Consider the following 91,371-nt stretch of genomic DNA (forward strand, 5'->3'; position numbering starts at 1 on the left):
GGGCCGTGCCGCTGCGGCCTGCGTGGTCGGCGCGGTCGGCGCCGTGGGGCTACTCGGTGGCCCCTCCCCTGCTATGGCATCGGCTTATAACCAGATTGCCAGTTCTAGCCTGTATCTTATGTCAAATTAAAGCCCCCAGAAAGAAGCCGCCGAAGCGGCTATGCGAAATGAAGGCCTGCTTCCTGGCAACGGGCGTGCCCTTCATGCGGGCACGCCCTTCACCACTTGCCAGTGCCGGGCCGCTGCGGCGCACGCGCGGCAGCCGCGGTCAGGGCCTCGATGGCATCAGGCCGGTTGCCGCGCCGGGCGAAGTCGAGCGCGGTCATTCCTTGCTCGTTCTTCATCGCCAGGTCCGCGCCTTCGGCCAGGAGCAGGTTCACCGCGTCGATCGTGCCGTACATGGCGGCCATCATCAGCGGCGTGGTGCCGTTGGGCGACTGGGCGTCGATGAAGGCGTGCTGCTCCAGCAACTGCTTCATGATGGCGACCTGGCCGCTGGTGGCCGCGTAATGCAGGGGCGCCCAGCCGGTCTTGTTGACGGCCGCATCGCGCTTGAGCAGCAGGTCGACGAACTCCTGCTGGCCGCGCAGCGCCGCCATCATCAGCGGCGATTCGTCGCTGCCGTTGGTGGCGTTGACGTCGGTTCTCCTGTCTTCGATCAGCACGCGCGCCACCTTGGGCGAGCCGTCGCGCAGCGCGAGGACCAGCGCCGTCTGCTTCCTGTCGTCCAGCACGTTCGGATCCAGCCCGCGCTCGATCTGGCTCTGCACGGCCCGGGGGTTGTCGACCGCCACGGCGCGGAAGAAATCCTCGCGCGGGCCTGCGGTGGCGCACGACACGGCCAGTGCCGCGCCCACGAGGGAGAGAACGATCTTGAGGGTCATGCGTCGGTTCCTCCCAGGAACAGTTGATCGAAATTGCGGCTGGTCAGCTCACCCACGGCCTCGGCGCTCATGCCGCGCAGTTCGCCGATCTGGGCTGCGACGAAAGGCACGTAGGACGGGTTGTTCACCTTGCCGCGGTGCGGCACCGGCGCCAGATACGGGCTGTCGGTCTCGATCAGCAGCCGGTCCAGCGGCACGAAGCGCGCCACGTCGCGCAGTTCCTGCGCCTTTTTGAAGGTCAGGATGCCCGAAAAGGAAATGTAGAAGCCCAGGTCCAGCGCGGCGCGCGCCACCTCGGCCGTCTCGGTGAAGCAGTGGAAGACGCCGCCCGCCGCCTGCGCCCCGCCCTGCTCGCCCTCCTCCCGGAGGATGGCGAGGGTGTCCGCCGAGGCGTCGCGGGTGTGGATCACCAGCGGCTTGCGCACGCGTTGCGCGGCGCGGATGTGGACGCGGAAGCGCTCGCGCTGCCACTCCAGTTCGGCGATGCTGCGCCCGCCCTTGCGTTCTTCCATCTGGTAGTAGTCCAGCCCGGTCTCGCCGATGGCGATCACCTTCGGCCGCTGCGACAGGGCCACCAGCGTGTCCACGTCGGGCTCGCGCACGTCCTCGTTGTCGGGGTGCACGCCCACGCTGGCCCAGAAGTTGTCGTAGCCGGCGGCCAGCGCATGCACGGCTTCGAATTCTTCGAGCACGGTGCAGATGCACAGCGCGCGGTCGACGCGCGCCTCCTGCATCGCCGCGCGGATGCGCGGCAGCTCCTGCACGAGCTCGGGCATGCTCAAGTGGCAGTGGGAATCGGTGAACATGGGAAAAGCCAAGAATCGGCGGCTGCCGCCCCTGCGGGCACAGCCGGAGGAAAACCAGGAAACGGGATTGTCGGCCCAGCCGGCGCGCCGGCGGCTCAGGGCGCCCCGCGGCGCGCCCGGGCGCTCAGATGGTCTGCGTCGGCCGGTCCGAGCCCAGCGAGGCGCCCAGCGCATCCTCGATGCGGGCCTTGAGCTGGCGGGACTTCTCGTCGGACGGGAAGCGGATGCCCACGCCCGGCGAGCGGCTGCCGGCCGCGCGGCTGGGCGTGATCCAGGCCACCTTGCCGGCCACCGGGTAGCGCTGCGGGTCGTCCGGCAGCGTCAGCAGCACGTACACGTCGTCGCCCAGGCGGTATTCGCGCGTGGTCGGGATGAACACGCCACCTTCGGCGAACAGCGGAATGTAGGCCGCATAGAGCGCGCCCTTTTCCTTGATGGCCAGCTGGATCACGCTGGGCCGGTGCGGCGCAGCGGGGGCGGAGTTGGCGGCGGACGTGGCGGGGGCGTTCATGATGGGCGGCGAGCGGCGGAGTTTAGGGCGCTTTGGGCGTCGCTCACAAGCGACTCCAGCATCAGACCCGCGTTGAAAGGATGCTCGGCCGTGCGCGCCGACTGCATCAGCGAACGCGACCAGCGGCCCAGCACGCGGTGCGAAGGCGCAGGCGGCAGATCCTGCGCGTCGAAGAAGCGCGCGGCGGCGCCGCTGCGCACGGCCTGCAGGTCGTGGCAGAGCTTGAGCAGTACGTCGATGGCCGCCGCGGGCGGCAGATCGGCCAGCGCCGCCACTTCGCCGCGGGCCAGCGCACGCGGCAGCAGCGCCCAGGCCCGGGGTGAGGGCCCGGTGCGCGACAGGCGCAGCGCGGCTTCGGGGCGGCCCCCCGCGGCGCGCAGCAGCGCCGGCGCATCGGCCGGCACCACGCCTTGCGCGACCAGCCAGGACTCGGCTTCGCCGGCTTCGGGCCAGGGCAAGGTGTAGGCCAGGCAGCGGCTGCGGATGGTGGGCAGCAGCTGCCAGGCCGCCTCGCTTGCCAGCACGAAGCGCATGTCGCCAGCAGGCTCCTCCAGCGTCTTGAGCAGCGCATTGGCCGAGATCGCGTTCATGCGCTCGGCCGGATAGACCAGCACCACCTTGCCGCGCCCGCGCGCGCTGGTGCGCTGCGCGAACCCGACGGCGTCGCGCATCGCTTCCACGCGGATCTCGCGGCTGGGCTTGCGCTTCTTGTCCTCGATCTCGGCCTGCGCCTTTTCGTCCAGCGGCCAGCCCAGCTCGTGCATGGCGACCTCGGGCATCAGCACGCACAGGTCGGCATGGGTGCGCACGGCGATCGCGTGGCAGCTCGGGCACTGGCCGCAGGCGCCCTGCTCCGGCCGGCTCGCGTCGCGCCGCTCGCACAGCCAGGCGGCGGCCAGCGACAGCGCCAGCTCGTACTGGCCCAGGCCCGACGCACCCTGCAGCAGCCAGGCGTGGCCGCGCTGGCGCAGCAAGGCGGTGCGCGCGCGGGCCAGCCAGGGGGCGAGATCCGCTGGTTCGCTCATGCCGCGAGCCCCCGGCGTCGCAGCGCGGCCTCGACCTGCGCCCACACCTGCTCGCGCGGCTGCGCGGCATCGATGCGCTCGAAGCGCGGCTGGCCCGCGGCGCGCGCCGCGTAGCCGGCCGCCACGCGGCGGAAGAACTCGGCGGGCTGGGCCTCGAAGCGGTCCGGCACACGGGCCGATGCCAGGCGCTCGGCTGCCACGTCGGGCGGCAGGTCGAACCAGAAGGTCAGGTCGGGTTGCAGCAAGCCATGGGCGCCCTCGCCTTCCTGCGCCTGCACCCAGCCCTCCAGCGCCTGCAGCACGCCGGCGTCGAAGCCGCGGCCGCCGCCCTGGTAGGCGAAGGTGGCATCGGTGAAACGGTCGCACAGCACCACCTCGCCGCGTGCCAAGGCCGGGGCGATGACCTGCGTGACGTGGTCGCGCCGCGCCGCGAAAACCAGCAGTGATTCGGTCAGCGCGTCCATGGCCCGGGTCAGCACCAGATCGCGCAAGCTTTCGGCCAGGGGGGTGCCGCCGGGCTCGCGCGTGCGCACCACCGTGCGGCCGCCCTGGCGCAGCAGCGCCTCCAGCGCATCCAGGTGGCTGGACTTGCCGGCGCCGTCGATGCCTTCCAGCGTGATGAAAAGACCTGCGGACATGGAATGGGGGGATCAACGACCCCGGATGTACTTGTTCACGGCCCGGTTGTGCGCGTCGAGGTTCTCGCTGAACTCGCTGCTGCCGTCGCCGCGCGACACGAAGTAGAGGGCGCTGGTGCGTGCCGGCTGCACGGCCGCCAGCAGCGCCGCCTGGCCGGGCATGGCGATGGGCGTGGGTGGCAGGCCGGGCCGGGTGTAGGTGTTCCAGGGCGTGTCCGTCTGCAGGTCGCGCTTGCGCAGGTTGCCGTCGAAGGCCTCGCCCAGACCGTAGATCACCGTCGGGTCGGTCTGCAGCAGCATGTTGCTGCGCAGCCGGTTGGCGAACACACCCGCGATTTCGGGCCGGTCGGCCGGCTTGCCTGTCTCCTTTTCGACAATGCTGGCCAGGATCAGTGCTTCCTCGGCCGTCTTGAGCGGCAGGTCGCTCGCGCGCGCCGCCCAGGCCGCTTCGAGCTTGCGGTCCATGGCACGCATGGCGCGCTGCAGCACGGCAATGTCGCTGGAGCCCTTCGAATAGGTGTAGGTGTCGGGAAAGAAGCGGCCTTCCGGGTGCACGCCGGGGCGGCCCACCGCCTCCATCAGCTGCGCGTCGCTCATGCCTGCGCTGTCGGGGCGCAGCATGTCGGCCCTGGCCAGCGCGGCGCGCACCTGGCGGATGTTCCAGCCCTCGACGATCACCACGCTGCGCGTGGCCTCCTCGCCGCGCACCAGCACCGCGAGCAGCGTGCGCGGCGTCACGCCCCGCTCCAGCTCGTAGCTGCCGGCGCGGATCTGCCGGTCCTGGCCCGACAGGCGGAACCACCAGTACAGCAGTTGCGGCTCCACCTCCACGCCCGACTGGCGCACCAGCTGGGCCACGCCGCGCGGCGTGGTGCCGGGTTCCACCGGCAGGTCGACCGTGGCGGCGGGCAGCTTCAGCGGCTGGTGCAGCCACCACAGCGCCCAGGCGCCCGCGCCCAGCGCGATCAAGGCCGGCAGCAGGAAAAGAGTGAGGAAGAAACGGCGCACTGGAAAGGGATTCGTCGAGGGGCGGAAAGCACGGGGACCCCTGCGCGTGCAAGGTGCGCGGCAGCCCGTCCGACATGTCCCGCCGAGCGGCAGGGCCGGGAGCCGGCCATGATAATTCAGCCATGACTGCCAACGTCTTTCAGGGTGTGACGCCCGCGCTGACCCACCTGGGCGTGATCCGCGCCGAAGGGCCCGAAGCCGCCGCTTTCCTGCATGGCCAGCTGACCCAGGATTTCGTGCTCATGAAGCCCGACCAGGCCCGCCTGGCCGCGCTGTGCACGCCCAAGGGCCGCATGATCGCCAGCTTCATCGGCCTCCAGCCGCGCCCCGAGCAGGTCCTGCTGGTGTGCAGCCAGGACCTGCTGGCCGCCACGCTCAAGCGCCTGTCCATGTTCGTGCTGCGCGCCAAGGTCAAGCTCAGCGACGCGTCGGCCGATTGGCGCATCCACGGGCTGGCCGGCGCCGCGCTGGCCGCGAACGGCCTGGACGCCCAAGCCGCGCCCTGGCGCACCCAGAACGTGGGCGAGGCCTTCGGCGTGAGCCTGTACCCCGCCGACGGCGTGCCGCGCGCGCTGTGGCTGGCGCCGGCCGGCGCCCCGGCGCCCGTCGGTGACGCGCTGAGCGCCGCGCAATGGGCCCTTGGCGAGGTGCGCAGTGGCATCGCCACGCTGAGCCTCCCCGTGGTCGATGCCTTCGTGCCGCAGATGCTGAACTACGAGTCCGTGGACGGCGTGAACTTCAAGAAGGGCTGCTATCCGGGCCAGGAGATCGTGGCGCGCAGCCAGTTCCGCGGCACGCTCAAGCGCCGGGCCTTTCTGGTGAGCGCCGACGCGCCGCTGCAGCCGGGCCAGGAAGTGTTCGCCGGCGACGATGCCGAACAACCCGTGGGCACGGTGGCGCAGAGCGCCCCGGCCGCCGATGGCCAATGGGCCGCGCTCGTGTCGATGCAGGTCTCTGCGCTGGAGGCCGGCCCGCTGCGCACGGCCGGCGCCGGGGACGCGCCGGGTGCCGCCCTGCGGGTGGAGCCCCTGCCCTACGCGCTGCGCGACGACATCTGATCCCCGAGACGCGGCCGCCGCCGCGGCCAGGCCACGGCACGGTGGCTCACAGCGCCTTGCGCATCTCGACGTGGGGGATGCCCACCTCCTCGAACGGCTCGCCGCTCACGGCATAGCCCTGGCGCAGGTAGAAGCGCTCGGCGCTGCGCTGGGCGTTGAGCACGATCGTCCGGTCGCCGCGCCGGCGGGCGAAGTCCTCCAGCGCCGCCATCAGCGCCTCGCCGTGGCCTTCGCCGCGCAGCACGCGGTGCACGGCCACGCGGCCGACGTGGGCCGAGCCGTCCGCCTCGGCCGGCAGCAGGCGCGCGGTGGCGATCACCTGGCCCAGCCGGTTGCGCACCACGGCATGCGTGCTGCGCGCGTCATCCAGGTCCCATTCCATCTCCTCGGGAATGCCCTGCTCCTCGATGAAGACGTGGCGGCGCAGCGCGCCGGCCTCGGCGCCCAGCGTGTCCCAGTCGCCCGTTTCCACGCGCGTCATGGCTTCGCCGGCCTCGAAGCCCAGCAGGATCTCGCGCAGCGGCGCGGGCACGGGGCGCGAGGTCTGCGTGGTCGGATCGGCGAACACGTAGACCAGCTCGCAGCCCACCAGGTACTGGTCGCGCCGGAAGAGCGCGCCGTCGAAGACCAGCGAGGAAGTGCCGATGCGCCGGCATTTCATCGCCACGTCCAGCACGTCGTCCACGCGGCCCGAGGCGCGGTAGTCCACCGTGGCCTTGCGCACGTAGAGGTCGCCCTCCAGGTGCAGCATCGCCTCTTCGTAGGGCAGCGCCAGGGCACGCCAGTAGTCGGCGATGGCGGTGTCGAAGTACATCAGGTAGTGCGCGTTGAACACGATCTTCTGCATGTCCACTTCGGCCCAGCGCACGCGCAGGCGGTGGAAGAAGCGGAAGTCGTCGCGCGTGGGCAGGCTTGTCTCTGGGGTGTTGCTCATGGTCTTTTCCGAAGGGTCGGGGCTCTGCGGCATTCAGGGGTTCAGGGCCGTGCGCAAGGCCGCCGCCATGTGCGCATGGGCCGCCTGGGCCTCGGGCACGGCGCGGCCCATCTTGACGAATTCGTGCACCACGCCGCGGTAGATTTCCAGCTCGACCGGCACGCCGGCGCTGCGCAGCTTGTCGGCGTACTGCACGCCTTCGTCGACCAGCGGGTCGCATTCGGCCAGCCCGATCCAGGCCGGCGCCACGCCTTCCACGTCGTCGGCGTTGAGCGGTGCGAAGCGCCAGTCGTCGCGCTGCGCGTCGTCGATGTACTGCGCGAAGAACCAGGTCACCAGTGCTTCGGTGAGCACCGGGCCCTGGGCGAAGCGGCGGTGCGAGTCGGTGTTCTGCCGCGCGGCGGTGCCGGGGTAGATCAGCAACTGCAAGGCCAGCGGCACCGCCGCGTCGCGCGCGAGGATGGCGCACACGGCCGACAGGGTCCCGCCGGCGCTGTCGCCGCCGACGGCCAGACGCGCGCCGTCCAGCCCCAGCGCGGCGCCGCCCTCGCCCGCCAGGTGGCGCAGCGCGTCCCAGGCATCGTTGACGGCGGTCGGGAAGCGGTGCTCGGGCGCGAGCCGGTAGTCCAGCGAGACGACGGCGATGCCCGCGTCGCGTGCCAGCACGCGGCACAGGATGTCGTGCGTGGCGACGCTGCCGACGGTGAAGCCGCCGCCATGCAGGTACAGCAGCACCGGCAACGCCTCGGCCGAGGGGGCGTACAGCCGCGCGGGCAGCGCCGCGCCGTCGCGCACCGGGATGCGCAGGTCTTCCACGCGCGCCAGTTCGGGCTTGGGCACTTCGAGCACGGCGGCGCCCTTCTCGTACGCGGCCTTGGCCTGCGCGGGCGTGAGTTGGTGCAGCGGCGGATGGCCGGCGCGCGCCATGCGTTCGATGACGCCGGCCATGCGGGGCGTGAGGGCCGTGAGGGGAACGGGGCGGGAGAGGGAATCAGGCGTCATGGACCCAGGAAGCGGGAGGCCCGCGCATGCCCGGCCCGCGCCTGCGGACGCCGTGCAGCGCGGCGCAGCATCAACGGAAATGCACGCGCACCGGCTGCAGGCCGGGCACGCCGTCGTAGTGGACCGTGGCGCTCAAGCCCGGCCGCGGCGGCAGCAGCGCGGAGAAAGAGCCCAGGCTGACCAGCTGGCCCGGCTGCAGGGCCAGCCCCTGCGCCTGCAGTGCCTGGGCCAGCCAGACCACGGCGTTGAGCGGATGGCCCAGCACGTCGGCCCCCCGGCCGCCGCCCAGGACCGCCCCCTGGGCATCGACCAGGCGCACGTTCATGTCGCGCAACTGCTCCAGCAGCCGCGCCTGGCCGGGCGCATCGGCCGGCACCGCGAGGGGCGCGCCGCGCACGCCCAGGCGTGCGCCCACGTTGATGGCCGTGATCCCCGCGCCATTGAGCCGGGGCGGTGTCTGCACCATCAGGTCGGGCAGTTCGATGAAGGGCACGATCTGGTCCACCGCGGCCAGCACCGCGGCGGGCGTGCGCGCCTGGTTGATCGCGGCGCTCTTGACCCGCACCAGCAGGTCGGCCTCGTACAGCGGGCGGGCGCCGAAGGCGGCATCCACCGTAGCGCCGTCGTCCAGCAGCATGCGCTGGTACAGCGCGCCCCACACGGGCTGGTCGGTGTTGAAGCGCTTCTGCACGGCCGGGTTGGTGAGGCCGGCCTTGTAGCCGACCAGCGGCCCGGCCTGCGCCGCCAGGCGCTGCTGCAGCCGGGCGCGCGTGCAGGCGGCGTCGGCCGGCGTCAGGGAGGCCGGCGGATCGGCGGCCGGCGTGCGGCTGTTGTACGCGGCCAGCCAGCCGTCGACCTGCGCCGCGCCGAGGCAGCCGGGCGTTGGCGCCACGGTCGGCGGCGCGGAAGGGGCGGCGCAGGCGCCGAGCAATGCGGCGACGGCCAGGGCGGCCAGCGGCCAACGCGTGGGCTGTGTCACGGATGTCTCCTCGATGAATGGGTTCTGCGGCGTGCCGCAGCTAGGATGCGTGCTGATCCTACCTGTACGAGAGACACGCCATGGCCCTGATCAATTACCTCACCCAGATCCAGTTCGACTTCGGCGCCGTGCGCCTGCTTGCCGACGAATGCGCGCGCATCGGCATCACGCGCCCGCTGGTGGTCACGGACGCCGGTGTGCGCGCGGCCGGCATCCTGCAAAAAGCCCTGGATGCGCTGGGCGAACTGCCGGTCTCCGTGTTCGACCAGACGCCCTCCAACCCCACCGAGGCCGCCGTGCGCGCCGCCGCCGAGCTGTACCGCAGCGGCCGGTGCGACGGCCTGATCGCCGTCGGTGGGGGCTCGGCCATCGACTGCGCCAAGGGCGTGGCCATCGCCGCCACGCACGAAGGTCCGCTCAAGACCTACGCCACCATCGAAGGCGGCTCGCCGAAGATCACCGACCGGGTGGCGCCGCTGATCGCGGTGCCCACCACCAGCGGCACGGGCAGCGAGGTGGCGCGCGGCGCCATCGTCATCGTCGACGACCACCGCAAGCTGGGCTTCCACAGCTGGTTCCTGATGCCCAAGGCCGCCATCTGCGACCCCGAACTCACGCTGGGCCTGCCCCCCAAGCTGACGGCCGCCACGGGCATGGACGCCATCGCGCACTGCATGGAAACCTTCATGGCCGCGGCCTTCAACCCGCCGGCCGACGGCATCGCGCTCGACGGCCTGGAGCGCGCCTGGGGCCACATCGAACGGGCGACGAAGGACGGCAGCGACCGCGACGCGCGCCTGAACCTCATGAGCGCCAGCATGCAGGGCGCCATGGCCTTCCAGAAGGGCCTGGGCTGCGTGCACAGCCTGAGCCACAGCCTGGGCGGCGTGGACCCGCGCCTGCACCACGGCACCCTCAACGCCCTCTTCCTGCCGGCCGTGATCCGCTTCAACGCGGGGGCCGAATCGGTGCAGAAGGAGCTGCGCCTGCAGCGCATGGCCCGCGCCATGCACCTGGACCAGCCGGGCGACATCGGCGAGGCCATCCGCGACATGAACGCCCGCCTGGGCCTGCCCAAGGGCCTGGCCGAAGTCGGCGTGACCGAAGCGATGTTCGACAAGATCATCGACGGCGCGATGGCCGACCACTGCCACAAGACCAACCCGCGCCTGGCCACGCGCGAGGACTACCGCGAGATGCTGTCAGCGTCGATGTGAGCCGGGGGCCGCGGCCGCCGCCGCGGCGGCCAGCTCCGCCGCCCCGCGCTCCGTCGGCGGCAGCTTCACGTGGGCGACGAGGAAATCCAGCACCGCGCGGATCCGGGCCGGCAGCCGGCCCGACTTGCCCAGGTACACGGCATGGATCGGCTCCACCTCGTGCGGGTTGAAGTCTTCCATCACCGGCACCAGGCGCCCGGCCTGCAGGTCGGCATGGATGTGGTAGATCGACAAGCGGGCCAGGCCCACGCCCTGCAGCGCCAGGTGGCGCAGCATGTCGCCGTCCGACGCGCGCACATTGCCGACGATGGGCAGGTCCGCCGCCTTGCCGTCGACACGCAAGGGCCAGTCGGGCGCGCGCCGGCGATAGTTGGCGCCCAGCCGGTTGTGCCGCGCCAGTTCTTCGCGCGTGGTCGGCGTGCCGTGCCTTTGCAGGTATGCGGGCGAGCCCACGATCGCCTGGCGCGTGTGGCCGAGCAGCCGCGCCACCAGGTCGGAGGACGGCAGCTGGCCCCAGCGGACCGCGATGTCGGCACGCTCGTCCATCAGGTCGACCACGCGGTCGGTCAGGCTGATGTCCAGCGTCACTTCCGGGTACGTGGCCAGAAAGCGGGGCAGCAAGGGCAGCAGCACGATGTGGCCAAAGCTGACGCTGGCGTTGAGCGACACCCGCCCGCGCGGTGCGGCGCCGGCGGCCGCGCAGCGTTCGGCCTCGTCGAGGTCGGCCAGCACGCGCACGCTGCGCTCGTAGAAGTTCTGGCCCTCGGGCGTGAGCTGCAGCTTGCGCGTGGAGCGGTGCACCAGTTGCGTGGCCAGCCGGGCTTCCAGCCGGCCGATCAGCTTGCTGATGGCCGAAGGCGTCATGCCCAGCACGCGCGCCGCGGCCGAGAAGCCGCCGCGGTCCACCACGTGCACGAAGGCTTCCATTTCGCCGGAGCGGTTGATGTCGAGGCGGGGCATGGGCGAAGGGCGAGGACGGGTGGGCGCGCGGCCGGGCGGCGCGCAGTTTAGCGAGCGCCGCCATGCGGACGCGGCCTTCGGGCCTGCGGAGCCTGGGCCGGCTCCCGCCTGCATGGCCGGCCGCTTCGCGCGGCGGCCCCCGGCCTCTCGCCGCCGCGGCGCCGCAGGCATCGGCGCTGTCCGGCAGACAAGCGCCGCGCCGCGCGCACCATCGGCAGGCCGGCGCCCGGCGGCGTCGCGTCCCTTTCCCACCCCTTCCAGGAGACCCCTGATGCGCCCCAAGAACACCGTTTGCCTGTGGTTCAACGGCGATGCGGAAGAAGCGGCCCGCTTTTATGCCGCCACGATTCCGGAAAGCACCGTGGGTGCCGTCCACTATGCGCCCGGCGACTACCCGGACGGCAAGCAAGGCCAGCCGCTGATGGTCGAGTTCACGGTCGCGGGCATCCCCTGCATCGGCCTGAATGGCGGGCCGCAGTTCCCCCAGACCGAAGCGTTTTCCTTCCAGATCGCCACCGACGATCAGGCCGAGACCGATCGGCTGTGGCATGCCATCATCGACAACGGCGGCAAGGCCAGCGACTGCGGCTGGTGCAAGGACCGCTGGGGCGTGTCGTGGCAGATCACGCCGCGCGTGCTGGTGGCCGGCGTCACGCACCCGGACCCGGCCGTCGCCAAGCGCGTGTTCGACGCCATGATGACCATGCAGAAGATCGACATCGCGACGATCGAGGCGGCGATGAAGGGTTGACGGATCGCCGCGCCGTTCGCGCCGCTCTGCCCTCGCGGCAGGACCGCGTGCCATGCACACCGGCTGCGCTTCATACGGTCTTGCCTTCAAACGTATAGCTTCGTTGGGGTGCCTTGCCGTGCGTCAGCGCTGCGCGGGACGCACGGGGGCTCAGGCATCCCCCCACTCATCCCGCAGATCCGCCACATGGCGCGCGGGCGCCGGCCCCCACAGCCCCCGGCCGGTGCCCCGCAGGCTCAGGAAGCCCGACGGGCGCCGCGTGGCTTTCGCGAGGAGTTCCGGGGACACGATGGCGGCATAGGGCTTGCCATGCCGCGTGAGCAGGCTGGGTTCACCGGCGCGTGCGCGCGAAGCGAGTTCGGGCAGGTTGCTGCGCCCCTGCTCCAGACCGACGGTACGAAGTGACATGTGACCCCCTGATTCCGTACGGACCGTCCGCTTTTCTGGGTCGACAGTCATTCAGCAGGGCCTTCGATGATTGATCTTGGAAGTGAATTCACAAATGCCGTTCCAACCGGGCGGCTAGTGAATCCCAGGGATAACCCGCACAGTTCATCCCATCATGCCCATCGCTCTTCTTGCCCTGACCGCCGGTGCCTTTGGCATCGGCACCACCGAATTCGTCATCATGGGCCTGCTGCTGCAGGTCTCGGCGGACCTTCATGTCTCCATCGCGGCCGCCGGCCTGCTGATCTCCGGCTACGCCATCGGCGTGGCGGTCGGCGCGCCGCTGCTCACCCTCGCTACGCGCCGCCTGCCGCGCAAGACGGTGCTGCTGGCGCTGATGGCCATCTTCACCCTGGGCAACATCGCCTGCGCCCTGGCGCCCAGCTATGACGCGCTGATGGCCGCGCGGGTCATCACCTCGCTGGCGCACGGCACCTTCTTCGGGGTCGGCTCGGTGGTCGCCACCGGGCTGGTGCCGCCCGAAAAGCGCGCCTCGGCCATCGCGATCATGTTCACGGGCCTGACGGCCGCCACGCTGCTGGGCGTGCCGGCGGGGGCCTGGCTGGGCCTGCATTTCGGCTGGCGCGCCACCTTCTGGGCCGTCGCCCTGATCGGCCTGGTGGCGCTGGCCGTGCTGGCGCGCTTCGTGCCGCGTGAGGCCACCCGCGCCGAGCCCGCGCCGCTGCGCGACGAACTGGCCGTGCTGGCCCGCCCGCAGGTCTGGCTGGGCCTGGCGATGACGGTGCTGGGCTTTGCCGGCGTCTTCGCCTTCTACACCTATGTGCAGCCGGTGCTGACGCAGGTCACGGGCCTGTCCGAAGCGGCGGTGTCGCCGGTGCTGCTGCTCTTCGGCGCCGGGCTGGCGGTCGGCAACCTGTGGGGCGGCAAGCTGGCCGACAGGGCGCCGATGCGTGCCGTCATCGGCACCCTGGTCGCCCTGGCCGCCGTGCTCGCCCTGGCGCGCTGGGCCATGCCGCAGGCCGCCGCGGCGATCGTCTTCATCGGCGTGCTGGGCGTGGTGGCCTTCGCCACCGTGGCGCCGCTGCAGATGCGCGTGATGGAAAAGGCCGCCGGCGCGGGCCAGAACCTGGCGTCCAGCCTCAACATCGCGGCCTTCAACCTGGGCAATGCGCTTGGAGCCTGGGTCGGTGGGCTGGTGATCCTGCACACGCCGGGCGTGCCGGGGCTGCAGAACCTGGGTCTGGCGGCGGCCGGCCTCACGGCGGCGGGCCTGCTCATCGCCCTGGGCAGCCATGCGCTGGACCGGCGCCGCCCGCCGGTGGAATGCGCCACCGCCGGGGCCTGAGCCGCGCCCCTGCCCTTCTTTCCCCTTCTTCTTCATTTCCCAAGGAGTCCTTTCATGGAACAACGACTGCTGGGCCGTTCCGGCCTGCGTGTGCCCGCCCTCGGTTTCGGTGCCGGCACCTTCGGCGGCCAGGGCCCGCTCTTCAGCGCCTGGGGCCAGACCGACGTGGCCGGCGCGCGGCGCCTGATCGACATCTGCCTGGACGCGGGCGTGAACCTCTTCGACACGGCGGACGTCTATTCGTCCGGCGCTTCGGAGGAGATCCTGGGCGCCGCGCTCGAAGGCCGCCGCCAGAAGGCGCTCATTTCCACCAAGGTCACGCTGCGCACGGGCGACGGGCCCAACGACGCCGGCTGGTCGCGCCACCACCTGACCGAGGCCACGCATGCCGCGCTCAAGCGCCTGAAGACCGACCACATCGACATCCTGCAACTGCACGCCTTCGACGCCCACACGCCGGTCGAACAGATGCTGCGCACGCTGGACGACCTGGTGCGCGCGGGCAAGGTGCGCGCCATCGGCGCGTCCAACTTCGCGGGCTGGCAGCTCATGAAGGCGCTGGCGGCGGCGGACCGGCTGGGCACCGAGCGCTTCGTCGCCAACCAGACCTATTACTCGCTCGTGGGCCGCGACTACGAATGGGAGCTGATGCCGCTGGGCATCGACCAGGGCGTGGGCGCGCTGGTGTGGAGCCCGTTGGGCTGGGGCCGGCTCACGGGCAAGATCCGCCGCGGCGCGCCGCTGCCCGCAGGCAGCCGCCTGCACGAGACGGCGGGCTTTGCGCCGCCCGTCGCCGAAGAGCGCCTGTACCGCGTGGTCGACGCCCTGCTGCAGGTGGCCGAAGAAACGGGGAGGACCGTGCCGCAGGTCGCCATCAACTGGCTGCTGCAGCGCCCGACTGTGTCCAGCGTGCTGATCGGCGCGCGCAACGAGGCGCAGCTGACGCAGAACCTGGGCGCCGTGGGCTGGAACCTGACGCCCGCGCAGGTCGGGGCATTGGATGCCGCCAGCGCCGTGACGCCGCCCTACCCCCACTATCCCTACTGGAACGGCCAGTTCACCGAGCTGGCGCCGCCGGCCGTGCCGCTGCCGCCCTCGCAAGCCTGAAAACGGGCCCACAGCCGCGTCACGATAATGCGCACATGCCGTCCGTTCGCTCCACAAGCGCCGGCGCGCCTCGCCCCAAGGAAGACCGGCATTTCGTGACCGCGCTGGCACGTGGCCTGGAAGTGCTGGCCTGTTTCCGATCGGGCGACAGGCTGCTGGGCAACCAAGAGATCGCGCAGCGCTGCCGCCTGCCCAAGTCCACCGTGTCGCGGCTCACCGCCACGCTCACGCGGCTGGGCTACCTGATCCATGTCGAGGACAGCGGCAAGTACCGTCTGGGCACCGCCACGCTGTCGCTGGGCAGCGCCATGCTGGTGCGCCTGGACGTGCGGCAGGTGGCCCGCCCGCTGATGCAGGAACTGGCCGACTTCGCGCGCGCCGAGGTGTCGCTGGGCACGCGCGACCGCTTGTCGATGATCTATGTCGAGAACTGCCGCAGCTCGGCCCTGCACACGCTGAGCCTCGACGTAGGCTCGCGCATCTCGCTGGCCACGTCGGCCATGGGACGCGCCTGGCTGGCTGCCGTGCCGGCCGGGGAGCGCGGCGAAGTGCTTGCGCAGATCCAGGCCCGCCAGGGCGAGGCCTGGCCCGAAATACAGCAGGGCATTGAGCAGGCGCAGCAGGACTACCGCAGCCTGGGCGTCACCACCTCGTTTGGCGACTGGCAGAAAAACGTCAACGCCATCGCGCGCGCCTTTCAGCCGGGCCGGGGCCTGCCTCCCATGGTGATCAACTGTGGCGGGCCGTCCTTCAACGTCGCGCAGGAGAAGCTTCTGGCCGAGGCGCGCCCACGCCTGCTCGAGATCGTGGCGCGCATCGAAACCGCGCTGTACCGCTAGGGACAGGCCCACAACACCCACTTCGGGCGCACGTCGGCCTCCAAGTGGGGCACCCTGGCTGGGTCCGCCCCCATCGATTGCGGCGGGCGGCCTGCCGACGCGCTGCGGCGCTTCTTACTTGGCCAGCGTGTCCAGGCGCACTTCCTTGACCTTGCCGCCTTCCACGATGGCCACGCGCGTGTTCGCAGTCGAGCCGCCGCGCGCGTCCACGCCGTGCATCTCGTGCGGGTTGTGCTGGGGGGGCAGCGACTTGAACGCCTTGTCGAGCTGCGCGCGGATCGCAGCGGCGTCGCTGGTGGAGCCTGCAAGTTTCATGGCCAGCGCCGTGGCGTGCACGGCCGTGTAGTTCAGCGACACCTCCGAGCTCGGATCGCGGCCCGGGTTGGCCTTGCGAAAGCGCTCGACGAAGGCCCGGGTCACGGGAGAGCTGTCTTCCACCACAGGCAGCACGCCGATGGCCCCCTCCAGAGAGCCGTAGCCGCCGGTGATCTTGCCGATCTCGTCCATCTTGGCCTGGTCGATGATCACGAAGCCGCCCTTGAAGCCCAGCTCGCGCGCCTGCTTGATCACCAGGCCCGTGGGCTCCGACGCGCCGCCGATGAACAGCACGTCGGGCTTGGCCGCCAGCACGCGGCTCACGCCGCTGTAGAAGTCGGTCGCGCGGTTGTAGGACATCGGGTTCTCGGCCACCACTTTGCCGCCCGCCGCCTCCCACGCGGGCTTGAACGCGGCGGTCCAGGCCTTGGCGTAGTCATGGTCCGCGTTGGCGATGGCCACGTTCTTGCCGTACTTGGTCATCGCGTGATTCACGAACGGCTTGACGTACGAGGTGAACTCGGGCGGGATGCGCAGCGTGAGCTTGTTGTTGCGCTCGGTGATCTGGGGCACGCTGGTGTAGGAAAGCAACAGCACCTTCTGTGCCTCGTTGGTGGCCATCACCGCGAAGCTGCCGCCCGAATGAGGCACCAGCACCGCGGGCGCCTTGTGCTCCTGCACCAGGCGCTGGGTATTGATGGCGGTTTCGGAAGGGTTGTACTTGTCGTCCAGCGCGACGATCTCCAGCTTGACCTTCTGTCCGCCCACCTCCAGGCCCTTGGCATTGATCTCTGCCACGGCCATTTCCATGCCGCTGAGCACGTTCTTGCCATACAGCGCAGCGCCGCCGCTCAGGGGGCCCGAGTAGCCGATCTTGACGACCTGCTGGGCCACCGCCGGGCCTGCGCCCAGCAGCGCGGCGGCTGCGAAGGCGGTGGCGCCGAGTCGAAGAAGGGTCTTGCGTTTCGTCAGCATAGGAATGTCTCCTGGGGTTGGTCTGCGGAAAATCGTCAGGCGCCGATGTAGGCCCGGCGCACGGCTTCGTTGTTCATGAGGCTGTCGCGGTCGCCTTCCATCACGATGCGGCCGCTTTCGATCACGTAGGCGCGGTGCGCGATCTTGAGCGCCGCGAACGCGTTCTGCTCGGCCAGCAGCACCGTCGTGCCCGCCTGGTTGATGCGCTGGATGACCTCGAAGGTCTGCTTGATGACCAGCGGCGCCAGGCCCAGCGAGGGTTCGTCGAGCAGCAGCAACTTGGGACGGCCCATCATGGCGCGGCCGATGGCCACCATCTGCTGCTGCCCGCCGCTCAGCGAACCCGCCGGATCGTCCTTCTTCTCTGCCAGGATGGGGAACAGCGCGAAGACCTCCTCGAGCACCTTCCTGCTGCCCGCCGCGTCGCCCCGGTGCACGTAGGCGCCGAGCATCAGGTTCTTGAGCACCGACATTCCGGGGAACAGCTTGCGTCCCTCCGGACACTGGACCACGCCGCTGGCCACGATCTGGGAGGGCTTCATGCCCACCAGCTCCTGGTCGCCGTAGCGGATGCTGCCGCCCGCGGCCTTGTGGATGCCGCTGATGGTCAGGAAGATCGAGCTCTTGCCCGCCCCGTTGGCGCCCAGCAGCACCACGAGTTCGCCCTGCTTCGCATGCAGGCTCACGCCGTTGAGCGCCTGGAAGCTGCCGTAGCTGAGCGAGAGTTTGTCAAGCGTCAGCATGCTCGCTCCCCAGGTAGGCATCGATCACGGCCGGGTTGGCGCGGATCTCGGCGGGGGTGCCCTCGGCGATCTTCTCGCCGTAGTTCAGCACCAGGATCTTGTCGGCCAGGCTCATGATCATGTTCATCTTGTGTTCGATCAGACCCACCGTCAGGCCGCTGGCCACCATCTTGCGGATCAGGTCGGCCAGGCCCTCGGTCTCGTCGGGATTCACGCCGCCCGCAGGCTCGTCCAGCAGCACCAGGCGCGGGCCGGTCGCCAACGCCAGCGCGAAGGCCACGCGCTTGCGCTCCTCCTGCGAGATGTCGCCCGCGATGCGGTTCTCCAGGTGCGACAGGCCCACGAAGTCGAGCGCCTCGCGCGCCTTCTCGCGGCACACGCGCTCTTCCTCGCGCAGGCGGCTGGAGTTGCGCAGCACGTCGAGCAGGCCCGAGCGCGTGCGCAGCCGGTGGCCCACGATGAGGTTGTCCAGCACGGTGGCCATGTCGAACAGCGTCGTGGTCTGGAACGTGCGCGCCACGCCCAGGCGCGCCACCTCGTCGGTGCGCAGCGAGGTCACGTCCCGTCCTTCGAGCGTGATGGTGCCCGCGCTGGGCCGGTGCGTGCCGCTGATGAGGTTGAAGAAGGTCGTCTTGCCCGCGCCGTTGGGGCCGATGATCGCGTTGATCTTGCCCTTCTCGATCGTGGTGCTGACGTTGTTGACGGCGGCCAGTCCGCCGAAGCGCTTGGTCAGGTGTTCAATCTTGAGCATGCCGCCCCCCTTGCGCCGCGCGGCGCGCGCGCCAGCCCAGATAAGTGCCCACGATGCCGTGCGGCACGAAGATCACCAGCAGCACCAGGATGGGCCCGAACACGAGGAAGCGGTACTCCTGCAGAAACTGCAGATACTGGGTGAGCCAAGGCATCGCCAACGCCCCCAGCAGCGGCCCGAGCAGGGTGCCCAGCCCGCCGATGATCATGTACATGGTCATGTCGAAGGTGTGCTCCACCGCCGCCACGTTGGGGCCGATGAAGCGCACGTAGCCCGCGTACAGGCCGCCCGCCACGCCCGCGTAGAACACCGACAACATGAAGGCGAGCACCTTGTTGCGCATGAGGTTGATGCCCAGCGACTCGGCCAGTTCGTCGCCGTTGCGGATCGCCATGAACGTGCGGCCCAGCAACGAATTGACGATGCGCCGCATGACCCACATGCCCAGCACGAGCCAGAAGAAGGCCAGGTAGTACAGCGCGAGCGGCGTGTCGAACGCCAGCGTGCCGATGGGGGACGGCGCCGGAATGCCGATGATGCCCACCGTGCCATGCGTGAGAGCCTCCCACTTCTCGATCACGAGGAACATGATGTAGCCCACGCACAGCGTGAAGATCGAGAAGTAGTGCCCCTTCAGGCGCAGCGACAGGATGCCGATGAAGAAACCCAGCACCGCGGTCACCACGCCCGAGAGCGCGAAGGCCACCCAGAACGGCACCTGGTGATCCACCGTGAGGATGCCCACCGTGTATGCCCCCACGGCCATGAACCCGCTGTGCGCCAGGTTGAACTGTCCCGTGTAGCCGGTGATGAGGTTCAGGCCGATGGTGGCGATGGCGAAGATGTAGGCCTTGCCCATCACCGTGAGGTGGTAGTCGTTGCCCACGAACAAGGGGAACATCAGGCCCGCCGCGAACAGCAACGCCCAGCCCCACCGGCTTTCCAGGAATGCGAGGCGGCCCATCAGCGCACCCCCTTGGTGAACAGGCCCTGCGGACGCACCGACAGGATGGCCACCAGCAGCACGAAGGCAATGATGTCCTTGTAATCGGTGGAGATGTAGAAGGCGCCGAAGCTCTCGGCGAAGCCGATGATCAGCCCGCCCACGATGGCGCCCGGCACGCTGCCCATGCCACCCAGGATGATGATCACGAACGCCTTGGTGATCACCAGATGCCCCATGGCCGGGTACACCAGGTTGATGGGCGCATACAGCGTGGCGGCCACGGCGGCCAGCATGCCCGAGATGGCGAAGGTGAGCATGGCCACGCGGTTCGCGTCGATGCCCACGAGCGAAGCACCCTCGCGGTTCTGCGCCATGGCGATGATGGTCGAGCCCACGACCGTCTTCTTGAGGAACAGGTGCAACACCACCATCAGCACGAAGGCCGCCGCGATGATGAGCAGGCGCTGCACCGGCGCCGTGACACCCGCCAGGTCGATGATGCCCGTGTAGGGCGTCTGCATGCGGTGGAAGTCCGCACCCCACAAGGCCTGCGCGCCCGCCTCCAGGAACAGCAGCACGCCGATCGCCGCGATCATGGGGTGCAGCCCCGAGGCATGGCGCAGCGGGTGGAACACCAGGCGCTCCGACAGCACGCCGATCAGGGCCACGGTGAGGGCCGAGCCGGCCATGGCCACCCAGTAATTGAAGCCCCAGGCCGCCATGAGGTGCCACGATACGAAGGCACCGGCCATGTAGAAGGCGCCATGCGCGAAGTTGGGCACGTGCAGGATGCCGTACACCAGCGTGAGGCCCAGGGCCACGAGGCTGTAGATGCCGCCAAGCGTGAGCCCATTGAGCACCTGCTGCAGGAACAGATCCATCAGCTGGCCCTCCGCAGGGCGCGTTGCAAGATACCGGGCGGGGTCGTCGAGCGGGCCGCGGCGCACCCGGGGGGGTGAGTCTCCATCGTGTCCTCCTGGTGGAACGTGCGGCGCAGCTTAGAGCGTGTTCAAAGTCTCTTGAGCAAGAGCACCAAGAATGCCAAGTGGACGAACTGCAGGCTGGTGTTGAGCCATCGCTCGCAGTTCTTCCACAGCCTCCTGTTCTTGTCCAGCCAGGCAAAGCTGCGTTCCACGACCCAGCGCTTGGGCATCACCTTGAAAGTGTGAAGCTCGCTTCTCTTGGCGATCTGCACCGTCACATGCCCTCCCAGAATCTGCTGCACGCCTTGCGCGAACGGCCGACCGATGTAGCCTGCATCGCACAGCAGGCTTTGTAGCCGGCTCAACCGGGGCTTGCAGCGCTGTAGCGCCTGCAGTGCGCCTTTGCGGTCCGTCACCTCGGCCGTGGTCACCGCTATCGCATGCGGCAATCCCTGGGTGTCCACCGCGATGTGGCGCTTGATGCCCGAGACCTTCTTGCCTGCGTCATAGCCCTTCAAGCCCGCCGTGTCCGTGTTCTTCACGCTCTGCGCGTCCACGATCAAGAGCGTGCTGCAGGCGTTGCGCCCCAGTTTCTCGCGGGCCGCGCCAACCTGATTTTTTTAATGCCTGCTCCAGCAGGCTGCCACCCTCGCGTGGCTCGCTCCAGATGGCAAAGTACGAGTGCACGGTGCGCCACTTGGGAAAGTCACTGGGCAGTGCCCGCCACTGACAGCCCGTGCGCAGCAGGTAAAGCACGGCGCAAAACACCTCGTACAGCTCCACTTTGCGTGGGGCAGTCTTTCTGCGCGCACTCTCCAGCAATGGCCGGATCACCTCGAACTGCTCGCGCTTGATGTCGCTGGGGTAGCCTTTTCTCACCCACCGAGCTTCTCACATCAAGAGGGTGAGACTTTGAACACGTTCTTAATGAGGAAGACCGCGAAGCCCAATCGGCGGTTCCGCCATGCAGAACAGTTCAGGGTAAGCACGCACCGGCCCAGGGGGCCGGAAGTCATGCATGCGACTCACACCAGCGATGCACCCGCCGCAAGTGACGCTGCGCCGAGAGTCGCCCGCCGCCAGTCAGCGCCTGTGCCGCGGCCGCCCGGGGCGGCTCGCCGTGAAGCGCCCCCGTTCCTCGCTCGCCGTCCCTGGACCCGCAGAGCCGCAGGTGCTCGGCAGCCGCTCAGCGCTTGCGCCCACCCCCGAAGACCAGCAGCGCGCCGCCCACCACGATGATCGCGATGCTGGCCCATTGGGGGATCAGCACGTTCTCCTTTTCCTTCACCGACAGCTCCAGCGGGCCGATCTTGGCCTGGTGGGTTTCCTTGGTGAAGCTGAAGCCGCCCGTGCCCAGGCCGGCGATGCCTGCCACGATGAGGACGATGCCGATGATGCGGGTGAGGGTCATGGGGCGCTGCTCCAAAGGGAAAGACCGGATTCTGCGCAAGTATCCCGCGCCTGGCGTCTTTCGCGGCCTGAAGGCGGCTACAGCGGCTGCACCTGGGCCATGTCGGGGCGGCGCAGCCACTCCACCCATTCGTCCGCCAGTTGCTGCGCCATGCGCACGGCCTGGCGCCAGGCGGCGATGCGTGCGTCGGTGTCGCCGCCGTAGCCCGTGAAGTCCTTGCGGTCCGGCAGCTTGGCGCCCGGCAGGCTCGCCACCCATTCGGGGCTGGGCGCGAGCACCAGCATGCGGTCCAGGAAAGGCGTGGCGCGGTGGCGCCAGCGCAGGCCCTTGTCCAGCCAGCCCGGCACCACGGCGCGCTGGAAATGGGGGTACAGCACGATGCCGTCGGCGGCGCGGTACTGCAGGTGCAGGTGGTAGTCGGTGATGCCGCCGTCCCAGTAGGCGCCGCGTGGCGCGCCGGGAATGTCGTGCACGGCCTGCAGCACGAAGGGAATGGAGCACGAAGCCTGCAGCGCGGGGTGGAAGCTGGCTTCGTCCAGCGTCAGCTGGCGCGTGCGGTAGTCCCGCGTGTCGAAGGGCAGCGCCGCGGCGTGCGTGGAGAACACGCAGCGCTCCAGCCAGCCGCCCAGGCTGCGCCGGCTCAGCGAATTGCTCGCGAAGGCGCCGAGGTAGCCGGCCACGGTGCGCGCCCGCCCTTCCCGGCCCAGGATGTGGCGCCCACGCGCGGTAACCACATGCAGCCGGTAGCGTGGATGGCGCAGCACCTCGGCCGCACGCGGGCCGAAGAAGCCGCGCAGGTCGGCACCAAAACGTGTGCTGACATCGGCCGCCGTGATGCGCGGCGCGCCCGGCGGCGTGTCGAAGCGCTGGTGCACGTAGTCGTGCGAGAAGCGCGCAAAGGCTTCAACCGCGTTGTCCAGGCAGGCCGTGGCCAGCCGCCAGGCGCCGATGGAGGCGCCCACCAGGTCCACGGGCTGCGTGGACTGCGGCAGCCATTCGCCGAACAGGTATTGGTCCAGCGGCCCGAGGATCAACCCCTTGGGCCCGCCCGCCGCGCCCGGGATCACGCGCACATCGGCAGGCGCAAGGCCCCCGCGTGCGAGGTGTTCGCGCGCGGCGGGGCCGGCATAGAGACGCAGGGCTTTCATGGCACGCGATGGGGTGGGCGGCAAGGGTCGTTCGTCGATGCACCGGCGGCCGGGGGCGGCCTGCCGGGCGCTGCGGGCACCGATTGTGCAAGAGCAGCGCCCGGGCTTGCGCCGCTCTCCGACGAGCCACGCCTCGCCAGCGAAGACAATAGCGGGTTGCCGCGCCCGGTCTGCCCGGGCCGCCTTCTGCCTGTCGCCCCCTGTGCGCGACGCTGGATATGCATCGATGAACGACTCCCTTTCCTTCTTCTCCCGCATCGGCCTGGCTTTCTCGCTGCTGGGCGACGGCCGCCTGGCGGCCCGTGTGAAAGCGCTGCGCGATGGCGCCGCCGCCCCGGCGTCCGCGCCGGCCCCCGTGGCCGCGCCAGCGCCGGTGCCCGCACCGCCCGCCCCGGTGGCGGCCCCCTCCCCCGTGCGCGCCACGGCCGACGTAGATGCCGCGCTGCAACTGCTGGCCCTGCTGCAGCGCGAAGCGCGCTTCGTGGACTTCCTGCAGGAAGACATCGCGCCCTATTCGGACGCCGAGGTGGGCGGCGCCGCGCGCATGCTGCATGGCGGCGCGCGCAAGGTGCTGGCCGAAACCTTCGACCTGGCGCCCATCCGCGCCGAAAGCGAAGGCAGCCGCCTGACGCTGCCTGCCGGCTTCGACGCCGCCGCGGTGCGCGTGACCGGCAACGTGGTCGGCCAGCCGCCGTTCACGGGCACGCTGCAGCACAAGGGCTGGCGCGCCACAGCCGTGCGCTTGCCTGCGCTGACCGAGGGCCACGACACGCGCGTGATCGCGCCGGCGGAGGTGGAGCTGTGAGCCGTTATGCCATCGGCATCGACCTGGGCACCACGCACAGCGCCCTGTCCTGGGTCGACCTGCAGGCCGAGGCCGCGGCGCCCGAGATCCTGCCGATCGCCCAGCAGAGCGGCCCGGGTGCCGTGCAGGACTTCGCGCTGCTGCCGTCCTTCCTGTACATGCCGCATGCCAGCGAATTCGCCACCGGCGACCTGGCCCTGCCCTGGGACGCCGCGCCGGCCCACATCACGGGCCCGATCGTGGGAGAAATGGCGCGCAGCCACGGCGCGCTGACGCCGATCCGCCTGGTCTCCAGTGCCAAGAGCTGGTTGGGCCATGCCGGCGTGGACCGGCGCGCCGGCATCCTGCCGTCAGACGCACCGCCCGAGGTCGAACGCATCTCGCCGCTGGCCGCCAGCACGCATTACCTGCAGCACCTGCGCGACGCCTGGAACCACCGCCATCCCGAGGCGCCGTTCGACCAGCAAGCCGTCACGGTGACCATCCCGGCCTCGTTCGACCCGGCCGCGCGCGAACTGACGGCCGAGGCGGCCCAGGCCGCCGGCTACCGCGACATCACGCTGTTGGAAGAACCCCAGGCCGCGCTGTACAGCTGGATCGCGGGCAGCGCAGGCGACTGGCGCAAGCAGGTGCAGGTGGGCGACATCATCCTGGTGGTCGACGTGGGCGGCGGCACCAGCGACTTCTCGCTGATCGCCGTGACCGAGGAAGCCGGCAACCTGCAGCTCAACCGCGTGGCCGTGGGCGAGCACATCCTGCTGGGCGGCGACAACATGGACCTCGCGCTGGCCCATGGCGTGGCGCGCGGCCTGGCGGCCGAGGGCAAGGCCCTGGACCCCTGGCAGATGCGCGCGCTGACCTACGCCTGCCGCCTGGCCAAGGAACAGCTGCTCAGCGACGACAGCCTGCAGAGCGTGCCGCTGGTCGTGCCCAGCCGCGGCTCCAGGCTCATCGGCGGTTCGATCAAGACCGAACTGCAGCGCGCGCTGCTCACCACCATCCTGCTCGAAGGCTTCTTCCCCGCCGTGGCCAGCGATGCGCGGCCTGTCAGCCGCCCGCGCGCCGGCCTCACGCAGATCGGCCTGCCCTATGCGCAGGACGCGGCTGTCACGCGCCACCTGGCCGCGCTGCTGGGCCGCCAGCTCGGCGCCACGGCGCAACTGGCCGGCTTCGCGCAGCCCGAGGGCGCCAGCTTCCTGCACCCCACGGCCGTGCTGTTCAACGGCGGCGTGTTCAAGTCCGAATTGCTCGTGGCGCGCGTGCTGGACACGCTCAACGCCTGGCTGGCCGCCGACGGCGCGCCCGCCGCGCGGCTGCTGCAAGGTGCCGACATGGACCATGCCGTGGCGCGCGGCGCGGCCTACTACGGCCAGGTGCGGCGCGGCCAGGGCATCCGCATCCGCGGCGGCACGGCCCAGGCCTACTACGTGGGCATCGAGTCCAGCATGCCGGCCGTGCCGGGGCTGGAGCCACCCGTGCAGGCGCTGTGCGTGGCGCCCTTCGGCATGGAGGAAGGCACGGAAGCCCCGCTGCCGCCGCAGCAGCTCGGCCTGGTGGTCGGCGAATCGGTGCGCTTCCGTTTCTTCGGCTCCTCGGTGCGGCGCGAGGACCAGCCCGGCACGCTGCTGGACTTCTGGTCGCCCGAAGAGCTGCAGGAACTCGCCGGCATCGAGGCCACGCTGCCCGCCGAAGGCCGCGCCGTGGGCGAGGTCGTGCCCGTGCAGCTGCGCGCGCGCGTGACCGAGATCGGCACGCTGGAGCTGCTCGCCGAAGCCGCCGGCGGCGCGCAGTGGAAGGTTGAGTTCGACGTTCGCGACGCAGCCTGAGCCGATGGCGGCCGCCTTCCGCATCGGCATCGACCTGGGCACGACCCACACCGTGCTGGCCTTCGCGCCGCTCAGTGCGGACGGCATCCAGGTCTTTCCCATCCCGCAGAGCATCGCGGCCGGCGAAGTGGCGCCGCGGCCGCTGCTGCCCTCGCTGCGCTTCCATGCGGCCGAGGGCGCGCTGGCGGCGGCCGATCTTCCTTTGCCCTGGCCGTCCGACGAGCCGGCCATCCTCGGCGCCTTCGCGCGCGAGCTGGGCCAGCAAACGCCGGGGCGCCTGGTCGCCAGCGCCAAGAGCTGGCTGTCGCACCCTGCGGTCGACCGCACAGCCGCCATCCTGCCCTGGGGTGCGCCGGACGAGGTGCCCAAGGTCTCACCGCTCGAGGCCAGCGCGAGCTACCTGCGCCACCTGCGCCAGGCCTGGGACCAGGCCCATCCCGAGGCGCCGCTGGCCGCGCAGCCCACCGTGCTCACGGTGCCTGCCTCATTCGACGACGGCGCGCGCGAGCTCACGCTGCAGGCCGCGCGTCTGGCCGGCCTGGGGCCGGTCCACCTGATCGAGGAGCCCCAGGCCGCGTTCTACGACTGGGTCCATGCCCACCGCGCCGACCTGGCACAGCAGCTGGCCGGGACGCGCCGCCTGCTCGTGGTCGACGTGGGCGGCGGCACCACCGACCTCACGCTGATCGAGGTGACGCTGGACGCCCGAGGCCAGCCGCAGCTGGCCCGCACGGGCGTGGGCGACCACCTGGTGCTGGGCGGCGACAACATGGACCTCGCGCTGGCGCGCTGGATCGAGCCGCGGCTGTCCGGCGGCCAGCCGGGCCAGCGCTTGAGCGCCATCCAGCTGGCCCAGCTCACGCAGCGCTGCCGCAGCGCCAAGGAGCGCCTGCTGGCGCCCGACGGGCCGGTGGAGACCACGGTCACGCTGCAGGGCAGCGGCAGCCGGCTGATCGGCGGCGCGCGCTCGGCCCTGCTGTCGCGCGCCGATGTGGACCGCCTGCTGGTCGAAGGCTTCTTCCCGCAGGTGGCGGCCGACGCGCAAGTGCAGCGCACGCGCGGGGCGCTGGTCGAGTTCGGCCTGCCCTATGCCAGCGACGCCGCCATCACGCGCCACATCGCCGCCTTCCTGCAGCGCCAGGGCGGCGCCCTGCCCGACACCGTGCTGCTCAACGGCGGCGTGTTCCACGCCCAGGTATTGCGCGAGCGCCTGCTGGCCACGCTGCGCAGCTGGCAGCCCGCCGGTGCCACGCCGATCCGCCTGCTCGACGCACCGCAGCTGGACGCCGCCGTCGCGCGCGGCGCGGTCGCCTATGCCATGGCCCGCGCCGGCAGCGCGCCGCGCATCCGCAGTGGCGCCGCGCGCGCCTACTACCTGGCGCTCGAAGACGGCCAGGGCGTCTGCGTGTTGCCGCACGGCACGCCCGAGGGCGAGACCGTGCGGCTCACGGCCCAGCGCTTCAGCCTGCGCCTGGGCCGGCCGGTGCGCTTCAACCTCGCGACCAGCGCCGTCGACCGGCGCCACCGTGCCGGTGACCTTGCCAGGCTGGACGAAGACGGCGCGCAAGGCGGCTTCCAGCGCCTGCCGCCCATCACCACGGTGCTGCAGCCGCGCGAGGGCGCGGCGGGCGATGTGCAGGTGCACCTGGAAGCGCAGGTCACCGAAGTGGGCACGCTGCAAGTGCATTGCGTGCAGACCCGGGAGCCCTGCGCTTCCCATCCCCAGCCGCCCCAGCGATGGAAGCTGGAATTCCAGTTGCGCGCGGCCGGAGCCGGCGAGGACGTGGGCGACGCGCCCGCCACGGCGCACCCACGCCTGCCGCAGGCGCTGGCGGCCATCGACCGCGTGTACGGCGGCCGCAAGCAGGACGTGGACGCCAAGGAGGTGCGCCAGCTGCGCGCCACGCTGGAGCGCCTGCTGGGCGACCGCGCCCGCTGGGACGCGCCGCTGCTGCGCGCCCTTTTCGACGCCCTGCTGCAAGGCGCGCGCCGGCGCCGCCGCTCGCTGCCGCATGAGCGCACCTGGTTCAACCTGGCGGGCTGGACGCTGCGCCCGGGCTACGGCGACCCGCTGGACGGCTGGCGCATGGCGCAGATGTGGGAACTGTTCGGCCCCGGCATCGCGCACAGCCACGACGCGCAGCAATGGTCGGAATGGTGGACGCTCTGGCGCCGCATCGCGGGCGGGCTCGACGCCCAGGCGCAGGAGATGGTCTACGAGGTCATCGCCTACTACCTGCAGCCCGCAGGCGGCACCGACGTCGAAAAGCCCGAGGGCCCGCCCATGCAGGCGCTGGACGCGTTGCTGCGCATGGCCGCCAGCTTCGAGCGCATAGGCACCGCGCACAAGACCCAGTTCGGCGGCTGGCTGCTGCAGCGGCTGGAGGCTGCGGGCCGGCCGCCTGGCAAGGCAGGCTCCACCGCCGAACTCTGGTGGGCGCTGGGCCGCCTGGGCGCGCGGCAGCCGCTTTACGCGAGCGCGCACCACGCGGTGCCGGCCCTTGTCGCCGAGGCCTGGCTGGCGCGCATCGCCACCGATCACCCGGACTGGCCCCGCCATGAGCCTGCCGCCTTCGCCGTGGCCCAGATCGCGCGCGCCACTGGCGACCGCGCGCGCGACCTGCCGCAGGCCCTGCGCCAGCAGATCGCCCGCCAGCTGGAAGCCGCGCGCGCAGCGCCGAGCTGGGTCGCCATGGTGCGCGAAGTGCGCATGCTGGACGAAGCCGACCAGCGCCGCGTGTTCGGCGATGCGCTGCCGCCGGGGCTGGTGCTGCTGTGGGATTGAGCGGCCGGGCCGGCTCGCACGGGCGGTCTTCAGGCGCGCTCGCGCAGCGTCTCCAACTGCTGCGCATGCGCCCGGCAGGCGGCACGGAAGGCTTCGCTGATGCGCGCATCGCTGGCCGCCTCGCGCCAGAAGGCCAGCGCGGCCGTGCAGGCCTCCAGCCAGGCGACGCGCTGCGCGGGCAGCGGCAGGCTGAACTCCGGGGCGCGCGTGGGCACTTCGCCGCCGGGCAGCGGCGCGTGGCGCATGGGCAGCATGTCGTAGACGGGAGCGAGCCGAAGCGCGCCCTGCCCGTCGGGCATGAAGGCGAGATTGCCCGCATGCATGTCGGTGTTGGCGATGAGGCGGCCGAACCACCACAGGCGTTGCACGGCCGCCTGCTGCGCCGCATCCAGCAGGCCCAGGTCGCCGAGGCGGGCGGCCACCTGCGGCCAGTCGGCGCGCAGGCTGCCCACGAACGCGGCATCGATCACGTCCAGCGCCGCCAGCGGGCTGCGGCCCGCCTCGCCGTGCCGGTCGAAGCGCTCCACCTCGAGGAAGGTGCGCCCTTCGCCTTGCAGCACGCGGCTGCGCGCGCCCCGCAGGCCCGGCAGCCGCGCCACCTGCTGCAGCGCCAGGTGCTCGCACACCAGCAGGTCGGACCAGCGGCGCACTGTGGCCGACGGCTCCTGGCCGGAGAACTTGACGATGACATGGGGCGTGGCCGCATCGGCCAGCACGCGCCGGGCCGTGAATTTCGGGAACTCGCCTGCGGCGCTGGAGCCCGGCACGCCGCTGGCCACGGCCTGGGCCGCCTGCGCCGCGTAATGCGCGATCACGCCGGACTCGGGCACCGGCTCCGTACCCGGCACGTTCCCCGCGCGTTCGGCCAGCCACTGGGTGCAGGCGCCGTCGCCCACGATCAGGTCGCCGCTGAGGTCGGCACCCGCCTGGCTCATGGCGAACAGCGCGTCTTCATCGCTCCATTGGCCCGGGTCGAGGGGCACCTGCAGCCGCTGGTGTTCGGCCCGCGCGAACTGCCGCCCCATGTAGCCCTGCGGGCGCATCTGGTGCAGCGGATAGGGCAAGCCGGGCCACCAGCCGTCGCGCGCCTCTTCGGGCACCGGCCAGGCCGTCGCCGACAGGTCCATCCAGCAGCCCTCGGGGCGCACCAGCGTGAGCATGCCGACGAGGTGCAGCCGGCCTTCCGGATCGACGGCGTGAACGGGCTGCCGGGCCGGCCCGCCGCGCAAGGGCCGCGCCAATGCGTAGCGCGTGCGGCGCGCCTTGCCCGCCGTCAGCAGTTCGTCGGCGGGCAGCCGGGCCAGCAGGCGCTGCACGGTCGGCACGCTGACGCCGAGCGCGGCCGCCAGCTCGGGCGTGCTGGCGGCCGCCTGCCGCGCCAGTTGCTGGCGCAGGGCTTCGGGGCTCGAAATGGCAGCGGCAGGCATTGATCTGAAGAGATTATTGATTCGATTCTAATCAATAAATCTCTTTCAAATCATATGCATAGACAAATCACGCGGCCTGATGTGATGGGATTATTTGCGCAATCCCTGCAGCTTGGCGAAGGCATTGGCCATCTGGCCTGCGGGCTGCGGCGAATTGTCCCGGCGCGAACCGTGGCTCTGCGGGCTGCGGCCCGCGCCTTCGAAGCGGTTCTCGCGGGGCCCGTCGCGCCGCGCGGGCGACGCATCCAGCCGCATCGACAGACCGATGCGCTTGCGGGCCACGTCCACTTCCATCACCTTGACCTTCACGATGTCGCCGGTCTTGACGATCTCGCGCGCATCGTTGACGAACTTGTGGGCCAGCTGGCTCACGTGGACCAGGCCGTCCTGGTGCACGCCCAGGTCCACGAAGGCGCCGAACTGGGCCACGTTGCTCACGGTGCCCTCGAGGATCATGCCTTCCTTGAGGTCGGCGATGTCCTCCACGCCCTCGTTGAAGCGCGCCACTTTGAAGTCCGGGCGCGGGTCGCGGCCGGGCTTCTCGAGTTCGCCCAGGATGTCCTTGACGGTGATGACGCCGAATTTCTCGTTGGCGAAGAGTTCGGGCTTCAGCGTCTTGAGCATCTCGGCGCGGCCCATCAGCTCGGCCACGGGCTTGCCGGTCTTTTCGATGATCTTCTCGACCACCGGGTAGGTCTCGGGGTGCACACCCGTCATGTCCAGCGGGTCGGCACCGCCGCGGATGCGCAGGAAGCCCGCGCTCTGCTCGAAGGCCTTGGGCCCGAAGCCCGTGACTTCCATCAGCTGCTTGCGGGTGGCGAAGGCGCCATTCGCCTCGCGCCAGCGCACCACGGCCTTGGCCACGCTGGGCGTGAGGCCCGACACGCGCGACAGCAGCGGCACGCTGGCGGTGTTGAGGTCCACGCCCACGGCGTTCACGCAGTCCTCGACCACGGCGCCCAGGGTGCGCGCGAGTTCGCTCTGGTTCACGTCATGCTGGTACTGCCCCACGCCGATGCTCTTGGGGTCGATCTTCACCAGTTCGGCCAGCGGGTCCTGCAGCCGCCGCGCGATGCTGGCGGCGCCGCGCAGGCTCACGTCCACGTCGGGCATTTCCTGGCTCGCATATTCGCTGGCCGAGTAGACCGAGGCGCCCGCCTCGCTCACCACCACCTTCTCGACCTTCATCTCGGGCGCACCGGCCTGGGCCGCCATCCTGGCCAGCAGCTTGATCAGGTCGCCGGCCAGCTTGTCGGTCTCGCGGCTGGCGGTGCCGTTGCCGATGGCGATCAGGTTCACGCCGTGCTTGGCGCACAGCTTGCCCAGGGTGTGCAGCGAGCCTTCCCAGTCCTTGCGCGGCTCGTGCGGGAAGACGGTGGCGGTGTCGACCAGCTTGCCGGTGGCATCGACCACGGCCACCTTCACGCCGGTGCGAATGCCCGGGTCCAGCCCCATCACCACGCGCGGGCCGGCCGGCGCGGCCAGCAGCAGGTCGCGCAGGTTGTCGGCGAAGACCTTGATCGCCACCTTCTCGGCCTCCTCGCGCAGCCGCGTGAACAGGTCGCGCTCGCTCGACAGGCTGAGCTTCACGCGCCAGGTCCAGGCGATGCACTTGCGGATCAGGTCGTCGGCCTTGCGGCCCGCGTGGCTCCAGCCCAGGTGCAGCGCGATGCGGCCTTCGGCCACGGTGGGCTTGCCCGGTTCGGGCTCCACCGGCAGCACCAGCTTGGCATCGAGGATCTCCAGCTGCCGTCCGCGGAACACGGCCAGCGCGCGGTGCGAAGGCACGCGGCCGATCGGTTCGTCGTAGTCGAAGTAGTCGCGGAACTTGGCGACGTCGGGGTTGTTCTCGTCCTTGCCGGCCACCAGCGAGGACTTGAGCAGGCCCTCGGCCCACAGCCATTCGCGCAGCGACTGCACCAGCGCCGGGTCTTCGGCCCAGCGCTCGGAAAGGATGTCGCGCACGCCGTCGAGCACGGCCGGCACGGTCGAGAAATCCGGGCCCGGCTTGCCGTCATCGAGCGTGGTCGCGGGCTTGAGGAAGGCCTGCGCTTCGACGGCCGGGTCCAGCGTCGGGTCGGCCAGCAGCTTGTCGGCCAGCGGCTCGATGCCGAATTCCTTCGCGATCTGGCCCTTGGTGCGGCGCTTCTGCTTGAAAGGCAGATAGATGTCTTCCAGTTCCTGCTTGGTTGGCGCGGTGGCGATGGCGATGCGCAGCGCGTCCGTGAGCTTGCCCTGCTCGTCGATGGCCTTGGCCACCGCCACGCGGCGCTCCTCCAGTTCGCGCAGGTAGGTCAGCCGCACTTCCAGCTCGCGCAACTGCGCGTCGTCCAGCCCGCCCGTGGCCTCCTTGCGGTAGCGGGCGATGAAGGGCACCGTGGCACCTCCATCCAGCAAGTCGGTCGCGGCCTGGACCTGGTGCTCGCCCACCTTCAGCTCGGTGGCGATCTGGCGAATGATCTTCTGCATCGTCGAACGGTCTACCCTGGGGAAAAGCGCGGAAGTTTGCCATAGGGCCCCGGGGTGTCCGGGTGCCGCCGCCCTGTCCCGCGGACTTCGCCCGACGGCAGCTTCAACGTGCTGTGGATGCAGCAGCTGGCCCATGTGGACGCAGGCGGGCCGCTCCCGACCGTGGGAGCGCCCGTGGCGGCGCACCCGCTGCAGCGCGAGCCCTCGCCGCTGTTCGACCTGCTGCCGCCCTTCTGGCAGCGGCGCGTGACGCCCGTGGGCCGCTGAGCGGCCGCAAGGCGCTGCGTGTGCGCCGGCGCCTCGCGCACCGCTCAGGCGGGGGCGGGCTTGCGGCGCCCCGGGGCCCAGGCGGCCACCCGGCGCTGCCACTCCTGCAGCGCGGGCGGCGCGTCGGCCGCCAGGCTGGCGCTCAGCTGCTGCAGCCAGGCGTTCTGGGCATCGCTCATGGCGGCGGGAAAGACCGGCCGCAGCAGCACCACCTGATCGGGCCGCGCCGCCTGGGCCCCGCGCCTGGGCGGAAAACCCTGGCCCGGCAGGACGTACTGCAACCGGTCACGGCGCAGGCCCAGCGGCTGCAGGCCGGCCAGCGTGGGCACCTGCACGTCCTGCTGCGCCAGCCAGGCGAAGCCGTCGACCGGCACTTCGCAGCGCAGCGTGCCATCGGCATCGACCACGAAGAAAGGATGCGCCAGCCATTGCACCGTCACCTCCAGGTCGGCGGGCGGCGCCTGGCGCCCGGCCTGGCGGCTGGGCACATGCAGCCGGTCGCCCGGCCGCACGCCGGCCGGAATCCGCACCTTCACCTCGTAGTGGCGCGACACGGTGCCCTGCCCCTGGCAGGCACTGCACACGTGGCGCACCTGGCCGCTGCCTTCGCAGGTTTCGCAGGCTTGCGCGGCGCCGGGCCAGCCGAAGAAATGGGCGCGCTGCTCGCCGCTGCCGCGGCAGGCGGCGCAGCGCAAGGTGGGGCCGGTCTGGCCCACGCCCTCGCAAGGCGCGCAGTCCTGCCGCGTCTTGCCGCGCAACACCTTCACGCAACCCGCGGCCGCTTCCTCGAGCGTGAGCTTCACGCGGCGCAGGAGGGGCTTGCGCGGCGGCGCGGCGCCTGCCGTGTCCGCCGTGCCCGCCTCGGGCGATGCGCCGGGCGGATCGGCCGCCGGCGCATCGGCGGCCCGCGCCGGTGGTGGCCCGGGCGGGGCCTCGGGTGCGTGCGCAAAGTCGGTCGGCTCTTCGTACGGCGACCAGCCCACGGGGTTGCGGAAGCCCGCCGCGCGGATGGCGTCGAAGGCGCGGTTGATGCGCTGCATGCGCGTCACGGCCTCGGCGCTGGGGTTGCGGTCCGGGTGCCATTGCGAGGCCAGGCGCCGCCAGGCGGCCTTGATCTCGCGCTCGCTGGCCGGCTCGGCCAGCCCCAGTTCGTCGAATGCGGTCGACTTCGCGTACACCTCAACTCCCTGAATGGAATGCCCGGAGCGCCCCAGCCGCCCCGCCTGTGCCGCGCCGGGTCAGCCCTCGCAACGCAGCACGGCCCCGCCCTGCAGCGCGGTGATCTGCCGCGCGAGCGCCTCCGCCACGCGGGCCGTGAGCCGCTGCGCGCCCTGGGCCACGGCGTCGATGCCGCCGCTCACGGCTTCCTGGCCCGCCCAGGCGCAGCCGCCCGCGTCCGTGCCATCGGGTCGGCGCAGCCGCCATTGCAGGCGGGTGTCGACCTGCGCGTCCTCCACCGCCTCAAAGGCCTGCACCTGCACGCCGATGCGCCACACGGCCTGGCCCGGCGTGCGGCCGCCGCGCGTCACGTCGGCGGCCCCCAGCCGCGCGGCCACGCCGCTGCCCAGCGCGTCGCGCAATTCCTGCTCGAACGAGGAGGCCCAGCGGTGCTGCTCCAGCACCCGCACCTCGGCCGCCCCCGCGCTGCGCAGCACCATCTGCGGCCGCGCCAGGCGTTCGGGCACGCCGACGGGCGCCACCTCGATGGCGAGCGGCGCATGCGCGGCCGCGGCGGCGGCAGGCAGGCCGTGCGGCGACGGAGCCAGCGTGTAATAGCGGTCGGGCACGCTGGCGCACCCCGCCAGCAGCAGGGCGGCTGCCCAGGCAGCGCCCGTGGCCAGGCGCCCTGCGGGCGTCCAGGCTTCAGCAAAACGTCTCATCGGCTCGGATCCTTGGGCTTGCCGCGCAGCAGCGATTCGGGATGGCGTTCCAGGTAGTCGGTCAGCACGCGCACCGAGGCGGCCGTGCGCGACAGCTCCTGCAGGGTCTGGCGCAGGTCCTGCTGCAGCGGCGCGTCTTCGGCCAGCGTGCGGCCGGCGGTGTCGATGGTCTTGCGCGCGTCCTTCAGGGCGGCGGCGATCTCGGGCGTCACGTCGTTGCGGATCGCCGTCACCGTGCTCTCCGCCGCGGTCAGCGTGCTGTTGAGCGTGGCCAGCGACTTGCGCGCATCGGCCGCCAGTTCCTCGAAGGGAATGCGGTTGATCTTGGTGGCGATCTCCTGCACCTGCGATTGCAGCTCGTCCAGGCTGTTGGCCACCGTGGGCAGTTCGATGGGCGTCTGCTCGGTGTCCACCTTGACCGGCTTTTCCTTGGGGAAGAAGTCCAGGGCCACGTAGTTCTGGCCCGTCAGCAGGTTGCCGGTGCGCAGTTGCGCACGCAGGCCGCGCTCGACCAGGAAGCGCAGGCGCTCGGCCTGGGTGAAGCGCGACTCGGCCGCCGGCTGCGCGCCGCCCTGGCCGCTGACGTCGGCGCGGCGCAGCCGGTCGGGGTAGATGGTGACCAGCACGGGCATGCGGAACTCGCGCTCGGCGCGGTCGAACTGCACGCCGATCGAGCGCACCTCGCCGATCACCACGCCGCGGAAGTCCACCGGCGCGCCCGGCGACAGGCCGCGCAGCGACTGGTTGAAGTACAGCAGCAGGGTCTGCGCCGGCCCGTCCGGCGGCTTCATGGCCGTGGCCTCGTCCTCGGCCAGCGCGAAGGCGGCTTCGGGCTCCGCCAGCGGACCCATCTGGTCGTCGGGCGCCTGGAAGGCCACGCCGCCCAGCAGGATGGTGGCCAGCGATTGCGTGCGCAGCGTGACGCCGCTCGCGCCCACCTGCACGTCCACGCCGCTGGCATGCCAGAAGCGCGTGTTGACGCCCACGAAGCGGTCGTAGGGCGCGTTGACGAAGGCGCGCAGGGTGACGCCGCGTCCGTCCTCGTCCAGCGTGTACGAGGCGATCTGGCCGACCTTGATGCGGCGGTAGTACACCGGCGAGCCGATGTCCAGCGAGCCGATGTCGCGCGCGCGCAGGGTGAACTGGCGGCCCTGCGCGTCGCGCGTCACGATGGGCGGCGTTTCCAGCCCGTCGAACTCCTCGCTGGTCTCGGCCTCCACGCCCGCGTCGGCCCCGATGTAGGCGCCCGAGAGCAAGGTGCCCAGGCCCGAGATGCCCGAGGTGTCCAGGCGCGGTCGCACCACCCAGTAGCGCGCGTCCTTGGCGGTGAAGCCTTCGGCAGCGTCCTTGTCCAGCTGCACCAGCACGCGCACATGCGTGCGGTCGCGCGCCAGGCGGATGCTCTGCACGGTGCCGATCTGCACGTCCTTGTACTTGACGGCCGTCTTGTTGGCCTCCAGCCCTTCGGCGGTCTGGAAGGTCAGGATGATTTCGGGCCCGCGGTTCCAGAGGATCTTGGCCACCAGCGTGATGCCCACGAGGGCCGCCACGATGGGAATGAGCCAGATCAGCGACGGCACCCAGTCGCGCCGGCGCACCACGCGGGGTTCGGCCAGGGCGGGAGCGGCGGCGGAAGGCGAATCGGATCGGGGCGCTTCAGTCATTCGTCGGGGGGCGGGCGGCAGGCATTGTCGCAAGAGGGGCCAGGGCCGGCGCGGCGGGCTGCGGCCCGTCCCAGGTCAGGCGCGGGTCGAAGCTCAGCGACGCGAGCATGGTCAGCACCACCACGGCACCGAAGGCGGCGATGCCCACGCCGGCCTGCACCACCGCAAAGCCCTGGATCTGCACCAGCCCGGCCAGCAGCGCGACCACGAACACGTCGAGCATGGACCAGCGGCCGATGAATTCCAGCAGGTGGTAGAGCCGCGCGCGCTCCCGCAGCCGCCAGGCGCTGCCGCGCTGCGCCATGGCCACAAGCACGAACAGTGCCGCCAGCTTGAACAGCGGCACCAGGAAGCTCGCGGTGAAGATCAGCGCCGCCAGCCCGTACGAGCCGCTGACCCAGAAGAAGATGACGCCGCTGAGGATGGTGTCCTGCTGCGTGCCGAACAGGCTCTTGGTGATCATCACCGGCAGCAGGTTGGCCGGCAGGTACATCAGCGCGGCCGCGATCAGCAGCGCCCAGGTGCGTTCGATGCTGTGCGGCTTGCGGGCCCGCAGCGCGGCGCCGCAGCGCCCGCACCGCTCGCCTTCCTGCGCCTGCGACCAGACGGCGTTGCAGCGGTGGCAGCACAGCAGGCCCATCTGCGCGGCGGTCAGGGCCTCGCCCCGGCCGGCATGGACCGGCGTGAAGGGCGTGGCCTGCGCGGCCAGGGCGTCGAGCCGCGCCTGCACGCGTGCCGCACGCCAGCCCGCGCGGGCGGCACCGGGCCGCTGCGGCGGGCCGGGTTCGCACGGGCTGGGCCGTTCGCTCATGCCGCCTGCTCCGCCTCCTGCACCTGGGCGGGCGTCGGGCCGTCATAGGCCAGCTCCCAGAAGCCGCGCGGGTCGAAGGAGATCACGACAGTCAACAGCACCGTGAGCCCGACGAAGGCCCACAGCGCGGGCCCCGCCACCACGGTCGCCATGCCCGACAGCTTGATGATCGCCACCAGCACACCGAGCAGGAACACTTCCACCATGCCCCAGGGCCGCAGCGCCTGGAGCAGGCCCACCAGCCCGGCGAAACCCGGCGGGCGCACGCCGCGCGCCAGCGGCACCAGCAGGTAGCACAGCGCGCACAGCTGCAGCAGCGGAAAGAGCAGCGTGGTCGCCAGCACGAGCAGCGCGACCACGGACATGCCCTCCCCCGCCAGCGTGACCACTGCGCCCGACAGCGTGGTCTGGCTACGCAGGCCCTGCAGTTCGATCTCGACGATGGGAAAGAGGTTGGCGATGGCGAACAGGATCAGGCAGGCCACCGCCAGAGGCAGCAGGCGGCGCTGCTGCATGCCCGGGTGGCGCGCGAGTTCGGTGCCGCAGCGCCGGCAGTGCGCGATCTCGCGCGGCCGCAGGCTCGGGCGGCGATAGACCGCATCGCAGCCTTCGCACACCACCAGGCCCGGCGCTTCCTTCATCGCCCAACGTCCTTCGGATGCCGCACGCGCCCGCACGGCCCAGCGCGCCCCGCGCCGGGGCGCACCGGCGTGCGCCGCGTGTCGGTGGGGACGGCGGGGGCGGTGGGGACGAAACGGAAAGGCACCGGGCTCGGATCCATGGCCGCGCATTGTGCGTGACGCCGTCCTGCCCCCGCGCGAGCCGCGGCTTCCGCTGACGCGCGCCCGCGCGCTCAGCGGGCCGCCGCCTGTTTTGCCCGGGTGTATTGCACATCCATCTTTTGCCCGGGTAGAATTTGCGCATGTCTGCTGACACCCCTCTTCCCCCTTTGCTCATTGCTTTTGCAGCGCAGCGCCGCATTGCGACGGGCACGCGCGACGAGGTGCTGGCCGCCCTGCGCGCGCACCCGGACGGCGCCTCGGCCCTCGTCTTTGAAGCGAACACGGGCACGCGGGTGGAACTCGATCTGCGCCCGGAAGGCAGCACGTCCGCGCCGGCCGCCGACGAAGCCCCGGCGCGCGGCGTGGGCCGGCCCAAGCTGGGCGTGGTGGCGCGTGAAGTGACGCTGCTGCCGCGCCACTGGGACTGGCTGAGCCGCCAGCCCGGCGGCGCCTCGGTCGCGCTGCGCCGGCTGATCGACGAGGCCCGCCGCAACTACGCCGAGCGCGACAGCGTGCGCGCCGCGCGCGAGGCGGCGTACCGCGTGATGAGCCTGCTGGGCAGCGAACTGCCCGGTTTCGAGGAAGCCGCGCGCTCGCTGTTCGCTGGCGAACGCGCGCGCTTCGACAGCTATGTGAGCGACTGGCCGGCCGACGTGGCCCGCTACGTGCGGCAGCTGGCCGAGCCCGGATGGGCCGGCGGCGCCGCGCCCTGAGAAGGCCCCGTCCCCCTTGCCCCTGCCCGCCGCCGCCTTGCATCGCCTCGCATCGCCGAGGCCGCGGCGTCGCCGCCTCCAGCCCCACCACAACCCCGCACCCCGGCGCGCAAGCGCCGCTGCGGCGCTTTAAGGCAGAACCTTCCTTGAGCTCCCCATCTTCCTCCTCCGCCCCCGGGGCGGACGGCGCCGCGAGCGCCACGCCCTCGCCCCTGCCCGTGCCGGCCCCGCGCCCGCTGTGGCAGACCTTCGCGTTCTTCCTCGCGCCCATGCTGCTGGCCAACGTCCTGCAGTCGCTGTCGGGCACGTTGAACAACGTGTTCGTGGGCCAGATGCTGGGCGTGAATGCCATGGCGGCGGTGTCCAGCTTCTTTCCGGTGATGTTCTTCTTCATCGCCTTCGTCATCGGGCTGGGTGCCGGCGGCTCGGTGCTGATCGGCCAGGCCTGGGGCGCGCGCGAAGCGGAGAAGGCGCGCGCGATCGCCGGCACCACGCTGAGCGTGACGGTGCTGTTCGGCGTGCTGATCGCGGTGCTGGGCGGGCTGTTCACCGATCCGCTGCTGCGCATGCTGGGCACGCCGGCGGACATCCTGCCCGAGGCCACGCGCTACGCCCGCATCATGCTGGTGGCGATGCCGGGGCTGTTCGTGTTCCTGCTCGCCACCTCGCTGCTGCGCGGCGTGGGCGACACACTGACGCCCATGTTCACGCTGCTCATTTCCACCGGCGCCGGCCTGCTGCTCACGCCGGCGCTGATCCGCGGCTGGCTGGGCCTGCCACCGCAGGGCGTGGCCAGCGCCGCCTGGGGCTCGGTGGCGGCCTTCGTGGTCGCGCTGGCCTGGATGAGCCGCCACCTGCGCCGCAGGCGCAGCCCGCTCGCGCCCGATGCGGCGTTCGCGCGGCACCTGCGCATCGATCCCGCACTGCTGCGCGGCGTGCTGCGCGTGGGCGTGCCCACGGGCGTGCAGATGATCGTGGTGGCCGGCGCCGAGCTGGCCCTGCTGACCATGGTGAACGACTTCGGCTCCCACGCCACCGCGGCCTATGGCGCCGTCAACCAGGTGGTCGCCTATGTGCAGTTTCCGGCCATCTCCATCGCCATCACGGCCTCGATCCTGGGCGCGCAGGCCATCGGCGCGGGCCGCGCCGACCGGCTGGGGGCCATCACGCGCACGGCGCTGGGCATGAACCTGGTGCTCACCGGCGGCCTGGTCGGCCTGGGCTACCTTTTCTCGCGCCCGCTCATGGGCCTGTTCATCACCGATCCGGCCGTGATCGAGATCGCGCAGCGCCTGCTGCACATCATGCTGTGGAGCCTCGTGATCTTCGGCATGGGCTCGGCGCTGTCGGGGATCATGCGCGCCAGCGGCACGGTGCTGGTGCCCACGCTGATTTCGGTGCTGTGCATCGTGCTGGTGGAAGTGCCCGTCGCCTGGGTCATGAGCCGCCGCATCGGCCTGGACGGCGTGTGGTTCGCCTACCCGGTGTTCTTCGCCTGCACGCTGGCGCTGCAGGCCGCCTACTACCGCTTCGTATGGCGCAAGAAAGCCATTCGCCGGCTGGTCTGAACGACGCGGGCAGCGCCCTGCCCGTGCTGTATTCCTTCCGCCGCTGCCCGTACGCGATGCGCGCCCGGCTCGCGCTGCTGGCCAGCGGCCAGGCCTGCGTGCTGCGCGAGGTGCTGCTGCGCGACAAGCCGGCCGCGCTGCTGGCGGCCTCGCCCAAGGGCACGGTGCCCGTGCTGCAGCTGGCCGACGGCACGGTGATCGACCAGAGCCTGGACATCATGCGCTGGACCCTGCGGCGGCACGACCCGCTCGGCTGGCTGACGCACGACGACGACGCCGCGCAAGCCCTGATCGCGCAGTGCGACGGCCCGTTCAAGCAGGCGCTGGACGCCTACAAGTACCCCGAGCGGCACGCCGGCTGGGCGCCCGGGGCCGCACGCGACTCCGTCGCCCGCCAGTTCGCGGCCCTCGATGGGCGGCTTCAAGAACACGCCTTCCTGTGCGCGCCGCAGGCCAGCCTCGCCGACGCGGCCTGGATGCCTTTCGTGCGGCAGGCTGCGCAGGTCGACGCGGCCTGGTTTGGCGCCCAGCCCTGGCCCCGCCTGCAGAACTGGTTGCAGCGCTGGCTGGACGGCCCGCTGTTCGCGCGGGCGATGCGCCAGGTCCCGCCCTGGCGGCCCGGCCAGCCGCAGGTGCGCTTCGGCGCCGACGACTGAAGCGCTGCGCGCCGCCCCGGCCGGACCGCTGGCGCCGGCGTCAGCGCACGCGCAAGGCGCTGAACACCCCCGCCAGCGCCGCGCAGCCGGCCGCCAGCCCCAGCGCCAAAAGCGGCCCGTGGCCGGCCTGCGGCGGCCACAGGCTGAAGATGCCCGCCAGCAGCACGGCCCCCAGCGTCTGCCCCGTGAGCCGCGCCGTGCCCTGCATGCCGCTGGCGGCGCCGCTGCGCGCCAGCGGGGCCGAGCTCACGATGGTGTGGTTGTTGGGCGACTGGAACAGCGCGAAGCCGACGCCGCACAGCACCAGCCGCGCCACCATGGCCGCGTCGCTGGCACCGGCCGGCAGCCGCGCGAGCAGCAGCAGGCCCAGCGCCAGCAGCCCCATGCCGATGCCGCCCAGCCAGCCGTCGGCCACGCGGCCGATCAACCGCCCCACCACCGGCCCCATGGCCACGATGGCCAGCGGCCAGGCCGTCATCAGCAGGCCGGCCTCGAGGTGCGAGCGGCCCCAGCTTTCCAGCAGCAGGAAGGGCAGCGACAGGTAGGCCAGCGTCTGGGCCGAGAAAGCGCTGATGGAGGCGCCCATGGACAGCGCGAACACCGGGATGCGCAGCAGGTCGACCGGAAAGAGCGGCGCCACGCGCGCGCGCTGGCGGCGCACATGCAGCGCGCCCACCAGCACGCCCGCGCCCAGCAGCGTCAGGCCGTCCAGCGGCAGGCCCGGCGCGGCGCCTTCGCGCACGGCCAGCCGGTCGGCGCCCAGGAAGATCAGCGCGAACATCAGCACGTTGAGCAGCACGTCCAGCGGCGCGATGCGCGCCCCCGGCGCGGCGGCCGTGGCGTTGGGCGGCAGCGCGCGCCAGCCCAGCGCGATCACCAGCAGGCCGAACGGCAGGTTCAGCGCGAACAGCCAGGGCCAGGCCGCGAAGGACAGAATGCCCGCCGCCACCGTCGGCCCGGCCACCGAGGCCGTGGCGACCACCATCGAATTGATGGCCATGCCGCGCCCCAGCTGCGCGGGCGGAAAGATCAGCCGCACGAGCGCCGCGTTGACGCTCATCACACCCGCGGCACCCAGCCCCTGCAGCGCGCGCGCCGCGATCAGCGTGCCCAGCGTGGGCGCCACCATCGCGCCCAGCGAGGCCAGCGCGAACAGCGCCATGCCGCCCAGGTAGACGCGGCGGTAGCCGATCAGGTCGCCCAGCGTGGCCAGCGGCAGCAACATCACCAGCGTGGCGATCTGGTAGGCGTTGACCACCCAGATCGCATGCGAAGGCGAGGCGCCGAAGCCGCGCGCGATGTCGGGCAACGCCAGGTTGAGGATGGTGCCGTCGAGCACCGCCAGCGCAATGCCCAGCACCAGCACGCCCATCGCGCGCCAGCGCTGCGCGGGCGGCAGGCCGCCGGGGCGCGAAGCGGCCGAGCCGGCCGTCACGCCGGCACCGCCGTGCCGCGCCGCCCCAGCGTGCCCCAGGTCGTGAGCAGTGACAGCAGCCCGCCGGCCGCCATGCCCACCACCATCGGCAGCGGATGGCTGCTGGTCGCCAGGCCGACCACGGCCATCGCCAGGGCGCCGCCCAGCATCTGCAGGGTGCCCATCAGCGCGGACGCCGTGCCCGCGATCGCGCCGTGCGCCTCCAGCGCGAGCACGGCCGTGGTCGGGATCACCTGCCCCATGAAGGCGCTGGCGCAGAAGAAAAGCACGATCAACACGGCCAGCGAATCGCCGCCGGCGCCGAAGAAGGCCAGCAGCGCCAGCAGCAGCAGCGCCGAGGCCGCCGCCGAGAAGCGCACCAGCGGCACCAGGCCGAAGCGCCGGCCCAGCAGCCCGTTGAGCTGCGCGGCGCCGATGAAGGCGGCCGCGTTGAGCGCGAAGGCCAGGCTGTACTGCGTGGGCGTGAGGCCGTAATGGTCGATCATCACGAAGGAGGAATTGGCCAGGTAGGTGAAGAAGCCCGCCATGCCGAAGCCGCCGATGGCCACCAGGCCCAGGTAGTGGCGGTCGCGCAGCAGCATCGCATACGCGCGCCAGGCGGCGCCCAGGCTGCTCTGCACACGCGCTTCGGGGCCGCGCGTCTCCTTCAGCGCGAACACCATCAGCGCCATGCCGGCCACGGCCGCAAGGGCCACGGCCCAGAACACGGCGCGCCAGCCGGTCCAGGCGATCACGGCGCTGCCGGCCAGCGGCGCGAGGATGGGCGAGACGCTGAACACCAGCATCAGCAGCGACATCAGGCGCGCCGCGTCCACGCCCGTGTGCAGGTCGCGCACCACGGCCCGCGGCACGGCCATGCCCGCGGCCGCGCCCAGCCCCTGGACGAAGCGCAGCGCCACCAGGACGCGGATGTCGGTGGCCAGCGCACAGCCCACGCTGGCCAGCGCGAACAGCCCCAGGCCGAAGAAGAGCGCCGGCTTGCGGCCCAGCATGTCCGACACCGGCCCGTAGACCAGCTGGCCCGCCCCGATGGCGATGAAGAAGGCCGTGAGGCTCAGTTGCACGGTGCGCATGTCGGCGCCCAGTTCCTGCCCGATCAGCGGCAGGGCCGGCAGGTACATGTCGATGGCAAAGGGGCCGATGGCCGAGAGAAGACCCAGCACCAGCGCCAGGCCCACGAAACGCGGGGAAGAAGTCATCGCCGCGATTGTCGCCAGAGTGCGGCATGGCTGCTGCGGCGCCGCCGGCGCGGGCGGCGCGGCGAGGTTGTTGCGCTGGTGCCCTGCGTGAATGCGCGGGAGGGGGAAGGCTGCGCGCGCCCTATGGCCGGCGCTCAAGCGGGTGGCGGCATCCGCAGCGCGCTGCCGCCGTCGGCCGGCGGCAGGCTCCGCTCCAGCATCTGCTGGGCCGTCTCGTTGGCCACGCGCAGCCGGCGCAGCCCTTCGAGGATCGCGCCCACCACCGCCGGGTCGCGCGACTGCAAGGGCGCCAGCTGAGTGAGCCGGTCCAGCTTGCGCAGCACCAGCAGGATCTGTTCCTGCGCCCGCATGCGAGGCTCGGCGGCGATCTGCGGCGAAGGCAGGCGCTGCAGCCCCATGGTGATGGCCTCGGTCTGCTCGGCCGCTTCGGCCAGGTCCACGGCGTCGGCGCGCGTCCATTCCCGCACCACCTCGAGCATGACCAGCAACTGGAAATGGGCCATGGCAGCCTGCCGCGCACGCTCGACAGCGCCGGCCGTCCGATCGGTGGGTCCGGGTTCTCGCATCTCAGCCTTCCCTGCTGTCTCTGCGGCCGCCGCTCCGCGGCCGTGTCTTTGTGTCCGGTCCACGCCCACCAGGTGCATGGAGCCGGGAGGCGTTCGCAGCCATCTTAGGCATTTCGTTTTCCTCTTCAAACAGGTGCCGCCCAATCCCGCGCAGTGCAAGTGGATGTAACAACCATGGCCGACCCCGGGATGCGGGCGCGCCACGCCTGCGAAGGCGGCCGGCGCGCAGGCGCCTGGAAGCGCGCCTGGCCTGTGGCACGATCCCGCCCATGCTCGAGCCCACCCGCCGCGTCCCCTACCGCACCTGGCCGGCCAGCCTGGCTCTCCTGGCCGCCATCACCGCCTATGTGGGCGGCCTGCAGTGGTGGGACCGGCACACGCCCGCCACGCGCGCCCTGCCCGCCCAGCCGACGCTTTCGGTCGGCCAGGCGCGCTTCGTGCCGGCGCCGGGCTGGCTGATGGACGTGTCGCGCTCGCGCGCCGGCCAGTCGCTGGTGCTGTTCAAGAACGGCCACACCTTCTCCGTCAAGACCGCGCGCTGGCTGGGCGGGCCGCAGGGGCCGATGGCACGGCAGCAGCGGCTGATCGTGCGCGGCGAGCACCTGCGCATCGAGGGCGAGAGCACGGACTTCTTCACCGACTGGGGCCTGCAGGGCAGCACCTTCGCCTACTACGGCCCCAAGCTCAGCGGCCGCTTCTGGCAGATGGTGGACGCGCACCGGCAGTCGGTCGTGCAGGTGGACTTCTACGGGCCGAACGAGGACGCGTCCGTGGCGTCCGAGGCGCTGGCCGACGCCCGCCGCATGCTCGCTTCGATGGACCTGGAGGCGTCGTGAACCTGCGCCAGACCCCGCCTGCCGCGCCCGATACCACCGACGCCCCTGCCTCGCAGGCATCGCAGGCCTGGCCCATTGGCACCGATTCCTTCTTCCAGCCCCGGCGCGCGGCCTTCTGGCTGCTGGCCGCCTGGCTCGCCAATGGCCTGGTCTACACCGTGGGGCTCTTTGCCACGGGCTTTCGCGTCGTGCCCATCGCGGCGCTGCTGGGGCTGGCCGTGTGGAGCCTGTACACGCTGGCCTTCTTCGCGCTCTTTCGCGCACTGGATCTGCTGGAGCAGCACCCGCCCGAGGCCTATGCCCTGGCCTTTGCCTGGGGCGGCCTGGGCGCGGTGCACCTGGCGCTGCCGGCCAACGTCGCGATCCAGAGCCTCGCGGCCAAGCTGATCTCGCCCGAGTTCGTGGCCGTGTGGGGACCCGCGCTTGCGGGCCCGGTCACCGAGGAGTTCCTCAAGCTGGTTGGCGTGCTGCTGCTCATCCTGGTCGCGCGCAACCAGTTCCAGACCGAGCTGTCGGTGCTGGTGGTGGGCGCCATGGCCGGGCTGGGCTTCCAGGTGGTGGAGAACCTCAGCTACACCGTTCGCGCGGCCATGAACTTCCCGCTCGAAAGCCAGGTGCTGCCCGTGCTGCTGAACCTGGTCACGCGCGGGCTGCTCAGCGGACTGTGGACCCATGCCGCCTACACCACGATCGCGGCCTACGGCGTGGCCTGGTACCTGCGCCACACCGAGCGCGGCCCCGCTGCGCGCGTCGCCATCGCGCTGCTGTGCTTCGGGCTTGCGTGGTTCATGCATTTCTTCTGGAACTCGCCCTGGCTCGAAGACGGGTTCAGCGACGGCCCGCTGGGCCTGGCGCTGCTGCTGATCGTGAAAGGCCTGCCCGTGCTGGCGGCGGCGGCGGTGTTCTGGCGCGCGGCCGTGCGCGAAAGCGGCGCCCACCTCCACCACCTGGCGTCCTGCTTCGTGCCCGAGCGCGACCTGCTGCGCGACGACGAATGGCAGCGTCTGGGCTCGCCGCTGGAGCGCTGGCGCGTGCGCCGCGAGATGGGCCGCCGGCACGGCCGCCGCGCGCGGCGCCTGAAGGGCCGACTGCAGCGCGAGCAGCTGCGCCTGGTGATGCAGGCCGGCACCTACGGGCGCGGCGCGCACACGCTGCGGCACGAATTGGCGATCCGGCGCATCCGCGCCAGGCTCGATGCGCTGGTGGCGCCGGCCCCGCCGGCGGGCGGGCGCGCCACCGCGGGCGCCGGCTAGAACAACTGGCCCTGGCCGCCCGGCCGCGCGCCCTCGATCGCGAGCATGCGCAGCTTCAGTTCCACCCCGCCCGGCGCCGAGAAGCCCCCTTGCCAGCCCCGCGCGCCGAGCACCCGGTGGCAAGGCACCACCGGCGCGAAGGGATTGGCCCCCAGCGCCTGGCCGACGGCGCGCGCCTGCGTCCGGTCGCCCAGCGCCTGCGCGATCTCGCCATAGGTGCGCACCTCGCCCGGCGCAATGGCGCGCGCCAGCGCATACACGCGCTGCTGGAAGGCCGGGATCGCCGCCATGTCGAGCACGATGTCCTGCAGGTCGCGCGGCTCGCCGGCCAGCAGGGCCCGCACGCCCTCCACCGCATGCCGGACCGACGGGGGCCACTGGCATTCCTGCGCCTCGGCCCATGCCGGCCACCGCCGACGCAGCCGGGCGCGCATTCCCTCGGCGCTGCCATCCTTCTCCGGCAGCAGCACGCAGCGCAGGCCCGCGTCGCCCCAGGCCAGTCCGCAATGGCCGATCGCGGTCACGAACGCGGCCCAGCCCTGCGCAAGCACAGTCTTTTCGGTCATGGTTTCGGCATCGAAAGATGGGACACGGAAAGTCAAGCGGGCAGCCCCGCCTCCAGCGGCCTGCCATTGTCTCCCTCTCGCAGGGCGCGAGACGCAGCCGGCCCGGCCCGGCCTTGGCTGGCGGGACGGATGGGCGGCGCGCCTTGCCGCCGAACGCATGCGACCCGCCAGGCCCGTGGTGCGAGGCGCAAGAGGGCGCAAAAAAGGGCCCGCAGGCCCTTTTTCAGATCGCGCGCGCCGAAACGCGTCGGCGATGGACGGTCCGGTCAGATCAGCGCACCACGGCGATCTGCGTGCGCTGGCCGCCCTTGTAGGTGTACAGCGTCAGGGCGCCGCCCTTGATGTCGCCCTTCTCGTCGAAGGTGATCGGGCCGGTCAGGCCCTTGTAGTCGACCTTGCCCACTTCGGGCAGGTACTTCTCGGGATCGGCCGAGCCGGCCTTCTGCATGGCGGCGGCCAGCACCTGCACGGCGTCGTACACGTACGGGGCGTAGATCTGCACGTCCACACCGTTCTTTTCCTTGAACTTGGCCTTCCAGGCATCCAGCGGCGCCTTGAAGTCGCCATCCACGCCGCCGGCTTCGGCGCACACCACCATGTCTTCGCCGATGGCATCGCCGGCCAGCTTGGCCAGCTCGCCCGTGCACAGGCCGTCGCCGCCCATGAACTTGACGTTCAGGCCCAGCTGCTTGACCTGCTTGAGCATCGGGCCGCCGACGGCGTCCATGCCGCCGAAGAACAGGATGTCGGGGCTCTGGCCCTTGAGCTTGGTCAGGATGGCGTTGAAGTCGGTGGACTTGTCGGTCGTGAACTCGTGGCCCACGATGGTCGCGCCCGCTTCCTTGGCGGCCTTGGAGAACTCCTCGGCCACGCCCTGGCCGTAGGCCGTGCGGTCGTCGATCACGGCGATCTTCTTGCCGTTGAGCGTCTGCACCGCATAGCGGCCCAGCGTGCCACCCAGCTGCGTGTCATCGGCCACGACGCGGAAGGTCGTCTTGAAACCCTGGCGCGTGTACTTGGGGTTGGTGGCCGAAGGCGAGACCTGCGGGATGCCGGCATCGCTGTACAGCTTGGACGCGGGAATGGTGGTGCCCGAGTTCAGGTGGCCGACCACGCCGTTGACCTTGCTGTCGACCAGCTTCTGCGCCACGGCCGTGCCCTGCTTCGGATCGCCGGCATCGTCTTCGGCGACCAGCTCGAACCTGGCCACCTTGTCGCCGATCTTCACGCCCTGGGCGTTCAAGTCCTCGATGGCCATCTTGGCGCCGAGTTCGTTGTCCTTGCCCAGGTGGGCGATGGGACCGCTGACAGGGCCCACGTGGCCGATCTTGACCACCACGGTCTCCGCTGCAGGAGGTGCAGCCGGCGCGGGTGCTGCGGCCGTGGGTGCGGGGGCCGCCGCAGGCGCTGCGGCCTCTTCCTTCTTGCCGCACGCCACCACCGAGAGAGCAGCCAGTGCGACCGCCGTCCATTTCAATTGCATGGAAACCTCCAGAACTTGAGGAACAAGAGTTGATTAAACCGGTCTTCGTGACCGGGGCCTACGCTTGGAGCAAGTTCCAGGCCGGAGGCTCCGGCCGGCGCCCCTCGCGCCGTCCCGACCTGAAATTCAGTTTAGCAGGCCGTTGAAAAATCCCCTGCGAGCGTCCGCGTCGGCCGCTACGATCTGAAGCCATCCCGCAACAACTGCGACAAGAAAGATGAGAGGCAACCAAGACTTCCAGGGGGCGATGTTCAGCTACATCAGCCTTGAAGAAAGAGTGCCAGCGGCACACCCGCTGCGCAAGTTGCGCGCCGTGGTGGATGCGCTGCTGGCGAGCATGAACAGCGAGTTCGAAGCGGTGTACGCCCGCCGTGGCCGACCGTCGGTGCCGCCGGAGATGCTGCTCAAGGCCTTGCTGCTGCAAATCCTGTTCTCCATCCGCAGCGAACGCCAGCTGGTCGAGGCGGTCAACTACAACCTGCTGTACCGCTGGTTCGTCGGCCTGAACATCGAGGACAAAGTTTGGGACCACTCCACCTTCAGCGCCAACCGCGAACGCCTCTTCAACGAAGACCTGGCGCGCGCCTTCTTCGAGCGCGTCAAGCTCAGCGCCCAGTGGGGCCGGCTTGCCAGCGACGAACACTTCAGCGTGGACGGCACGCTGATTGAGGCCTGGGCCTCGCACAAGAGTTTCAAACGCAAAGACGACGACAGCGGCACGCCACCCGGACGCAACCCCGAGGTGAACTTCAAAGGGCAGGAGCGCTGCAACGGCACCCATGCCAGCACCACCGATGCCGATGCCCGGCTGTTCAAGAAGAGCGCGGGCGACAAGTCCCGCCTGTGCCACATGGGGCACATCCTCATGGAGAACCGCAACGGTCTGATCGTGGATGTGGAGATCACACATGCCAGTGGCACCGCCGAGCGCGAGGCGGCGCTGGCGATGCTCAAACGCCGGGGCAACAGGAACAAGCGGGCCACGGTCGGCGCCGACAAGGGCTACGACAGCAAGAACTTCATCAAGGGCTGTCGCCGGCTCTTGGTCACGCCGCACGTGGCGGCCAAGGACAAGCACTCTGCAGTCGATGGGCGCATCAAGCGCCACGAGGGCTACAAAACCAGCCTCAAAGTGCGCAAGCGAATCGAGGAGGCCTTTGGCTGGATCAAGACAGTGGGCGGTCTGGCCAAGACCAAATTGATCGGTCAGGCCAAGCTCGCGGGCCAGGCGCTGCTGTGCTTTGCCACCTACAACCTGGTGCGCATGGGCAGTCTGGGCGGTTGGTGGGACGCGCATCATGCGTGAACCATGGGATACGTGCGCCCGGAACGGGCAAAACGGCCTGCAAACAGGCCGAAATGGCCGCTCCAATCGCTGCGCAGGCCAGTTTGCGCGATCCGTTTCTTCGAAATCCACGACCCTGGCGCGTTCGATGAGCATTTTTTCAACGGCCTGTTAGATCAAGCCGGGTGCGCGAATGCGCCGCGGACCCCGGGGTTTCCGATAGTTCATGCGCCATCGCTTCGACCACCAATTCGCGCAGCGCGGCCTCCACGCTCTGCCGCAGGCGCGGCACCATCGCGTCGAGCTGCTGCTGCACGGCGGCCGACACGATCTCGGTGAGCCGGTCTTCCAGCGACAGGTCCACGCGCTGCAGCACGCGATGCAGCAGCTCTTCTTCCAGCCGGAAGGCTTCGGCCTCGTCGATGGGCAGCGCGCGCATGCTCGGCGGGGCCGGCACGGGCTGGAACGGCGCGCCTTCGTGCGGCGCGCCCTCGGCCTGCATCGCATCGGCAGCGCCCGCCACGCGGGGCCCGGGTTCGGCCAGCGGCGGTTGTGAGGGCGCGCGCGCGAACGGCGGCTCGGCCGTGAAAGCGTCGGTCAGCACCGGCAGTTCCGGCTTCACGGCCGCGTCGCGCGGCGCCATGGACAAGGGCTCGACCGTTGGCTCGGCCGCGACAGGCGCTGGCGACTCAGGCGCGGATGCGGATGCGGGTGCGGGTGCGGGCGCCGTGGCGGCCTCTTCCTGCAGGTCCACCACGGCCGTCAGCGTCGGCACGAAACGCGGCGGCGTGCGCGGCGGCCCCTCCATCATGCGCTCCTGGCGCCCAGGTCGTGGCGCGTGATCGCGTAGCCGCGGGACTGGTAGTGGCGCCAGCGCTGGCGGCCGGCCTCGCGCTCGGCCGGCTCCTGGCCGACCACGTCGATCAGGCGCTCGAAGCGCTCGAAGCCCGCCGGCGTGGCCGGGCCCAGGTTGACCATCACTTCATGGTGCGGGACCCGCGCGGCATCAGGGCCGTCCTGCGGCTCCAGCAGCACGACGGGGCTGCGCGACAGCACGGCCGGCGGCGCCGAAGCGAGGCAATGCGCGATGAAGTCGCTGGGCGAGAAAGTCCACAGCGCCTGGTCCAGCGCCTGCAGCACAGGCGCCTCGGCCACCACCACCACCCTCGCGCCGGCGCCGGCCACGGCCTTGCGCAGCAGACGGCAGGCATGGCCGAGCTTGTCGCCGGCGTTGAAGTGGACGTCGATGCCCGTCACGCGCGGCGAGCGGTGCGGCCGCCCTTGCCTGCGGCGGGTGCCCCGGCCGCGGCGGACTTGCGGGCCGCGCGGGCCGGCTTCCCGGTCCCGGCGGGCGCGCCCTGGTCCAGCAGGTACTGCAAGAGCAGGCCCACGGGCCGGCCGGTCGCCCCCTTGGCGGCACCGCTCTTCCAGGCCGTGCCGGCGATGTCCAGGTGCGCCCAGCGCAGGTCGGCCGTGAAGCGCTGCAGGAACTTGGCGGCCGTGATCGCGCCGCCCGCGCGGCCGGCCACGTTGGCCACGTCGGCGAAATTCGTCTTCAGGCCTTCGCCGTACTCCTCGTCCAGCGGCAGGCGCCAGCAGCGGTCCAGCGCCGCCTCGCCGGCCGCCTGCAACGCCTGCGCCAGCGCGTCGTCGGTGGAGAACAAGCCGCTGCGCACACCGCCCAGCGCGATCACGCAGGCGCCCGTGAGGGTGGCGATGTCCACCACCGCGGCGGGCTTGAAGCGCTTGGCGTATTCCAGCGCATCGCACAGGATCAGCCGGCCTTCGGCGTCGGTGTTGAGCACCTCGATGGTCTGGCCGTTCATGCTCGTGACCACGTCGCCCGGCTTGAGCGCGCGGCCATCGTTCATGTTCTCGCAGGCGGGGATCAGGCCGATCACGTTCAGGGCCGGCTGCAGTTCGCCCAGCGCGCGGAACACGCCCAGCACGCTGGCCGCGCCACCCATGTCGAACTTCATCTCGTCCATCTCGGCCGCGGGCTTGAGCGACACGCCACCGGTGTCGAAGGTGATGCCCTTGCCCACCAGCACCTGCGGCGCCGCGTCCTTGGCCGCGCCCTGGTAGCGCAGCACGATGAAGCGCAGCGGCTCGGCCGAGCCCTGGGCCACGGCCATGAAGGCGCCCATCCTGAGGGCTGCCACCTCCTTGGGCCCCAGCACTTCGCAACGCACGCGCGGCGCCTTGGCCAGGGAACGCGCGGCCTCGGCCAGCATCGTCGGCGTGCAATGGTTGCCCGGGCGATTGGCCCATTCCTTGGCGAACTCCACGCCGCGCACCGTGGCCACGGCGGTCTCCAGCGCGGGCTGCAGGGCCTTGGCATCGGGCACGCCCAGGGTCAGTTGCCGGATCGCGCGCGGCTCGGTCTTGGTGCGGGTGGTGGTGTAGACATAGCTCGCGTCCGCGGCGGCGGTGACGGCGGCCCGCAGCGCAGCGGCGTCGAGCGCGCCCGCCGCGACCAGCAACACGCGGCGCGACTTGCTCGCGTTGGCGGCCTGCACCGCCGCCAGCACGGCCGTGCGCACGTCGGCGGCCCGCAGGTCACCGGCATGCACGGCCCACAGGCGCGAGGCGCTCACCCCCGCGGGCTTGTAGAAGGCCAGCAAGCGGCCGGTCCGCTCGCCGATGTCACCCGCCTGCCACGCGTCGCGCAGCAGCCCGGCCAGCGCGTCGCCGCCCTCGAGCGCCGCGTCCCGCGGCAGCAGCACGATCAGCGCATCGGTCTTTTCGGTGGCGGCCTGGGCCAGGCTGAGGGTCTTGAGTTGAAAGTCCATAATCTCGCTTTTGGCCGCGCTCCACCCGCGCAGGTGCAAAGGGCGGCCGGTTCCTCGACGATGTTATTCCATTCCTCTCTACGCAAAGAGTTGTCGCGCAGCTTCGGCGCGACCCTCGTGGTGCTGGCGACCATCGTCATGACCATCATCCTGATCCGCACGCTGGGTCTGGCGTCGCGTGGCGGCGTGAACCCTTCCGAAGTGTTCCTGGTGATGGCCTACACGCTGCTGGGCTACATGCCCACCATCCTGAGCCTGAGCCTGTTCATCGCGATCGTGGGCACGCTCTCGCGCATGTACCGCGACAGCGAGATGGTGATCTGGTTCGCCAGCGGGCGCGGGCTGGCCGATTTCGTGCGCCCGCTGCTGGGTTTCGCCTGGCCCGTGCTGCTGCTGATCGGCGCGCTGGCCTTCGTGGGCTGGCCCTGGGCCAATGCGCAGACGCAGGGCATGCGCGCGCAGTACGAGCAGCGCGGCGACCTCGACCGCGTGGCGCCGGGCCAGTTCCAGGAATCCTCGGGCCGCAACCGTGTGTTCTACATCGACAAGAACTCGACCGATGCCAGCCAGGCCTCCAACGTGTTCATCTCCTCGCTGGAGCGCAACATGGAGATCGTCACCTCCGCGCAGCACGGCACGGTGGAGACCGAGAACGGCGTGCGCTACCTGATGCTGCGCAACGGCCAGCGCATCGAGAACCCCTTCGACCGCAACGGCCTGAAGGTGAGCGAGTTCCAGACCTATGGCGCGCGCATCGGCGATGGCGGCGGGGTGGGCAGCAACGGTCCGTCGCCGCGCGCCACGCCCTCGCTGGGCCTGATCGCCTCGCCCACCCCGCCCAACCTGGGCGAGCTGGGCTGGCGCGTGGGCCTGATGCTGGCGGGCCTCAATTTCGTGCTGCTGGCGCTTGCGGTATCGGGCGTGAACCCGCGCGTGGGCCGCAGCGCCAACCTGATCTTCGCCCTCTTCTTCTTCGCCGTGTACTACAACCTGCTGAACCTGGGCCAGAACTGGGTGGGCTCGGGCCGTGTGCGCATGGACCTGTTCCTGCTTGTGCTGCACGGTGGCGTGTTTGGGCTCACGCTGCTGTGGCTGGGCCAGCGGCACAACAACTGGCGGCTGCTGCCGCGCCTGCGCAGGACCGCAGCATGAGCATGACCACCATCCGTCGCCTGATCTACCGCGACGTGCTGCGCTCCATCGCCTTCGTGGCGCTGGGCTTTTTGTGCCTGTTCTTCTTCTTCGATTTCGTCGACGAGCTCGACGCCGTGGGCAAGGGCCTGACCGACGCCTACCGCATGCCGCAGGCGCTGATGTACGTGGTGCTGCAAATCCCGAGCCACCTCTACGAACTGCTGCCCATCGCGGTGCTCATCGGCACCATCTTCGTGCTGTCCAACCTGGCCCGCAGTTCGGAGTTCACCATCCTGCGCACCAGCGGCCTGGGGCCCTGGCGCGCACTGCGCATGCTGCTGGTGCTGGGCTCGGCCTTCGTGGTGCTCACGGCCGCGGTGGGCGACTACCTGGCCCCCTGGGCCAGCCGCACGGCGCAGCTGCTCAAGTCGCAGCACCAGGGCTACCTGCTGTCGGCCGGCCTCACGGGCGGCTGGCTGCGCGAGACGCGCGAAGACCGCACCTTCTCCGTCAACGTGCTGTCCATCGAGCCGGACGGCAGCGTGAAGCAGCCGCGCATCTTCGAATTCGACGAGCGCGGCTTCCTGGTGTCGCAGACCAATGCCGCCAGCGCCGGCATCGGGCCCGAGGGCTGGCTGCTCAAGGACGTGCGGCGCCAGGAGTTCCAGACCCGCAACGCCGACGGCTCCGCGCGCGTGACCATCACCACGCAGCCCTACTACGCCTGGCCCAGCACGCTGACCGGCGACATGGTGTCGGTGGCACTGCTGCGGCCCGAGCGCATGAAGACGCTGGACCTGTTCGACTACATCCGCCACCTGGAAGCCAACGGCCAGGACGCGCAGCGCTATGAGATCGAGTTCTGGCGCAAGGTCTTCTACCCGCTCAGCTGCCTGGTCATGGTGGTGCTGGCCCTGCCCTTCGCCTACCTGCATTTCCGCCAGAGCGGCATCGCGGGCTACGTGTTCGGCGGCGTGATGATCGGCATCAGCTTCTTCCTGCTCAACAACGTTTTCGGCTACATCGGCAACCTGCGCAACTGGCTGCCCTGGATCACGGCCGCCGCGCCGGGGATCATCTATTCGATGCTGTCGCTGGGCGCCTTCGGCTGGCTGGTGCTCAGGCGCTAGGAACGGCCCCGCGTTCGACCGTTCGACATGCCCCAAGCCATCATCCTGCTGGCCCACGGTTCGCGCGACCCGCAATGGCGCGAGCCGGTGGAGGCCGTCGCCCGCCGCATCGCGCGGCAGGCGCCCGACCGGCCCGTGCGCTGCGCCTACCTGGAACTGGCCGAGCCCGACCTGCAGACCGCCGCCGCCGAACTGGTGGCCGAAGGCTCGACCGCGCTGCAGGTGCTGCCCCTGTTCCTCGGCATGGGCCACCATGTGCGCGAGGATCTGCCGCGGCGCGTGGCGCAGTTGCAGGCCCGCTTCCCACTGGTGCCCGTGGCCCTGCGACGGCCCGTGGGACAGCACGAGGCGCTGCTCGACGCCCTCACGCGGATTGCCTTGCAGGACGAGCCAGATTCGGTGGCAGGCGCCGATCTTTAGAATTAAATGACATAATGATTCACAAATATTTGATGAATCAGTTATGAATCTTCATCAGTTCAAGTTCGTGCAGGAGGCGGTGCGCCGCAACCTCAACCTGACCGAAGCGGCCAAGGCGCTGCACACCTCCCAGCCTGGCGTTTCCAAGGCCATCATCGAGCTGGAAGAGGAACTGGGCATCGAGATCTTCGCGCGCCACGGCAAGCGCTTGAAGCGCATCACCGAGCCCGGCCAGCACGTGATCGCCAGCATCGACCTGATCATGCGCGAGGTGGGCAACCTCAAGCGCATCGGCGAGCAGTTCAGCGCGCAGGACAGCGGCACGCTGTCCATCGCCACCACCCACACGCAGGCGCGCTACGTGCTGCCGGTGCCCGTGGCGCGCCTGCGCGAGGCCTACCCCAAGGTCAACGTCAGCCTGCACCAGGGCTCGCCCGACCAGGTGGCGCGCATGGTGCTCGACGAGGTCGCCGAGATCGGCATCGCCACCGAATCGCTGGACAGCTATGCCGACCTGGTCACCCTGCCCTGCTACGAATGGCAGCACGTGCTGGTGCTGCCCAAGGAGCATCCGCTGGCCTCCAAGGAGCGGGTGACGCTGGAAGACCTGGCGAACGAGCCCCTGATCACCTACCACCCCTCCTTCACCGGCCGCACGCGCATCGACCATGCCTTCGCGCAGAAGAAGCTCTCGCCGCGCATCGCGCTCGAGGCCATCGATTCGGACGTGATCAAGACCTACGTGCGCCTGGGCCTGGGCGTGGGCATCGTGGCCGAGATGGCGGTGCGCGACGACAGCAACGGCGACCTGGTCGTGCGCCCCATGGGCCAGGTGTTCGGCCAGAACATCGCGCGCGTGGCCTTCAAGCGCAGCGCCTACCTGCGCAACTTCGTCTTCAAGTTCGCCGAACTGCTGTCCGACCGGCTGGACCGCCACCTGATCGCCAAGGCCCTGGCCGGCCATTCCAACGACTACGACCTATGAGCGCCGTGCTTTCCCCCGCCGTTCCTTCCGCCGCTGCCCGCACGCCCGATCCGGGCACCAAGCTGCCCGCCGTCGGCACCACCATCTTCACCGTGATGTCCGCGCTCGCGGCCGAGAAGAACGCCGTCAACCTGGGCCAGGGCTTTCCCGACTTCCACTGCGACCCGGCCCTGACCGAAGCCGTGACCACCGCCATGCAGGCCGGCCACAACCAGTACCCGCCGATGCCCGGCATCCCGGCGCTGCGCCAGGCCATCGCGGCCAAGATCGAGGCGCTGTACGGCCGCCGCTACGACGCGGGCACCGAGGTCACTGTCACGGCCGGCGCCACGCAGGCCATCATCACCGCCATCCTCGCGCTGGTGCGACCGGGCGACGAAGTGATCGTGCTCGAACCCTGCTACGACAGCTACGTGCCCAACATCGAGCTGGCCGGCGGCACGGTGGTGCGCGTGCCGCTCACGCCGGGCAGCTTCCGGCCCGACTTCGCACGCATCGCGGCGGCGCTCACGCCGCGCACGCGCGCGATCCTCATCAACACGCCGCACAACCCCAGCGCCACGGTCTGGACCGCGGCCGAGATGCGCGCGCTGGAAGAGCTGCTCGCGCCCACCGACGTGTTCGTGATCAGCGACGAGGTCTACGAGCACATGGTCTATGACGGCGCCGTGCATCAAAGCGTGGCCCGCTTCCCGGGCCTGGCCGCGCGCAGCTTCATCGTCAGCAGCTTCGGGAAGACCTACCACGTGACCGGCTGGAAGGTGGGCTACGTGGCCGCGCCGGCCGTGCTGATGGCCGAGTTCCGCAAGGTGCACCAGTTCAACGTGTTCACCGTGAACACCCCCATGCAGCATGCGCTGGCCAGCTACATGGCCCAGCCCGGCCCCTACCTGGAGCTGCCGGCCTTCTACCAGCGCAAGCGCGACCTCTTCGTGCAGGGCCTGGCGAAGACGCGCTTCAAGCTGCTGCGCAGCGAGGGCACCTACTTCCAGTGCGTGGACATCTCGGCGCTGCCGGCCGCACGCGATCTGAACGAAGCCGACTTCTGCCAGTGGCTCACGCGCGAAGTGGGCGTGGCGGCGATCCCGCTGTCGGCCTTCTATGGCGACGGCTTCGACCAGCGCGTGGTGCGCTTTTGCTTCGCCAAGAAGGACGAAACGCTGGTCAGTGCGCTCGAGCGGCTGGCCCGTCTCTGACAGCGCCGCCCGCCGCGCCCTGACGGGGCGCAGCGCCGCCCGCCCGCGAAACGGTCCTGCACGGCGGGGCACCATGCCCGCATTGCCACTGCATGGAGACCGCTGATGCTCTCGACCATTCTTCTGATCGTGCTGATCCTGCTGCTGATCGGCGCACTGCCCAGCTGGGGCTACAGCAAGAGCTGGGGCTACGGGCCCAGCGGCGGGCTGGGCCTGGTCGTCGTGATCGTCATCATCCTGCTGCTGATGGGACGCATCTAGCGGGACCTCGCCCCTTTGAAGGCGCGGCGCGGCAACCCGCCGTCCGCGCCTTCGCCACGCCTGGCTCCGCGCATCGGCACGGTCCGCCGCCGATCAGCGCGGCGCATGGCGGCGCAGCCAGTCCTCCAGGAAGGCGATCTCCTTTTCCTGGGCGTCGATCACTTCCTGCGCGAGCCTGCGCAGGGCCGGATCCTTGCCATGCTGGAGCTGGATGCGCGCCATCTCGATGGCCCCGCGGTGGTGCGGGATCATGCCGCGCGCGAAGTCGACGTCGGAGTTGCCGCTGTAGGGGATCGCCATGCCGTCATGCATGCGCGCGGCGGCCGCCTCATAGGCCTGCGTGCTGGCCGAGGCGCCAGCCTGGGGCGCGGGTTGCGCGGGCGCACCGTGCGCGCCATGGCCGCCGTGGCCAACCGCCTGGGCCCACGCTCCTGCGGCCGCCAGCGCCACCGCGCCCGCCACGCTCCATGCCTTGAGTTGCTTCACTGCTCGCTCCTTTGACGTTGATGCCACCGATGGCGCTTGCCGCCCTGCCGCGCCGGCCTGGACGGCACGGGCAGGGCGGCGGATCCGTTTCCAGCTTCTCAGCCCTGCAGCTGCGCCCAGGCCTTGTCCAGCCGCTTTAGACTGACCGGCTGCGGCGTGCGAAGTTCCTGCGCGAAGAAACTCACGCGCAATTCCTCCAGCAGCCAGCGGAATTCCAGCATGCGCGCATCCACCGCGCCCTTGCGCTCGGCCACCAGGCGCCAGTAGCGCTGCTCCTGCGGCTTGAACTCGGCCAGCCTGGCGGCATCGCGCGCGGGATCGGCGCGCAGCTTGTCCAGCCGCAGCACGACGGCCTTGAGGTAGCGCACGAAATGCTGCAGCTGCGGCCAGGGCGCGTCGGCGATGAAGCGCTTGCCGACCAGGCGCTGCAATTGTTCCTGCGCGTCCTTCACCGCTTCGGGCGCGGTTTTCGTGTCCTTGATCTTGCGCACCGCGAGCGCGTACTCGGCCAGGATGGCGGCGGCCAGACGCGCGACCTCGTTGGCGATCAGCGTGAGCCGCCCGCGCCCCTCCTCCAGCCGGCGCGCGAAGCTGCCGGCGTCGGTGGGCAGCGGCTCCTGCAGGAAGGCCCGGTCCACCGCCACGTCGATGATCTGCGCGCGCAGCTCCTCCATCGTGCCCAGCGGCATGTAGGCCACGGCCATCTTCTGCAGGTCGGGGATGTTCTTCTCCAGGTACTTGAGCGCGTCCTTGATCTGCAAGGCAACCAGGCGGCGCAGGCCGGCGCGGTGCTTGGCGGCGGCCACCTCCGGCTCGTCGAAGACCTCGATGGTGACGGCATCGCCCGCGTCGATGAGCGCCGGAAAGCCCACCAGCGACTGGCCACCGCGCCGCACTTCCATCAGCTCGGGCAGCTCGCCGAAAGTCCAGGCCGTGTGGCGCGCGGGCGCGGCGGCCGGTGGCGCGGCACGGGCCTTCGCCGGCGCCGCGGCGGCACGCGCGGGCACGGCCGGCGCGGGCTGGCCGGCCGCTGGCGCCTCCCGCACGCGCAGCCCGGCCAACGCCTGGAAGGCCCCGCGCGCCCTGGCACCCAGCTCGCCCTTGAGCGCGCCCAGGTTGCGCCCCATGCCCAGCTGGCGGCCGTGCTCGTCCACCACGACCAGGTTCATGAACAGGTGCGGCGGCAGCATGTCCAGCTTGAAGTCGGCGCGCTTCACGTCCAGGCTGGTCTCGTCGCGCACCTTTTTCAGCAGCGCATCGGTGAGCGAGCCGCTGCCGAAGGCCTCGGCCGCGCCCAACTCGCCCGCGAGCCGCGCCGCCGACTCGGCCAATGGCACGAAGCGTGCGCGCGGCTTCTGCGGCAGGCTCTTGAGCAGCGCCTGCACCTTGTCCTTGAGCATGCCCGGCACCAGCCATTCGCAGCGCTCTTCGCTGACCTGGTTGAGCACGAACAGCGGCACCGTCACCGTGAGGCCGTCGCGCGCGTCGCCGGGCTCGTGCAGGTAGGCGGCGGCGCAATCCACGCCGCCCAGCTTCACCGTGGGCGGGAAGGCCTGGGTCGTGATGCCCGCGGCCTGGTGGCGCATCAGCTCCTCCTTGCTCAGGAAGAGCAGGCGCGGATGGGCCTTGGCGCCTTCGCGCCACCAGTGCTCGAAGCTACGGCCACCGGCCACGTCCTGCGGGACGTGGGCGTCGTAGAAGGCGTAGATCAGCGCCTCGTCCACCAGCACGTCCTGCCGGCGCGACTTGTGTTCCAGCGCCTCCACCTCGCGCACCAGCTTCCGGTTGGCGGCCAGGAAGGGAAGTTGGGTTTCCCACTCGCCGGCCACCAGCGCTTCGCGGATGAAGATCTCGCGCGCACCCGCCGGGTCGGCCTTGGCGAAGTCCACGCGCCGGCCGCTGTAGATGACCAGGCCGTAGAGCGTGGCGCGCTCGAAGGCCGTCACGCGCGCCTCCTTCTTCTCCCAGTGCGGGTCCAGCAGCTGCTTCCTGAGCAGGTGGCCGGCCACTTCCTCGATCCACTGCGGCTCGATGCTGGCGATGCCGCGGCCGAACAGGCGCGTGGTTTCCACCAGCTCGGCGCACACGATCCAGCGGCCCGGCCGCTTGCGCAGGTGCGCGCCCGGATGGCGGTGGAACTTGATGCCGCGCGCGCCCAGGTACTCGCCCGAGGCCGAGCCGGCCTCCTCGTCCATCTTCCAGCCGATGTTGCCCAGCAGGCCCGCCAGCATGGACTTGTGGATCGCCTCGTACGAAGCCGGGGCGGCGTTGAGCTTCCACTTGTGCTCGTTGACCACCGTGAGCAGCTGCGAATGGATGTCGCGCCATTCGCGCACGCGGCGCACGTTGATGAAGTTCTGGCGCAGCAACTGCTCGTACTGGCGGTTGCTAAGCCTGTGCGTGGGGGCGGCAGCGGGAGTCGTGGGCGTGGCCGCTGCCTGCACCTGCTGGCGTTGTGCCACCGGCAGCACGGCCGCATGGGCTTTCTTCGGCCCTTGCGTGGCAGCCTGCATCTCGCGCCGCGTCTGCGCCACGGGCGCACCGCCGCGTGCGTCGTTGATCCACTTCCACAAGGTCAGGTAGCCGCTGAATTCGCTCTTCTCGTCGTCGAACTTGGCATGCGCCTGATCGGCCTGCTGCTGCGCCTCCAGCGGCCGGTCGCGCACGTCCTGCACACTCATGGCGCTGGCGATGACCAGCACTTCCTCCAGCGCGCCGCGCGTGCGCGCTTCCAGGATCATGCGGCCCACGCGTGGGTCCAGCGGCAGCTTGGCCAGCTCGGCGCCCACGGGGGTGAGCTGGTTCGCCTCGTCCACCGCGCCCAGTTCCTGCAGCAGTTGGTAGCCGTCGGCAATGGCGCGGCCCGAAGGCGCCTCCAGGAAGGGGAACTGCGCCACGTCGCCCAGGTGCAGCGACTTCATGCGCAGGATCACGCCGGCCAGTGACGAGCGCAGGATCTCGGGGTCGGTGAAGCGCGGCCGGCTGTTGAAGTCCTTCTCGTCGTACAGGCGGATGCAGATGCCGTTGGCCACGCGGCCGCAGCGGCCGGCGCGCTGGTTGGCGGCGGCCTGGCTCACGGGCTCGACCAGCAGCTGCTCCACCTTGCTGCGGAAGGCATACCGCTTGACGCGCGCCGTGCCGGCGTCGATCACGTAGCGGATGCCGGGCACCGTGAGCGAGGTTTCGGCCACGTTGGTCGCCAGCACGATGCGCCGGCCGGTGTGGCCGTCGAAGATGCGGTCCTGCTCGGCTTGCGACAGGCGCGCGAACAGCGGCAGCACCTCGGCATTGCGCATCACGGGGTGGTGAGACAGGTGCTTGCGCAGGTGATCAGCGGCCTCCCGAATCTCGCGCTCGCCGGGCAGGAAGACCAGGATGTCGCCGCCCGCATTGCCTTGCCATAACTCGTCCACGCCGTCGGCGATGGCGTCGTTGAGGTCGAACTCCTTCGACTCCTCGAAGGGCCGGTAGCGCACCTCCACGGGAAAGGTGCGGCCCGACACGTACAAGACGGGCGCCGGGCCCTTCGCGCTTTCAAAGTGCTTGGCGAAGCGGTCCGCATCGATGGTGGCCGAGGTGACGATCACCTTCAGATCAGGCCGGCGCGGCAGGATCTCCTTGAGGTAGCCGAGCAGGAAGTCGATGTTCAGCGAGCGCTCGTGCGCCTCGTCGATGATCAGCGTGTCGTAGGCCTTGAGCAGCGGGTCGGTCTGCGTCTCGGCCAGCAGGATGCCGTCGGTCATCAGCTTGACCGAGGCGTCGCGGCTCAGCCGGTCCTGGAAGCGGACCTTGTAGCCCACCACCTCGCCCAGCGGCGTGTTCAGTTCCTCGGCGATGCGCTTGGCCACCGAACTGGCCGCGATGCGGCGCGGCTGCGTATGGCCGATCAGCCGGCCACGGCCCGGGGGCGCGTTGAGCTTGCCGCGGCCCAGCGCCAGCGCGATCTTGGGCAGCTGCGTGGTCTTGCCCGAGCCCGTTTCGCCGCACACGATGACCACCTGGTGTGCCGCGATGGCGGCCATGATCTCGTCGCGCTTGCCGCTGACGGGCAGGGACTCGGGAAAGTGGATGACCGGACGCGCGCGCGCCGCTGCCGCTGGGGCAGCAGGCGCCGCCGAAGAAAACGGGGGAAGATTCATAGAAGCCCCCGATTATCGGAAGTGCGCGTTGTGCATGCACAACGTGATGCCATGCGCCGCGCCGTGGGCGCTTGTCAGCACGCGCCGGCGGCCCGAATAATCGCGCCCTTCGCTTCATTCGCTGGCGCAACGAGCACCCTTCGCCAGCTCCTTTTTTTGGAGCACCTCTCTCATGTCCCACTTGTTCAACCGCTTCCCCTGAACACGGTTCCCTGCCCCGGCTGACCGTGGTCATTCCACGTTCGGCCCAGGCGCAACGAAAGCCCTGGCCTGCTCAGCCGGGGCTTTTTTGCTTGGGGTCGCCGCCACGAAGGCGCGGCCCCTGAGGAACCGCACGCATGAGTGCCAAGAAACGATCCCGCGCCTTCGCCGAAGGCCGGGTCAAGGCTTTGCGCCGCATGAAGCAGCCGATGGTGCTGCTCATCGAACAGACCGCGCCGCCGCGCAACCCCGTCGCCCGTGCCCTCGGCACGCGCGCCTCGGGCGCCGGCCGGCACATCCGCAGCCAGGGCGCGCAGCGCCGCGCCGACCGCGTGGCGTTGCTGCGCGTGGCGGCCACGAGAGGGATTGAAGAATGATGGAAACACAAGACACGAACGCGCGGCCGCAAGAGCCGGAGATGCCGCAGAACGCCATGACGCCGGACACCGACGCCCTGCGCCGACAACTGGCCGAGCGCACGGAGCGGCTGCACACCGTGGCCGCCACGCTCAAGCAGGAGCTGTTCGGCATCGATGCCGTGATCGACCGCGTCATCGAATCGGTGCGCGCCTGGTATGTGCTGCCGCAGATCGTCACGCGGCCGGTGATCGTCTGCCTCTGGGGCCTGACGGGCACCGGCAAGACGCAGCTGGTGCGCCGGCTCACGCAGCTGCTGGGCTTCTACGACCGCTTCGTGGAGGTGCAGATGGACGGCTTCAGCCATGGCGCCAGCCACTGGGGACCGAGCGCCATTTCGGGCATGCTGGCGCAATCGGGCGTGCCCGAAGGCGCGCCGGGTGTGCTGGTGCTGGACGAGTTCCAGCGCTACCGCACCGTCGACAAGCAGGCCAACGACGTCAAGGTGGAGCGCTACCAGGATGTCTGGGCGCTGCTCTCCGATGGCAAGCTGCCGCCGCCGCTGTCGTTGCTGGGCGAGATCGAGTCCTCGATCGCGAGCGCCGCCTACGACGCCGATCAGGCGGACGACGATGGCGAGGACGACGAAGAAGGCGAGAAGGACGGCAAGAAGAAGCCCGCGCGCAGGAAGCGCTTCCGCCTGTCGACCTGGCAGGCGGAGGAACTGCGCCGCAACCTCAAGCTGCGCGAGCCGCTCACCACCGTCATGGCCTGGTCGCCCGACGAGGTGCTGCAGCGCCTGCGCGACTTCCGCGAATCGCAACAGCACTGGGAGACGGACTACAGCCGCCTGCTGGTCTTCGTGTGCGGCAACCTCGACGGCATGTACGAGGACATGGCCACGCGCGTGGAAGACTGCGACACCGACGCCGACGTGTTCCACGAACTCACGCGCAAGCTGTCGGTCATCGACGTGAAGAAGGCGCTGGCCGAACGCTTCCGGCCCGAGCAAATCGCGCGGCTGGGCAACAACCATGTGGTCTACCCCTCGCTGTCGCGTGCGGCCTACGAGCAGCTCATCCGCCGCGCCTGCGCGCGCTATGTGGAAGAAGCGCATGCCAGCGCGGGCGTGGGCTTCGAGCTCCACGATTCCGTCTACGCGCAGCTCTACGCGAACGGCGTGTTCCCGGCCCAGGGCACGCGGCCGCTGTTCTCGTCGGTCCATGCGATCCTGAGTGCCATGCTGGTCAACGCCGCGCTGTGGGCATTGGAGTGCGGGGCCAGCGCAGGGGAGCGCGTGCAGCTGCGCATGTGTGGCACCCAGTTGCAGGCTCGGCTGACGCAGGCCGGTGTCATGCGCGAGCGCAGCTTCGAGGTACCGCTGGACCTGAACCAGGTGCGGCGCCGCGCGGGCGAGGACTTCCGCGCCCTGCTCGCCGTGCACGAAGCCGGCCACGGCCTGGCCTATGCCCTGCTCTTCGGCCGGCCGCCGCTGGAGATCAAGATCAATCTCGCATCCTTCGAGGGTGGCTACAACAGCTATGCCGAGCGCAAGGCCTGGTCGCGCCAGAACCTGCTCGACGGCATCGCCGTCACGCTGGCCGGCCGCGCCGCCGAACAGCTGGTGTTCGGCGAGGCGATGTGCAGCAGCGGCGCCGAGGCCGACCTGCGCAAGGCCACGGCCAGCGCCGCACGCTTCGTGCGCCACCTGGGATTTGCCGGCCGCCTGTCGCGCACCGACGTGACCACCGATGCCGACGACAACCTCAACACGGACATCGCGGCGACCAATGTGCCCATCGAAGCGCTGCTGGGTGAGCAGATGGCACGCGTGTCGAGCCTGCTGGACGCGCACCGCGCTTCCCTGCTGGCCGTGGTCGACGAACTGCTGGCCGCCGGGGCCATCGCCCCCATGCGCTTCGCCGAACTGCTGGGGCTGCAGCCGGTGCCGGCCGGCGAATGGCTGGACGGCTACGCGGCGAAGCTGGCACTGTTCCGCATGCAGCCATTACTGGCGCGCGCGGAAGGCACAGACACCGCGGCCTTCCCTCGCCGCCGCAAACGCCGCCGCTCGTCGCTGGCTCCTGCGCCTGACGCGCGGGCCGCCGCGCCGTCGCGCTGAGGGCGACATGAGCGGCGCGGGCGGCCACGACGAGGGCCGAAGCCCTCGCGTTCACCCCAGCCGTGTCGCCCCGTCAGCTCACCAAGCCATCTTGAGGCCGGCCTGCCAACCCCAGGCGCTGCCACGGCTGTCGCCCAGCGCGCGCCGGTAGCTGGCGGCGCCGTACAGCGACAGCGACTGGCTGAGCTTGGCGTCCAGCCCAGCGGTCAACGCCAGCGTGCGGCCGTGCACGCTGCTGCTGAAATCCACGCCGTGCTGGCCCGCGAGGTTAGACACGGTGGTCCGGCTGCGGCCCTTGAACTCGTTGAGCAGATCCAGCCGCGTCCAGGCCGTGAGCGTGGGCGTCTGGTAGCTCAGCCGCAACCCGGCCCGGCCCACGAGCGAATCGACATCGCCGAACTGCACGCGCCCTGCCGCGTCGTGGCCGCCGCCCAGTTCCGCGGAGAGCATGCGCACCTGCAGCTGCGGCTCGATGCGCCAGGCGCTGGCGCCCAGGCGGTACGGCAGGCCGCCTTCCGCCGACAGCTCATAGCCTGAGCCGGAGCTCTTCAGCGCCGCCATGCGCGTGGATGCGGCCTTGACGCCGTAGTGGTTGCCCTGCGCCAGCAGGTCCACATAGGCGCCTTCCGGCCCCATCCAGGTCCAGTAGCCGCCCACGGAGCTGACGTCCAGCGTCGCCGTGCCCGCCCGTTGGCCATCGAAATGGCGCACGTCGCCCGTGGTCCGCCCTGTGGCGACGAACACGCCGGCCGCGCTGTGGCTGCCGTTGGCATGGCGCCCGCGCACCAGGTCGCCGCCCACTTGCAGGGCATGGGTCTTGTGCTCGTAGGCGGGGCCGCTGCTGCCATAGATGCCCCGTGCATCGCCATCGCGCTTGCCGGACTGCCCCACCACGCGCAGCCACAGCCGCGACGGCCGGTCGCCGAGCCCCGCTAAGGCACCGGCCGCGCCGATGCGCTCATGCCAGCTGTCCGTGGTCGCCGCGCTGTGCAGAACGGCCAGCGACGGCACGGCGGCGTACAGCGACACCTCCTGGCGGTAATGCGGCACGCGCGGCGGCTCCGGGGGAGTCGGAGTCGGAGTCGGAGTCGGAGTCGGTGTCGGAGTCGGTGTCGGAGTCGGTGTCGGTGTCGGTGTCGGAGTCGGTGTCGGGGTCGGTGTCGGGGTCGGCGTCGGTGTGGGGGTCGGCGTCGGTGTGGGCGTCGGCGTCGGCGTCGGTGTGGGCGTCGGCGTCGGCGTCGGTGTGGGCGTCGGCGTCGGCGTCGGTGTGGGCGTCGGCGTCGGCGTCGGCGTCGGCGTCGGCGTCGGCGTCGACAAGTCCGAGGTCAGGTACCAGCTTTCATTGGCGTTGCGCACCAGCGTGTAGTCATAGGCGCCTGCGCTGACCTTGGAGGCGCCGTTGAGCGCAAACGCGGTGGCTTCGGTGACGGCGCCATTCGCGGCCTCCACCACCTGGATGCCATTGCCGGTGGTCTGCGCGCCCAGCCCCCCGGTGTTGACGATGGCCAGCCGCGTGCTGCCCGTGGCGCTGCCCCCGTCGATGACGATGCGGTCGCTGGGCGAGTTGTCGTCCCCCAGCCAGGTGTTGAGCTGAACCAGACCGCCCTGCCCCACCCAATCGGTGACCGTGATCGTCTTGTACGCACCGGCGTTCTGGGCATCGACGGGTGCGGTGAACACCACCTGACCACTCGCCGGCAAGGTGACGCGGGTCAGCAGCGAGTGGCCCGTGTTGGTCCACAGGCCGCTGTTCGCCAGGTCGAAGGCCGCGCCGCTGGCCGTTTGAATGGTGCCGTGGAGATGGCCCGTCGTGGCGGCGTTGCTGCCCGTGAAGCTGCCCTGTACCACGCTCAGGGCCGTGGGCGCTTCGATCTTTCCGCGGTTGTCCAGGCTGCCGGTCCCTGCCGCGCTGAGCCTCACGCCTGTCACGTCGGCCGTGACAAGGCCCGTGGAGGCGTTGCTCACCGCCAGCACGCCATTGGCATGGGCCTGAACGGCGTCGATGCCCACGCTCGCCGTGATGGCAGCAGCGTTGTCGATGCGCAGCGCCGCAGCTGCGGAGGTGGCGCGAATGCCCGTCCCAGCGCCCGCATCGATGCTGCCGCTGGCCAGGTTCTCGATGCGCAGCGTCTCACTGGTGTCGAAGCCGTCGTGAGACACGTCGATGCCATGACCCTGAGAACCGGCCTGAATGTGGCCGCTGTTGCGCAATGCGGCCTCGCCGTTCTGGATCACGGCCCGAACCGCATGGCTCGTCAGCGCGCGGATGTCTCCCTCATTGACGAGCGTCAGGCCCTGACCGGCCACGGCATCGACGCCGTGGAGGCCGCCCACGATGCTGCTGGCCGGCCCCGTGTTGCGGATCTCCAGGCCGGCGATCTGCGTCATGGCCTGAACGCCCGTCCCAGCAAGGTCTGTGGCCTCGATGCGGCCGCTGTTGTCCACCCGCACGCTGCTGCCGTAGCCGGTGTGCGCGACCGCGATGCCAGCGGTCACGGCTTCGATGCTGCCGCTGTTGGTGAAATGTGCGTCGCCCTCGAGCTGCGTGGCGCGAATGCCGGTGCCCGAGGACGGATCAGCGGCCTGGAACGCGGTCGCAGTGATGGCCCCTTCGTTGACGACCTGCAGCCCGTCCCCCGCGCGTGTGACGTGGATGCCATAGGTGCCGGCATCGATCCGCGCGCTGCCCAGGTTGCGCACTTCCAGGGGCGCCGCCAGGGATGCGGCCTGGATGCCTTCGCCTTTGGACGTGATGATGCCGCTGCCGATGTTCTGAACGAGCAGCGACCCTGTGCCCGACCCGGCATGATCGGCCGAGATGCCCATGGCTGGGGCATCGACGCTGCCGCTGTTGGTCACGGTCGCTGCGCCCTTGGCGTTGTAAAGCCAGATGCCCGAGCCCCAATCGGAAGTGGCTTCGACGGCGCCCTCGTTGGAGAGGGTGACCTTGCCCGCAGGCTGTGTCACAACAATACCGAAATCCTCTGCGTGGATGGAGCCGGCACTCTCGTTGACGACATTCACTTCGGGCGTGCTTTTGGCGGTGACTGCGACGCCTGAGTTCACGGCCACGATGGAGCCGCTGTTGGTGACCGTCAGCGAGCCACTGCTTCCCAAATGTTCGGCCTCCACACCGTTGTACCCTTCCAGATGCCCACTGTTGCTGAATCTCGCATCCGCCCCCAGTCCACGGATGGCGACGGCAGCGTTCTGCGGCCCGGCAATGCTGCCGGTGTTGTGGATGTCCGCACCGTGCGCGGCCTTTTCGACCAGCAAGCCGAAGCCACTGCCGCTGGCCACGAGTTCCCCGCCCAGGGTGGCACTCAAGGGCCCCGCATCGGCGCGCATGAAGACGGCGTTCGACGAAGTGTCGGCGCCTTGTGCCTCGATGCGAGAACCGGTGGCCACATTCAGGTTGAGCCCGGTTCCCGCAGGCGCGTACATGTAGCAGGCCGTTGAAAAATCCCCTGCGAGCGTCCGCGTCGGCCGCTACGATCTGAAGCCATCCCGGAACAACTGCGACAAGAAAGATGAGAGGCAACCAAGACTTCCAGGGGGCGATGTTTAGCTACATCAGCCTTGAAGAAAGAGTGCCAGCGGCACACCCGCTGCGCAAGTTGCGCGCCGTGGTGGATGCGCTGCTGTCGAGCATGAACAGCGAGTTCGAAGCGGTGTACGCCCGCCGTGGCCGCCCCTCGGTGCCGCCGGAGATGCTGCTCAAGGCCTTGCTGCTGCAAATCCTGTTCTCCATCCGCAGCGAACGCCAGCTGGTCGAGGCGGTCAACTACAACCTGCTGTACCGCTGGTTCGTGGGCCTGAACATTGAAGACAAGGTCTGGGACCACTCCACCTTCAGCGCCAACCGCGAACGCCTCTTCAACGAAGACCTGGCGCGCGCCTTCTTCGAGCGCGTCAAGCTCAGCGCCCAGTGGGGCCGGCTTGCCAGCGACGAACACTTCAGCGTGGACGGCACGCTGATTGAGGCCTGGGCCTCGCACAAGAGTTTCAAACGCAAAGACGACGACAGCGGCACGCCACCCGGACGCAACCCCGAGGTGAACTTCAAAGGGCAGGAGCGCTGCAACGACACCCACGCCAGCACCACCGATGCCGATGCCCGGCTGTTCAAGAAGAGCGCGGGCGACAAATCTCGCCTGTGCCACATGGGGCACATCCTCATGGAGAACCGCAACGGGCTGATCGTGGATGTGGAGATCACACATGCCAGTGGCACCGCCGAGCGCGAGGCGGCGCTGGCGATGCTCAAACGCCGGGAAACAAGAACAAGCGGGCCACGGTCGGGGCCGACAAAGGTTACGACAGCCAGGCCTTCATCAAGGGCTGCCGAAAGCTCAAAGTCACGCCACACGTGGCGGCCAAGGACAAGCACTCGGCGGTCGATGGCCGCATCCGGCGCCACGAGGGCTACAAGACCAGCCTCAAAGTGCGCAAGCGCATCGAGGAGGCCTTTGGCTGGATCAAGACAGTGGGTGGTCTGGCCAAGACCAAATTGATCGGTCAGGCCAAGCTCGCGGGCCAGGCGCTGCTGTGCTTTGCCACCTACAACCTGGTGCGCATGGGCAGTCTGGGCGGCTGGTGGGACGCGCATCATGCGTGAACCATGGGATACGTGCGCCCGGAACGGGCAAAACGGCCTGCAAACAGGCCGAAATGGCCGCTCCAATCGCTGCGCAGGCCAGTTTGGGCGATCCGTTTCTTCGAAATCCACGACCCTGGCGCGTTCGATGAGCATTTTTTCAACGGCCTGGTAGATGCCGCTGGCTTGATCACCCTTCACGAGAATGTTCGCCCCCACAGGCACGGTGAGCCCACCGGCCGGATTCTCGAGCGCATAGACACCATGCGCGCCTTGGCCCTGGGTCTCGATCGTCAAAGGCCCGCCGAGCGCGAGCGTGACGCCTTGCGCCGGGGTGCTGATCAGCTCGATGCCCTTGGCACCGAGACCCGCCGTGGACACCTTCGTTTCCGTACCGATGCCGGTCTGGAACTTGGCCGTTCCGGACAGAGCGATGCCGGCCGCACTGACACCCGTGGTCGTGATCGTGGCCCCCTTTTGCGCATCGATAGTGCCGGCAGCGGCCGTGATGGCCGTTCCCCCTGTCGTGGAGACGCTCAGGGCATCGCGGAACTCGATGGCACCGCTGTTGTTGATGCCCACGCCCAAGCCGACCGGCGAGGTGACCGCAATGGACACCGTGCCACGGAACACGTTGGTGGCCGCAGTGCCGGTGTTGCGGAACGCATCGGCGCCCACGGTGGTGATGGAAGTGCGGCCACCGACTTCGATGTGCCCCCCGGCGTTCTGCACGGCCGCTGCGCCCGTGCCCCGCGTGGCCGTGAAGTTCCCATCGACCAGCAGCTTGGAGCGCTCGCCTGCGGCATTGCTGCCCGCGTAGATGTAGACGGCCCGCGTGTTGCCGCTGGAGGCAGGCGCGTTGACGGTCAGATTGCCCGTGGCGTGCACCGTGGCCGCCGAGACAGCAGGCACCCCGCCGATGTTGGCGCCGCCCGAAGACAACCCATAGGCAGCGGTCGCGGAAGTGTTGATCGTGACGTCGGGCTGCGTGAACGTCAGCACGGAACCGTCCCCGGTGGCAAACCCCACATTGGTACCGGTATAGGTGCCGTGAGTGGCATTGCAGGCGTCGCCGTCCGAGGCGTACACGATCCCGTTTCCGCCGCTGGGCGCATCACCGCAGCCCGCCCACGCGGCCGCAGTTCCGAACAAGGACGACGCGACCAGCAGCACGGCCGAGGCGCTTGGAGCCGCCCCGCTGGCCTTGCGGCGGCCGCGGGCAGTCTCGGCGGCGGCGACCCACGTCCGGGTCGTTTCATTCCAGATGCATCGGAAGATTCTGTTCATGGGCTGCTCCTGGCGTCACCGCCGTGCGAGGTAGATCAATCAGGGGTGGCCGGATTGGAACGGGCCTTGAGTCGAGCCGCTGCGCTGCCTCGCGGAAATGCTCCATGAATGTAAAAAAATGCTCCACACTTCCTTGGAATGACGCATTTGCACGACGCCGGCCCTCCCACAGTCCTTGCAAATGAGCCCCGTTGACGTCCCGCCTGCCAACCCGCGAAATCTTCCTGGGGCTTCCGTGAAAATGCGGCACTCCACAGCGCAACCGCGACCCGCCATCCGCCCTGACTCGCCCATGTCCGCCGTCTTCAACTTCACCTTCGTGCCCTGGTTCCGTTCGGTGGCGCCCTATATCCACATGCACCGGGGCAAGACCTTCGTGGTGGCGGTGGCGGGCGAGGCCATCGCGGCGGGCAAGCTGCAGGCCATCGCGCAGGACCTGGCGCTGATCCAGTCCATGGGCGTGAAGATCGTGCTGGTGCACGGCTTCCGGCCCCAGGTGAACGAGCAATTGCGCGCCAAGGGGCATGAGCCCCGCTATTCGCACGGCATCCGCATCACCGACGAGGTGGCGCTGGACTGCGCGCAGGAAGCGGCCGGCCAGCTGCGCTACGAGATCGAGGCCGCCTTCAGCCAGGGCCTGCCCAACACGCCGATGGCCGGCTCCACGGTGCGCATGATCTCGGGCAACTTCATCACGGCCCGCCCGGTGGGGGTGGTCGACGGCGTGGACTTCCAGCATTCGGGCCTGGTGCGCAAGGTGGACGCCGCGGGCATCCGCCGCACGCTGGACTTCGGCGCCATGGTGCTGATGTCGCCCTTCGGTTTCTCACCCACGGGCGAGGCCTTCAACCTGACGATGGAAGAAGTGGCGACCAGCGTGGCGGTCTCCATCCAGGCCGACAAGCTGATCTTCCTGACCGAAATCCCGGGCATCGCCATGGACGCCACGCGCCCCGTGGACGATGAGAACCCGATCGACACCGAGCTGCCGCTGGACGCCGCCAAGAAGCTGCTGGCCACGCTGCCGGCCGCCCAGCAGCCCACCGACACGTCCTTCTACCTGCAGCATTGCGTCAAGGCCTGCGAAGGCGGCGTCGAGCGCAGCCACATCCTGCCCTTCTCGGTCGATGGCGCCTTGCTGCTGGAAATCTACGTGCACGACGGCATCGGCACCATGGTGGTGGACGAGAAGCTGGAATCGGTGCGCGAGGCCGAGGTGGACGACATCGGCGGCATCCTGCAGTTGATCGAGCCTTTCGAGCGCGACGGCACCCTGGTCAAGCGCAGCCGCACCGAGATCGAGCGCGACATCCACCAGTACACGGTGGTGGAGCATGACGGTGTGATCTTCGGCTGCGCCGCCCTCTACCCCTACCCGGAGGCGAAGACGGCCGAGATGGCGGCCGTCACCGTGTCGCCGCAGTCGCAGGGCCAGGGCGATGGCGAGAAGCTGCTCAAGCGCATCGAACTGCGCGCCCGCGCCCTGGGCCTGGACAGCATCTTCGTGCTCACGACGCGCACCATGCACTGGTTCATCAAGCGCGGCTTCCAGCAGGTCAGCCCCGACTGGCTGCCCGAAGCGCGCAAGAAGAAATACAACTGGGACCGCAAGAGCCAGGTGCTCGTCAAGAAGCTCAAGTGAGGCCCCTGGCGCGGCGCCGGAGCCGCCGCGCCCTTTTCTTCCGCCCCGGGCTCAGGCCGTCACGTGGACGCCCGGCCGGCGGCCGTCGTTCCAGCGGCCATCCAGTGCGCGCTCGATCTGCGCGGCCAGTTGCAGCAGCAGCCCGTCATTGGCCTGGCGCGCCTGCGCCTGGATGCCGAAAGGCAGGCCGTGGGCCTGGCGCCCCATCGGCAACGAGATGCCCGGAATGCCGCACAGGTTGGACAACGGCGTGTACGAGAAGAACTGCCACAGGTTGTCGAACCAGTCGTGGACGTCCGGGTTGTCGCTGATCGTCAGGTACTCGGTGGTGCCCACCGGCGGCGTGGGCTTGGCCGTGATGGGCGTGAGGATGATGTCCCAGTCTTCGAAGAACTGGCCGAAGGCGCGCGCCGTGCTGTTGAACACCGCCTGCATCTGGAAGCGCTCGGTGTAGCGCAGGTCCTTGCCGGCTTCCCAGATGCGGATGTTGATGGGCTCGAACAGGTCGGCGGGCGGGCGCTCCAGCCCGCGGCTGGCCAGCAGGCCGTTGATGACCTGCGCGAAATTGCTGATGTAGCAGGTGGTCTGGGCGGCGAAGGCGGCGCGCAGGTCGGCCTGCGGCAGGGCCCATTCCACGTGGTGACCCAGCCCTTCGAGGAAGCGGCCGGCCCGCTCCAGCTCGGCCACGATTTCCGGCGTGGCGCGGTAGTCGCCCCATTCGTGCGACAGCGCGATGCGCAGCGGGCCCGGGTCGCGCTGGATCTGCTGCAGGTAGGGCTCGGCGGGCGTCCAGTAGGGCATGAATTCGCCCGGGGCGCCGCCCCGGCAGGCGTCGATGAAGGCAGCCGTGTCGCGCACCGTGCGGCTGTGGCAACCCTGGGTGGACACATAGCCCGTGATGTCCGACAGATTCGGGCCGATCGACAGCACGCCGCGCGAAGGCTTGAGGCCGATGTTGCCGTTGAAGCCGGCCGGAATGCGGATGGAGCCCCCACCATCGGTGGCATGCGACAGCGGCACCACGCCGGCCGCCACGGCGGCGGCCGTGCCGGCCGACGAGCCGCAGGTGGTGTAGTCGGTGTTCCAGGGGTTGCGCGTGACGTAGACGGCCGGGTTCTCGGCCGAACTACAGACGCCGAACTCGGGCGTGGTGGTGCGGCCGATCAGGTTCAGGCCGGCCTTGCGCATCTGCTGCGTGAGCCAGGCGTCCTGCGTCGGCCGGTTGCCGCGCATGAAGAGCGACCCCTGCTCCTGCAGCCGGCCCTTGAGCGTGGGGCCCAGGTCCTTCATGAAGAAGGGCACGCCGGCCAGCGGGCCGTTCGGGTTCATGCCGTCCTTGAGCGGATCGGCCACCACGTCCTCGAACACCTCGATCACGGCGCTCACGGCCGGGTTGATCTTCTGGGCGCCCGCGGCCGCCTGCCGCGCCAGCTCGGCCGCGCTCAACTCGCCCTTGCGCACGCGCTCGGCCAGGCCCACTGCGTCGTGGGACGTCCATTCGTCCCAGCTCATTGCCAAAGTCATTCGATTTCTCTGTGTTGCGCGATGAAAAGGATGAGAGTCTGCACCTTCCGCGCCACGGATGGGCGCCGCGGGTCTCTTGCACGACACCGATGCGCGCGGCGCGGCACGGGGCCGCGCGGCCCCTGATAATCCCGCGCCATGAATCCCCTGCTTGCCAAGCTGCAGCCCTACCCTTTCGAGCGGCTGCGGCAGCTCTTCGCGGGCGTCGTGCCCAATGCCGCCTACGCGCCCATCAGCCTGGGCATCGGCGAACCGAAGCACCCGACGCCGGCCTTCGTCAAGGACGCGCTGGTCGCCGGCTTCGACGCGCTGGCCGGCTACCCCGCCACGGCCGGCGACCTGAAGCTGCGCCAGTCCTTCACCGGCTGGCTGCAGCGCCGCTACGGGCTCGCGCTCGATGCGGCCACGCAGGTGCTGCCCGTGAACGGCTCGCGCGAGGCGCTGTTCGCCCTCGCGCAGACCGTGGTGGACGGGACGAAATCGCCCGCGCCCGTGGTGGTCTCGCCCAATCCCTTCTACCAGATCTACGAAGGCGCGGCCCTGCTGGCCGGCGCCGACGTCTGGTACGCCCCCAGCGACCCGGCGCGCAACTTCGCGGTGGACTGGGACCGCGTGCCGGCCGAGGTCTGGGCCCGCACGCAGCTGGTGTACGTCTGCTCCCCCGGCAACCCGACGGGCGCCGTGATGCCGCTCAAGGAATGGCGCAAGCTCTTCGCGCTGTCGGACCGGCACGGCTTCGTGATCGCCTCGGACGAGTGCTACAGCGAGATCTACTTCCGCGACGAGCCGCCGCTGGGCGGCCTGGAAGCCGCGGCCAAGCTCGGCCGCACGGATTTCCGCCGCCTCATCGCATTGACCTCGCTGTCCAAGCGCAGCAACGTGCCGGGCCTGCGCAGCGGCTTCGTGGCGGGTGACGCGTCGATCATCAAGAACTTCCTGCTCTACCGCACCTACCATGGCAGCGCCATGAGCGGCACCGTGGCGGCCGCCAGCATCGCGGCCTGGGGCGACGAGGAACACGTGATCGCCAACCGCGCGCATTACCGCGCCAAGTTCGCGGCCGTCACGCCGCTGCTCGAGGGCCTGATGGACGTGCGGCTGCCCGACGCCAGCTTCTACCTCTGGGCCGGCGTGCCGGCCGGCTGGCAGGGGGACGACGCGGCCTTCGCCCGCGCCCTCTACGCTCAATACAATGTGACGGTGCTGCCCGGCAGCTACCTGGCGCGCGAATGGCAGGGCCAGAACCCCGGCCGCGGCCGGGTGCGGATGGCCCTGGTGGCCGACACCGCCGAGTGCGTGGAAGCCGCCCGCCGCATCGCCGACTTCTGCCGCCTTTCGCCCGCGACCTGAAGCCCTGCGCAAGCTGTTCGCGCCGCGCCGGCTCCTTCCCTTTCCTTTCTTGACGACACCATGACTCAGCAACTGCAACAGCTCATCGACAACGCGTGGGACAACCGCACCAGCCTCTCGCCCCAGTCCGCCCCCAAGGAGGTGCAGGACGCGGTCGAGCACGTGATTGCCGAGCTGAACAACGGCCAGCTGCGCGTGGCCACGCGCGAAGGCGTGGGCCAGTGGACCGTGCACCAGTGGGTCAAGAAGGCGGTGCTGCTGTCCTTCCGCCTCAAGGACAACGAGCCGATGCAATCCGGCGATCTCGCGTTCTACGACAAGGTGCCGACCAAGTTCGCGCACCTGTCGGCCGACGAGCTCAAGGCCACCGGCGTGCGCGTGGTGCCGCCGGCCGTGGCGCGGCGCGGCAGCTACGTCGCCAAGGGCGCGATCCTCATGCCCAGCTACGTGAACATCGGCGCCTACGTGGACGAAGGCACCATGGTCGACACCTGGGCCACCGTGGGCAGCTGCGCGCAGGTGGGCAAGAACGTGCACCTGTCCGGCGGCGTGGGCCTGGGCGGCGTGCTGGAGCCGCTGCAGGCCAACCCCACCATCATCGAGGACAACTGCTTCATCGGCGCGCGTTCCGAAGTGGTCGAGGGCGTGATCGTGGAAGAGAACTCGGTGCTGGGCATGGGCGTTTACATCGGCCAGAGCACGCCGATCTTCAACCGCGAAACCGGCGAGATCAGCTACGGCCGCGTGCCCAGCGGCAGCGTGGTCATCAGCGGCAGCCTGCCCAAGAAAACCCGATCGGGCCAGGACTACAGCACCTACGCGGCCATCATCGTGAAGACGGTGGACGCGCAGACGCGCTCCAAGACCAGCCTGAACGACCTGCTGCGCGACTGACCGGCACAGGGCCCCGCGGGGCTCTGGCCGGCCCATGAACGCAACGGGGACCGGCGCATCCGGCACGAACACAAGACAGCCACTGGAGGGAACGATGGGAACGATGGAGCGCATTCTTCGCCTGATGGCCGAACGCAAGGCCTCGGACGTCTATCTGTCGCCGGGGACCTCGGCCCAGATCCGCATCAACGGCGAGTGCCTGCCCATCAACTCGCAGCTGCTGCCGCCGGACGCGCCGCTGGAGCTGCTGCGCGAGATCCTGCCCGCGGCCCGCATCGAAGAGCTGCTGCGCACCGGCGAGCTCAACATGGCCACGCCGCTGCCCGGCGTGGGCAGCTTTCGCATCAGTGCCATGCGCCAGCGCGGCAGCTATTCGGCCGTGATCCGCTACGTGCTCAACGAGATTCCCGACTTCGAGGCGCTCAACCTGCCCGAGGTGCTGCGCTCGCTGATCATGGAAAAGCGCGGCCTGATCCTGATGGTGGGCGCGACCGGCGCCGGCAAGACGACCACCATGGCGTCGATGCTGGACTACCGCAACGCCCGCGCGTCCGGCCACATCCTGACCATCGAAGACCCGATCGAGTTCAACTTCCGCAGCAAGCGTTCGGTGGTGAACCAGCGCGAGATCGGCTCGGACACGGAGTCGCTGGGCACGGCGCTCAAGAACGCGCTGCGCCAGGCGCCGGACGTGATCCAGATCGGCGAAATCCGCGACCGCGAGACCATGACCGCGGCCATCGCCTATGCGCAGTCGGGCCACCTGGTGCTTGCCACGCTGCATGCCAACAACGCCTACCGCGCACTCAACCGCATCCTGAGCTTCTACCCCGTGGAAGTGCGGCCCACCTTGCTGGGCGACCTGGCCGGTGCGCTGCGCGCCATCGTCGCGCAGCGCCTGCTGCGCACGCCGCGCGGCTCGCGCATGCCGGCGGTCGAGATCATGCTGAACACCGCCCTGGTGGCCGACCTGATCGAGAAGGGCGACTTCTCGGGCGTCAAGGAGGCCATGCAGCAGTCCATGGCCGAAGGCTCGCAGACCTTCGAGGAAGCCATCGCCGAACTGATCCTCGCCGGCACGATCGAGCGCGAGGAAGGCCTGGCCCACGCCGACTCACCCACCGACCTCATGTGGCGCCTGCAGAACCACAACGCCAAACCCACGCGGCAGGACGCAGAAAGCGCCCTGCTGGCACAGACCGAAGCCCCGTCATTCACCGAAATCACGCTCGACGTGCACCACTGACCCCGGCGGCGGCGCCCGGGTCTGCCCCCCGCCTGGCGCCGCCGGCCGGCCCCGAGCGGGACGTGCGCGCGGCCACTTGAAGACCTCACCCGAATCCAGCCGTTCGCCATGTCCCAGACGCTCCAAACCCTTCGGCTCGCCGAAGAACTCATCGCCCGCCCCTCCGTCACGCCCGATGACGCGGGCTGCCAGCAGATCCTGGGCGCGCGCCTGGCACGGCTGGGCTTCGTGCTGGAAAGCATCGAAAGCGGCCCGCCCGATTTCCGCGTGACCAACCTTTGGGCGGTGCGCCGCCCGGTGCCCGCGCGCGCGAACACGCGCACACTGGTCTTCGCGGGCCATACCGACGTGGTGCCCACGGGCCCGCTGGAGCAATGGCGCAGCCCGCCCTTCGCGCCCACGCACCGCGACGGCAGGCTGTATGGGCGCGGCGCCTGCGACATGAAGACTTCGCTGGCCGCCTTCGTGGTCGCCATCGAGGAGTTCCTGGCCGCGCAGCCCGACACGCCGCTGACCCTGGCCCTGCTGCTGACCAGCGACGAGGAAGGCCCGGCCGTGGACGGCACGGTGGTCGTGTGCCAGGCGCTGGCCGCGCGCGGCGAACAGCTGGACTGGTGCATCGTCGGCGAGCCCACCTCGGTGGCCCGCTGCGGCGACATGATCAAGAACGGCCGCCGCGGCACCATGAGCGGCCGCCTCACCGTACAGGGCGTGCAGGGCCACATCGCCTACCCGCAACTGGCGAAGAACCCCGTGCACGCCTTCGCGCCCGCGCTGGCGGAGCTGGTGGCCATCAACGCGGCCGGCGGCTGGGATGCGGGCAACGCCTTCTTCCAGCCCACGAGCTGGCAGATCAGCAACTTCCACGCCGGCACGGGCGCGAGCAACGTGATTCCCGGCAGCGCGGTGATCGACTTCAACTTCCGCTTCTCCACCGAGTCCACGCCCGAATCGCTGCAGCAGCGCGTGCGCGAAGTGCTGGACCGCCATGGCGTCGACTACGAGCTGGCATGGACCATGGGCGGCCTGCCCTTCCTCACGCCTCCGGGCGAGCTGGTGGCGGCCGTGCAGGAAGCGATCCGAGACGAATGCGGCTTCGAAACCGAGCTGTCCACCAGCGGCGGCACCAGCGATGCGCGCTTCATCGCCAAGGTGTGCGCGCAGGTGGTGGAGCTGGGCCCGGTCAACGCCAGCATCCACAAGATCGACGAGCACGTGGAGGTCGAAGCCATCGAGACCTTGAAGAACACCTACCGCCGCGTGATCGAGAAGCTGGACGCGCCACTGCGCGCGGCGGCGGCTTGAGTACAGGGAAGACCGTGTCCGACGCCCTTCCCACCGTCCTGTCGCTGATCGAAGAATCGGCCCAGCGCCTGACCGAGGCGGGCGTCGCCTTCGGCCATGGCACCGCCAACGCCTTCGACGAGGCCGCCTGGCTGGTGCTGTGGCGCCTGCGCCTGCCGCTGGACGACCTGGACGGCGTGGCGCAGCGCACCGTCTCGCCCGGCAGTGCGGCGCAGGTGCGCGCGCTGATCGACGAGCGCATCGCCAGCCGCAAGCCCGCCGCCTACCTCACGCGCGAAGCCTGGCTGCAGGGCGTGCCCTTCTATGTGGACGAACGCGCCATCGTGCCGCGCAGCTTCATCGCCGAACTGCTGGCCGACGGCAGCATCGACCCCTGGCTGGGCGCACACACGCGGCATGTGCTGGACCTGTGCACCGGCAACGGCAGCCTGGCCGTGCTGGCCGCCATGGCCTGGCCCGAGGTGCAGGTGGACGCGGCCGACCTCTCGCGCGAGGCGCTGGAGGTGGCGGCCATCAACGTCACGCGGCACGGGCTCGATGCGCGCATCACGCTCAGGACCTCGGACGGCCTCAGCGCCCTGCCCGGGCCCTACGACCTGATCCTGTGCAACCCGCCCTATGTCAATGCGCAGAGCATGGCCGCCCTGCCCGACGAATACCGGGCCGAGCCGGAGATGGCCCTGTCGGGCAACATGGCCGGCGGCAGCGACGGCATGGACTTCGTGCGGCAGCTGCTGCGCGATGCGCCCTCGCGCATGCGCGAGGGCGCCGTGCTGGTGCTGGAGATCGGCCACGAGCGCGAGAATTTCGAAGCCGCCTTTCCCGCGCTCGAAGCCGTGTGGCTGGACACCAGCGCCGGCGAGGATGCCGTGCTGCTGCTCACGCGCGAAGCCCTGCTGCAGCCATGAATCCGAAGGCAGACCCGCTCCTGCTGGTGCGGCCCCTGGTGCGAAGGCGGCCCTGAACCGCCCCTGCCCTGCCGCGCCGCACGCGCCCCTGCGCGTGGGCGGCGCATCACCCTCCTTCCGTCCGCGGGGCACCGGCCCTGCGGACCCTGCTTTGCGTTTCACATGATCATCCTCAAGAACGTCATCCTCCGCCGCAGCGCCAAGGTGCTGCTCGATGGCGCGAGCGTCGTCCTCAACCCGGGCGAGAAAGTCGGCCTGGTCGGCCGCAACGGCGCCGGCAAGTCCACGCTGTTCGCGCTCTTCAACGGCACGCTGCACGAAGACGGCGGCGACTTCAGCATCCCCCGGCAGTGGCGCCTGGCCCAGGTTGCGCAGAACATGCCGGAGACCGACGAAAGCGCCACCGACTTCGTCGTCGCCGGCGACACGCGGCTGATGGAAGCCCGGGCCGCGCTTCAGGCCGCCGAGACCGCGCATGCCGCGCACCCCGACGATGCCGATGCCGGCATGGCGCTGGCGCAGGCCTACACCGACTTGCACGACGCCGGCGAGCACGACGCCGTGCCGCGCGCGCAGGCGCTGATCCTGGGCCTGGGCTTCCAGGTGCACGAGCTGGACAACCCCGTCGACAGCTTCTCGGGCGGCTGGCGCATGCGCTTGCAACTGGCACGCGCGCTGATGTGCCCGAGCGACCTGCTGCTGCTCGACGAACCCACCAACCACCTGGACCTAGACGCGCTGGTCTGGCTCGAAAGCTGGCTGCAGAAGTACGCCGGCACCATGATCGTGATCAGCCACGACCGCGAGTTCCTGGACGCCGTGACCGACGTGACGCTGCACATCGAGCACGCCAGGCTCACGCGCTACGGCGGCAACTACAGCAAGTTCGAGGAGATGCGTGCGCTGCAGATGGAGCAGCAGCAGCAGGCCTTCGCCAAGCAGCAGGAGAAGATCGCCCACCTGCAGAAGTTCATCGACCGCTTCAAGGCCAAGGCCAGCAAGGCCCGGCAGGCACAAAGCCGCGTCAAGGCGCTGGAGCGCATGGAAAAGGTGGCGCCGCTGCTGGCCGAGGCCGAGTTCAGCTTCGAATTCAAGGAGCCCGCGAACATCCCCAACCCCATGCTCACGGTGAGCGATGCCAGCTTCGGCTACCGGCAGGACGACGCGCCGCCCAAGGTGATCCTGCAGGGGGTGAACCGCTCCGTGCTGGCGGGCCAGCGCATCGGCATCCTGGGCGCCAACGGCCAGGGCAAGTCCACCTTCGTGAAGACCATCGCGCGCGAGATGGGCGCGCTGGCCGGCACCGTGACCGAAGGCAAGGGCCTGAACATCGGCTACTTCGCGCAGCAGGAGCTGGACGTGCTGCACCCCGCCAGCAGCCCGCTGGAGCACATGGTGCGCCTGGCGCGCGACCTGGGCCCGAATGCGCCGGGCCGCAGCACCGAGCAGGATCTGCGCGGCTTCCTCGGCAGCTTCAACTTCAGCGGCGACATGGTCAAGCAGCCCGTGGGCACCATGAGCGGCGGCGAGAAAGCGCGCCTGGTGCTGGCCATGATGGTGTGGCAGCGCCCCAACCTGCTGCTGCTGGACGAGCCGACCAACCACCTGGACCTGGCGACGCGCGAAGCGCTGGCCGTGGCGCTCAACGAGTTCGAAGGCACGCTCATGCTGGTCAGCCACGACCGCGCGCTGCTGCGCTCGGTGTGCGACGAGTTCTGGCTGGTGGGCCGCGGCGCGGTCAAGGACTTCGACGGCGACCTCGACGACTACCAGCGCTACCTGCTGGAGGAAGCCAAGCGCCAGCGCGAACTGGCGCGCCAGCAGGCCGGCCAGGCCGACCCGGCCGCAGCGCCATCGCTCGTGCCCGCGCCCGCAACGGCCAGCGCGCCGGCGGCAGCGCCTGCGGCGGCCCCCACGCCTGCCGACGGTGGCCGCGCCCAGCGCCAGCGCGATGCGCAGGCCCGGCAGCAACTGGCCGAGCAGAGCCGGCCGCTGCGCAAGGAGCTGGCGCAGATCGACGCGCGCCTTGCGGCGCTCGGCCAGGAGAAAACGGCACGTGAGGACGAACTGATGCAGCCGCTGCCGCCCGCGCAGATCGCCGAGGCGGGCCGGCGCCTGAAGCAGATCGACGACGAAGTCGCGCAGCTCGAAGAGCGCTGGCTCGCGCTGTCCGAGCAGCTGGAGGCCATGCAGGGTTGAGGCCCCTTGCGCGGCCCGCCGACCTTTACAGCCCGCCCGCCACCTTGAGCACGCTGCCCGTGGCGTAGGAGGCCTGCGGCGACAGCAGCCACACGATGGCCTGCGCGATCTCCTCGGCCTCGCCCGGCCGGCCCATGGGGATGCGTGCGGCCACGCGCTGCGGGCGGCCCGGCTCGCCGGCCGTGGCATGGATCTCGGTCAGCGTGGTGCCGGGCGACACGCAGTTCACGCGCACGCCCTGGGGCGCCACCTCCTTGGCCAGGCCCACGGTGAAGGCCTCCAGCGCCGCCTTCGAAGCGGCATAGTGCACGTATTCGCCCGGCGCCCCCAGCGTGGCCGCGATGGACGAGACGTTGACGATGCTGCGGTGGGCGGTGGGCGATGCCGCCGGCGTGGCGCGCCAGCGCGCAAGCACCTGCTGCGCCAGCAGCATGGCCCCGATCACGTTCACCTCGAAGACCTCGCGCAGCGTGGCTTCGCCGAGTTTCTCGAAGGCCCCCAGCGGCCCCGTGATGCCCACGTTGTTGACCAGGCCCGTGAGCGGCGGAAAGTCGGCCGGCAGGCGCTGCAGCAGCGCCGCGGCACTCGCGCCGTCGCGCACCTCGGCCTGCAGCGCATGCGCGCGGCCGCCGGCGGCCCTCACCTCGTCGACCAGCGCCTGCGCGGCCTGGGCCCGCGACTGGTAGGTGAAACACACCGCATGCCCCGCCTGCGCGGCCAGCCGCACGGTCGCGGCGCCGATGCCGCGACTGCCACCGGTGATGAGCACGGTGCCTGTCTGTTCTGCCATGAAGTCTCCTGTTCGTTGAACGCCGCCCGGGGCGGGCCGCCGAGCGCAAATTGTCGCGCGCACGACCCCGCCCCGCGGCGGCCGGCCGGCCCGCGAAGCGGCTGAGATAATCCGCGACGACCCGCGCCAGACGGGCTGCCCCCATCCCCCACGTGAAGACCATGACCACGATCCGCCAAGCCGACCTGATCGAATCGATCGCCAACGCGCTGCAGTACATCAGCTACTACCACACGCCCGACTTCATCCAGCACCTGGCGCGCGCCTACGAACGCGAGAAGAGCCCGGCGGCGCGCGACGCGATGGCCCAGATCCTGACCAACTCCAAGATGAGCGCCACCGGCCAGCGGCCCATCTGCCAGGACACCGGCATCGTCAACGTCTTCCTCAAGGTGGGCATGGACGTCAGGTGGGACGGCTTCACCATGGGCCTGGAAGACGCCGTCAACGAGGGCGTGCGCCGCGGCTACAACCACCCCGACAACACGCTGCGCGCCTCGGTCGTGGCCGACCCGCAGTTCGCCCGCAAGAACACCAAGGACAACACGCCCGCCGTGATCAACGTGCAGATCGTGCCCGGCGACAAGCTGGACGTGACGGTGGCAGCCAAGGGCGGCGGCTCGGAGAACAAGTCCAAGATGATCATGATGAACCCCAGCGACAACCTCGTGGACTGGGTTCTGAAGACCGTTCCCACCATGGGTGCTGGCTGGTGCCCGCCGGGCATGCTGGGCATCGGCATCGGCGGCACCGCCGAAAAGGCCGTGCTGCTGGCCAAGGAAAGCCTGATGGAAGACCTGGACATGTACGAGCTGCAGCAAAAGGCCGCCCGCGGCGAGAAGCTCGACCCGGTCGAGGAACTGCGCCTGGAGCTGTACGAGAAGGTCAATGCCCTGGGCATCGGCGCGCAGGGCCTGGGCGGCCTGACCACGGTGCTGGACGTCAAGATCAAGATGTATCCCACGCACGCGGCCTCCAAGCCCGTGGCCATGATCCCCAACTGCGCCGCCACGCGCCATGCCCACTTCGTGATGGACGGCTCTGGCCCCGTGTACCTGGAAGCGCCCTCGCTGGACCTGTGGCCCAGGATCGACTGGGCACCCGACTACAACAAGTCCAAGAAGGTCGACCTCAACACCCTGACCAAGGAAGAAGTGGCCAGCTGGAAGCCCGGCGACACGCTGCTCCTGAACGGCAAGATGCTCACCGGCCGCGATGCCGCGCACAAGCGCATCCAGGACATGCTGGCCAAGGGCGAGCCGCTGCCCGTGGACTTCACCAACCGGGTCATCTACTACGTGGGCCCGGTGGACCCGGTGCGCGACGAGGTCGTCGGCCCCGCCGGCCCGACCACCGCCACCCGCATGGACAAGTTCACCGACATGATGCTGTCGCAGACGGGCCTGATCGCCATGATCGGCAAGTCCGAGCGCGGCCCGGTCGCCATCGAGGCCATCAAGAAGCACAAGAGCGCCTACCTGATGGCCGTGGGCGGCGCCGCCTACCTGGTCTCCAAGGCCATCAAGGCGGCCAAGGTCGTGGGTTTCGAGGACCTGGGCATGGAAGCCATCTACGAGTTCGACGTGGTCGACATGCCCGTGACCGTGGCCGTGGATGCCGGCGGCACCAGCGCCCACATCACGGGCCCGGCCGAGTGGGGCCAGCGCATCGCCAGCGGCGAGTTCAAGGGCATCGCGCTGGCCACCGCCTGAGAAGGTGTGAACGAACCCCACATGCCCGCTCATCCCGCCCAGGTGCACGCCCTCATCGTTGCAAATGCTCGCCATAGCCCGAGCTATGGCTGCGCTTTGCGCCTCGATGGCGCACCCCTGGACGGTCTGCTCGGCCACGCGGGATTCATTCACACCTTCTGAGTTCTGCGCCGCCCTACTGAAGCTGCCCTGCACCCCGCACGCCATGCACGCCATGCTCATGCCCGCTTCCCCCCTCTCGCTCGCAGACACTGCGCCGCCCGGTAACGCCGGGCCGAAGGCGGCGCGGGGCGCCCCCATCGGTGTGTTCGACAGCGGCGTGGGCGGCCTCAGCGTGTTGCGGGCGCTGCGCGAGCTTTTGCCGCACGAAGACTTCATCTACTACGCCGACACCGCCTACGCCCCCTATGGCGAGCGCGGCGATGCCTATGTCATCGAGCGCACCCGCACCGTGACCGGGTTGCTGATCCGCGAGTACGGCATCAAGGCACTGGTGGTGGCCTGCAACACGGCGACCACCGCGGCCATCCATGTCTTGCGGGCGGACCATCCCCAACTGCCACTGGTGGGGCTGGAGCCGGGCCTGAAGCCTGCCGTGTCCGCCACGCGCACCGGCACCGTGGCCGTGCTGGCCACGCGCGGCACGCTGTGCAGCGCCAAGTACGCCGCCCTGCAGGCCATGCACGGCGGCCCCGCGCTGGTGCGCGCCGTGCCCTGCGACGGGCTGGTGCGTGCCATCGAGGGCTTCGACGAAGCGGGTGTCGCCGCGCTGTGCGCCCTCTACATGGGCCAGGCCGGCCCCTTGGGCGACGGACCGGGTCAGGCCGACACCGTGGTGCTGGGCTGCACGCACTATCCACTGGTGCAGGAACAGCTGCAGAAACACGCGCCCGCCACGCTGCGCTTCATCGACACGGGTGTGCCCGTGGCGCAGCAGACGCAGCGGCTGCTCGCAGCGGCAGGCCTGCTGCGCGACAGCAGCGCGCCGGGCTCGCTGCAATTGCTGACCAGCGGCGATGCGGCGCAACTGCAGCGCGCCACGGATCGCTGGCTGAACGGCGCCCCGGTGGCCGAGCCCGCCACGGTTGCCCCGGCCGGCGGCCGGTGATGCGTGGCGGCATGCAGCGCGGCTGCGGGCCTGCCCTGCTGCTGGCGGCTGCGGCACTGCTCGCGCTGCCTGCCCACGCCGCGTGCGAAAGCGGCTTGGCCGAACGCATGCAGGCGCAGCTGTACCCGGCGCGTACGCTGGACCATGCACTGGCCGCCTGCAAGGCCTGGCCGGCCTATGCCGGCCGCAGCATCGTCGTGCTGCCTCTGCTGCCGCCGGTCGACATGCCGCCGGGCCAGCGCACGCTGGACCTGGCGGTGCTGCTGATCCAGCGCCCCGACAACGGCAACACCGAGCGCGATGCCGTCATCGCGCGCAGCTACCAGCCGGGTGCGCTGAGCGAACGCGGCCCGGTGCTGCAGGAACTGCGCATCGACACGGCGCGCTACCTGCTCGCGCCCGGGCAGCGCGCCTTCGGCCTGCGCGCGCGCTACCGCGGCGATGACCTGGCCGCCCCCTTCGCGAACGAAACGCTGCGCCTGTATCTGCCGCAGGGGCGGCAGCTCCACGAAGTGCTGGCCGAAACCGAGATGGACCGCGACAACGGCCGCTGGGACCTGCAATGCGACGGCCAGTTCGAGCGCCTGCGTTCACTGCTCACGGTCGACGGCTCGGCGGGCCAGCGCTGGGCCGACCTTGTGCTGTCACGCACGCTGACGCCCAGCCGCGCGCGCCGGCAGCTCGACGGCCAATGCCTGGAACAGACCGGGCCGGCGCGCCACACGCCGCTGCGCCTGCGCCACGACGGCCAGCGTTACGCGGCGCCGGCGCCGCTCAAGTCACCGTTCTGAGGCCCCCGGGCCGGGTGGCCCGCCGCTGCCAGCCTGCAGGGCGGCCTGCCGCCCGCGCGCCATGTTCAGCGGCAGCAGCAACAGCAGCCCCGCGATGAACAGCACCGTGGTGCACAGGATGGCGATGCGCTGGTTGCCGCCCGTCATCCAGGTGATGGCGCCATAGGAGAGCGGACCGATGATGCTGGCCAGGCGCGTGGCAAAGGTCCAGAGTCCGAAGAACTCGGCCAGTTGCGCAGGCGGTGCGAGCACGCCCGTCATCGCGCGCCCGGCCGACTGGCTCGCGCCCATGGCCAGGCCAGCGAGGCCCGCAGCCCACCAGAAGCCTTCCTTGGTCGTCACCAGCGCGGCGATCACGCAGACCGCCACCCACACCAGCAACGAGCCGGCCAGTGCAGGCCGGTGGCCCAGCGCATCCTGCAGATAGCCGAAGGCGAAGGCGCCGCCGGCCGCCGCGAGGTTCAACACGAAGATCAGCACCATGGTCTCGCTCGGCACGAAGCCGATCACCTGCTCCGCGTAGATCGCGGCCAGCGTGATGGCCACCGCCACCCCGCCCTGATAGCAGACCGTGCAGGCCAGCAGCCACATGAAATCGCGGTGCTCGCGCGCACGGCCGAAGGTGCGGCGCAACTGCTGCCAGCTGCTCTCGGGCGCCTGAGCCTGCGGCCGGGCGCGCTCCGGCAGCAGGCCGAAGGTCACGCAGGCGGCCAGCGCATAGACCGCCGCCGTGATCAGCATCGTGACCGGCACGAAATGCGCAGCGGCCAGCCCGCGGCCTTGCGCCCACAGCACATAGGCCAGGCACGCGCCCAGGGTCAGCATGCCGCCCACATAACCCAGCGCCCAGCCCCAGCCGCTGACCTTGCCCATGCCTTCGGCGGTGGCCAGCTCGGGCAGGAAGGCGCCCGTCAGCGATTCGCCATAGGAATAGAAGGTGTTGGACAGCACGACCAGCGCCATGGCCAGCGCCACGGCAGCCGCGCCGCTGAGCTGCGGCGTGAGCGCCAGGGCCGCCGTGCCGAGCACGCAGGCGGCCGTGGTGGCCATCAGCACGCGCTTCTTCGCCCCGTGCCGGTCGGCCCAGGCGCCGATGACCGGCATGGTGAGCATCACCAGGCCATAGGAGAGGCTGAGCGCCAGGGTCCAGGCAAAAGTGGCCCAGGGCGCCGAGCGCGCGACGCCGCCGACGAAATAGGCCGCGAAGACCGCCGTGATGACGACCGTGGTGTAGCCCGAGTTGGCGAAGTCGTACATGGCCCAGCCGAAGACTTCGCGCTTGCGCACACCGGGGCGCAGCACCGCAGGGGAGGAAGAAGACACGCCATGCGCTCCAGGTTCAGACGGGAGCGAGCATAACGAAGCGCCCCGCCCGGGCCATGACAATCAGGCGCGACAGTTGCGGCGGGACAGTCTCATGCGGGCAGGCCTGGAGCACCGGCCTGGCCCAGCCGCACGGCGCCCTCGATGCCCCGGATGCCCGATGCGAGCGGCCGGGCCACCCGGCCCCAACTCAATGCAAATGGCGCGGGCGGCGCCCACCACCGTGGCCCCCCGCACCCGGACCGCCGGAACCGCCGCGCGGGGGCTTGCCGATCTCCAGCGAATTCACCAGCGCATCGAAACGGTCGCTGAAGAGGCGATCGATCTCGGCCACCACGCCGCCCAGTTCGGCACCGTCGAAATGGCGCTCCATCAGGTTGACCACGTCCTCGACCAGCAGGTCGCGCTGCACCTGCATGATGGCGGCCGGGTTGGGGCCCACGAAGAGCATCACGAAGTCGTCGCGCGATTCCTCTTCCGGATCGCCGCCCTCTTCCTCGTCGAATTCGGTGTCATAGAAGGTGACCTCGATGGCCGCACCCTGCTCGGCCAGCTCGTTCAGGCCCATGCACATCTCGTCCAGCGCCTGGCGGAAATCCTCGTCGCCGGCCACCGTCCAGCAGACCTGCAGTACGTGCTCTTTCTGCTCGAAGCGGATGCCCGGCTCTTCCTCGTAGGAACTGGCGGCACCGTCGGCCAGGGATTTGGCGCCGGCATAGACCCACAGCGGCTTGAGCGCCTCCTGGATCTGGGCGAAGGTCACATCGGCACGCAACGGCACATCACCGTGCACGTGGATCTCGAATGGAGCGTTGTAGCGAGGCATGAGCAGCTCCCTTGTACTCGTGTTGGTGGTGCCCGGAGCGGGCACCGCAGATCCAGCATCCATGCGGGTCTACGGCCCAAATTGGGGGCAAATTGCGGGGGCGCTTTGCGCTCGCACTGCCGCCGTCCGGCGTCTACTGGGCATTGTCTCACGCCCTTCTGACCCCAGAATAGCGACCTCTCCCATGTTCTGCACCCTCTACATCCTGCGCCGCGACGGCAAGAAGCTGCCCGTGGACGAGGTGCGGGCGGCCGGGATCGCGGGCTGGCTGTGGATGGGCCAGAACCCCAAGCTCCGCTTCCCAAGAACCGATGCCATCTTCCAGCCTCGGCAGGCCGGCGAGCATCCACTGATGCTCCAGTACGCGCACGTCAAGCGCATCGAGGCCGGCGGCATCATGATCTACGGCCAGGACGAGACTTCGCCTCAGAATGCCTACATCCGGCAGACATGGTGGCTCGTGCCCAGCTCTTTCGGCTCCACCCCTACACTCCCCCCATGACCTTCACCGCCTACCAGCTCAGCAAGTTCGGCCTGATCTGCCTGGCCGCCATCGCGTGGGGGCTGTGGACGGGCCTCACTGGTCGCGACTTGCAGGGGCGGCGTAAGCAGTCCGGCCAAGAAGGGCAGCGGCGCCCGGATTGACGCCAAGGCGGGGCTGGGCGGCTTCTTCGGCTGCCCGGACGAGCCCGCGCTGGACCGGCGCCGACAGCGCAGCGGCGCGTGCCAGCGGGCGAGCGGCCAGCCCGGCGAACGACAGCGGATTGCCGCCCGACGCCGCAGCGATGCCGCCCACCGCCGCCCAATCCAGGGGCGACGTGCCCGGCAGACTGCCCATGCGTTCTGGCGTCTGTACGGCCTTGGGGAAGGCCTGCGCGAACTCTGCGGCCTCGCGCAGCGTGCCGGACAGGGGCTTGCCCTTCTTGAGCGCGGCGGCGAGCTTGGCAGCATCCACGTTGCCCGTCGTAGGGTTCAGCGCCTTCTCGATGTCGTAGACCTTGGCCAGCGTCTGGCGCGCGGCGCGGTAGCCGGTCAGCAGTTCCTGCTGGCCCGTGCGCTCCAGGTTCCGGTCGATCAGGTCTTCCAGGGCGCCGGCCACTTTCATCTGCACGCTGCCGAGCGCCTTCTTCGCCGGATCCAGGCTCGCCCGGTTGGCCGAGCCGTTGAAGCGCATCTGCTTGATCGCCTCGATGGTGGACTGGGCGCCGAACTCGCCGCGGGACGACAGGCCGTCGACGAGTGCCTCCACCTCGCTGTTGCGCAACTCGGGGAAGTCCTTGGTCATGGCGCGCGCGTTGCCCGTGGCCTTCTGCAGGGCAGAGCGGAATGCGTCGTCGGCCACGAACGGGGCGGACCGGCCCAGCGCGTCATAGGCGGCATTGGCGGTCGAGCGCACGGCGGCCAAGCTCTCGGGCGTCAGGTCGGCGGCGCCGATGGCCTCGCGCGCCAGGCGGTTCGTGACCTCCTGGTTGCGCGCGCTGGCGTTCTGGGCGGTGGACAGCTTGCCGGCGGCGCCTTCCATCACGCGGTTGACCAGAGAGGGGTTTACCTGCGTGGGTGGCACGACATAGCCGGCGGCCTGGCCCGCCTGCGCTGCCTCGCGGATGCCGGTGGCCACCTCTGGCCCGCGCACCACGCTGCCCAGCCGGTTGGCCGCCAGCCCAAGCCCGCGCACCGCGCCCGGCAGTGCTGCGCCGATCAGGGCGCCCGAGCCGGCGGCTTCGCCATCCACGAGGCCCGCTGTGGCGCCGCCTGCGATGGCGCCGCCGGCCGCCCGTGTGGCCAGGCTTGCGCCCTGGGCAGTGAGCCCGCCGCTGCTGATCGCCGCGCCGAGTTGGGCGACACGAGGGGCCGCCGCCAGCGCGCCGGCGGCGCCGACACCGCCGCCGATGATGCCGGCCGCCGGCAGGGTTGCCGCCACCTGGCCGCCGATGCGCGCCACGTCCGCCGCGGTGCTGCCGTCGTAGCCGGCCTTGAAGTCGGCCGCGCCCTGCTCGTTCAGGGCCTGCACGCGCTGCCCCTCCGACGTACTGAAAGCATTGGCCAGCATCTGGGCCGGCTTGTCGATCACGTCGCGCACGCCGCGCACGAGGCCGGCGCCGATGGCGTCCATGGTGCTGGGCTGCGGCGTGGCCGGGGCCTGCACAGCGTAGCGGCTCCACGGGCCATCTGCTGCTGGCGTTGCTGCGGGCCCGGCAGCCGGAGCTGCTGCGTAGTTTTCCCATGGGCCGGCCATTACTGCTTCCTCCAGCTCGCCTGGTTCGACGGGTCGCCGCCCAGGAACACGTAGCCGCTTTCCACTGCTCCAACGGCCGGCGCGGGCCGCTGTGCATTCGAAACGGTCGAAGGCGTGTTCGTGCCCCAGGTCGCAATGTCCCGGGTATCGATACCGGCGCGCTGCAAGGCGAGGCCGAACTGATCGCGGATGCGGCCCAGGGACTCGGCGAAGGCCTTTTCGCTCATGTTGAAGTTGAGCGCACCCACTGCGGCGTTCAGCTTGTCGCCCTCAGCGTTCGACAGCGCGCCCATGCCGCGCAGCTGCTGAACCATCGGCAGGAAAGTCTGAGCCTTGAGCGTTTCCACCTCGGCGGCGAAGTCGGCCGCGCTGGTGCCGGGGATGTGCCGGAAGAAGTTGACCGTGCCGGTGGCGCCTGCACGGCCGTCGCTGCTCAGCAGCCGGTTGATGGTCCCGATGGTCTGCCGGGTCGAGTCGAAACCAGCCTGCCGGGTCTTCTCGCGCTCTGCGGCCTCCACCGATGCCGGGCTGCCAGGGATCGGTTCCACGCCGCCATTGGCCGTGCGCCGGTAGCCCGGTTGCAAACCAGCCGTGGCTGCGTCGATGGCAAGGCGCTGGCGGGCGATGTCGTTGGACTCGGCCCGCTGGCCCGCCGCGATCCGCTCTCGCGCGTTCGCCCCCTGCTCCTGCAACTGCGTGCGCTCCAGCGCGCCGGCCTGTGCCTCGGTCGCCATGCGCTCCCGCGCTCGCTGGGCCAGCGGGATGCTCGCAGCCTGGATCGCTCCATCGTCCGAGCGGAAGCCGCCACGGGGCGACCACGAGCCGCGCGCCGCCGCGGTGCGCATGGCGGCGCTGTCGTTGAAGTCGGCGTTCCGATTGGCGTAGTCCGCCGGCCCGATGACGCCCAGGCCGGGGGTGGGCCCGCCGATGCCCAGGCGTGCCTGCTCGAGGGCCATCTGCGACAGCCCGCGCGAAGCCTCGGCGCTGCGGTTCATCTGGCCGACGCGGTCGGCAGAAGTCACGCCGGCGGCGCCGACGAGGCCCAACCGGGTTCCGTCGTTGATCGTGCCGCCACCCAGCGGGGCCGGCGCGGGAGCCGCAAGAGCCTGGGCGGCGGGCGCCGGCGCGACAGGAGCCGCGGCCATTGCGGACAGGCTGGCCGGCTGGTTGTCCACGGCGCGGACCTGAGCCTGGGTCGCCAGCGGGGTGCGCGCGCGGGGCATCTGGGGGAACACGCCGAAGGCCGCACCGCCCTGCTCGGGATAGGGTTGGTCAGGCGTCACGCCCAGGCGGCGCCGGGCTTCCTCGGCGTCCACCAAGCCGCCCGTGGCATAGGCCATGCGGTTCTGCGGCTGGGGCGGGGGCGCGAACACGCTGCGGATGGTCTGGGAGCCCATGCCGATGACGCTGAGCGGGGGCGGCGGTGCAGCGGCGGGGGGCGGAGGTGGGG

The 91,371-nt window shown here is 70.4% G+C and carries 78 protein-coding genes and 3 pseudogenes; 37 read left to right on the forward strand and 44 right to left on the reverse strand.

Translation table 11 applies throughout. From position 1 onward, the window contains the following. Window positions 1–218: 218 nt before the first annotated feature. The 6 genes from LG388_RS25935 to mltG all read right to left on the reverse strand — a co-directional run bounded on the left by LG388_RS25935 (window position 219) and on the right by mltG (window position 4,872). Window positions 219–884: an ankyrin repeat domain-containing protein gene (locus tag LG388_RS25935; RefSeq protein WP_225785425.1), complete on the reverse strand. Its 666-nt coding sequence runs from the start codon at window positions 882–884 to the stop codon at window positions 219–221. Continuing rightward, window positions 881–1,690, reverse strand: coding sequence for a TatD family hydrolase (locus LG388_RS25940; protein ID WP_225785426.1), 810 nt, complete (start codon window positions 1,688–1,690; stop codon window positions 881–883). Before LG388_RS25940 ends, LG388_RS25935 begins: the two co-directional genes overlap by 4 nt. A 124-nt stretch (window positions 1,691–1,814) precedes the next feature. Then, entirely contained in the window at window positions 1,815–2,201 is a 387-nt protein-coding gene (locus LG388_RS25945; RefSeq protein ID WP_225785427.1) for a PilZ domain-containing protein, read from the reverse strand. After that, on the reverse strand, window positions 2,198–3,226 hold the full coding sequence (locus tag LG388_RS25950) for a DNA polymerase III subunit delta' (protein WP_225785428.1): 1,029 nt from the start codon (window positions 3,224–3,226) through the stop codon (window positions 2,198–2,200). Before LG388_RS25950 ends, LG388_RS25945 begins: the two co-directional genes overlap by 4 nt. Then, entirely contained in the window at window positions 3,223–3,864 is a 642-nt protein-coding gene (gene tmk / locus LG388_RS25955; RefSeq protein ID WP_225785429.1) for a dTMP kinase, read from the reverse strand. The genes LG388_RS25950 and tmk overlap by 4 nt, the downstream gene beginning before the upstream one ends. Window positions 3,865–3,876: 12 nt before the next feature. Further along, on the reverse strand, window positions 3,877–4,872 hold the full coding sequence (gene mltG, locus LG388_RS25960) for an endolytic transglycosylase MltG (RefSeq protein ID WP_225785430.1): 996 nt from the start codon (window positions 4,870–4,872) through the stop codon (window positions 3,877–3,879). Between the two features lie 122 nt (window positions 4,873–4,994). Between mltG and LG388_RS25965 the strand changes: the two genes are divergently transcribed. Next, window positions 4,995–5,930 carry a folate-binding protein YgfZ gene (locus LG388_RS25965; protein WP_225785431.1) on the forward strand — a complete coding sequence of 312 codons (936 nt, stop codon included), beginning with the start codon at window positions 4,995–4,997 and terminating at the stop codon, window positions 5,928–5,930. A gap of 46 nt (window positions 5,931–5,976) precedes the next feature. Here LG388_RS25965 and LG388_RS25970 read toward each other — a convergent pair whose 3' ends face one another. From LG388_RS25970 to LG388_RS25980, 3 genes are all read right to left on the reverse strand, one after another. Continuing rightward, window positions 5,977–6,864: a YbgC/FadM family acyl-CoA thioesterase gene (locus LG388_RS25970; RefSeq protein WP_225785432.1), complete on the reverse strand. Its 888-nt coding sequence runs from the start codon at window positions 6,862–6,864 to the stop codon at window positions 5,977–5,979. A gap of 33 nt (window positions 6,865–6,897) precedes the next feature. Beyond that, window positions 6,898–7,866, reverse strand: a complete 969-nt coding sequence (locus LG388_RS25975; protein ID WP_225785433.1) for an alpha/beta hydrolase — start codon at window positions 7,864–7,866, stop codon at window positions 6,898–6,900. Between the two features lie 70 nt (window positions 7,867–7,936). After that, window positions 7,937–8,845, reverse strand: a complete 909-nt coding sequence (locus tag LG388_RS25980) for a 2-keto-4-pentenoate hydratase (protein ID WP_225785434.1) — start codon at window positions 8,843–8,845, stop codon at window positions 7,937–7,939. An 80-nt stretch (window positions 8,846–8,925) separates the two neighbouring features. Here LG388_RS25980 and LG388_RS25985 point away from each other — a divergent pair, with 80 nt between their 5' ends. After that, entirely contained in the window at window positions 8,926–10,062 is a 1,137-nt protein-coding gene (locus LG388_RS25985) for an iron-containing alcohol dehydrogenase (protein ID WP_225785435.1), read from the forward strand. Here LG388_RS25985 and LG388_RS25990 read toward each other — a convergent pair. Beyond that, the gene (locus LG388_RS25990; RefSeq protein ID WP_225785436.1) at window positions 10,048–11,022 is read right to left on the reverse strand and encodes a LysR family transcriptional regulator; all 975 of its coding nucleotides are present in this window, start codon (window positions 11,020–11,022) and stop codon (window positions 10,048–10,050) included. The two genes, LG388_RS25985 and LG388_RS25990, sit on opposite strands and share 15 nt — an antisense overlap. 271 nt (window positions 11,023–11,293) lie before the next feature. Here LG388_RS25990 and LG388_RS25995 point away from each other — a divergent pair, with 271 nt between their 5' ends. Then, window positions 11,294–11,773, forward strand: coding sequence for a VOC family protein (locus tag LG388_RS25995; RefSeq protein WP_225785437.1), 480 nt, complete (start codon window positions 11,294–11,296; stop codon window positions 11,771–11,773). A gap of 150 nt (window positions 11,774–11,923) precedes the next feature. Here the strand turns inward: LG388_RS25995 and LG388_RS26000 are convergent, their stop codons facing one another. Further along, on the reverse strand, window positions 11,924–12,181 hold the full coding sequence (locus LG388_RS26000) for a type II toxin-antitoxin system Phd/YefM family antitoxin (RefSeq protein WP_225785438.1): 258 nt from the start codon (window positions 12,179–12,181) through the stop codon (window positions 11,924–11,926). A 154-nt stretch (window positions 12,182–12,335) separates the two neighbouring features. On the opposite strand from LG388_RS26000, the gene LG388_RS26005 reads away from it, so the two are divergent. The 3 genes from LG388_RS26005 to LG388_RS26015 are packed head-to-tail and all read left to right on the forward strand — an operon-like array spanning window position 12,336 to window position 15,472. After that, a complete protein-coding gene (locus tag LG388_RS26005) occupies window positions 12,336–13,526 on the forward strand; it encodes an MFS transporter (RefSeq protein WP_225785439.1) in 1,191 nt (396 codons plus the stop codon). Window positions 13,527–13,580: 54 nt separating this feature from the next. Next, on the forward strand, window positions 13,581–14,633 hold the full coding sequence (locus tag LG388_RS26010; RefSeq protein WP_225785440.1) for an aldo/keto reductase: 1,053 nt from the start codon (window positions 13,581–13,583) through the stop codon (window positions 14,631–14,633). 35 nt (window positions 14,634–14,668) lie between these two features. Next, window positions 14,669–15,472 (forward strand): IclR family transcriptional regulator, encoded by an 804-nt coding sequence (locus tag LG388_RS26015; RefSeq protein WP_225785441.1) that lies wholly within the window; start codon window positions 14,669–14,671, stop codon window positions 15,470–15,472. 114 nt (window positions 15,473–15,586) lie between these two features. On the opposite strand, the gene LG388_RS26020 is transcribed toward LG388_RS26015, so the two are convergent. The 8 genes from LG388_RS26020 to LG388_RS26055 form a co-directional block, all read right to left on the reverse strand. After that, a complete protein-coding gene (locus LG388_RS26020; protein ID WP_225785442.1) occupies window positions 15,587–16,762 on the reverse strand; it encodes an ABC transporter substrate-binding protein in 1,176 nt (391 codons plus the stop codon). A 35-nt stretch (window positions 16,763–16,797) separates the two neighbouring features. Next, window positions 16,798–17,505, reverse strand: coding sequence for an ABC transporter ATP-binding protein (locus LG388_RS26025; protein ID WP_225785443.1), 708 nt, complete (start codon window positions 17,503–17,505; stop codon window positions 16,798–16,800). Continuing rightward, the gene (locus tag LG388_RS26030; RefSeq protein ID WP_225785444.1) at window positions 17,492–18,256 is read right to left on the reverse strand and encodes an ABC transporter ATP-binding protein; all 765 of its coding nucleotides are present in this window, start codon (window positions 18,254–18,256) and stop codon (window positions 17,492–17,494) included. Before LG388_RS26030 ends, LG388_RS26025 begins: the two co-directional genes overlap by 14 nt. Next, window positions 18,243–19,220: a branched-chain amino acid ABC transporter permease gene (locus LG388_RS26035; protein ID WP_225785445.1), complete on the reverse strand. Its 978-nt coding sequence runs from the start codon at window positions 19,218–19,220 to the stop codon at window positions 18,243–18,245. The genes LG388_RS26030 and LG388_RS26035 overlap by 14 nt, the downstream gene beginning before the upstream one ends. Continuing rightward, complete coding sequence (locus tag LG388_RS26040) at window positions 19,220–20,083, reverse strand: branched-chain amino acid ABC transporter permease (protein ID WP_225785446.1); 864 nt, start codon at window positions 20,081–20,083, stop codon at window positions 19,220–19,222. Before LG388_RS26040 ends, LG388_RS26035 begins: the two co-directional genes overlap by 1 nt. Before the next feature lie 128 nt (window positions 20,084–20,211). Continuing rightward, window positions 20,212–21,004 (reverse strand): IS5-like element ISStma16 family transposase gene (locus LG388_RS26045; protein ID WP_086009121.1). Its coding sequence is split into 2 segments (ribosomal slippage): window positions 20,212–20,746 and window positions 20,745–21,004, totalling 795 coding nucleotides; the frame shifts between segments, so codons are not numbered across the junction. Between the two features lie 307 nt (window positions 21,005–21,311). Further along, window positions 21,312–21,536 carry a hypothetical protein gene (locus LG388_RS26050; RefSeq protein WP_225785447.1) on the reverse strand — a complete coding sequence of 75 codons (225 nt, stop codon included), beginning with the start codon at window positions 21,534–21,536 and terminating at the stop codon, window positions 21,312–21,314. A gap of 77 nt (window positions 21,537–21,613) precedes the next feature. Further along, window positions 21,614–22,684 (reverse strand): patatin-like phospholipase family protein, encoded by a 1,071-nt coding sequence (locus LG388_RS26055; protein ID WP_225785448.1) that lies wholly within the window; start codon window positions 22,682–22,684, stop codon window positions 21,614–21,616. A gap of 226 nt (window positions 22,685–22,910) precedes the next feature. On the opposite strand from LG388_RS26055, the gene LG388_RS26060 reads away from it, so the two are divergent. The 3 genes from LG388_RS26060 to LG388_RS26070 are packed head-to-tail and all read left to right on the forward strand — an operon-like array spanning window position 22,911 to window position 28,100. Continuing rightward, a complete protein-coding gene (locus tag LG388_RS26060) occupies window positions 22,911–23,489 on the forward strand; it encodes a DUF2760 domain-containing protein (RefSeq protein ID WP_225785449.1) in 579 nt (192 codons plus the stop codon). After that, on the forward strand, window positions 23,486–25,315 hold the full coding sequence (locus LG388_RS26065) for an Hsp70 family protein (protein ID WP_225785450.1): 1,830 nt from the start codon (window positions 23,486–23,488) through the stop codon (window positions 25,313–25,315). The genes LG388_RS26060 and LG388_RS26065 overlap by 4 nt, the downstream gene beginning before the upstream one ends. 4 nt (window positions 25,316–25,319) lie before the next feature. Further along, window positions 25,320–28,100 carry an Hsp70 family protein gene (locus LG388_RS26070; protein WP_225785451.1) on the forward strand — a complete coding sequence of 927 codons (2,781 nt, stop codon included), beginning with the start codon at window positions 25,320–25,322 and terminating at the stop codon, window positions 28,098–28,100. A gap of 29 nt (window positions 28,101–28,129) precedes the next feature. Here LG388_RS26070 and yjjJ read toward each other — a convergent pair whose 3' ends face one another. Both yjjJ and LG388_RS26080 read right to left on the reverse strand, forming a co-directional pair. Then, window positions 28,130–29,527 carry a type II toxin-antitoxin system HipA family toxin YjjJ gene (yjjJ, locus tag LG388_RS26075; protein ID WP_225785452.1) on the reverse strand — a complete coding sequence of 466 codons (1,398 nt, stop codon included), beginning with the start codon at window positions 29,525–29,527 and terminating at the stop codon, window positions 28,130–28,132. Between the two features lie 90 nt (window positions 29,528–29,617). Continuing rightward, window positions 29,618–31,996, reverse strand: coding sequence for a Tex family protein (locus LG388_RS26080; protein ID WP_225785453.1), 2,379 nt, complete (start codon window positions 31,994–31,996; stop codon window positions 29,618–29,620). A 108-nt stretch (window positions 31,997–32,104) separates the two neighbouring features. Between LG388_RS26080 and LG388_RS26085 the strand changes: the two genes are divergently transcribed. Continuing rightward, complete coding sequence (locus LG388_RS26085) at window positions 32,105–32,263, forward strand: hypothetical protein (RefSeq protein WP_225785454.1); 159 nt, start codon at window positions 32,105–32,107, stop codon at window positions 32,261–32,263. 44 nt (window positions 32,264–32,307) lie between these two features. On the opposite strand, the gene LG388_RS26090 is transcribed toward LG388_RS26085, so the two are convergent. The 5 genes from LG388_RS26090 to LG388_RS26110 all read right to left on the reverse strand — a co-directional run bounded on the left by LG388_RS26090 (window position 32,308) and on the right by LG388_RS26110 (window position 37,259). Continuing rightward, entirely contained in the window at window positions 32,308–33,441 is a 1,134-nt protein-coding gene (locus LG388_RS26090) for a DnaJ C-terminal domain-containing protein (protein WP_225785455.1), read from the reverse strand. A 60-nt stretch (window positions 33,442–33,501) separates the two neighbouring features. After that, complete coding sequence (locus LG388_RS26095) at window positions 33,502–34,143, reverse strand: membrane integrity-associated transporter subunit PqiC (protein WP_225785456.1); 642 nt, start codon at window positions 34,141–34,143, stop codon at window positions 33,502–33,504. Further along, window positions 34,140–35,807 (reverse strand): intermembrane transport protein PqiB, encoded by a 1,668-nt coding sequence (locus LG388_RS26100; protein ID WP_225785457.1) that lies wholly within the window; start codon window positions 35,805–35,807, stop codon window positions 34,140–34,142. Before LG388_RS26100 ends, LG388_RS26095 begins: the two co-directional genes overlap by 4 nt. Beyond that, on the reverse strand, window positions 35,800–36,447 hold the full coding sequence (locus LG388_RS26105; protein WP_225785497.1) for a paraquat-inducible protein A: 648 nt from the start codon (window positions 36,445–36,447) through the stop codon (window positions 35,800–35,802). Before LG388_RS26105 ends, LG388_RS26100 begins: the two co-directional genes overlap by 8 nt. Window positions 36,448–36,614: 167 nt before the next feature. Next, entirely contained in the window at window positions 36,615–37,259 is a 645-nt protein-coding gene (locus tag LG388_RS26110) for a paraquat-inducible protein A (protein WP_225785458.1), read from the reverse strand. Window positions 37,260–37,540: 281 nt separating this feature from the next. Between LG388_RS26110 and LG388_RS26115 the strand changes: the two genes are divergently transcribed. The 3 genes from LG388_RS26115 to LG388_RS26125 all read left to right on the forward strand — a co-directional run bounded on the left by LG388_RS26115 (window position 37,541) and on the right by LG388_RS26125 (window position 40,337). After that, the gene (locus tag LG388_RS26115) at window positions 37,541–38,113 is read left to right on the forward strand and encodes a DUF2239 family protein (RefSeq protein ID WP_225785459.1); all 573 of its coding nucleotides are present in this window, start codon (window positions 37,541–37,543) and stop codon (window positions 38,111–38,113) included. Between the two features lie 212 nt (window positions 38,114–38,325). Continuing rightward, window positions 38,326–39,681 carry an MATE family efflux transporter gene (locus LG388_RS26120; RefSeq protein ID WP_370630250.1) on the forward strand — a complete coding sequence of 452 codons (1,356 nt, stop codon included), beginning with the start codon at window positions 38,326–38,328 and terminating at the stop codon, window positions 39,679–39,681. Continuing rightward, window positions 39,648–40,337, forward strand: coding sequence for a glutathione S-transferase (locus tag LG388_RS26125; protein WP_225785460.1), 690 nt, complete (start codon window positions 39,648–39,650; stop codon window positions 40,335–40,337). Before LG388_RS26120 ends, LG388_RS26125 begins: the two co-directional genes overlap by 34 nt. Window positions 40,338–40,377: 40 nt before the next feature. On the opposite strand, the gene LG388_RS26130 is transcribed toward LG388_RS26125, so the two are convergent. The 3 genes from LG388_RS26130 to LG388_RS26140 form a co-directional block, all read right to left on the reverse strand. Next, entirely contained in the window at window positions 40,378–41,709 is a 1,332-nt protein-coding gene (locus LG388_RS26130; RefSeq protein ID WP_225785499.1) for an MFS transporter, read from the reverse strand. Window positions 41,710–41,768: 59 nt separating this feature from the next. Then, entirely contained in the window at window positions 41,769–42,971 is a 1,203-nt protein-coding gene (locus LG388_RS26135; protein ID WP_225785461.1) for a multidrug effflux MFS transporter, read from the reverse strand. A gap of 134 nt (window positions 42,972–43,105) precedes the next feature. Continuing rightward, on the reverse strand, window positions 43,106–43,537 hold the full coding sequence (locus LG388_RS26140; protein WP_225785462.1) for a hypothetical protein: 432 nt from the start codon (window positions 43,535–43,537) through the stop codon (window positions 43,106–43,108). Between the two features lie 269 nt (window positions 43,538–43,806). On the opposite strand from LG388_RS26140, the gene LG388_RS26145 reads away from it, so the two are divergent. Continuing rightward, a complete protein-coding gene (locus LG388_RS26145) occupies window positions 43,807–44,373 on the forward strand; it encodes a hypothetical protein (protein ID WP_225785463.1) in 567 nt (188 codons plus the stop codon). Then, window positions 44,370–45,626 carry a PrsW family intramembrane metalloprotease gene (locus LG388_RS26150; protein WP_225785464.1) on the forward strand — a complete coding sequence of 419 codons (1,257 nt, stop codon included), beginning with the start codon at window positions 44,370–44,372 and terminating at the stop codon, window positions 45,624–45,626. The genes LG388_RS26145 and LG388_RS26150 overlap by 4 nt, the downstream gene beginning before the upstream one ends. Here the strand turns inward: LG388_RS26150 and LG388_RS26155 are convergent. Both LG388_RS26155 and LG388_RS26160 read right to left on the reverse strand, forming a co-directional pair. Beyond that, window positions 45,623–46,192: a methylated-DNA--[protein]-cysteine S-methyltransferase gene (locus tag LG388_RS26155; protein WP_225785465.1), complete on the reverse strand. Its 570-nt coding sequence runs from the start codon at window positions 46,190–46,192 to the stop codon at window positions 45,623–45,625. The two genes, LG388_RS26150 and LG388_RS26155, sit on opposite strands and share 4 nt — an antisense overlap. Window positions 46,193–46,463: 271 nt before the next feature. Further along, complete coding sequence (locus LG388_RS26160; protein WP_225785466.1) at window positions 46,464–47,675, reverse strand: branched-chain amino acid ABC transporter substrate-binding protein; 1,212 nt, start codon at window positions 47,673–47,675, stop codon at window positions 46,464–46,466. Between the two features lie 217 nt (window positions 47,676–47,892). On the opposite strand from LG388_RS26160, the gene LG388_RS26165 reads away from it, so the two are divergent. Next, complete coding sequence (locus LG388_RS26165) at window positions 47,893–48,981, forward strand: IS5-like element ISCte5 family transposase (RefSeq protein ID WP_225785467.1); 1,089 nt, start codon at window positions 47,893–47,895, stop codon at window positions 48,979–48,981. 139 nt (window positions 48,982–49,120) lie between these two features. Here LG388_RS26165 and LG388_RS26170 read toward each other — a convergent pair whose 3' ends face one another. Genes LG388_RS26170 through LG388_RS26180 form a run of 3 tightly spaced genes read right to left on the reverse strand, consistent with a single transcriptional unit; the run spans window position 49,121 to window position 51,752 of the window. Then, entirely contained in the window at window positions 49,121–49,771 is a 651-nt protein-coding gene (locus tag LG388_RS26170; RefSeq protein WP_225785468.1) for a hypothetical protein, read from the reverse strand. Next, the gene (locus tag LG388_RS26175; RefSeq protein WP_225785469.1) at window positions 49,768–50,217 is read right to left on the reverse strand and encodes a DNA polymerase III subunit chi; all 450 of its coding nucleotides are present in this window, start codon (window positions 50,215–50,217) and stop codon (window positions 49,768–49,770) included. The genes LG388_RS26170 and LG388_RS26175 overlap by 4 nt, the downstream gene beginning before the upstream one ends. Then, the gene (locus LG388_RS26180) at window positions 50,214–51,752 is read right to left on the reverse strand and encodes a leucyl aminopeptidase (protein ID WP_225785470.1); all 1,539 of its coding nucleotides are present in this window, start codon (window positions 51,750–51,752) and stop codon (window positions 50,214–50,216) included. The genes LG388_RS26175 and LG388_RS26180 overlap by 4 nt, the downstream gene beginning before the upstream one ends. 60 nt (window positions 51,753–51,812) lie before the next feature. On the opposite strand from LG388_RS26180, the gene lptF reads away from it, so the two are divergent. From lptF to LG388_RS26210, 6 genes are all read left to right on the forward strand, one after another. Then, entirely contained in the window at window positions 51,813–52,904 is a 1,092-nt protein-coding gene (gene lptF / locus LG388_RS26185; RefSeq protein WP_225785471.1) for an LPS export ABC transporter permease LptF, read from the forward strand. 2 nt (window positions 52,905–52,906) lie between these two features. Next, a complete protein-coding gene (lptG, locus tag LG388_RS26190; RefSeq protein WP_225785500.1) occupies window positions 52,907–54,016 on the forward strand; it encodes an LPS export ABC transporter permease LptG in 1,110 nt (369 codons plus the stop codon). 27 nt (window positions 54,017–54,043) lie between these two features. Next, window positions 54,044–54,436 carry a sirohydrochlorin chelatase gene (locus LG388_RS26195; protein ID WP_225785472.1) on the forward strand — a complete coding sequence of 131 codons (393 nt, stop codon included), beginning with the start codon at window positions 54,044–54,046 and terminating at the stop codon, window positions 54,434–54,436. Between the two features lie 43 nt (window positions 54,437–54,479). Next, a complete protein-coding gene (locus tag LG388_RS26200) occupies window positions 54,480–55,421 on the forward strand; it encodes a CysB family HTH-type transcriptional regulator (RefSeq protein WP_225785473.1) in 942 nt (313 codons plus the stop codon). Next, the gene (locus tag LG388_RS26205; protein ID WP_225785474.1) at window positions 55,418–56,617 is read left to right on the forward strand and encodes a pyridoxal phosphate-dependent aminotransferase; all 1,200 of its coding nucleotides are present in this window, start codon (window positions 55,418–55,420) and stop codon (window positions 56,615–56,617) included. Before LG388_RS26200 ends, LG388_RS26205 begins: the two co-directional genes overlap by 4 nt. Window positions 56,618–56,719: 102 nt before the next feature. Next, window positions 56,720–56,878 carry a DUF3309 family protein gene (locus LG388_RS26210; protein ID WP_225785501.1) on the forward strand — a complete coding sequence of 53 codons (159 nt, stop codon included), beginning with the start codon at window positions 56,720–56,722 and terminating at the stop codon, window positions 56,876–56,878. Window positions 56,879–56,971: 93 nt separating this feature from the next. On the opposite strand, the gene LG388_RS26215 is transcribed toward LG388_RS26210, so the two are convergent. Together LG388_RS26215 and hrpA are read right to left on the reverse strand one after the other, a co-directional pair. After that, entirely contained in the window at window positions 56,972–57,364 is a 393-nt protein-coding gene (locus LG388_RS26215; RefSeq protein WP_225785475.1) for a DUF305 domain-containing protein, read from the reverse strand. 98 nt (window positions 57,365–57,462) lie between these two features. Further along, on the reverse strand, window positions 57,463–61,503 hold the full coding sequence (hrpA, locus tag LG388_RS26220; RefSeq protein WP_225785476.1) for an ATP-dependent RNA helicase HrpA: 4,041 nt from the start codon (window positions 61,501–61,503) through the stop codon (window positions 57,463–57,465). Between the two features lie 338 nt (window positions 61,504–61,841). On the opposite strand from hrpA, the gene LG388_RS26225 reads away from it, so the two are divergent. Next, window positions 61,842–62,081 (forward strand): hypothetical protein, encoded by a 240-nt coding sequence (locus LG388_RS26225; RefSeq protein ID WP_225785477.1) that lies wholly within the window; start codon window positions 61,842–61,844, stop codon window positions 62,079–62,081. Beyond that, window positions 62,078–64,183: an AAA family ATPase gene (locus LG388_RS26230; protein ID WP_225785478.1), complete on the forward strand. Its 2,106-nt coding sequence runs from the start codon at window positions 62,078–62,080 to the stop codon at window positions 64,181–64,183. The genes LG388_RS26225 and LG388_RS26230 overlap by 4 nt, the downstream gene beginning before the upstream one ends. 78 nt (window positions 64,184–64,261) lie before the next feature. Here LG388_RS26230 and LG388_RS26235 read toward each other — a convergent pair whose 3' ends face one another. Then, window positions 64,262–67,627, reverse strand: a complete 3,366-nt coding sequence (locus LG388_RS26235; protein ID WP_225785479.1) for an autotransporter outer membrane beta-barrel domain-containing protein — start codon at window positions 67,625–67,627, stop codon at window positions 64,262–64,264. Between the two features lie 86 nt (window positions 67,628–67,713). Between LG388_RS26235 and LG388_RS26240 the strand changes: the two are divergent. Both LG388_RS26240 and LG388_RS26245 read left to right on the forward strand, forming a co-directional pair. After that, window positions 67,714–68,801: pseudogene (locus LG388_RS26240) on the forward strand (IS5 family transposase). Between the two features lie 352 nt (window positions 68,802–69,153). Beyond that, window positions 69,154–69,600 carry a hypothetical protein gene (locus LG388_RS26245; protein WP_225785480.1) on the forward strand — a complete coding sequence of 149 codons (447 nt, stop codon included), beginning with the start codon at window positions 69,154–69,156 and terminating at the stop codon, window positions 69,598–69,600. Between the two features lie 344 nt (window positions 69,601–69,944). Here the strand turns inward: LG388_RS26245 and LG388_RS26250 are convergent. Then, a pseudogene (locus LG388_RS26250) lies at window positions 69,945–70,067 on the reverse strand (ESPR domain-containing protein); the annotation flags it as partial. 292 nt (window positions 70,068–70,359) lie between these two features. Here LG388_RS26250 and argA point away from each other — a divergent pair. Then, window positions 70,360–71,709 (forward strand): amino-acid N-acetyltransferase, encoded by a 1,350-nt coding sequence (gene argA / locus LG388_RS26255; protein WP_225785481.1) that lies wholly within the window; start codon window positions 70,360–70,362, stop codon window positions 71,707–71,709. 51 nt (window positions 71,710–71,760) lie between these two features. On the opposite strand, the gene LG388_RS26260 is transcribed toward argA, so the two are convergent. Then, on the reverse strand, window positions 71,761–73,233 hold the full coding sequence (locus LG388_RS26260) for an amidase (RefSeq protein WP_370630249.1): 1,473 nt from the start codon (window positions 73,231–73,233) through the stop codon (window positions 71,761–71,763). Window positions 73,234–73,371: 138 nt separating this feature from the next. On the opposite strand from LG388_RS26260, the gene dapC reads away from it, so the two are divergent. The 6 genes from dapC to LG388_RS26290 all read left to right on the forward strand — a co-directional run bounded on the left by dapC (window position 73,372) and on the right by LG388_RS26290 (window position 81,135). After that, window positions 73,372–74,583: a succinyldiaminopimelate transaminase gene (gene dapC / locus LG388_RS26265; protein WP_225785483.1), complete on the forward strand. Its 1,212-nt coding sequence runs from the start codon at window positions 73,372–73,374 to the stop codon at window positions 74,581–74,583. A 60-nt stretch (window positions 74,584–74,643) separates the two neighbouring features. Further along, a complete protein-coding gene (dapD, locus tag LG388_RS26270) occupies window positions 74,644–75,477 on the forward strand; it encodes a 2,3,4,5-tetrahydropyridine-2,6-dicarboxylate N-succinyltransferase (protein ID WP_225785484.1) in 834 nt (277 codons plus the stop codon). A 94-nt stretch (window positions 75,478–75,571) separates the two neighbouring features. Continuing rightward, a complete protein-coding gene (locus LG388_RS26275) occupies window positions 75,572–76,723 on the forward strand; it encodes a PilT/PilU family type 4a pilus ATPase (protein ID WP_225785485.1) in 1,152 nt (383 codons plus the stop codon). Between the two features lie 108 nt (window positions 76,724–76,831). Beyond that, a complete protein-coding gene (gene dapE / locus LG388_RS26280; RefSeq protein ID WP_225785486.1) occupies window positions 76,832–78,028 on the forward strand; it encodes a succinyl-diaminopimelate desuccinylase in 1,197 nt (398 codons plus the stop codon). Between the two features lie 14 nt (window positions 78,029–78,042). Further along, window positions 78,043–78,936: a 50S ribosomal protein L3 N(5)-glutamine methyltransferase gene (gene prmB, locus LG388_RS26285; RefSeq protein ID WP_225785487.1), complete on the forward strand. Its 894-nt coding sequence runs from the start codon at window positions 78,043–78,045 to the stop codon at window positions 78,934–78,936. 162 nt (window positions 78,937–79,098) lie between these two features. Continuing rightward, a complete protein-coding gene (locus LG388_RS26290) occupies window positions 79,099–81,135 on the forward strand; it encodes an ABC-F family ATP-binding cassette domain-containing protein (protein WP_225785488.1) in 2,037 nt (678 codons plus the stop codon). A 25-nt stretch (window positions 81,136–81,160) separates the two neighbouring features. Here the strand turns inward: LG388_RS26290 and LG388_RS26295 are convergent, their stop codons facing one another. Next, a complete protein-coding gene (locus LG388_RS26295; RefSeq protein ID WP_225785489.1) occupies window positions 81,161–81,925 on the reverse strand; it encodes an SDR family oxidoreductase in 765 nt (254 codons plus the stop codon). 161 nt (window positions 81,926–82,086) lie between these two features. Here LG388_RS26295 and LG388_RS26300 point away from each other — a divergent pair, with 161 nt between their 5' ends. From LG388_RS26300 to LG388_RS26310, 3 genes are all read left to right on the forward strand, one after another. Then, entirely contained in the window at window positions 82,087–83,637 is a 1,551-nt protein-coding gene (locus LG388_RS26300) for a fumarate hydratase (RefSeq protein WP_225785490.1), read from the forward strand. Window positions 83,638–83,857: 220 nt separating this feature from the next. Then, window positions 83,858–84,745 (forward strand): glutamate racemase, encoded by an 888-nt coding sequence (murI, locus tag LG388_RS26305; RefSeq protein WP_225785491.1) that lies wholly within the window; start codon window positions 83,858–83,860, stop codon window positions 84,743–84,745. Further along, window positions 84,745–85,536 (forward strand): hypothetical protein, encoded by a 792-nt coding sequence (locus LG388_RS26310; protein ID WP_225785492.1) that lies wholly within the window; start codon window positions 84,745–84,747, stop codon window positions 85,534–85,536. The genes murI and LG388_RS26310 overlap by 1 nt, the downstream gene beginning before the upstream one ends. Here LG388_RS26310 and LG388_RS26315 read toward each other — a convergent pair. Together LG388_RS26315 and LG388_RS26320 are read right to left on the reverse strand one after the other, a co-directional pair. Next, a complete protein-coding gene (locus LG388_RS26315; RefSeq protein WP_225785493.1) occupies window positions 85,525–86,859 on the reverse strand; it encodes an MFS transporter in 1,335 nt (444 codons plus the stop codon). The genes LG388_RS26310 and LG388_RS26315 overlap by 12 nt on opposite strands. Before the next feature lie 190 nt (window positions 86,860–87,049). Continuing rightward, window positions 87,050–87,685: a DUF6806 family protein gene (locus tag LG388_RS26320; RefSeq protein WP_225785494.1), complete on the reverse strand. Its 636-nt coding sequence runs from the start codon at window positions 87,683–87,685 to the stop codon at window positions 87,050–87,052. Between the two features lie 184 nt (window positions 87,686–87,869). Here LG388_RS26320 and LG388_RS26325 point away from each other — a divergent pair, with 184 nt between their 5' ends. Beyond that, window positions 87,870–88,187, forward strand: a complete 318-nt coding sequence (locus LG388_RS26325) for a hypothetical protein (RefSeq protein ID WP_225785495.1) — start codon at window positions 87,870–87,872, stop codon at window positions 88,185–88,187. Window positions 88,188–88,262: 75 nt separating this feature from the next. On the opposite strand, the gene LG388_RS26330 is transcribed toward LG388_RS26325, so the two are convergent. Then, entirely contained in the window at window positions 88,263–89,798 is a 1,536-nt protein-coding gene (locus tag LG388_RS26330) for a hypothetical protein (RefSeq protein WP_225785496.1), read from the reverse strand. A 122-nt stretch (window positions 89,799–89,920) separates the two neighbouring features. Beyond that, window positions 89,921–91,371: pseudogene (locus LG388_RS26335) on the reverse strand (hypothetical protein); the annotation flags it as partial.

It is taken from the genome of Xenophilus sp. Marseille-Q4582 (assembly GCF_916700565.1).
GTDB lineage: Bacteria > Pseudomonadota > Gammaproteobacteria > Burkholderiales > Burkholderiaceae_C > Xenophilus.

Coding starts and splice junctions, on each gene's coding strand:
- LG388_RS25935 (WP_225785425.1), bottom strand. CDS start 884: ATGACCCTCAAGATCGTTCTCTCCCTCGTGGGCGCGGCACTGGCCGTG.
- LG388_RS25940 (WP_225785426.1), bottom strand. CDS start 1,690: ATGTTCACCGATTCCCACTGCCACTTGAGCATGCCCGAGCTCGTGCAG.
- LG388_RS25945 (WP_225785427.1), bottom strand. CDS start 2,201: ATGAACGCCCCCGCCACGTCCGCCGCCAACTCCGCCCCCGCTGCGCCG.
- LG388_RS25950 (WP_225785428.1), bottom strand. CDS start 3,226: ATGAGCGAACCAGCGGATCTCGCCCCCTGGCTGGCCCGCGCGCGCACC.
- tmk (WP_225785429.1), bottom strand. CDS start 3,864: ATGTCCGCAGGTCTTTTCATCACGCTGGAAGGCATCGACGGCGCCGGC.
- LG388_RS25965 (WP_225785431.1), top strand. CDS start 4,995: ATGACTGCCAACGTCTTTCAGGGTGTGACGCCCGCGCTGACCCACCTG.
- LG388_RS25970 (WP_225785432.1), bottom strand. CDS start 6,864: ATGAGCAACACCCCAGAGACAAGCCTGCCCACGCGCGACGACTTCCGC.
- LG388_RS25975 (WP_225785433.1), bottom strand. CDS start 7,866: ATGACGCCTGATTCCCTCTCCCGCCCCGTTCCCCTCACGGCCCTCACG.
- LG388_RS25985 (WP_225785435.1), top strand. CDS start 8,926: ATGGCCCTGATCAATTACCTCACCCAGATCCAGTTCGACTTCGGCGCC.
- LG388_RS25990 (WP_225785436.1), bottom strand. CDS start 11,022: ATGCCCCGCCTCGACATCAACCGCTCCGGCGAAATGGAAGCCTTCGTG.
- LG388_RS25995 (WP_225785437.1), top strand. CDS start 11,294: ATGCGCCCCAAGAACACCGTTTGCCTGTGGTTCAACGGCGATGCGGAA.
- LG388_RS26000 (WP_225785438.1), bottom strand. CDS start 12,181: ATGTCACTTCGTACCGTCGGTCTGGAGCAGGGGCGCAGCAACCTGCCC.
- LG388_RS26005 (WP_225785439.1), top strand. CDS start 12,336: ATGCCCATCGCTCTTCTTGCCCTGACCGCCGGTGCCTTTGGCATCGGC.
- LG388_RS26010 (WP_225785440.1), top strand. CDS start 13,581: ATGGAACAACGACTGCTGGGCCGTTCCGGCCTGCGTGTGCCCGCCCTC.
- LG388_RS26015 (WP_225785441.1), top strand. CDS start 14,669: ATGCCGTCCGTTCGCTCCACAAGCGCCGGCGCGCCTCGCCCCAAGGAA.
- LG388_RS26020 (WP_225785442.1), bottom strand. CDS start 16,762: ATGCTGACGAAACGCAAGACCCTTCTTCGACTCGGCGCCACCGCCTTC.
- LG388_RS26025 (WP_225785443.1), bottom strand. CDS start 17,505: ATGCTGACGCTTGACAAACTCTCGCTCAGCTACGGCAGCTTCCAGGCG.
- LG388_RS26030 (WP_225785444.1), bottom strand. CDS start 18,256: ATGCTCAAGATTGAACACCTGACCAAGCGCTTCGGCGGACTGGCCGCC.
- LG388_RS26035 (WP_225785445.1), bottom strand. CDS start 19,220: ATGGGCCGCCTCGCATTCCTGGAAAGCCGGTGGGGCTGGGCGTTGCTG.
- LG388_RS26040 (WP_225785446.1), bottom strand. CDS start 20,083: ATGGATCTGTTCCTGCAGCAGGTGCTCAATGGGCTCACGCTTGGCGGC.
- LG388_RS26050 (WP_225785447.1), bottom strand. CDS start 21,536: ATGACCCTCACCCGCATCATCGGCATCGTCCTCATCGTGGCAGGCATC.
- LG388_RS26055 (WP_225785448.1), bottom strand. CDS start 22,684: ATGAAAGCCCTGCGTCTCTATGCCGGCCCCGCCGCGCGCGAACACCTC.
- LG388_RS26060 (WP_225785449.1), top strand. CDS start 22,911: ATGAACGACTCCCTTTCCTTCTTCTCCCGCATCGGCCTGGCTTTCTCG.
- LG388_RS26070 (WP_225785451.1), top strand. CDS start 25,320: ATGGCGGCCGCCTTCCGCATCGGCATCGACCTGGGCACGACCCACACC.
- yjjJ (WP_225785452.1), bottom strand. CDS start 29,527: ATGCCTGCCGCTGCCATTTCGAGCCCCGAAGCCCTGCGCCAGCAACTG.
- LG388_RS26080 (WP_225785453.1), bottom strand. CDS start 31,996: ATGCAGAAGATCATTCGCCAGATCGCCACCGAGCTGAAGGTGGGCGAG.
- LG388_RS26095 (WP_225785456.1), bottom strand. CDS start 34,143: ATGAGACGTTTTGCTGAAGCCTGGACGCCCGCAGGGCGCCTGGCCACG.
- LG388_RS26100 (WP_225785457.1), bottom strand. CDS start 35,807: ATGACTGAAGCGCCCCGATCCGATTCGCCTTCCGCCGCCGCTCCCGCC.
- LG388_RS26105 (WP_225785497.1), bottom strand. CDS start 36,447: ATGGGCCTGCTGTGCTGCCACCGCTGCAACGCCGTCTGGTCGCAGGCG.
- LG388_RS26110 (WP_225785458.1), bottom strand. CDS start 37,259: ATGAAGGAAGCGCCGGGCCTGGTGGTGTGCGAAGGCTGCGATGCGGTC.
- LG388_RS26115 (WP_225785459.1), top strand. CDS start 37,541: ATGTCTGCTGACACCCCTCTTCCCCCTTTGCTCATTGCTTTTGCAGCG.
- LG388_RS26125 (WP_225785460.1), top strand. CDS start 39,648: ATGGCGCAAGAAAGCCATTCGCCGGCTGGTCTGAACGACGCGGGCAGC.
- LG388_RS26130 (WP_225785499.1), bottom strand. CDS start 41,709: ATGGGCGTGCTGGTGCTGGGCATTGCGCTGGCGGTGCTCGACGGCACC.
- LG388_RS26135 (WP_225785461.1), bottom strand. CDS start 42,971: ATGACTTCTTCCCCGCGTTTCGTGGGCCTGGCGCTGGTGCTGGGTCTT.
- LG388_RS26140 (WP_225785462.1), bottom strand. CDS start 43,537: ATGCGAGAACCCGGACCCACCGATCGGACGGCCGGCGCTGTCGAGCGT.
- LG388_RS26145 (WP_225785463.1), top strand. CDS start 43,807: ATGCTCGAGCCCACCCGCCGCGTCCCCTACCGCACCTGGCCGGCCAGC.
- LG388_RS26155 (WP_225785465.1), bottom strand. CDS start 46,192: ATGACCGAAAAGACTGTGCTTGCGCAGGGCTGGGCCGCGTTCGTGACC.
- LG388_RS26160 (WP_225785466.1), bottom strand. CDS start 47,675: ATGCAATTGAAATGGACGGCGGTCGCACTGGCTGCTCTCTCGGTGGTG.
- LG388_RS26165 (WP_225785467.1), top strand. CDS start 47,893: ATGAGAGGCAACCAAGACTTCCAGGGGGCGATGTTCAGCTACATCAGC.
- LG388_RS26170 (WP_225785468.1), bottom strand. CDS start 49,771: ATGATGGAGGGGCCGCCGCGCACGCCGCCGCGTTTCGTGCCGACGCTG.
- LG388_RS26180 (WP_225785470.1), bottom strand. CDS start 51,752: ATGGACTTTCAACTCAAGACCCTCAGCCTGGCCCAGGCCGCCACCGAA.
- lptF (WP_225785471.1), top strand. CDS start 51,813: ATGTTATTCCATTCCTCTCTACGCAAAGAGTTGTCGCGCAGCTTCGGC.
- lptG (WP_225785500.1), top strand. CDS start 52,907: ATGACCACCATCCGTCGCCTGATCTACCGCGACGTGCTGCGCTCCATC.
- LG388_RS26195 (WP_225785472.1), top strand. CDS start 54,044: ATGCCCCAAGCCATCATCCTGCTGGCCCACGGTTCGCGCGACCCGCAA.
- LG388_RS26200 (WP_225785473.1), top strand. CDS start 54,480: ATGAATCTTCATCAGTTCAAGTTCGTGCAGGAGGCGGTGCGCCGCAAC.
- LG388_RS26205 (WP_225785474.1), top strand. CDS start 55,418: ATGAGCGCCGTGCTTTCCCCCGCCGTTCCTTCCGCCGCTGCCCGCACG.
- hrpA (WP_225785476.1), bottom strand. CDS start 61,503: ATGAATCTTCCCCCGTTTTCTTCGGCGGCGCCTGCTGCCCCAGCGGCA.
- LG388_RS26225 (WP_225785477.1), top strand. CDS start 61,842: ATGAGTGCCAAGAAACGATCCCGCGCCTTCGCCGAAGGCCGGGTCAAG.
- LG388_RS26230 (WP_225785478.1), top strand. CDS start 62,078: ATGATGGAAACACAAGACACGAACGCGCGGCCGCAAGAGCCGGAGATG.
- LG388_RS26235 (WP_225785479.1), bottom strand. CDS start 67,627: ATGTACGCGCCTGCGGGAACCGGGCTCAACCTGAATGTGGCCACCGGT.
- argA (WP_225785481.1), top strand. CDS start 70,360: ATGTCCGCCGTCTTCAACTTCACCTTCGTGCCCTGGTTCCGTTCGGTG.
- LG388_RS26260 (WP_370630249.1), bottom strand. CDS start 73,233: ATGACTTTGGCAATGAGCTGGGACGAATGGACGTCCCACGACGCAGTG.
- dapC (WP_225785483.1), top strand. CDS start 73,372: ATGAATCCCCTGCTTGCCAAGCTGCAGCCCTACCCTTTCGAGCGGCTG.
- dapD (WP_225785484.1), top strand. CDS start 74,644: ATGACTCAGCAACTGCAACAGCTCATCGACAACGCGTGGGACAACCGC.
- LG388_RS26275 (WP_225785485.1), top strand. CDS start 75,572: ATGGGAACGATGGAGCGCATTCTTCGCCTGATGGCCGAACGCAAGGCC.
- dapE (WP_225785486.1), top strand. CDS start 76,832: ATGTCCCAGACGCTCCAAACCCTTCGGCTCGCCGAAGAACTCATCGCC.
- LG388_RS26290 (WP_225785488.1), top strand. CDS start 79,099: ATGATCATCCTCAAGAACGTCATCCTCCGCCGCAGCGCCAAGGTGCTG.
- LG388_RS26295 (WP_225785489.1), bottom strand. CDS start 81,925: ATGGCAGAACAGACAGGCACCGTGCTCATCACCGGTGGCAGTCGCGGC.
- LG388_RS26300 (WP_225785490.1), top strand. CDS start 82,087: ATGACCACGATCCGCCAAGCCGACCTGATCGAATCGATCGCCAACGCG.
- murI (WP_225785491.1), top strand. CDS start 83,858: ATGCCCGCTTCCCCCCTCTCGCTCGCAGACACTGCGCCGCCCGGTAAC.
- LG388_RS26310 (WP_225785492.1), top strand. CDS start 84,745: ATGCGTGGCGGCATGCAGCGCGGCTGCGGGCCTGCCCTGCTGCTGGCG.
- LG388_RS26320 (WP_225785494.1), bottom strand. CDS start 87,685: ATGCCTCGCTACAACGCTCCATTCGAGATCCACGTGCACGGTGATGTG.
- LG388_RS26325 (WP_225785495.1), top strand. CDS start 87,870: ATGTTCTGCACCCTCTACATCCTGCGCCGCGACGGCAAGAAGCTGCCC.
- LG388_RS26330 (WP_225785496.1), bottom strand. CDS start 89,798: ATGGACGCCATCGGCGCCGGCCTCGTGCGCGGCGTGCGCGACGTGATC.